The 106,163-nt window shown below is 64.9% G+C and carries 127 protein-coding genes, 1 tRNA gene and 7 pseudogenes (2 of these 135 cut by a window edge); 59 read left to right on the top strand and 76 right to left on the bottom strand.

Annotation, left to right across the window (positions count from 1 at the left end):
- The 5 genes from gatB to ACYCO6_RS09410 all read right to left on the bottom strand — a co-directional run.
- Positions 1 to 1,240, bottom strand: partial view of an Asp-tRNA(Asn)/Glu-tRNA(Gln) amidotransferase subunit GatB gene (gene gatB, locus ACYCO6_RS09430; protein ID WP_459771370.1) — the 5' portion only. The gene continues 233 nt to the left of window position 1, outside the view; the window shows 1,240 of its 1,473 coding nt (coding positions 1-1,240); its start codon is at positions 1,238 to 1,240; its stop codon lies beyond the left edge, outside the window.
- A gap of 204 nt (positions 1,241 to 1,444) precedes the next feature.
- On the bottom strand, positions 1,445 to 1,744 hold the full coding sequence (locus tag ACYCO6_RS09425) for a hypothetical protein (protein WP_459771368.1): 300 nt from the start codon (positions 1,742 to 1,744) through the stop codon (positions 1,445 to 1,447).
- Positions 1,741 to 3,219: an Asp-tRNA(Asn)/Glu-tRNA(Gln) amidotransferase subunit GatA gene (gatA, locus tag ACYCO6_RS09420; RefSeq protein ID WP_459771366.1), complete on the bottom strand. Its 1,479-nt coding sequence runs from the start codon at positions 3,217 to 3,219 to the stop codon at positions 1,741 to 1,743. Before gatA ends, ACYCO6_RS09425 begins: the two co-directional genes overlap by 4 nt.
- Positions 3,220 to 3,297: 78 nt before the next feature.
- On the bottom strand, positions 3,298 to 3,585 hold the full coding sequence (gene gatC / locus ACYCO6_RS09415) for an Asp-tRNA(Asn)/Glu-tRNA(Gln) amidotransferase subunit GatC (protein WP_091713574.1): 288 nt from the start codon (positions 3,583 to 3,585) through the stop codon (positions 3,298 to 3,300).
- Positions 3,586 to 3,753: 168 nt separating this feature from the next.
- On the bottom strand, positions 3,754 to 3,894 hold the full coding sequence (locus ACYCO6_RS09410; protein ID WP_459771363.1) for a hypothetical protein: 141 nt from the start codon (positions 3,892 to 3,894) through the stop codon (positions 3,754 to 3,756).
- A gap of 172 nt (positions 3,895 to 4,066) precedes the next feature.
- On the opposite strand from ACYCO6_RS09410, the gene ACYCO6_RS09405 reads away from it, so the two are divergent.
- Complete coding sequence (locus ACYCO6_RS09405; protein WP_459771361.1) at positions 4,067 to 4,636, top strand: SMI1/KNR4 family protein; 570 nt, start codon at positions 4,067 to 4,069, stop codon at positions 4,634 to 4,636.
- Positions 4,633 to 5,133: a Holliday junction resolvase RuvX gene (gene ruvX / locus ACYCO6_RS09400; RefSeq protein WP_459771359.1), complete on the top strand. Its 501-nt coding sequence runs from the start codon at positions 4,633 to 4,635 to the stop codon at positions 5,131 to 5,133. The genes ACYCO6_RS09405 and ruvX overlap by 4 nt, the downstream gene beginning before the upstream one ends.
- Here the strand turns inward: ruvX and dprA are convergent.
- The 21 genes from dprA to ACYCO6_RS09295 all read right to left on the bottom strand — a co-directional run bounded on the left by dprA (position 5,123) and on the right by ACYCO6_RS09295 (position 26,064).
- Complete coding sequence (gene dprA / locus ACYCO6_RS09395) at positions 5,123 to 6,337, bottom strand: DNA-processing protein DprA (RefSeq protein WP_459771357.1); 1,215 nt, start codon at positions 6,335 to 6,337, stop codon at positions 5,123 to 5,125. The genes ruvX and dprA overlap by 11 nt on opposite strands.
- Before the next feature lie 48 nt (positions 6,338 to 6,385).
- Positions 6,386 to 6,988, bottom strand: a complete 603-nt coding sequence (gene plsY, locus ACYCO6_RS09390) for a glycerol-3-phosphate 1-O-acyltransferase PlsY (protein WP_459771355.1) — start codon at positions 6,986 to 6,988, stop codon at positions 6,386 to 6,388.
- A complete protein-coding gene (locus tag ACYCO6_RS09385; protein WP_459771353.1) occupies positions 6,988 to 8,292 on the bottom strand; it encodes a dihydroorotase in 1,305 nt (434 codons plus the stop codon). Before ACYCO6_RS09385 ends, plsY begins: the two co-directional genes overlap by 1 nt.
- Positions 8,289 to 9,092, bottom strand: coding sequence for an imidazole glycerol phosphate synthase subunit HisF (gene hisF / locus ACYCO6_RS09380; protein ID WP_459771352.1), 804 nt, complete (start codon positions 9,090 to 9,092; stop codon positions 8,289 to 8,291). Before hisF ends, ACYCO6_RS09385 begins: the two co-directional genes overlap by 4 nt.
- A 32-nt stretch (positions 9,093 to 9,124) precedes the next feature.
- Positions 9,125 to 9,868, bottom strand: a complete 744-nt coding sequence (gene hisA / locus ACYCO6_RS09375; RefSeq protein WP_459771350.1) for a 1-(5-phosphoribosyl)-5-[(5-phosphoribosylamino)methylideneamino]imidazole-4-carboxamide isomerase — start codon at positions 9,866 to 9,868, stop codon at positions 9,125 to 9,127.
- Between the two features lie 38 nt (positions 9,869 to 9,906).
- Positions 9,907 to 10,566 carry an imidazole glycerol phosphate synthase subunit HisH gene (gene hisH, locus ACYCO6_RS09370; protein ID WP_459771348.1) on the bottom strand — a complete coding sequence of 220 codons (660 nt, stop codon included), beginning with the start codon at positions 10,564 to 10,566 and terminating at the stop codon, positions 9,907 to 9,909.
- A 19-nt stretch (positions 10,567 to 10,585) separates the two neighbouring features.
- Positions 10,586 to 11,065, bottom strand: coding sequence for a DUF2628 domain-containing protein (locus ACYCO6_RS09365; RefSeq protein WP_459773489.1), 480 nt, complete (start codon positions 11,063 to 11,065; stop codon positions 10,586 to 10,588).
- A 74-nt stretch (positions 11,066 to 11,139) separates the two neighbouring features.
- Positions 11,140 to 11,727, bottom strand: coding sequence for an imidazoleglycerol-phosphate dehydratase HisB (gene hisB, locus ACYCO6_RS09360; protein ID WP_459771346.1), 588 nt, complete (start codon positions 11,725 to 11,727; stop codon positions 11,140 to 11,142).
- 84 nt (positions 11,728 to 11,811) lie between these two features.
- A complete protein-coding gene (locus ACYCO6_RS09355) occupies positions 11,812 to 12,687 on the bottom strand; it encodes an S-methyl-5'-thioadenosine phosphorylase (protein ID WP_459771344.1) in 876 nt (291 codons plus the stop codon).
- Between the two features lie 294 nt (positions 12,688 to 12,981).
- Positions 12,982 to 13,893 carry a cytochrome c1 gene (locus ACYCO6_RS09350; RefSeq protein ID WP_459771342.1) on the bottom strand — a complete coding sequence of 304 codons (912 nt, stop codon included), beginning with the start codon at positions 13,891 to 13,893 and terminating at the stop codon, positions 12,982 to 12,984.
- An 18-nt stretch (positions 13,894 to 13,911) separates the two neighbouring features.
- Positions 13,912 to 15,198: a cytochrome b gene (locus tag ACYCO6_RS09345; RefSeq protein ID WP_459771340.1), complete on the bottom strand. Its 1,287-nt coding sequence runs from the start codon at positions 15,196 to 15,198 to the stop codon at positions 13,912 to 13,914.
- A 13-nt stretch (positions 15,199 to 15,211) separates the two neighbouring features.
- Complete coding sequence (petA, locus tag ACYCO6_RS09340) at positions 15,212 to 15,796, bottom strand: ubiquinol-cytochrome c reductase iron-sulfur subunit (RefSeq protein WP_459771337.1); 585 nt, start codon at positions 15,794 to 15,796, stop codon at positions 15,212 to 15,214.
- Positions 15,797 to 15,975: 179 nt separating this feature from the next.
- Complete coding sequence (locus ACYCO6_RS09335; protein ID WP_459771335.1) at positions 15,976 to 17,841, bottom strand: ABC transporter ATP-binding protein; 1,866 nt, start codon at positions 17,839 to 17,841, stop codon at positions 15,976 to 15,978.
- A gap of 91 nt (positions 17,842 to 17,932) precedes the next feature.
- Positions 17,933 to 18,517, bottom strand: coding sequence for an AprI/Inh family metalloprotease inhibitor (locus tag ACYCO6_RS09330; RefSeq protein WP_459771333.1), 585 nt, complete (start codon positions 18,515 to 18,517; stop codon positions 17,933 to 17,935).
- A gap of 165 nt (positions 18,518 to 18,682) precedes the next feature.
- Positions 18,683 to 19,507 (bottom strand): succinate dehydrogenase iron-sulfur subunit, encoded by an 825-nt coding sequence (locus ACYCO6_RS09325; RefSeq protein ID WP_459771331.1) that lies wholly within the window; start codon positions 19,505 to 19,507, stop codon positions 18,683 to 18,685.
- 85 nt (positions 19,508 to 19,592) lie between these two features.
- Complete coding sequence (sdhA, locus tag ACYCO6_RS09320; protein WP_459771328.1) at positions 19,593 to 21,410, bottom strand: succinate dehydrogenase flavoprotein subunit; 1,818 nt, start codon at positions 21,408 to 21,410, stop codon at positions 19,593 to 19,595.
- A 32-nt stretch (positions 21,411 to 21,442) separates the two neighbouring features.
- Entirely contained in the window at positions 21,443 to 21,862 is a 420-nt protein-coding gene (gene sdhD / locus ACYCO6_RS09315; protein ID WP_459771326.1) for a succinate dehydrogenase, hydrophobic membrane anchor protein, read from the bottom strand.
- Positions 21,863 to 21,872: 10 nt separating this feature from the next.
- A complete protein-coding gene (gene sdhC / locus ACYCO6_RS09310; protein WP_459771324.1) occupies positions 21,873 to 22,274 on the bottom strand; it encodes a succinate dehydrogenase, cytochrome b556 subunit in 402 nt (133 codons plus the stop codon).
- 129 nt (positions 22,275 to 22,403) lie between these two features.
- Complete coding sequence (locus ACYCO6_RS09305; protein WP_459771322.1) at positions 22,404 to 23,705, bottom strand: SLC13 family permease; 1,302 nt, start codon at positions 23,703 to 23,705, stop codon at positions 22,404 to 22,406.
- Between the two features lie 298 nt (positions 23,706 to 24,003).
- Positions 24,004 to 24,417, bottom strand: a complete 414-nt coding sequence (locus tag ACYCO6_RS09300) for a hypothetical protein (RefSeq protein WP_459771320.1) — start codon at positions 24,415 to 24,417, stop codon at positions 24,004 to 24,006.
- 153 nt (positions 24,418 to 24,570) lie between these two features.
- On the bottom strand, positions 24,571 to 26,064 hold the full coding sequence (locus ACYCO6_RS09295; RefSeq protein WP_459771319.1) for an AMP nucleosidase: 1,494 nt from the start codon (positions 26,062 to 26,064) through the stop codon (positions 24,571 to 24,573).
- A 113-nt stretch (positions 26,065 to 26,177) separates the two neighbouring features.
- Here ACYCO6_RS09295 and tsaA point away from each other — a divergent pair, with 113 nt between their 5' ends.
- Together tsaA and ACYCO6_RS09285 are read left to right on the top strand one after the other, a co-directional pair.
- Positions 26,178 to 26,675, top strand: coding sequence for a tRNA (N6-threonylcarbamoyladenosine(37)-N6)-methyltransferase TrmO (gene tsaA / locus ACYCO6_RS09290; RefSeq protein ID WP_459771317.1), 498 nt, complete (start codon positions 26,178 to 26,180; stop codon positions 26,673 to 26,675).
- Complete coding sequence (locus ACYCO6_RS09285; protein WP_459771315.1) at positions 26,672 to 27,364, top strand: SGNH/GDSL hydrolase family protein; 693 nt, start codon at positions 26,672 to 26,674, stop codon at positions 27,362 to 27,364. Before tsaA ends, ACYCO6_RS09285 begins: the two co-directional genes overlap by 4 nt.
- Before the next feature lie 4 nt (positions 27,365 to 27,368).
- Here ACYCO6_RS09285 and guaA read toward each other — a convergent pair whose 3' ends face one another.
- From guaA to ACYCO6_RS09250, 7 genes are all read right to left on the bottom strand, one after another.
- Positions 27,369 to 28,925 (bottom strand): glutamine-hydrolyzing GMP synthase, encoded by a 1,557-nt coding sequence (guaA, locus tag ACYCO6_RS09280; RefSeq protein WP_459771313.1) that lies wholly within the window; start codon positions 28,923 to 28,925, stop codon positions 27,369 to 27,371.
- A gap of 243 nt (positions 28,926 to 29,168) precedes the next feature.
- Positions 29,169 to 29,588, bottom strand: coding sequence for a hypothetical protein (locus tag ACYCO6_RS09275; protein ID WP_459771311.1), 420 nt, complete (start codon positions 29,586 to 29,588; stop codon positions 29,169 to 29,171).
- A gap of 1,014 nt (positions 29,589 to 30,602) precedes the next feature.
- Positions 30,603 to 31,904 carry an NTP/NDP exchange transporter gene (locus ACYCO6_RS09270; protein WP_459771309.1) on the bottom strand — a complete coding sequence of 434 codons (1,302 nt, stop codon included), beginning with the start codon at positions 31,902 to 31,904 and terminating at the stop codon, positions 30,603 to 30,605.
- 84 nt (positions 31,905 to 31,988) lie between these two features.
- Positions 31,989 to 32,732 carry an NADPH-dependent F420 reductase gene (locus ACYCO6_RS09265; RefSeq protein ID WP_459771307.1) on the bottom strand — a complete coding sequence of 248 codons (744 nt, stop codon included), beginning with the start codon at positions 32,730 to 32,732 and terminating at the stop codon, positions 31,989 to 31,991.
- The gene (locus ACYCO6_RS09260; protein ID WP_459771305.1) at positions 32,722 to 33,627 is read right to left on the bottom strand and encodes an aldo/keto reductase; all 906 of its coding nucleotides are present in this window, start codon (positions 33,625 to 33,627) and stop codon (positions 32,722 to 32,724) included. Before ACYCO6_RS09260 ends, ACYCO6_RS09265 begins: the two co-directional genes overlap by 11 nt.
- A 124-nt stretch (positions 33,628 to 33,751) precedes the next feature.
- Positions 33,752 to 34,090, bottom strand: a complete 339-nt coding sequence (locus ACYCO6_RS09255) for a hypothetical protein (protein WP_459771303.1) — start codon at positions 34,088 to 34,090, stop codon at positions 33,752 to 33,754.
- Between the two features lie 74 nt (positions 34,091 to 34,164).
- Complete coding sequence (locus ACYCO6_RS09250) at positions 34,165 to 34,614, bottom strand: CHRD domain-containing protein (protein ID WP_459771301.1); 450 nt, start codon at positions 34,612 to 34,614, stop codon at positions 34,165 to 34,167.
- 248 nt (positions 34,615 to 34,862) lie between these two features.
- On the opposite strand from ACYCO6_RS09250, the gene ACYCO6_RS09245 reads away from it, so the two are divergent.
- The 4 genes from ACYCO6_RS09245 (at position 34,863) to ACYCO6_RS09230 (ending at position 39,149) form a co-directional block, all read left to right on the top strand.
- Positions 34,863 to 34,939 (top strand) — tRNA-Met (locus tag ACYCO6_RS09245).
- Positions 34,940 to 35,141: 202 nt separating this feature from the next.
- Complete coding sequence (locus tag ACYCO6_RS09240; protein ID WP_459771298.1) at positions 35,142 to 36,464, top strand: tyrosine-type recombinase/integrase; 1,323 nt, start codon at positions 35,142 to 35,144, stop codon at positions 36,462 to 36,464.
- 179 nt (positions 36,465 to 36,643) lie between these two features.
- Entirely contained in the window at positions 36,644 to 37,468 is an 825-nt protein-coding gene (locus tag ACYCO6_RS09235; RefSeq protein WP_459773487.1) for an alpha/beta fold hydrolase, read from the top strand.
- 10 nt (positions 37,469 to 37,478) lie between these two features.
- Positions 37,479 to 39,149: an ATP-binding protein gene (locus ACYCO6_RS09230; protein ID WP_459771295.1), complete on the top strand. Its 1,671-nt coding sequence runs from the start codon at positions 37,479 to 37,481 to the stop codon at positions 39,147 to 39,149.
- A gap of 66 nt (positions 39,150 to 39,215) precedes the next feature.
- Here the strand turns inward: ACYCO6_RS09230 and ACYCO6_RS09225 are convergent, their stop codons facing one another.
- The gene (locus tag ACYCO6_RS09225) at positions 39,216 to 39,440 is read right to left on the bottom strand and encodes a hypothetical protein (protein WP_459771293.1); all 225 of its coding nucleotides are present in this window, start codon (positions 39,438 to 39,440) and stop codon (positions 39,216 to 39,218) included.
- Between the two features lie 338 nt (positions 39,441 to 39,778).
- Between ACYCO6_RS09225 and ACYCO6_RS09220 the strand changes: the two genes are divergently transcribed.
- The gene (locus tag ACYCO6_RS09220) at positions 39,779 to 40,669 is read left to right on the top strand and encodes a 3'-5' exonuclease (protein WP_459771292.1); all 891 of its coding nucleotides are present in this window, start codon (positions 39,779 to 39,781) and stop codon (positions 40,667 to 40,669) included.
- Between the two features lie 191 nt (positions 40,670 to 40,860).
- Here ACYCO6_RS09220 and ACYCO6_RS09215 read toward each other — a convergent pair whose 3' ends face one another.
- Genes ACYCO6_RS09215 through ACYCO6_RS09205 form a run of 3 tightly spaced genes read right to left on the bottom strand, consistent with a single transcriptional unit; the run spans position 40,861 to position 43,230 of the window.
- Positions 40,861 to 41,310 carry a PaaI family thioesterase gene (locus ACYCO6_RS09215; RefSeq protein ID WP_459771290.1) on the bottom strand — a complete coding sequence of 150 codons (450 nt, stop codon included), beginning with the start codon at positions 41,308 to 41,310 and terminating at the stop codon, positions 40,861 to 40,863.
- Positions 41,307 to 42,539: a CaiB/BaiF CoA transferase family protein gene (locus tag ACYCO6_RS09210; protein WP_459771288.1), complete on the bottom strand. Its 1,233-nt coding sequence runs from the start codon at positions 42,537 to 42,539 to the stop codon at positions 41,307 to 41,309. Before ACYCO6_RS09210 ends, ACYCO6_RS09215 begins: the two co-directional genes overlap by 4 nt.
- Positions 42,526 to 43,230 carry a haloacid dehalogenase type II gene (locus tag ACYCO6_RS09205; protein WP_459771286.1) on the bottom strand — a complete coding sequence of 235 codons (705 nt, stop codon included), beginning with the start codon at positions 43,228 to 43,230 and terminating at the stop codon, positions 42,526 to 42,528. The genes ACYCO6_RS09210 and ACYCO6_RS09205 overlap by 14 nt, the downstream gene beginning before the upstream one ends.
- 260 nt (positions 43,231 to 43,490) lie before the next feature.
- Here ACYCO6_RS09205 and ACYCO6_RS09200 point away from each other — a divergent pair, with 260 nt between their 5' ends.
- A complete protein-coding gene (locus tag ACYCO6_RS09200) occupies positions 43,491 to 44,408 on the top strand; it encodes a LysR family transcriptional regulator (RefSeq protein ID WP_459771284.1) in 918 nt (305 codons plus the stop codon).
- A 56-nt stretch (positions 44,409 to 44,464) separates the two neighbouring features.
- On the opposite strand, the gene dctP is transcribed toward ACYCO6_RS09200, so the two are convergent.
- Positions 44,465 to 45,499 carry a TRAP transporter substrate-binding protein DctP gene (dctP, locus tag ACYCO6_RS09195; RefSeq protein ID WP_459771282.1) on the bottom strand — a complete coding sequence of 345 codons (1,035 nt, stop codon included), beginning with the start codon at positions 45,497 to 45,499 and terminating at the stop codon, positions 44,465 to 44,467.
- Positions 45,500 to 45,626: 127 nt separating this feature from the next.
- Between dctP and ACYCO6_RS09190 the strand changes: the two genes are divergently transcribed.
- Complete coding sequence (locus tag ACYCO6_RS09190; protein WP_459771280.1) at positions 45,627 to 46,169, top strand: hypothetical protein; 543 nt, start codon at positions 45,627 to 45,629, stop codon at positions 46,167 to 46,169.
- Between the two features lie 28 nt (positions 46,170 to 46,197).
- Complete coding sequence (locus ACYCO6_RS09185; RefSeq protein WP_459771278.1) at positions 46,198 to 46,398, top strand: hypothetical protein; 201 nt, start codon at positions 46,198 to 46,200, stop codon at positions 46,396 to 46,398.
- A 116-nt stretch (positions 46,399 to 46,514) separates the two neighbouring features.
- Here ACYCO6_RS09185 and ACYCO6_RS09180 read toward each other — a convergent pair whose 3' ends face one another.
- The 4 genes from ACYCO6_RS09180 to ACYCO6_RS09165 form a co-directional block, all read right to left on the bottom strand.
- Positions 46,515 to 46,898 carry an MgtC/SapB family protein gene (locus ACYCO6_RS09180; RefSeq protein ID WP_459771276.1) on the bottom strand — a complete coding sequence of 128 codons (384 nt, stop codon included), beginning with the start codon at positions 46,896 to 46,898 and terminating at the stop codon, positions 46,515 to 46,517.
- A gap of 818 nt (positions 46,899 to 47,716) precedes the next feature.
- Positions 47,717 to 48,184, bottom strand: a complete 468-nt coding sequence (locus ACYCO6_RS09175; RefSeq protein WP_459771274.1) for a hypothetical protein — start codon at positions 48,182 to 48,184, stop codon at positions 47,717 to 47,719.
- Positions 48,185 to 48,188: 4 nt separating this feature from the next.
- The gene (locus tag ACYCO6_RS09170) at positions 48,189 to 48,374 is read right to left on the bottom strand and encodes a hypothetical protein (RefSeq protein ID WP_459771272.1); all 186 of its coding nucleotides are present in this window, start codon (positions 48,372 to 48,374) and stop codon (positions 48,189 to 48,191) included.
- A gap of 81 nt (positions 48,375 to 48,455) precedes the next feature.
- Positions 48,456 to 49,025 (bottom strand): tyrosine-type recombinase/integrase, encoded by a 570-nt coding sequence (locus tag ACYCO6_RS09165; protein WP_459771270.1) that lies wholly within the window; start codon positions 49,023 to 49,025, stop codon positions 48,456 to 48,458.
- A gap of 221 nt (positions 49,026 to 49,246) precedes the next feature.
- On the opposite strand from ACYCO6_RS09165, the gene ACYCO6_RS09160 reads away from it, so the two are divergent.
- Positions 49,247 to 49,579, top strand: coding sequence for a DUF2958 domain-containing protein (locus tag ACYCO6_RS09160; RefSeq protein WP_459771268.1), 333 nt, complete (start codon positions 49,247 to 49,249; stop codon positions 49,577 to 49,579).
- 59 nt (positions 49,580 to 49,638) lie between these two features.
- Here the strand turns inward: ACYCO6_RS09160 and ACYCO6_RS09155 are convergent, their stop codons facing one another.
- A complete protein-coding gene (locus ACYCO6_RS09155) occupies positions 49,639 to 51,330 on the bottom strand; it encodes a hypothetical protein (RefSeq protein ID WP_459771266.1) in 1,692 nt (563 codons plus the stop codon).
- A gap of 99 nt (positions 51,331 to 51,429) precedes the next feature.
- Between ACYCO6_RS09155 and ACYCO6_RS09150 the strand changes: the two genes are divergently transcribed.
- A complete protein-coding gene (locus tag ACYCO6_RS09150; RefSeq protein WP_459771264.1) occupies positions 51,430 to 52,266 on the top strand; it encodes a hypothetical protein in 837 nt (278 codons plus the stop codon).
- A 3-nt stretch (positions 52,267 to 52,269) separates the two neighbouring features.
- Here ACYCO6_RS09150 and ACYCO6_RS09145 read toward each other — a convergent pair.
- Positions 52,270 to 53,513, bottom strand: a protein-coding gene (locus ACYCO6_RS09145; RefSeq protein WP_459761871.1) for an IS3 family transposase whose coding sequence is annotated in 2 segments (ribosomal slippage) — positions 52,270 to 53,189 and positions 53,189 to 53,513 — 1,245 coding nt in all. Because the reading frame shifts where the segments join, the coding sequence is not laid out codon by codon here.
- Between the two features lie 38 nt (positions 53,514 to 53,551).
- Between ACYCO6_RS09145 and ACYCO6_RS09140 the strand changes: the two genes are divergently transcribed.
- The 6 genes from ACYCO6_RS09140 (at position 53,552) to ACYCO6_RS09115 (ending at position 58,243) form a co-directional block, all read left to right on the top strand.
- A complete protein-coding gene (locus tag ACYCO6_RS09140; RefSeq protein ID WP_459771262.1) occupies positions 53,552 to 54,235 on the top strand; it encodes a hypothetical protein in 684 nt (227 codons plus the stop codon).
- A 131-nt stretch (positions 54,236 to 54,366) separates the two neighbouring features.
- Positions 54,367 to 54,780, top strand: coding sequence for a hypothetical protein (locus tag ACYCO6_RS09135; RefSeq protein WP_459771260.1), 414 nt, complete (start codon positions 54,367 to 54,369; stop codon positions 54,778 to 54,780).
- A 30-nt stretch (positions 54,781 to 54,810) separates the two neighbouring features.
- Positions 54,811 to 56,054 (top strand): IS3 family transposase gene (locus ACYCO6_RS09130; RefSeq protein ID WP_459771258.1). Its coding sequence is split into 2 segments (ribosomal slippage): positions 54,811 to 55,135 and positions 55,135 to 56,054, totalling 1,245 coding nucleotides; the frame shifts between segments, so codons are not numbered across the junction.
- Between the two features lie 190 nt (positions 56,055 to 56,244).
- Entirely contained in the window at positions 56,245 to 56,595 is a 351-nt protein-coding gene (locus tag ACYCO6_RS09125) for a hypothetical protein (RefSeq protein WP_459771256.1), read from the top strand.
- The gene (locus tag ACYCO6_RS09120) at positions 56,592 to 57,659 is read left to right on the top strand and encodes a glycosyltransferase family protein (protein WP_459771254.1); all 1,068 of its coding nucleotides are present in this window, start codon (positions 56,592 to 56,594) and stop codon (positions 57,657 to 57,659) included. The genes ACYCO6_RS09125 and ACYCO6_RS09120 overlap by 4 nt, the downstream gene beginning before the upstream one ends.
- A 137-nt stretch (positions 57,660 to 57,796) precedes the next feature.
- Complete coding sequence (locus tag ACYCO6_RS09115; RefSeq protein ID WP_459771252.1) at positions 57,797 to 58,243, top strand: 6-pyruvoyl trahydropterin synthase family protein; 447 nt, start codon at positions 57,797 to 57,799, stop codon at positions 58,241 to 58,243.
- A gap of 250 nt (positions 58,244 to 58,493) precedes the next feature.
- On the opposite strand, the gene ACYCO6_RS09110 is transcribed toward ACYCO6_RS09115, so the two are convergent.
- The 7 genes and pseudogenes from ACYCO6_RS09110 to ACYCO6_RS09080 all read right to left on the bottom strand — a co-directional run bounded on the left by ACYCO6_RS09110 (position 58,494) and on the right by ACYCO6_RS09080 (position 63,909).
- Complete coding sequence (locus ACYCO6_RS09110; RefSeq protein WP_459771250.1) at positions 58,494 to 58,937, bottom strand: hemerythrin domain-containing protein; 444 nt, start codon at positions 58,935 to 58,937, stop codon at positions 58,494 to 58,496.
- 12 nt (positions 58,938 to 58,949) lie between these two features.
- Positions 58,950 to 60,010, bottom strand: a protein-coding gene (locus tag ACYCO6_RS09105) for an IS630 family transposase (RefSeq protein WP_459771248.1) whose coding sequence is annotated in 2 segments (ribosomal slippage) — positions 58,950 to 59,509 and positions 59,509 to 60,010 — 1,062 coding nt in all. Because the reading frame shifts where the segments join, the coding sequence is not laid out codon by codon here.
- Between the two features lie 120 nt (positions 60,011 to 60,130).
- A pseudogene (locus ACYCO6_RS09100) lies at positions 60,131 to 60,504 on the bottom strand (globin domain-containing protein); the annotation flags it as partial.
- A 113-nt stretch (positions 60,505 to 60,617) separates the two neighbouring features.
- Positions 60,618 to 62,141, bottom strand: a complete 1,524-nt coding sequence (adh, locus tag ACYCO6_RS09095; protein WP_459771246.1) for an aldehyde dehydrogenase — start codon at positions 62,139 to 62,141, stop codon at positions 60,618 to 60,620.
- A 172-nt stretch (positions 62,142 to 62,313) separates the two neighbouring features.
- Positions 62,314 to 62,571 (bottom strand): DUF6489 family protein, encoded by a 258-nt coding sequence (locus ACYCO6_RS09090; protein ID WP_459771243.1) that lies wholly within the window; start codon positions 62,569 to 62,571, stop codon positions 62,314 to 62,316.
- 103 nt (positions 62,572 to 62,674) lie between these two features.
- Positions 62,675 to 63,055 (bottom strand): cyclic nucleotide-binding domain-containing protein, encoded by a 381-nt coding sequence (locus tag ACYCO6_RS09085; protein WP_459773486.1) that lies wholly within the window; start codon positions 63,053 to 63,055, stop codon positions 62,675 to 62,677.
- Between the two features lie 287 nt (positions 63,056 to 63,342).
- On the bottom strand, positions 63,343 to 63,909 hold the full coding sequence (locus tag ACYCO6_RS09080) for an OsmC family protein (RefSeq protein WP_459771241.1): 567 nt from the start codon (positions 63,907 to 63,909) through the stop codon (positions 63,343 to 63,345).
- 156 nt (positions 63,910 to 64,065) lie between these two features.
- Between ACYCO6_RS09080 and ACYCO6_RS09075 the strand changes: the two genes are divergently transcribed.
- From ACYCO6_RS09075 to ACYCO6_RS09025, 11 genes and pseudogenes are all read left to right on the top strand, one after another.
- Positions 64,066 to 64,995, top strand: a complete 930-nt coding sequence (locus ACYCO6_RS09075) for a LysR family transcriptional regulator (protein ID WP_459771239.1) — start codon at positions 64,066 to 64,068, stop codon at positions 64,993 to 64,995.
- Positions 64,996 to 65,232: 237 nt separating this feature from the next.
- The gene (locus ACYCO6_RS09070) at positions 65,233 to 65,595 is read left to right on the top strand and encodes a PRC-barrel domain-containing protein (protein ID WP_459771236.1); all 363 of its coding nucleotides are present in this window, start codon (positions 65,233 to 65,235) and stop codon (positions 65,593 to 65,595) included.
- A gap of 63 nt (positions 65,596 to 65,658) precedes the next feature.
- Entirely contained in the window at positions 65,659 to 66,228 is a 570-nt protein-coding gene (locus ACYCO6_RS09065; RefSeq protein WP_459771233.1) for a hypothetical protein, read from the top strand.
- A 50-nt stretch (positions 66,229 to 66,278) separates the two neighbouring features.
- Positions 66,279 to 66,524: a hypothetical protein gene (locus ACYCO6_RS09060; protein WP_459771231.1), complete on the top strand. Its 246-nt coding sequence runs from the start codon at positions 66,279 to 66,281 to the stop codon at positions 66,522 to 66,524.
- 474 nt (positions 66,525 to 66,998) lie between these two features.
- Complete coding sequence (locus ACYCO6_RS09055) at positions 66,999 to 67,268, top strand: DUF1488 family protein (protein WP_459771229.1); 270 nt, start codon at positions 66,999 to 67,001, stop codon at positions 67,266 to 67,268.
- A gap of 27 nt (positions 67,269 to 67,295) precedes the next feature.
- Positions 67,296 to 67,658 (top strand): hypothetical protein, encoded by a 363-nt coding sequence (locus ACYCO6_RS09050; RefSeq protein ID WP_459771228.1) that lies wholly within the window; start codon positions 67,296 to 67,298, stop codon positions 67,656 to 67,658.
- A 147-nt stretch (positions 67,659 to 67,805) separates the two neighbouring features.
- On the top strand, positions 67,806 to 68,066 hold the full coding sequence (locus ACYCO6_RS09045; protein ID WP_459771225.1) for a hypothetical protein: 261 nt from the start codon (positions 67,806 to 67,808) through the stop codon (positions 68,064 to 68,066).
- Positions 68,067 to 68,449: 383 nt separating this feature from the next.
- Positions 68,450 to 68,722 carry a hypothetical protein gene (locus ACYCO6_RS09040; protein ID WP_459771223.1) on the top strand — a complete coding sequence of 91 codons (273 nt, stop codon included), beginning with the start codon at positions 68,450 to 68,452 and terminating at the stop codon, positions 68,720 to 68,722.
- Positions 68,723 to 69,287: 565 nt separating this feature from the next.
- Complete coding sequence (locus ACYCO6_RS09035) at positions 69,288 to 69,533, top strand: hypothetical protein (RefSeq protein ID WP_459771220.1); 246 nt, start codon at positions 69,288 to 69,290, stop codon at positions 69,531 to 69,533.
- A complete protein-coding gene (locus ACYCO6_RS09030) occupies positions 69,454 to 70,071 on the top strand; it encodes a Ros/MucR family transcriptional regulator (protein ID WP_459771217.1) in 618 nt (205 codons plus the stop codon). The genes ACYCO6_RS09035 and ACYCO6_RS09030 overlap by 80 nt, the downstream gene beginning before the upstream one ends.
- A 293-nt stretch (positions 70,072 to 70,364) precedes the next feature.
- Positions 70,365 to 71,327 (top strand): annotated as a pseudogene (locus tag ACYCO6_RS09025) (IS630 family transposase).
- A 93-nt stretch (positions 71,328 to 71,420) separates the two neighbouring features.
- Here the strand turns inward: ACYCO6_RS09025 and ACYCO6_RS09020 are convergent.
- The gene (locus ACYCO6_RS09020; protein WP_459771216.1) at positions 71,421 to 71,984 is read right to left on the bottom strand and encodes a chemotaxis protein CheB; all 564 of its coding nucleotides are present in this window, start codon (positions 71,982 to 71,984) and stop codon (positions 71,421 to 71,423) included.
- A 229-nt stretch (positions 71,985 to 72,213) separates the two neighbouring features.
- Here ACYCO6_RS09020 and ACYCO6_RS09015 point away from each other — a divergent pair, with 229 nt between their 5' ends.
- From ACYCO6_RS09015 to ACYCO6_RS09005, 3 genes are all read left to right on the top strand, one after another.
- Entirely contained in the window at positions 72,214 to 72,432 is a 219-nt protein-coding gene (locus ACYCO6_RS09015; RefSeq protein WP_459771214.1) for a hypothetical protein, read from the top strand.
- Positions 72,433 to 72,827: 395 nt separating this feature from the next.
- On the top strand, positions 72,828 to 73,043 hold the full coding sequence (locus tag ACYCO6_RS09010) for a DNA-binding protein (protein ID WP_459771213.1): 216 nt from the start codon (positions 72,828 to 72,830) through the stop codon (positions 73,041 to 73,043).
- A 98-nt stretch (positions 73,044 to 73,141) separates the two neighbouring features.
- The gene (locus ACYCO6_RS09005) at positions 73,142 to 73,492 is read left to right on the top strand and encodes a DUF2061 domain-containing protein (protein ID WP_459771212.1); all 351 of its coding nucleotides are present in this window, start codon (positions 73,142 to 73,144) and stop codon (positions 73,490 to 73,492) included.
- Here ACYCO6_RS09005 and ACYCO6_RS09000 read toward each other — a convergent pair.
- The 4 genes from ACYCO6_RS09000 to ACYCO6_RS08985 form a co-directional block, all read right to left on the bottom strand.
- On the bottom strand, positions 73,435 to 74,109 hold the full coding sequence (locus ACYCO6_RS09000) for an HAD family hydrolase (RefSeq protein ID WP_459771210.1): 675 nt from the start codon (positions 74,107 to 74,109) through the stop codon (positions 73,435 to 73,437). The genes ACYCO6_RS09005 and ACYCO6_RS09000 overlap by 58 nt on opposite strands.
- 11 nt (positions 74,110 to 74,120) lie before the next feature.
- Positions 74,121 to 75,092: an alpha/beta fold hydrolase gene (locus ACYCO6_RS08995; RefSeq protein WP_459773485.1), complete on the bottom strand. Its 972-nt coding sequence runs from the start codon at positions 75,090 to 75,092 to the stop codon at positions 74,121 to 74,123.
- 93 nt (positions 75,093 to 75,185) lie between these two features.
- A complete protein-coding gene (locus ACYCO6_RS08990) occupies positions 75,186 to 75,434 on the bottom strand; it encodes a hypothetical protein (RefSeq protein ID WP_459771208.1) in 249 nt (82 codons plus the stop codon).
- A 62-nt stretch (positions 75,435 to 75,496) separates the two neighbouring features.
- On the bottom strand, positions 75,497 to 75,859 hold the full coding sequence (locus ACYCO6_RS08985) for a hypothetical protein (RefSeq protein ID WP_459771206.1): 363 nt from the start codon (positions 75,857 to 75,859) through the stop codon (positions 75,497 to 75,499).
- A 497-nt stretch (positions 75,860 to 76,356) separates the two neighbouring features.
- On the opposite strand from ACYCO6_RS08985, the gene ACYCO6_RS08980 reads away from it, so the two are divergent.
- Both ACYCO6_RS08980 and ACYCO6_RS08975 read left to right on the top strand, forming a co-directional pair.
- Entirely contained in the window at positions 76,357 to 76,593 is a 237-nt protein-coding gene (locus tag ACYCO6_RS08980) for a hypothetical protein (protein WP_459771204.1), read from the top strand.
- 125 nt (positions 76,594 to 76,718) lie between these two features.
- A complete protein-coding gene (locus tag ACYCO6_RS08975) occupies positions 76,719 to 76,922 on the top strand; it encodes a hypothetical protein (RefSeq protein ID WP_459771202.1) in 204 nt (67 codons plus the stop codon).
- Positions 76,923 to 76,999: 77 nt separating this feature from the next.
- On the opposite strand, the gene ACYCO6_RS08970 is transcribed toward ACYCO6_RS08975, so the two are convergent.
- The 4 genes from ACYCO6_RS08970 to ACYCO6_RS08955 all read right to left on the bottom strand — a co-directional run bounded on the left by ACYCO6_RS08970 (position 77,000) and on the right by ACYCO6_RS08955 (position 78,683).
- Positions 77,000 to 77,320 (bottom strand): hypothetical protein, encoded by a 321-nt coding sequence (locus ACYCO6_RS08970; protein WP_459771200.1) that lies wholly within the window; start codon positions 77,318 to 77,320, stop codon positions 77,000 to 77,002.
- A 138-nt stretch (positions 77,321 to 77,458) separates the two neighbouring features.
- A complete protein-coding gene (locus tag ACYCO6_RS08965; RefSeq protein ID WP_459771198.1) occupies positions 77,459 to 77,587 on the bottom strand; it encodes a hypothetical protein in 129 nt (42 codons plus the stop codon).
- A 154-nt stretch (positions 77,588 to 77,741) separates the two neighbouring features.
- Positions 77,742 to 78,455 (bottom strand): slipin family protein, encoded by a 714-nt coding sequence (locus tag ACYCO6_RS08960; protein ID WP_459773484.1) that lies wholly within the window; start codon positions 78,453 to 78,455, stop codon positions 77,742 to 77,744.
- A 6-nt stretch (positions 78,456 to 78,461) separates the two neighbouring features.
- Positions 78,462 to 78,683, bottom strand: a complete 222-nt coding sequence (locus ACYCO6_RS08955; protein ID WP_459771196.1) for a hypothetical protein — start codon at positions 78,681 to 78,683, stop codon at positions 78,462 to 78,464.
- 516 nt (positions 78,684 to 79,199) lie between these two features.
- On the opposite strand from ACYCO6_RS08955, the gene ACYCO6_RS08950 reads away from it, so the two are divergent.
- Positions 79,200 to 79,469 (top strand): DUF1488 family protein, encoded by a 270-nt coding sequence (locus tag ACYCO6_RS08950; protein WP_459771194.1) that lies wholly within the window; start codon positions 79,200 to 79,202, stop codon positions 79,467 to 79,469.
- Between the two features lie 32 nt (positions 79,470 to 79,501).
- A complete protein-coding gene (locus tag ACYCO6_RS08945; protein ID WP_459771193.1) occupies positions 79,502 to 79,753 on the top strand; it encodes a hypothetical protein in 252 nt (83 codons plus the stop codon).
- Positions 79,754 to 81,368: 1,615 nt separating this feature from the next.
- Here the strand turns inward: ACYCO6_RS08945 and ACYCO6_RS08940 are convergent.
- Entirely contained in the window at positions 81,369 to 81,680 is a 312-nt protein-coding gene (locus ACYCO6_RS08940; protein WP_459771191.1) for a hypothetical protein, read from the bottom strand.
- A 537-nt stretch (positions 81,681 to 82,217) separates the two neighbouring features.
- Between ACYCO6_RS08940 and ACYCO6_RS08935 the strand changes: the two genes are divergently transcribed.
- Complete coding sequence (locus ACYCO6_RS08935; RefSeq protein WP_459771189.1) at positions 82,218 to 82,397, top strand: hypothetical protein; 180 nt, start codon at positions 82,218 to 82,220, stop codon at positions 82,395 to 82,397.
- Between the two features lie 253 nt (positions 82,398 to 82,650).
- A protein-coding gene (locus ACYCO6_RS08930) for an IS3 family transposase (RefSeq protein WP_459771187.1) occupies positions 82,651 to 83,819 on the top strand; the annotation gives its coding sequence in 2 pieces (ribosomal slippage) (positions 82,651 to 82,918 and positions 82,918 to 83,819; 1,170 coding nt in all).
- 14 nt (positions 83,820 to 83,833) lie between these two features.
- On the opposite strand, the pseudogene ACYCO6_RS08925 reads toward ACYCO6_RS08930, so the two are convergent.
- The 3 genes and pseudogenes from ACYCO6_RS08925 to ACYCO6_RS08915 form a co-directional block, all read right to left on the bottom strand.
- Positions 83,834 to 84,499, bottom strand: a pseudogene (locus tag ACYCO6_RS08925) (IS5 family transposase); the annotation flags it as partial.
- Between the two features lie 42 nt (positions 84,500 to 84,541).
- Positions 84,542 to 85,543 carry a recombinase zinc beta ribbon domain-containing protein gene (locus ACYCO6_RS08920; protein ID WP_459771185.1) on the bottom strand — a complete coding sequence of 334 codons (1,002 nt, stop codon included), beginning with the start codon at positions 85,541 to 85,543 and terminating at the stop codon, positions 84,542 to 84,544.
- Between the two features lie 173 nt (positions 85,544 to 85,716).
- Positions 85,717 to 85,947, bottom strand: coding sequence for a hypothetical protein (locus tag ACYCO6_RS08915; RefSeq protein ID WP_459771183.1), 231 nt, complete (start codon positions 85,945 to 85,947; stop codon positions 85,717 to 85,719).
- A 272-nt stretch (positions 85,948 to 86,219) separates the two neighbouring features.
- Between ACYCO6_RS08915 and ACYCO6_RS08910 the strand changes: the two genes are divergently transcribed.
- Positions 86,220 to 86,495, top strand: a complete 276-nt coding sequence (locus ACYCO6_RS08910) for a DUF6522 family protein (RefSeq protein ID WP_459771181.1) — start codon at positions 86,220 to 86,222, stop codon at positions 86,493 to 86,495.
- 24 nt (positions 86,496 to 86,519) lie between these two features.
- Entirely contained in the window at positions 86,520 to 86,744 is a 225-nt protein-coding gene (locus tag ACYCO6_RS08905; RefSeq protein WP_459771178.1) for a hypothetical protein, read from the top strand.
- Between the two features lie 12 nt (positions 86,745 to 86,756).
- Here the strand turns inward: ACYCO6_RS08905 and ACYCO6_RS08900 are convergent, their stop codons facing one another.
- Positions 86,757 to 87,272, bottom strand: coding sequence for an SCO family protein (locus tag ACYCO6_RS08900; RefSeq protein WP_459771176.1), 516 nt, complete (start codon positions 87,270 to 87,272; stop codon positions 86,757 to 86,759).
- 105 nt (positions 87,273 to 87,377) lie between these two features.
- A complete protein-coding gene (locus tag ACYCO6_RS08895; protein WP_459771174.1) occupies positions 87,378 to 88,490 on the bottom strand; it encodes an MBL fold metallo-hydrolase in 1,113 nt (370 codons plus the stop codon).
- Positions 88,491 to 88,868: 378 nt separating this feature from the next.
- Here ACYCO6_RS08895 and ACYCO6_RS08890 point away from each other — a divergent pair, with 378 nt between their 5' ends.
- Positions 88,869 to 89,138: a DUF1488 family protein gene (locus ACYCO6_RS08890; protein WP_459771172.1), complete on the top strand. Its 270-nt coding sequence runs from the start codon at positions 88,869 to 88,871 to the stop codon at positions 89,136 to 89,138.
- A 780-nt stretch (positions 89,139 to 89,918) separates the two neighbouring features.
- Here the strand turns inward: ACYCO6_RS08890 and ACYCO6_RS08885 are convergent.
- The 3 genes from ACYCO6_RS08885 to ACYCO6_RS08875 form a co-directional block, all read right to left on the bottom strand.
- Positions 89,919 to 90,155, bottom strand: a complete 237-nt coding sequence (locus tag ACYCO6_RS08885) for a hypothetical protein (protein WP_459771170.1) — start codon at positions 90,153 to 90,155, stop codon at positions 89,919 to 89,921.
- Positions 90,156 to 90,813: 658 nt separating this feature from the next.
- A complete protein-coding gene (locus tag ACYCO6_RS08880) occupies positions 90,814 to 91,020 on the bottom strand; it encodes a hypothetical protein (RefSeq protein ID WP_459771168.1) in 207 nt (68 codons plus the stop codon).
- Positions 91,021 to 91,251: 231 nt separating this feature from the next.
- Positions 91,252 to 91,719, bottom strand: a complete 468-nt coding sequence (locus tag ACYCO6_RS08875) for a hypothetical protein (RefSeq protein WP_459771166.1) — start codon at positions 91,717 to 91,719, stop codon at positions 91,252 to 91,254.
- 384 nt (positions 91,720 to 92,103) lie between these two features.
- Between ACYCO6_RS08875 and ACYCO6_RS08870 the strand changes: the two genes are divergently transcribed.
- Complete coding sequence (locus ACYCO6_RS08870; RefSeq protein WP_459771164.1) at positions 92,104 to 92,265, top strand: hypothetical protein; 162 nt, start codon at positions 92,104 to 92,106, stop codon at positions 92,263 to 92,265.
- Positions 92,266 to 92,563: 298 nt separating this feature from the next.
- On the opposite strand, the gene ACYCO6_RS08865 is transcribed toward ACYCO6_RS08870, so the two are convergent.
- On the bottom strand, positions 92,564 to 92,818 hold the full coding sequence (locus tag ACYCO6_RS08865) for a hypothetical protein (RefSeq protein WP_459771162.1): 255 nt from the start codon (positions 92,816 to 92,818) through the stop codon (positions 92,564 to 92,566).
- 807 nt (positions 92,819 to 93,625) lie between these two features.
- On the opposite strand from ACYCO6_RS08865, the gene ACYCO6_RS08860 reads away from it, so the two are divergent.
- The 6 genes and pseudogenes from ACYCO6_RS08860 (at position 93,626) to ACYCO6_RS08835 (ending at position 98,818) form a co-directional block, all read left to right on the top strand.
- Positions 93,626 to 95,017, top strand: a complete 1,392-nt coding sequence (locus tag ACYCO6_RS08860; RefSeq protein ID WP_459771159.1) for a hypothetical protein — start codon at positions 93,626 to 93,628, stop codon at positions 95,015 to 95,017.
- 113 nt (positions 95,018 to 95,130) lie between these two features.
- On the top strand, positions 95,131 to 95,592 hold the full coding sequence (locus tag ACYCO6_RS08855; protein ID WP_459771158.1) for a DUF6641 family protein: 462 nt from the start codon (positions 95,131 to 95,133) through the stop codon (positions 95,590 to 95,592).
- A gap of 229 nt (positions 95,593 to 95,821) precedes the next feature.
- A complete protein-coding gene (locus ACYCO6_RS08850; RefSeq protein ID WP_459771156.1) occupies positions 95,822 to 96,025 on the top strand; it encodes a hypothetical protein in 204 nt (67 codons plus the stop codon).
- An 838-nt stretch (positions 96,026 to 96,863) separates the two neighbouring features.
- Positions 96,864 to 97,187 (top strand): annotated as a pseudogene (locus ACYCO6_RS08845) (cytochrome P450); the annotation flags it as partial.
- Positions 97,188 to 97,611: 424 nt separating this feature from the next.
- Positions 97,612 to 98,154: pseudogene (locus tag ACYCO6_RS08840) on the top strand (transposase); the annotation flags it as partial.
- 433 nt (positions 98,155 to 98,587) lie between these two features.
- Entirely contained in the window at positions 98,588 to 98,818 is a 231-nt protein-coding gene (locus tag ACYCO6_RS08835; RefSeq protein ID WP_459771154.1) for a hypothetical protein, read from the top strand.
- A 251-nt stretch (positions 98,819 to 99,069) separates the two neighbouring features.
- Here ACYCO6_RS08835 and ACYCO6_RS08830 read toward each other — a convergent pair whose 3' ends face one another.
- Positions 99,070 to 99,201: a hypothetical protein gene (locus ACYCO6_RS08830; RefSeq protein ID WP_459771152.1), complete on the bottom strand. Its 132-nt coding sequence runs from the start codon at positions 99,199 to 99,201 to the stop codon at positions 99,070 to 99,072.
- 44 nt (positions 99,202 to 99,245) lie between these two features.
- Positions 99,246 to 99,524 carry a hypothetical protein gene (locus ACYCO6_RS08825; RefSeq protein ID WP_459771149.1) on the bottom strand — a complete coding sequence of 93 codons (279 nt, stop codon included), beginning with the start codon at positions 99,522 to 99,524 and terminating at the stop codon, positions 99,246 to 99,248.
- A 510-nt stretch (positions 99,525 to 100,034) separates the two neighbouring features.
- Between ACYCO6_RS08825 and ACYCO6_RS08820 the strand changes: the two genes are divergently transcribed.
- The 3 genes from ACYCO6_RS08820 (at position 100,035) to ihfB (ending at position 101,520) form a co-directional block, all read left to right on the top strand.
- A complete protein-coding gene (locus ACYCO6_RS08820; RefSeq protein ID WP_459771147.1) occupies positions 100,035 to 100,199 on the top strand; it encodes a hypothetical protein in 165 nt (54 codons plus the stop codon).
- Positions 100,200 to 100,938: 739 nt separating this feature from the next.
- Complete coding sequence (locus tag ACYCO6_RS08815) at positions 100,939 to 101,136, top strand: hypothetical protein (RefSeq protein ID WP_459771145.1); 198 nt, start codon at positions 100,939 to 100,941, stop codon at positions 101,134 to 101,136.
- Positions 101,137 to 101,193: 57 nt separating this feature from the next.
- Entirely contained in the window at positions 101,194 to 101,520 is a 327-nt protein-coding gene (gene ihfB, locus ACYCO6_RS08810) for an integration host factor subunit beta (RefSeq protein WP_459771143.1), read from the top strand.
- Positions 101,521 to 101,561: 41 nt separating this feature from the next.
- Here the strand turns inward: ihfB and ACYCO6_RS08805 are convergent, their stop codons facing one another.
- Positions 101,562 to 102,098, bottom strand: coding sequence for a hypothetical protein (locus ACYCO6_RS08805; protein ID WP_459771141.1), 537 nt, complete (start codon positions 102,096 to 102,098; stop codon positions 101,562 to 101,564).
- 256 nt (positions 102,099 to 102,354) lie between these two features.
- Here ACYCO6_RS08805 and ACYCO6_RS08800 point away from each other — a divergent pair, with 256 nt between their 5' ends.
- Positions 102,355 to 102,609, top strand: coding sequence for a hypothetical protein (locus ACYCO6_RS08800; RefSeq protein ID WP_459771139.1), 255 nt, complete (start codon positions 102,355 to 102,357; stop codon positions 102,607 to 102,609).
- A gap of 317 nt (positions 102,610 to 102,926) precedes the next feature.
- A pseudogene (locus ACYCO6_RS08795) lies at positions 102,927 to 103,013 on the top strand (hypothetical protein); the annotation flags it as partial.
- Here ACYCO6_RS08795 and ACYCO6_RS08790 read toward each other — a convergent pair.
- Complete coding sequence (locus tag ACYCO6_RS08790; protein WP_459771137.1) at positions 103,006 to 103,209, bottom strand: hypothetical protein; 204 nt, start codon at positions 103,207 to 103,209, stop codon at positions 103,006 to 103,008. The pseudogene ACYCO6_RS08795 and the gene ACYCO6_RS08790 overlap by 8 nt on opposite strands.
- A gap of 175 nt (positions 103,210 to 103,384) precedes the next feature.
- Between ACYCO6_RS08790 and ACYCO6_RS08785 the strand changes: the two genes are divergently transcribed.
- The gene (locus ACYCO6_RS08785) at positions 103,385 to 103,987 is read left to right on the top strand and encodes a phasin family protein (protein WP_459771134.1); all 603 of its coding nucleotides are present in this window, start codon (positions 103,385 to 103,387) and stop codon (positions 103,985 to 103,987) included.
- A gap of 127 nt (positions 103,988 to 104,114) precedes the next feature.
- Positions 104,115 to 104,360 carry a hypothetical protein gene (locus ACYCO6_RS08780; protein ID WP_459771133.1) on the top strand — a complete coding sequence of 82 codons (246 nt, stop codon included), beginning with the start codon at positions 104,115 to 104,117 and terminating at the stop codon, positions 104,358 to 104,360.
- A gap of 64 nt (positions 104,361 to 104,424) precedes the next feature.
- Here ACYCO6_RS08780 and ACYCO6_RS08775 read toward each other — a convergent pair whose 3' ends face one another.
- Positions 104,425 to 104,637, bottom strand: coding sequence for a hypothetical protein (locus tag ACYCO6_RS08775; RefSeq protein WP_459771131.1), 213 nt, complete (start codon positions 104,635 to 104,637; stop codon positions 104,425 to 104,427).
- A 588-nt stretch (positions 104,638 to 105,225) separates the two neighbouring features.
- On the opposite strand from ACYCO6_RS08775, the gene ACYCO6_RS08770 reads away from it, so the two are divergent.
- Positions 105,226 to 105,420 carry a hypothetical protein gene (locus ACYCO6_RS08770; protein WP_459771129.1) on the top strand — a complete coding sequence of 65 codons (195 nt, stop codon included), beginning with the start codon at positions 105,226 to 105,228 and terminating at the stop codon, positions 105,418 to 105,420.
- A 96-nt stretch (positions 105,421 to 105,516) separates the two neighbouring features.
- Positions 105,517 to 105,732, top strand: a complete 216-nt coding sequence (locus ACYCO6_RS08765) for a hypothetical protein (RefSeq protein WP_459771127.1) — start codon at positions 105,517 to 105,519, stop codon at positions 105,730 to 105,732.
- Positions 105,733 to 106,086: 354 nt separating this feature from the next.
- On the opposite strand, the pseudogene ACYCO6_RS08760 reads toward ACYCO6_RS08765, so the two are convergent.
- Positions 106,087 to 106,163, bottom strand: a pseudogene (locus tag ACYCO6_RS08760) (IS66 family transposase) (its annotated part continues 232 nt past the right edge of the window); the annotation flags it as partial.

Genomic DNA, 106,163 nt, shown 5'->3' with positions numbered 1-106,163 from the left:
CGCCTTCCGTCCAGACGATCTCGAACAGGTCCTTGGCAATCTTGCCGGAGATCACGCCCTCGCCGATCAGATCGACGATCGCGCCCAGCTGTTCCGCCGAGACTGGCGTCGCCTCGATGGACAGCCCCTCCTTGTTCAGGCGGCCGAACAGCTCGTTGATGACCCAGTTCGCCGCGGCCTTGCCGTCGCGACCCTGCGCCACCGCCTCGTAGTAGTCGGCGGAGGCGCGCTCGGCGACCAGCACGCCGGCATCGTAGGGCGAGAGGCCGAACTGCGTCACGAACCGCGCCTTCTTGGCGTCCGGCAGCTCAGGCAGCTCCTGTGCCAGCGCATCGACATAGGCCTGGTCGAATTCGAGCGGTAGCAGGTCCGGATCGGGGAAGTAGCGGTAATCGTGCGCTTCCTCCTTCGAGCGCATGGATCGCGTCTCGCCCTTGCTGGGGTCGAACAGACGCGTCTCCTGCTCGATCGTGCCGCCATCCTCTAGGATCGCGATCTGGCGGCGGGCCTCGGTCTCGATCGCCTGCCCGATGAAGCGGATCGAGTTGACGTTCTTGATCTCGCAGCGCGTGCCAAGGGGCTCGCCGGGACGCCGCACCGAGACGTTCACGTCGGCGCGGAGCGAGCCCTTCTCCATGTCGCCGTCGCAGGTGCCGAGATACCGCAGGATCGTGCGCAGCTTCGTCACATAGGCCTTGGCCTCCTCGGAGGAGCGCAGGTCCGGCCGGGAGACGATCTCCATCAGCGCCACGCCCGAGCGATTGAGGTCGACGAAGCTGCGCGTCGGGTCTTGGTCGTGCAGCGACTTGCCGGCATCCTGTTCGAGGTGGAGACGCTCGATGCCCACGGTGATCGAGGAGCCGTCGGCCATGTCGACCAGCACCTCGCCCTCGCCGACGATCGGGTCCTTGTACTGCGAGATCTGGTAGCCCTGCGGCAGGTCCGGATAGAAATAGTTCTTCCGGTCGAACACCGAGCGCAGGTTGATCTTGGCCTTCAGGCCGAGGCCGGTGCGCACGGCCTGCGCGACGCATTCGGCGTTGATGACCGGCAGCATGCCGGGCATCGCGGCATCGACCAGCGAGACATGGTCGTTCGGCTCGCCGCCGAACTCCGTGGAAGCGCCGGAGAACAACTTCGCCCGGCTGGACACCTGGGCGTGGATCTCCATGCCGACGATCACCTCCCAGTCGTGGAGGCCGCCCTTGATCAGCTTCTTGGGGTCGACAGGTGCGTTCATAGTCGTCCGGGCCGAGAGGCGCTTCGCGGGATGCTCCCACCCTACCCCACATCGTGGAGTGCTGCGCAGCAGCCTCGGAGGAAGGCTCCAGGGATCGCCTGGCCCCTGAAGGCCTCCGAGGCCCGCTGATACGGGCACCTCTGGATGAGGGCACGGGTGGGAACGGGTGTCGTAATCTCAGTTAGGAGGCCAAGGCGGCAAGAATCAAGCGCGGCGTCCGACGGCGCGGCGGCTGCCGTAGCCGAGGATCGCCCAGAGCAGGGCCGCGACCGCGCGGACCGGGAAGAAGGTCGGCCCGTCATGGGTGATCGGCGCCGGCCAGGGAATGCCGGCCGCACTCACCGCGTAGGAGAACAGGACCGAGAAGCCCAAGGCGGCAATCGCCGCGATGAACACCTTGCCGAACTGGCTCGCGGTCCAGCCGAGATAGACCGCGACCACGATCAGCGCCGGATCGAACCCGGCCCAGATCCAGACCGTCCAGGGATAGTAGGGGACGGTCATGCCCACCAGGGCTCGGGCAGGGCCGTGCGGCCGGCGGAATCCTCGATCACCTGCGCGACGGCGAACAAAGTCTCCTCGTCGAACGGCCGGCCGATAAGCTGGAGCCCGAGCGGGAGCCCCTGCCCGTCGAGGCCCGCCGGCACGGCGATGCCAGGCAGGCCGGCCATGTTCACCGTCACGGTGAACACGTCGTTGAGGTACATCTCGACTGGGTCCGCGGAGGCCTTCTCGCCGATTCGGAAAGCGGCGGATGGCGTCGCCGGCGTGAGGATCGCGTCGACCCCGGCCGCGTAGGCCAACTCGAAGTCGCGCTTGATCAGCGTGCGGATCTTCTGGGCGCGGACATAGTAGGCGTCGTAGTAGCCCGCCGAGAGAACGTAGGTGCCGATCATGATCCGGCGCTTCACCTCACGACCGAAACCGGCGGCGCGGGTGTTCTCGTACATTCCGGCGATATCCTTGCCGGGAACGCGCAGGCCGTAGCGCACGCCGTCGTAGCGGGCGAGGTTGGAGGAGGCCTCGGCCGGCGCCACGATGTAGTAGGCCGGGAGCGCGTAGGACGTGTGCGGCAGCGAGATGTCCTTGATGGTTGCACCCGCTGCCTTCAGCCAGGCGGCGCCCTCGTCCCAGAGCTTCTGGATCTCGGCCGGCATGCCGTCGACTCGGTACTCCTTCGGGATGCCGATGGTGAGGCCCTTCACGCCGCGGGACACGGCCGCCTCGAAGTCGGGCACCGGCAAATCGGCGCAAGTCGTGTCGCGGGTATCCGCGCCGGCCATCGAGCCGAGGAGGATCGCGCAGTCGCGCACCGTGCGGGCGATCGGCCCGGCCTGGTCGAGGGACGACGCGAAGGCCACGGTGCCCCAGCGCGAGCAGCGCCCGTAGGTGGGCTTGATCCCCACCGTCCCGGTGAAGGCCGCGGGCTGGCGGATCGATCCCCCGGTATCGGTTGCCGTGGCGCCGAGACAGAGCCGCGCCGCGACCGCGGCGGCGGACCCGCCCGAGGAGCCGCCGGGCACCAGCTGCGCGTCGGAGCCCTTGCGCCGCCACGGCGAGACCACGTCGCCGAAGGCGCTGGTCTCGTTGGACGAGCCCATGGCGAACTCGTCGAGGTTGAGCTTGCCCAGCATCACGGCGCCGTCGCGCCACAGATTGGCCGAGACCGCCGATTCGTAGTGCGGTTCGAAGTTCTGGAGGATCTTGGAACCCGCCGTGGTGGTCACGCCGTGCGTGCAGAAGAGGTCCTTGATTCCGAGCGGGATCCCCTCCAGCGGCCGCGCCACGCCGGACGCGATCTTCTGGTCCGAGACGTCCGCCATCTGAAGGGCCCGATCCGGCGTCTCCAAAATGTAGGCGTTGAGCGCGCGCGCCTTCTCCATCGCGTCGAGATGGGCCTGCGTCAGCTCGCGGGCCGAGATCCGCTTCGCCTTCAGGGCGTCGCGCGCCTCGGCCAGGGTAAGTTCGTTCGGATTCACGCTGTTCACGTCCCCGCGCGCGCCGCCGCGCACCTGCCCGCCAGAAAACCGGTCCGCAAGGTCCGGGCCGAGATCGGCCTACTCGACCACCTTCGGGACCAGGAAGTAATTGTCCTCGGTCTCGGGCGCGTTGGCGACCACGTCGGCGGCGCGGCCGCCCTCCGTGACCACGTCTTCGCGCTTCTTCATCGCCATCGGCGTCACCGAGGTCATCGGCTCGACGCCGGAGACATCGACCGTGCCGAGCTGCTCGACGAAGGCCAGGATCGCGTTCAGCTCGCCCTGAAGCGGCCCGACCTCGTCGTCGGTGACCGCGATCCGCGCCAGATGCGCGATGCGCCGAACCGTCTTCTCGTCGACCGACATGCCGTCCCGTTCGTCCCTGTCCGGGCGCGATCACCCGAAATCGGTCGCGCTATAGCATCGGCCTCCGACGCGCCGCAACGCGGGCGGCATGACCCCCGCCGGCGACCATCGCGACCGAACCGGGCTTGCGAAGTCGGGCTGCCGGGACGAAGGATGTTCAGGACCGGATCAGGTCACCACATGGTTCGGCGTCACCGACATCTCGATCGTGATGCCGGACTGACGCACCGGCCGATACACAGACTGCGCAAAGCCGAAGACGAGAACCTCGAAGGCCAGCAGCAGCATCCAGCACTGCTTGCGGGTCATCCTCGTTCCGCGCTCGGACGGGGCGGGACGGGAAAGCGGACCGATCGTCAACAAGGCGGATACCCCTGGCGCGGTTTAACGATGCGTTAACTTACCTATTCGGGAACGGCTCCGCATGCACCGGGGTCGATCTACGGAGCAGATGAAGGCTGTGGACGGCGGAGTGGCATCGATGTGGGAGCAGGTCTTCACCAGCCTGTCGCCGGGCTTCACGGCAGATGACGCCGACCTGGACCGGGCGTCGGAGGCGCTGGGCTTCGCTCTGCCGGCTTCTTACCGCAGCTTCTGCCGGACCTGCGGCATCGGCCTGGCGGGTGCACAGTTCCGGATCGCCGTGCCGGCGCCGTTCGAGGCAAGCGATCTTGTCGCTCAGGCCGGCGTGATCGCTCACAGCATCGGCGCCGCCGTGACGATGCTGGAAGACGGGGCGGAACCGCACCGGTTCGACGTCGAAGGCGGCGATGCCAGTGTCATCGAGCGCGCCTTCTTCTTCGGCGCGGTCGAGGATGGCGGCTTCCTGTTCTGGGACGTGTCCGGGGCGGGCGAGGAATACGATATCTGGCTGCTCGCGCCCGACCTCGAGACCATCCGGTTCGCCGGGGAGAGCCTGACCGATCTCTTCCAAAGGGTGACCGGTCCCTCCGTCGCCTTGGTGCTCGGACCGGGCGCGGAGCCCTTGCCCGCGCGCTTCGAGGGCTTCTCGGAGGCCACTTTGGCGCGGGGCACGCAGGCGGACTCATGAATCACGACGCGATCCGTACCTTCGCGGCCGCTTCGCGCGGCGGGGCGCGCCTCATCGGCATCGATCTCGGCAGCAAGACGATCGGGCTCGCGTTGTCGGATCTGGGGCGCCAGATCGCCACCCCGCTGGAGACGATCCGCCGGGTGAAGTTCACGCCGGACGCGCAGCGGCTGGCCGCGCTCTGCCGGCAGCACGCCGTCGGCGGCCTGGTGGTCGGGCTGCCGCTGAACATGGACGGCAGCGAGGGCCCGCGGGTGCAATCGACCCGCGCCTTCATGCGCAACCTCGCTCCGATCCTGCCCCTGCCCCACGTCTTCTTTGACGAGCGCCTGTCGACCGCGGTGGTAACCCGGGCGCTGATCGAGGCCGACGCCTCACGGGCCCGGCGCGGAGAACTCGTGGACAAGCTCGCCGCCGCCTACATCCTGCAGGGCTGCCTCGACGTCATGCGTCACCTCGCCGATGCCGAGGCCGACGAGGATCCGCTCAGCGGCTGATCAGCGAGACCGATCCGCTGCCGTGACGCTCGATCCGGCCGTCGAGCTCCAACTCCAGCAGCACGGTCTGCACCACCCGGGCGCCGACGCCGGCGCTGCGGGCCAACTCGTCGGTTCCGACGGGGCTGGGGCTCAGCAGGGCGATGATCTTCTCCCGGTCGTCAGCAGATTCCAGGACGAGCTCCGCCATGCCGTATCCATCATCTGGCGCTTGTGGCCCGACGAGATCGGGAAGCCGTTCGCAGTCTCCGCTGAGTGCACCCAGGTCGACCTCGTCCCAGAAATCCGGTTGCTCGGCGAGGTCCGGCCTGCCGCGCCTGGGAGCTGCGTCCGGGTCCGGACCGTGCTCGATGAGCGGGCCGATCACGTCGAGGACGTGGGAGACCTCGGAGACCAGCGTGGCCCCCTGGCGGATCAGGTCGTTGGTGCCCTCGGCTCGCGGGTCCAGCGGTGAACCCGGGACGGCGAAGACTTCTCGATTCTGCTCCAGGGCGAAGCGCGCCGTGATGAGCGAGCCCGACCGGCGCGCCGCTTCCACCACGACAGTGCCGTAGGACAGGCCCGAGATGATGCGGTTACGCCGGGGGAAGTCGCGCCCGCGCGGCTCCCATCCCATCGGCATTTCGGCGAGCACGGCGCCCCCCTCCTCCAGGATCGCCTCGACCAGCGCGGCGTGACTCGCCGGGTAGATGCGGTCCTGACCTCCGGCCATCACCGCGATGGTGCCGGTCCGCAGGCTGGCCTTGTGCGCACGCGCGTCGATCCCGCGGGCGAGACCCGAGACCACCGCGAGACCGGCTTCACCGAAGCCGCGAGCCAGCCGCTCCGTGAAGGCAAGCCCCGCCGTGGAGGCGTTGCGCGAGCCGACGAGAGCCACGCCCGGTCGATTCAGGATCGGGGCGCCGCGCACGGCCAGGAGCGGCGGCGCCGCATCGGTCTGTTGAAGGAGGTGCGGATAGGCCGTCTCGCCGCTGGCAATCAGCCGGCCGCCGAGCCGCTTCAGGGCCGCGATCTCGTCCTCGGCCTGCGCCCGTGTCGTAGGCTCGATGCGCCTTCCCTGCCGTCGGGTGAGATCCGGAAAAGCGTCGAGGGCGGCCGCCGCGCCGCCGAACCGGTTGATGAGGGTGCGGAAGGTCCGCGGCCCGACGCCCTCGGTGCGGATCAGCCGCAGCCAGTCGAGCCTCTGGGCATCGGTGAGCTGCATGCATCCCCCCGGGCAGCGCCCCAAGGGTTTCATGCCCCGCGTCGGCGCTCAGCCCTTCTGACCGATGCGCCCTTCTGTGCCGGACGCGAGCCGGCGGATATTGGGCGCGTGCTTCCACCATAGCAGCAAGCCCATAAGGAAGAAAAGCACAGCCTGAGACGGGGTGCCGAGCGCCCACAGGACCAGGGGCGTCACCGCGGAGGCTGCGAGCGCCGCCAAGGATGAGTATTTGAGCGCGTAGGCGAGCCCGAGCCAGATCGCCGCGAACACGCCGAGCGCCGGTGGGCTGAAGGCGAGGAGCACGCCGATGAACGTCGCCACGCCCTTGCCGCCCTTGAATCCGAGCCAGATCGGGAAGAGGTGGCCCAGGAAGGCGCCGAGTCCGGCGGCGAGCGCCGGTCCCTCGCCGAAGCTCTTGGCGATCAGAACCGCGGCGGTTCCTTTCAGGGCATCGCCCAGCAGGGTCGCGGCGGCCAGGCCCTTGCGGCCGGTCCGCAACACGTTGGTGGCGCCGATATTGCCGGAACCGATCGCCCGTACGTCGCCGAGTCCGGCAAGGCGCGTCAGGATCAGCCCGAAGGGGACCGAGCCCAAGGCATAGCCGAGGGCGAGACCGCCGAGGGCAGCCGGGGTCGCGAGATCCGGTACCATCAGGCCGCCGCCGCGAGATCGTCGGCCGCGTGGACGATCCGGCCGCCGACCAGCGTCAGCACCGCCGCGCCCTGGAGGCGCGCTTCATCAAAAGGCGAGTTCTTCGAGCGCGACTTCAACCGCCGTTTGTCAAGCACGTAGGGCAGATCGGGGTCGATCAGCACGAGGTCGGCCGGTGTACCGGCCGCCAGGCGGCCGGCTTCGCGCCCGAGGATGCGGGCGGGGTTCGCGGTCAGCGCGGCGATCAGCTTGGCCAGCGGCAAGTCACCGGTATGAACGAGGCGCAGGGAGGCCCCGAGCAGCGTCTCGATGCCGAGCGCGCCGTCCGCCGCCTCGGCGAACGGCAGACGCTTGGTTTCCACGTCCTGCGGGTTGTGATCTGAGACGACCACGTCGATCACGCCCTCTGCGAGGGCCTGCACAACCGCGTGCCGGTCGGATTCGTCGCGCAGCGGCGGCGAGAGCCGGCAGAAGGTGCGGTAATGACCGATGTCGTTCTCGTTGAGCACGAGGTTGTTCACCGAGACGCCGCAGGTGACCGGCAGGCCGTCCTGCTTGGCCCGGCGCACGATCTCCACCGAATCGGCGCAGGAAATCATCGCCGCGTGGTATCGGGCGCCGGTCAGCCGAACGAGGCGGATGTCGCGTTCCAGCATCACGGTCTCGGCCTCGCGGGGAATCCCCTTCAGCCCGAGGCGGGAGGCGAGTTCGCCCTCGTTCATCACGCCCTCGGCGGCGAGGTCCCGCTCCTCGACATGCTGCATCAGCAGGGCGTCGAAGTCCCGGGCGTACATCAGGGCACGCCGCATCACCTGGGCGTTCGCGACGGCACGCAGCCCATCCGTGAAGGCTACCGCGCCGGCCTCCTTGAGCAGGCCGAACTCGGTCATCTCCCTACCGGCCAAGCCCTTGGTGATGGCGGCGGCGGGCAGAACATTGACGCTCGCGGTGTCGCGGGCGCGGCGGAGCACGAAATCGACGATCGCCGGCCCGTCGATCACCGGGTTGGTGTCGGGCATGCAGACCAGGGTCGTCACGCCACCGGCAGCCGCCGCGGCGCTCGCCGAGGCCAGGGTCTCGCGATGCTCGGCCCCCGGCTCCCCCACAAAGGCGCGCATGTCGATCAGGCCCGGCGTCAGGATTCGGCCGGCGCAATCGATGCGCTGGGTGTCCGCCGGGATACCGGGCGCAGCCCCGGAGGCGATGTCGGCGATGCGGCCCTCGCGCACGAGCACGGCGCCGGCCTGCTCGTGCCCGGTCGCAGGATCAAGGAGCTTCGCGTTGGCCAGAAGATAGCTGCTCACAGGGGCGCCCTCGCCGAAGATGCCGTGCCGTCGAGGCGCATCGCGAGACCGGCCGCGGCCATATGGGCCTTCGCCTCGGCGATGCTCGCCTGCCCGAAATGGAAGATCGAGGCCGCCAGGACGGCGCTCGCGCCGCCCTCGGCCACGCCGGCCACGAGGTCGTCGAGCCCGCCGACTCCGCCGGACGCGATCACCGGCACGTTGACGGCGTCGCTGATCGCCCGGGTCAGGGCCAAGTCATAACCGGAGCGGGTGCCATCCTTGTCCATGGAGGTGACCAGCAGCTCGCCGGCCCCCTTTCCGGCGACGAGCCGCGCGAAGTCCACCGCATCGATCCCGGTCGGGTCGCGGCCGCCATGGGTAAAGATCTCCCAGGCCGCGGGCTCGCCGGGGCCGGAGACGCGCTTGGCGTCGATCGCCACCACGATGCACTGGGCGCCGAACTTCTCCGCGGCCCGAGCGACGAGGTCGGGATCCTTCACGGCCGCGGTGTTGATCGCGACCTTGTCGGCACCCGCCAGCAGCAGGGCGCGCACGTCCTCAACGGTGCGCACGCCCCCGCCCACGGTGAGCGGCATGAAGCAGGCCTCGGCGGTGCGGCTGACGATGTCGAGCAGTGTGCCGCGGGCCTCGCGGCTCGCCGTGATGTCGAGGAAGCACAGTTCGTCGGCGCCGGCCGCATCGTAGACCTTGGCGGCTTCGACGGGATCGCCCGCGTCGCGCAGGCCCTCGAAGCGCACGCCCTTCACGACGCGCCCGTCCTTCACATCGAGGCAGGGAATGATGCGGGTCTTCAGCACGGGCGGCGTCTCATCTCGCGGGCCTCACGGTATCACGCCGCAGGGCCGCGTGCCGCAGCGATCGCGGCCAGAGCCGCCTTCGGATCGATGCGCCCGTCGTAGAGCGCCCGCCCCGTAATCGCGCCGGCGATCAAGGCGCAGTCGGGCTGGAGCAGGCGGTGCACGTCGTCGATGGAGGCGAGGCCGCCCGAGGCGATCACCGGGATGCGGACGGCCTGCGCGAGGGCCAGGGTCATCTCGACGTTGAGGCCCTTCAGGATGCCGTCCCGTGCGATGTCGGTGTAGATGATCGCGGCGACGCCCGCGTCCTCGAAGCGGCGCCCGAGTTCTTCCGCCGTCATGCTGGAGGTCTGCGCCCAGCCCTCCACGGCGACCCGGCCGTCCTTGGCGTCGATGCCGACCGCGATCTTGCCGGGATGCTTGCGCGCGGCCTCGCGGACGAAGCCAGGATCACGCACCGCCGCCGTGCCGATGATCACCCGGGCGACCCCCTTCCCGAGCCAGCCCTCGAGGGTCTTCATCTCGCGGATGCCGCCGCCGAGCTGAACCGGGATCTTCACCCGGGCCAGGATGGCGTCCACCGCGGCGGCATTGCGCGGTGCGCCCGCGAAGGCGCCGTCGAGGTCGACCACGTGCAGCCAGGAGAAGCCCTGCTCCTCGAAGATCGCGGCCTGCGCGGCCGGATCGTCGCCGAAGACCTTGGCCTGCGCCATGTCTCCCTGGACGAGGCGGACGCAGCGCCCCTCCTTCAGGTCGATCGCCGGGTAGAGGATCACGGGCAGCTTTGTCCTTGATTGCCGGGGCGGAGCCGCCCTCAGGGGCGCCAGGTCAGGAAATTCGCGATGAGCGCGAGGCCCAGACGCTGGCTCTTTTCGGGGTGGAACTGCGTGCCGGCGATGTTATCGCGGGCGACGAGGGCGGTGACCGGCCCGCCATACTCGGCCCGGGCCACCACGTCGTCCGGACGTTCGGCGGTCAGCGCGAAGCTGTGCACGAAATAGGCGTGCAGGCCGTTCTCCCCTGTCGGGATGCCGGCCAGGAGCGCGTGGTCGCGCTCCGTCCGGAGGGTGTTCCAGCCCATATGGGGGATCTTGAGCGTCGGGTCGGACGGCTGGATCCGACCGACATCGCCGGGGATCCAGCCGAGCCCGGGCGTGGTGGTGTATTCCAGCCCGCGGGTCGCCAGGAGCTGCATGCCGACGCAGATGCCGAGGAACGGGCGCCCGGCCACGTGGGCGACGTGCGTCATGGCCTCGACCATGCCGGGAACGGCGTCGAGGCCGCGGCGGCAATCCGCGTAGGCGCCGACGCCCGGCAGGACGACGCGGTCGGCGGCCGCCACCACGTCCGGATCCGCGGTCAGGCAGATCCGCGCGCCGCGCCCGCTCTCGCGGGCGGCGCGCTCGAACGCCTTGGCGGCGGAATGGAGGTTTCCCGACCCGTAATCGATGATCGCGACCGTCTCGGCACTCATGCGTGTCTCGCCCGCTGACTCACCGGGCGCCTTCCTGGGCGGGAAACAGACCAATCACCGGCTCGATGCGCCGGCTAGGGCCACCCGGGAACGGGGGACGCGGCGCGGCGGAGTTGGCCTCGAGCCAGCGGCCGATCGCCCGGGCCTCGGCCTCCTCGGGCGTTGCAGCGATCACGGCGTCGCGCACCGGCCAACCGCGCCGGGCCAGCGTCCAGCGGCGCAGACTCGAGGCTTCCAGCCCGATCAGCCACGCCGCCAGCAGAGAAGCGATCATTCCGGCGCCGGTCGACAGGCCGAGCACGACGCCCGCGCCCGCCAGGGCGAGCAATCCGACGAGCACGATCAGCGCGGCGACCCAGAGGCGATGGTACAGGAACCACAGCACGGTGAAGGCGAAGGCCGCCCAGGAGAAGCCGTCCCGCACCAGCACGGCCCGGTCGAGGCCGATCGCCTCGCCCGGCCGCGCATCTGTGGGCAGGTGGAGCGTGTAGCTGCGCATCCGCATCGCGGGTCTCCGGGAAGGTCGCTCCGCGACGGCCGCGTGGCCGGTCAGGGAGTGCGAAAACAAGAAGTCTACAAGGAGCCCTTCGTGGATGGAACGCGCCCCTCCTCGCGCGGATCGATCGCCACTGCTCTCCGCAAGGCGCGGGCCAGTCCCTTGAAGCAGCTCTCCGCGATGTGGTGGGCGTTGTCGCCGTAGAGCGTCTCGACGTGCAGGGTCAGGCCTGCATTCATCGCGAAGGCCTGGAACCACTCGCGGATCAGTTCGGTGTCGAACTGCCCGATCTTCTCCACCCGGAACGTGGTGCGGAACACCAGGAACGGGCGGCCGGAGATGTCGACACAGACGCGGGTGAGCGCCTCGTCCATCGGCAGGTGGATATCGGCATAGCGCGTGACCCCGCGCTTGTCGCCCAGAGCCTTGGCGAAGGCCTGTCCCAGCGCGATGCCGCAATCCTCGGCGGAATGGTGCTGATCGATGTGCAGGTCGCCGTCGACCTTCACATCCAGATCGAACAGGGCGTGCCGGGCCAGCAGATCCAGCATGTGGTCGAGGAAGCCGATACCGGTCGCGATCTTCGATCGCCCGGTCCCGTCGAGATCGACGGTCACCGCGATATCGGTCTCCGCGGTCTTCCGGCTGATGGTGGCGCTGCGCATCTCGGTCTGGACTTCGCGTCTGGGGCGGCTGCGGCCGCCCGCGCCTTCTAGAGGGAGTCTCTCCAGATTGGAAAGGGCGGCAAGCTATCCGTGCAGCACACGCCCGGCCACGGCGTCGAGCTTGGCGAGCAGCGCAGGATCGCGCACGGCGGGAGCGGTCATGATCGCGCCATCCAGCGCCCGGTGCGACCCCGCCGGGCACGGCTCACGCTCTGCCGGGAAATCGCGCGCCAGACGCGCGACGAGCCGCGCCGCCTTGTCGGCGTTGGCCCGGGCCACCGCGACCACCGCGGCGACGTCTACCGCGTCGTGACCGGGGTGCCAGCAATCGTAGTCGGTCACCATCGCGATGGTCGCGTAGGTGATCTCGGCCTCCCGGGCGAGTTTGGCCTCGGGCATGTTGGTCATACCGATCACGTCGAAGCCCTGCGCTTTGTAGGCCCTGGATTCCGCGAGCGAGGAGAATTGCGGCCCGTCCATGCAGACATACGTGCCGCCGCGATGCACCGCGATGGTCTCGGCCTTCGCGGCCGCCGCGATGTGCGCCTGAAGTCCGGGTCCTACCGGGTGGGCGACGGAAACGTGGGCGACACAGCCATCGCCGAAGAAAGACGAGGCCCGTCCGTGGGTGCGGTCGACGAACTGGTCGACGAGCACGAACAGGCCGGGGGGAAGCTCCTCGCGGAACGAGCCGCAGGCCGAGAGGGAGACGAGGTCGGTGACCCCGGCCCGCTTCAGCGCATCGATGTTGGCGCGATAGTTGATGCCAGATGGCGAGAGCCGGTGCCCCCGTCCGTGGCGGGCCAGGAAGACGACCTTGGTGTCGCCGATCCGTCCGATGCGAAGGGCGTCCGAAGGCTCGCCCCAGGGCGAGGCGACACGCTCCTCCCGGATGTCCTCAAGACCCGGCAGGTCGTAGACGCCGGAGCCGCCCATCACCCCGAGTACCGCTGCCGTCATGCTGTTTCCCTATGGTTTCAGCGACGCTACGGGCGCGCCGCATGTCCCCTCCACCACCTCATTCTGAGGTGCCGGAGCGCTGCGGAGGCCTCGAAGGAGCCCTGGCGCGGCGATCCCTGGAGCCCTCCTTTGAGGCTGCGGCGCAGCACCTCAGGACGAGGGTATGGATTGGGATGGATCCGCCTCCGGTGGACCGACCGTCGTGGCGGCCGAGCGGTAGCATGGAGCCCGGGTCCAAAAAAGATGGGCCTCCGCGAGGGAGGCCCATCGGCGACGTCAATCCGAGGCGGCGCCTCAATACGCCTTGTGCAGCTCCGGCTGGAGGCCGTGGACCTCGCCACCGACATCGGCCCAGATCTTCTTCTTCACGTAGTAGAGCAGACCTGACAGCACGATCAGGAACAGGATCACCCGGAAACCCAGGGCCTTGCGGTCCATCATGTGCGGCTCGGCCGCCCACATCAGGAAGGCCGCGACATCCTTGCCGTACTGATCGACGGTCTCGGGGACAACCGGCTGACCCTTGTCGTCCTTCGGGTAGGAGACCTGCCCGTCGGTGATCGGCGGCGGCATGGCGATGATGTGGCCGGGATAATACTTGTTGTAGTGACCGCCCTCCGGCAGCGCGAAATCCTTCGGAGGATCCTCATAACCGTTGATCAGCGCGTGGATGTAGTCGGGCCCCTGTTCGGAATAGCCGATGAGCGGCAGCCAGTCGGTGAGGAAGTACAGCGAGCCGCGCGAGAAGGTGCGCGCCTTGGCGATGACCGAGAAGTCCGGCGGCGCCTTGCCGCCGTTGGCCGCGGCGGCCGCCTGATCATTCGGGAAGGGCGGCGGGAAATAGTCTGCCGGACGGCCGGGCCGCTCGAACATCTCACCGGAATCGTTCGGACCATCCTTCACCTGGTAGGTCGCTGCCAGGGCCTTGACCTGCCCGGCGCTGAAATCCGGTCCGCCTTCCTGCGCGAGGTTGCGGAAGGACACCAGCTTCATCGAGTGACAGGCGGAGCAGACTTCCTTGTAGACCTGGAACCCGCGCTGCAGCTGCGCGGTGTCGAAGCGGCCGAATACGCCGGCGAAGCTCCAGTTGATGCGGGCCGGGATCGGCCCGCCATGCCCTTCCTGGGCAGAGGCCGGCATGGCCCCGATCAGCAGGGCGGCCAGGGCGGCCGCGGCGGTCGTCGAGAGGACGCGAGTCATCATCATGGTCCTGCCGTCAGCCCGTCAGCCCTTGGTGGTCGGAGCGGCGGCGGCGCCCGCCGGCATGCCGGAGCCGCTCACCTGCTTGCCCGGCCCGGTGACGCTCTCCAGGATCGAGCCCGGCAGCGCCTTCGGCGTCTCGAACAGGCCGCAGAGCGGCATGACGATCAGGAAGTGGGCGAAGTAGTAGGCGGTGCAGATCTGCGCCGCGAGCACGTAGCCGCCCTCGGGAGGCTGCGAGCCGAGCCAGCCGAGCAGCAGGGTCGCCCCGACGAACACCCAGAAAAACTGCCGGTAGATCGGCCGGTAGTTGCATGAGCGGATGCGCGACGTGTCGAGCCATGGCGCGAAGGCCAGGATGATCACCGCCGAGAACATCAGGATGACGCCGCCGAGCTTGCTCGGAACCGCGCGCAGGATCGCGTAGAACGGCAGGAAGTACCATTCCGGAACGATGTGGGCGGGTGTCACCGCGGGGTTCGCCTGGATGTAGTTGTCGGCGTGGCCGAGATAGTTCGGCTGGTAGAACAGGAACCACGAGAACAGGATCATGAACACGCAGACCGCGAACACGTCCTTGATCGTGGCGTAGGGCGTGAACGGCACCGCGTCCTTGCCCGACTTGATCGGGATCCCTACCGGGTTGTTCTGGCCGGTGACGTGCAGCGCCCAGACGTGCAGCACGACCACGCCGGCGATCATCCACGGCAGCAGGTAGTGCAGGGAGAAGAAGCGGTTCACCGTCGGGTTGCCGACCGAGTAGCCGCCCCAGAGCAGGGTCTGGATCGTGTCGCCCACCACCGGGATCGCCGCCAGGATGTTGGTGATGACGGTGGCGCCCCAGAAGCTCATCTGGCCCCAGGGCAGCGTGTAGCCGAGGAAGGCGGTGGCCATCATCAGCAGGTAGATCACGACGCCGAGGATGTAGAGCACCTCACGCGGGGCCTTGTAGGACCCGTAGTAGAGGTTGCGGAACATGTGCAGGTACACGGCGACGAAGAACATCGACGCGCCGTTGGCGTGCGCGTAGCGCAGCAGCCAGCCGTAATTCACGTCGCGCATGATCTTCTCGACGGAGGTGAACGCACCCGTCGCCGAAGGCTCGTAGTGCATCGCCAGCCAGACGCCGGTGACGATCTGGATGCCCAGGAAGGCGATCAGGATCGCCCCGAAGGTCCAGAAGTAGTTGAGGTTCCGCGGGACCGGGAAGGCCACGAACGAGGAATGCACCAGCCCGACGATGGGCAGGCGCGCCTCGAACCATTTGGCGACGCGGCTCTTGGGGACGTAGGTGCTGGCAGTTCCGCTCATGCTCGCGTCCTCCTCACGCCGCTTCCTTGCCGCCCTCGCCGATCCGGATCTTGGTGTCCGTCTCGAAGGCGTAGGGCGGGATCGGCAGATTGATGGGCGCCGGTCCGTGACGGACGCGGCCGACCGCGTCGAATTGCGAGCCGTGGCAGGGGCAGGCCCACCCCTCGAAATTGCCCTGGTGGCCGATCGGCACGCAGCCGAGATGCGTGCAGTTGCCGTAGACCACGAGCCACTGGTCGTGGCCGTTCTTGACCCGCGTCGTGAAGGCGGCCGGATCGATCATCGCGGAGAGCGGGACCGCCTTCATGTCGCCCACCTCCTTCTCGGTGAGCTTGCGCACGAAGATCAGCTTGCCGCGCCAGAAGACGTTGACGATCTGACCGTCCTGAATCGGCGTCAGGTCGACCTCGATCGGCGCTCCGGCGGCAATCGTCTCGGCATCGGGTGCCATGGACGAGATCAGCGGCCAGACCGCGGCTGCGGCCCCCACTGCCAGCCCGGCGCCGGTGGCCAGGAACAAGAAGTCGCGACGGCTGCCCTCAGGCCCGGAGGCCGCGGGAGCGGCGGCAGATGTGTTCGCCAAGATTCGGAACTCCATGCGTCGGCGTAAGGGCCGCAGGCGCCCTGCCCTGATATCCCGGTCGAGCCAGGATCAAAGCATTATCGTTCTAATCCCGGCAATGAGACCGTCTGCCGCTCCGGAGTCAAGCGGCCGTTTGCAGCGCAGCGAGAAAGTCCAGCCACGTTTGTCGTGTTATGTTGCCGGCTGCCGGTCCGCTACGCGACAGCGCTGTCGTAGCGCGCCGTTCCGTCGTCCAGGAAGCCGCCCGACTGGCGCGACCACAGGCCCGCATAGACGCCGCCGCGGGCGACGAGTTCGGTGTGCGTGCCCTCCTCGATGATCCGCCCGCTTTCGATCACCACCAGACGGTCGAGGGCCGCGATCGTTGACAGGCGGTGCGCGATGGCCAGAACGGTCTTGCCGGCCATCAGTGTGTCGAGGGAGTCCTGGATCGCCGCCTCGACCTGGCTGTCGAGGGCCGAGGTCGCCTCGTCCAGGATGAGGATCGGCGCGTCCTTGAGCATGACGCGGGCGATGGCGATGCGCTGCCGCTGGCCGCCCGACAGCTTGACACCGCGCTCGCCGACCTGGGCGTCGTAGCCCCGGCGGCCCTTGTGATCGACGAGGTCAGCGATGAACCCGTCGGCATGCGCCAGCCGGGCGGCGTGCTCGATCTCCGCCTGGCTGGCGCCGGGCCGCCCATAGGCGATGTTGTCGCGGATCGACCGGTGCAGCAGCGACGTGTCCTGGCTGACCATCGCGATCGCCTCGCGCAGGGATTGCTGCGTCACGCGGGCGATGTCCTGCCCGTCCACCAGGATGCGCCCGCTCTCCACGTCGTAGAGCCGCAGGAGCAGCCCCGCCAGGGTCGACTTGCCCGCCCCGCTGACGCCCACCAGACCGACCTTCTCGCCGGGGCGGATGGTCAGCGAGAAATCCTCGATGACGGTGGCGTCGCCGCGGCCGTAATGGAAGCCGACATTCTCGAAGCGGATCTCGCCGCCCGAGACGACGAGGTCGCGCGCGTCCGGGGCGTCGACCAACGCGTGGGGCCGCGCCATGGTCTGCATGCTCTCCTGCACGACGCCGACATTCTCGAAGACGCCGCGGACGGTCTGCATCACCCAGCCCGACATGGCGATGAGGCGCAGCACCAGGGCGAGGCCCGCGGAGGCCTCGCCGGTGGTCATCCCGCCGCTGCGCCAGAGCGCGAGGCACGCCGCCCCGGTCGCGATGAGGAGCGTGCTGTTGAGCAGGCCGAGCAGGCTGGTGGTCAGAGTCACCAGCCGGAACTGGTGCAGGTAGGCCCCGGTATGGACCTCCACCGCGTCGCGCACCGCGGCCCGCTCCTCGCGGTCGCGAGCGAAGAGCTTCACGGTGAGGATGTTGGTGTAGCTGTCCACGATCCGGCCGATCAGGGTCGAGCGCGTATCGGCCGTACGGTGCGACCGGGTCCGGGCCCGGGGGACGAACCACGTGGTCAGGGCCGCATAGGCGGCGATCCAGAGGATCACCGGAAGGACGAGCCAGGGGGAGATCGAGCTGAACAGCCCGACCGCCGTCACCGCGTAGATCGCCACGTAGAGCAGCGTATCGATGAACACGACGGCGAGTTCCCGAACCGCCGGTCCCACCTGCACGACGCGGTTGGCGAGCCGGCCCGAGAAGTCGCCCTGGAAATACGAGAGGGCGTGGCCCAGGGTGTAGAGATGCGCCCGCCAGCGGATCTGGTTGGTGGATTGCGGCACCACGAGCTGATTCGACAGGACCTCGTGGCCCCAGATCGACAGGGGTCGCACCACGGCGATGAGCAGGACGGCGAGACCCAGTTCGAGCGCGTGGTCAGACAGCACCGTCGTCCGATCGGCCGTGCCGAGCAGGTCGATGAACCAGCGCATGACGAGGTAGAGCGAGGCCTCGACCGTGCCGGCGATCACCGCGATGACGAACAGAGCCGCGAGGACGCCCCGGATGGGGCGCAGGTAGAACCAGGCGAAGCCGGTGACCGACCGCGGCGGCATCCGCGTTTCATCGAAAGGCGCGAACGGATCGACGCGGCGCTCGAGCCAATCGAGGAACATGCTTCCGGGGGCGTGACGCTGCGGGAGCCCCTCATGTAAGCGCGGTCCGCCGCGTGCCAACCGTGCGGGTTGGTCGCGGCGTCGCGCCGCCTCAGCGGTTCAGGGCCAGCGCGGCGCCCGACTTGGTCAGCGCGCCTTCCAGTCCGCCGCCGCCCTGGCGCAGCCGCGCCGCCACCGCGCCGCCCGGCTGGTAGAGGTAGACCTCGCCGTCGCGGAAGTCCCAGGCCGAGACCCGGGCGAGATCCTTGTTGGCGCAGCCCGAAGCCGTGGCCTTGTAGAGATCGAGGGCCGGCGCGCTGGACAGCGTGACCTTGCAGTTCGCCCCGGTGGCGTCCCGGGCATCCCAGCTTCCAACCACGGAAGCACGGCCGCTCGTGACCACGGGCGGCGGCGGTGCGGGGGGCGCGACAGGCTCAGGGATGACCGTCGGGGTCGCAGGCGGCAGTGCCGCTTGCGCGCCGGGCGCAGGCGGCGCGTCCGGGCTTGCCGCCACGCCGGGCGGCGGCGCGAGCGGCGCCGCCGTCACCGTCCCTGACGGGAGGGCCGGCACGGTGTCGAGGGAAGTCTGCGGGGACGGACCGCGGGTCCGCGGCGCGTCGAGGCGGCTCGAAGCGCAGGCACCGAGGCTGGCGCCCAGGCAGAGAACGGCGAACGTCGACAGGCTCTGGCGCAGCATCTTTCCACTTCGGGTCAGGCTTGGAGGCGCGCACGGAGGCGCTTCTCCCCTGACTCGGTGCCAAATGCGCTGACGGCAAGGCGGCCTCCGCGACCGCAGGCGAGTCCGCTGCGGAGAGACCGCCTTTTCGGGGCAGTGTGGCCGGTAGGCCTCACCGTCCTGCAATCAGAGCGTGCGTTCGATCATCATCTTCTTGATTTCGGCGATGGCCTTCGCGGGGTTCAGGCTCTTCGGGCAGGTGTTGGCGCAGTTCATGATCGTGTGGCACCGGTAGAGCCGGAACGGGTCGTGCAGCCCGTCGAGCCGGTGTCCGGTATTCTCGTCCCGCGAATCGATCAGCCACCGATAGGCCTGGAGCAGCGCCGCCGGGCCGAGGAACTTGTCGCCATTCCACCAGTAGCTGGGGCAGGACGTGCTGCAGCAGGCGCACAGGATGCACTCGTAGAGTCCATCGAGCCGCGAGCGGTCCTCCGGTGTCTGGCGCCACTCCTTCTCGGGGGCCGGCGTCTCGGTCTGGAGCCAGGGCTCGATCGCCGCGTGCTGGGCGTAGAAGTTCGTGAGGTCCGGCACGAGGTCCTTGAGGACCGGCATGTGCGGCAGCGGGTAGATCCGGATCGCGCCGTCCTTGTCCTTGCGGGTCATGACCGGCAGGGCGTTGTCCGGGCTCTTGCACTCGTCGATGCCCATCGTGCAGGCGAGCGCGTTCTGGCCCTCGATGTTCATCGCGCAGGAGCCGCAGATACCCTCGCGGCAGGAGCGGCGGAAGACCAGGGTCGAATCGACCTTGTTCTTGATCCACAGCAGCGCGTCGAGGACCATCGGGCCGCAATCCTCGCGGTCGACCTGATAGGTGTCGATCCGCGGGTTGGCCCCGTCATCCGGGTTCCACCGGTAGATCTTGAACGTCTGCAGGTTCTTGGCGCCCGGAGGGGCCGGCCAGGACTTGCCTTGCGTGATCTGAGAGTTCTTCGGAAGGTTGAACTGGGCCATGGGTTTGGACGGCTTCCGCTAGAGCAGAACGGGGCGGCCGCGAGCGTGATGCCCCGCCGCCGCACGCAGCTTTCGGATTAGATGATCAGTACACGCGTGCCTTGGGCTCGATGTACTGGATCTCATTCGACATGGTGTAGGTGTGCACCGGCCGATAATCGATAGTCACCTGATGCTGGCCTTCGTCGAGCCAGGAGAGGGTGTGCTTCATCCACTCCTTGTCGTCCCGATCCGGGAAGTCCTCGCGGGCATGGGCGCCGCGGGATTCCTTGCGGTTGGCGGCCGATTCCATGGTCACGACCGCCTGGCCGATGAGGTTGTCGAATTCCAGGGTCTCCAAGAGGTCGGTGTTCCAGACCAGCGACCGGTCGGTGACCCGGACGTCGGCGGCGGCGTTCCAGACCTTGTGGATCAGGTCCTTGCCCTCCTCCAGAACCTCGCCGGTGCGGAACACGGCGCAGTTGTTCTGCATCGTCTTCTGCATCTCGGCGCGCAGCTCCGCGGTGGGCGTGGAGCCGTTGGCGTTGCGGAACCGGTCGAGGCGCTCGAGCGCCTTGTCGGTGGCGCCCTTCGGCAGCTCCATGGCCCGGCCGTTCGGCTCGACGATCTCGGCGCAGCGCTTGCCGGCGGCGCGCCCGAACACGACGAGGTCGATCAGCGAGTTCGAGCCGAGGCGGTTGGCGCCGTGGACGGAGACGCAGGCCGCCTCGCCGATCGCCATCAGGCCCGGCACCACCGTGTCGGGGTTGCCGTCGCGCAGCGTCAGCACCTCGCCGTGATAGTTCGTGGGGATGCCGCCCATGTTGTAGTGGACGGTCGGGATGACTGGGATCGGCTCTTTGGTCACGTCGACGCCCGCGAAGATCCGCGCGGATTCCGAGATGCCCGGCAGGCGCTCGTGCAGGATCTTCGGGTCGAGGTGGTCGAGGTGCAGGTAGATGTGGTCCTTGTTCTTGCCGACGCCGCGGCCGTCACGGATCTCCATGGTCATGGAGCGCGAGACCACGTCGCGCGAGGCGAGGTCCTTGGCCGACGGCGCGTAGCGCTCCATGAAGCGCTCGCCCTCGGAGTTCGTCAGGTAGCCGCCCTCGCCGCGGGAGCCCTCGGTGATGAGGCAGCCTGCGCCGTAGATGCCGGTCGGGTGGAACTGCACGAACTCCATGTCCTGGAGCGGCAGGCCGGCGCGCAGCACCATGGCGTTGCCGTCGCCCGTGCAGGTATGAGCGGAGGTGGCCGAGAAGTAGGCCCGCCCGTAGCCGCCCGTCGCCAGGATGGTCATCTGGGCGCGGAAGCGATGGATCTCGCCGGTGGCCTGATCCAGGGCGATTACGCCGCGGCAGCGGCCCTCGTCATCCATGATCAGGTCGAGGGCGAAGTACTCGATGAAAAAGTCGGTCTGGTTCTTCACCGCCTGCCCGTAGAGGGTGTGCAGCATGGCGTGACCCGTGCGGTCGGCCGCCGCGCAGGTGCGCTGGGCGGTGCCCTTGCCGTAATCCGTGGTCATGCCGCCGAACGGGCGCTGGTAGATCTTGCCCTCCTCCGTGCGGGAGAACGGCACGCCCCAATGCTCCAGCTCGTAGACGGCGGCAGGCGCGTTGCGGACCAGATACTCGATGGCGTCCTGGTCGCCGAGCCAGTCCGAGCCCTTCACGGTGTCGTACATGTGCCAGCGCCAGTCGTCCGGGCCCATGTTGCCGAGCGAGGCCGAGATGCCGCCCTGCGCCGCCACGGTGTGGGAGCGGGTCGGGAACACCTTGGTGATGCAGGCGGTGCGCAGGCCGGCTTCCGAGCAGCCCACGGTCGCCCGCAGGCCCGCGCCGCCCGCGCCGACGATCACCACGTCGAAGGCGTGATCGTGGATGGTGTAGGCAGGCCCGCTGCCGTTGGTGCCGTTGGCGGCCATGTTCGGCTCCTCGAGATTCGTGATGGCGGGGTTCAGGCCGGCTGTCCGAAGCCGATGCGCACCACCGCGTACAGGCAGGCCACGGCGACAAGGACCGCGTAGACATTGTTGGCGAACACGGCGGCGATCTTGGTCGCCTGCGCGTGGACGTAATCCTCAATGATCACCTGCATGCCGATGCGCATGTGGAGTGTCACGGACAGAAACGCCAGGATCAGGATGATCGAGACGAAAGGATTGGCGATCACCTGGACTGCGCCCGCGTAGTCGCGGCCGGCCATCCGGGCGATGATGACCACAAAGGACAGCATCAGCACGATGTTGGTCACTGCGGTGATTCGCTGCAGCCACCAATGGCCGACGCCGTGATGGGCGACGCCGAGGCCGCGGACGCGGGCGCGCGGGGTGCGGATCGAGACGCGGGTGTCCTGGCGGACCTGTTCCTTAGCCATGCCGACCTCCTCAGCGGACCAGAAGGGCGACCGCCCAGATGACGAGGGTGAGCACCACCGACCCGATCAGGGTAAGGCGGGACATGGCGAGGCGCTTTTCCCGGTCGAAGCCGATGCCGAAATCCCAGGCGAGGTGGCGGATGCCGCCGAGCATGTGGTGCATCAGGATCCAAGTGTAGACGAACAGGATCAGCCGCCCGATCAGCGAGCCGAAAAATCCGGCCACGTAAGAATAAGCAACCGGCCCCGAAGCGAGTGCGACAAGCCAGATCGCCACCAGCGCAGTCCCACCATAGAGGGCCGTGCCGGTGATGCGGTGGAACACCGACATCGCCATGGTCCAGGTCCAGCGATAGATCTGGAGATGTGGCGACATGGGCTGTGCCACTGTCGGGCGCGCGGTGGGTGCCATCGGGTTGAAGCCTCGCAGCTGCGAACTGGACCGTCTCTAATCTGGTAGCGCTAGTGGCGGCGGGAGCAAGCCGCAATGCGTCATGCTGCAACGCAATGTGCCACGCTGGGCGACACTAATCGGATTCTGTCACTTCAGTGCCCCCAGCAGCCGCCACCACGCGTAATCGAGCGGTCCCGCAATGAGCAGCGACGCCAAGCCGAAGCGCAAGGTCAGCCGCGTCGCATCCCGGAGCCGGACGCCGCCGAGTTCGCTGGCGAACACGATCGGAGGCGCCTGATAGGGGAAGAACAAGGTCGAGTAGCCGATCACCTGGAGCGAGACGACCGCGAGCGGTGACAGGCCGCTGGCCTCCGTCATCTCGCCCGCCAGCGCCGTATAGAGGGCCGGCGCGCCGTTGGCGGTGACGAGGAGCGTCAGGACCGTGCCCAGGCCGGTGAGAACCGCGAAGTTCTGCACCTGTGCGCCCGGCTCGAGCGGCGCGATCGTCAGCAGCAGGTGGCCGAGGCGCTCGCCCAGACCCGTCTCGTTGACCAGGGCCACAAGGCCGAGCAGCGCCGCGATGTAGAAGCAGGTGCGCAGATTGACCTGCTGGAAGGCTTCCGGCGGGAGCACGCCGACTCGCGGCAGCAGGCAGACCACGGCGGCAGCCAGTCCGACCCAGGCCGGCGCGAGGCCATGCAGGCTGTCAGTCATCCACAGCGCCAGGGTGCAGAGGAGGATCGTCGCGAGGCGACGCTCGGCGCCCGAGATCGGCGGCAGGGGCGGCAGGACCGGCGCCCCCCGGGAGAGGCGGTCCGGGAACAGCCGGACGATCAGCGCCACCAGGATCGCGCCCTTCACCACGGCCAGGACAGGCGCGTGCAGGAGGAAATAGGACAGGTAGGAGAGATGCAGGCCGAGCAGGCGCTCCGCCGAGCCCGCCATCACGAGGTTCGGCACGTTGGCGGGCAGAATCGCGGCCGACAGAATCGGCGTCGCCACGCCCACCGCCAGGACCGCGCCGATCCGCCCAGGGCGGCCCGGGGTGAGTCCGAAGGCGTCGCACAGCGCCAGGGTCACCGGTATCATCAGCGCGATCCGCCCGAGATTCGACGGCATGACGAAGGCGATGAGGAAGCTCAGCGCCACCAGCCCGGCAATGAAATGCCCGTAGGAATCCGACAGGCGCAGCGCGAGCGCCCGGGCCATCCGGGCACCGAGCCCCGTCCGGGTCATGCCCTGTCCCACCACCATGCCGGACAGGACGAGCCAGAAGGCCGAGGCCGAGAAGCCGGAGAAGACCGTCCCGGCGCTGCCGAGCCGGAGGAGCATCGCGAGCCCGAAGAAGGCGAGCGCCGTCACAATCTCGGGCAGCAGGGCTGTCGCCCAGAGGCCCATGCAGAGGACGAGCAGAGCCGCCGTCGCCGGAACAACCGCCACCCCGCTCACTCGATCCTCCACGCCACGAGACCCGAGGGAAGCGGCATCCTGGTCGCTTTGGAACGGTTCGCAATTCGGAAGTTCTTGACCGAGCCTTCGCCAATGACGAAGGCAGTCGCTCGAGCCTATCGTGAGCGCGTCCTGCCGCCGGGTCGCCGATCTGTCATGATCGAGCATCAAGGCCCGGCCGCAGAGCAGCCGGGCCTGAGATCCCGAACGGGTGTGAGACGCGTCGGACGGCTCAGTAGACGTAGCCGTAATATCCGCAATAGGCGGGATCGTAGGCGCCGTAGCCCTAATCGTAGCTTCAGTTGTCGTAGCCGTAGCCGATGCCGCCCAGGCCGTAACCGGCCCCGAGGCCGAGCCCCACCCCGGCGAGGCCGTTGCCGATGCCGCGCCCGTAGCCGTGACCGTAGCCACGCCCGGCGAAGCCGCGGCCGACGACACCCCTTTGTCCGACCAGGCCGACGCGGGCAGCGTTGTTGAAGCCGCCGGTCCGGAAGCCGCCTGTGCGAAGACCGCCGACGCCGGCACCCGTCACGCCGGTTCCACCGAAGCCGGCGCCGCGGAAGCCGCCGCCTCCGAGCCCGCCGCCATGGAAGCCACCGCCGAAGCCGCCACCGTGAAAACCACCGCCGCCGGAGCCGCGCGCATCCGCGCCACCCGGGAGGAAGGCTACCGCGGCCAGGAGCGCGGTCGACGCCAGGGCCGAACGCTTCATCGGAATGTCCAATCTGATGAGTTGTCTCTGGCTCTCCAGCCGTGCTGAAGCTCGGTGTATCCGAGCTTGACGATACGGTTTTACGTGGCAGTCGGTCGCTGTGACTGGATGTCTGCCATCGAAAGCCTCCGGTTTGTCGGCAGGTGGTGCCCGTTACCGGAAGGGCGGCTCGTCGAAACTTCGCAGCTTGCGCGAGTGCAGCCCGTGCCGGTCGGCGCGGAGCACGTCGAGCGCCGCCAGCCCGACGCGCAGATGCTCCGAGACGGCCCGGTCGTAGAAGGCGTTGGCCGCGCCCGGCAGCTTGATCTCGCCGTGGAGCGGCTTGTCCGACACGCAGAGCAGCGCGCCGTAGGGCACGCGCAGCCGGAAGCCCTGCGCGGCGACGGTGCCGCTCTCCATGTCGACCGCCACGGCGCGCGACTGGTTGATCCGCCGCCGCTCCTGGCTGAAGCGCAATTCCCAGTTGCGGTCGTCGTAGGTGACGACCGTACCCGTGCGCAGGCGGCGCTTGAGGTCCTCGGCCTGCTCGCCCGTGACCGAGGCGGCCGCGCTCTGGAGCGCCACCTGCACCTCGGCGAGGGCGGGAACCGGCACGTCCGGCGGGACCAACTCGTCGAGGATCCGGTCGCGGCGGAGATAGGCGTGGGCGAGGACGTAGTCGCCGATGGTCTGCGACTGCCGCAGGCCGCCGCAATGGCCGACCATCAGCCAGCAATCCGGGCGCAGCACGGCGAGATGGTCGGTGATCGTCTTCGCGTTCGACGGACCGACGCCGATATTGACCAAGGTCGTCCCCTGCAGCGTCCCGTCGGATCCCCGGGCGACGAGGTGGTAGGCCGGCATCTGGTGCCGGTGCCACGGCGAGGCAGCGATCACCGCGGCGGGGTCGGCATTGGCCGCCTCGGCGCGGCTCACGGACACCCCCCCCGGCAGGACCAGCCGCTCGAAACCCGCCTCCCCCGAGGCCAGCCGCTCCAGCCCGTGACGGACGAACTGGTCGACGTAGCGGTGGTAGTTGGTGAGCAGGATCCAGGGCTGGACGTCGCGCCAGTCGCAGCCCGTGTAGTGAACCAGGCGCCGGAGCGAGTAATCGACCCGCACGGCGTCGAACAGCGCGAGCGGCAGCGGCTCGCCCGCGCCTTGGTCGAAGGTGCCATCGGCGATCTCGTCGCCGACGAGCGAGAGGAGCGGCACCGGGAAATATGTGGCGAGTTCCGCCCCGTCGACGGCGCGGCCGCGCGCGTCGAGCCCCGCCTCCAGGACGTAGGGATAGGGGATCTCCTGGGCGCTGAGGCCCACCTCGATCGCGACCCCGTAATCGGCGATCAGAGGCTCAAGCTGCCGGGTGAGATAGTGGCGGAAGAAGGCCGGATGCGTCACCGTCGTGGCGTAGGTGCCGGCGGCCTGGAGCTTGGCGGTTGCCCGACGGACCCGGGGCAGCGGCCCGTCCGGGCGGTAGCTGATCCGCAGCTCGGGATAGCGGAAGGCCAGGCGCTCGGTGGCGTCCGGCGGCGGCCCACCCGCGAGGTAGCGCTCCAGGGCGGTCCGCAGGGCGCCGGCCGCGCCGTCGTAGAGCTCGACGAGCCGGTCGATGGCGGTGCCGGCATCCGCCACCGCCTGCATCGGCCGCAATTCCCGCTCGATCATGGCACCTCCGATCCTGCCGCCGGATCTACACCCGTGGCCGCGCAGGGGCGAGATGCGGGCTTGCGGGCGGCAAGCGCTTGGCCGACAAGCCAGACCGATCGGAGCGAGACGGCATGGAAGCGGACGCGTTCGGGACCCGTCCCGGCGAGGAGATGGCGGCGCTGCCCGCGACCTTCGATGCCGGGCTCCACTTCATCGGGCGCCTGCGCACGCCCTGGCAGTCGCGTGCGGCGTGCCCGAAGAACGGGCTACAGACCGACTCCGTCTGCACCGTCGAGATCGAGCCGGCCTACGCTCCCGCCCTGCGCAACGTCACGGGCTGCACCCACCTGATCCTGCTCTACTGGATGGACCGGGCGACCCGCGGCTTGGTGGTCCAGCGTCCGCGCCACGCGGACGGCCCGCGCGGGACCTTCTCGCTGCGCTCGCCGGCCCGGCCGAACCCGATCGCCCTGTCGGTGGTGGAGCTGCTCGGCCGGGAGGGCGACACCCTCCGGGTGCGTGGCCTCGACTGCCTCGACGGCACTCCGCTCCTCGACATCAAGCCCTACTACGCCTCGACGGATTCCCGCCCCGACGCGCAGGTCGACCGCGCCGGCGCCGAGCCGTGAAACGCCTCGGTCTCGGGATCGTCGGCGGGCTCGCGCTCCTGGCGCTCGGCGGTCTCGCCGGCTGGCGCCTGCACAGGCCGGCCGCGGATGCGCGCGCCTACGCGGTGATGCGCCTCATCGCCGTGCAGGTGAGCCTGGACGAGGCGCCGCCGGATTACGTGTTCTGGGGCGGCGACTCGCAGGTCGAGCTGCAGCCCGGAGGCCAGCAGGTCTGCGGCCTGCCCGTGGTCAATGGTGGGGTCAGCGGCTCGACCGCGGCCGCCTATGCCGCGCACCTCGCCGGCCTGGCCTTCAAGGCGCATCCCCGGATCGCCGCGCTCACGATCGGGACCAACGACATCCTCGCCAAGAACAAACCCCGCGCCCCCGAGCCGGCGGCGCGGTTCGAGGCCTCCGCGGAGGCCATCGTGACGCGGCTCCAGGCCCTGAGCCCGCGCGTGGTGGTCACCGCCCTCCCCCCGGTCGGGCGCGCGATCGCGGACCTCGTCGACGCGGCGGCGGTCGGCGATTACTCGCAGCGGCTGCGCGCCCTGTGCGGGCGGCTCGGCTGCGTCTTCGCCGATCCCTTCGCGGCTCTGCGCGACGGCGAGACCGGCTATGCCAAGCCCGGCGCCCTGCGCGACGGGCTGCACCTCGCGGCTTTTAGGCCGGCGCTCCGGGCGCTGGAGCCGGCTTTGTGCGGGGGGTGAAGCCCTACTCCCACTCGATCGTGCCGGGCGGCTTCGAGGTGATGTCGTAGGTCACCCGGTTGATGCCCTTGACCTCGTTGATGATGCGGGTGGCGACCCGGCCGAGGAAGGCCATGTCGAACGGATAGAAGTCGGCCGTCATACCGTCCACCGAGGTGACGGCGCGGAGCGCGCAGACGTGGTCGTAGGTGCGGCCGTCGCCCATCACGCCTACGGTCTTCACCGGCAGGATCACCGCGAAGGCCTGCCAGATCGTGTCGTAGAGCCCGGCCTGCCGGATCTCGTCGAGGTAGATCGCGTCGGCCTTGCGCAGGGCCTCCAGCTTCTCGGCGGTGATCGTGCCGGGGCAGCGGATCGCAAGTCCCGGACCCGGGAACGGATGGCGGCCGACGAAGCCCTCGGGCAGGCCGAGTTCCTTGCCCAACACCCGGACCTCGTCCTTGAACAGCTCGCGCAGCGGCTCCACGAGCTTCATGTTCATGCGCTCGGGCAGGCCACCGACATTGTGGTGGCTCTTGATCGTCACGGACGGGCCGCCCGTGAACGATACGCTCTCGATCACGTCCGGGTAGAGCGTGCCCTGCGCGAGGAACTTCGCACCGCCGATCTTCTTCGATTCGGCCTCGAACACGTCGATGAACAGGCGACCGATGGTCTTGCGCTTGACCTCCGGGTCGCTGACGCCCTCCAGCGCCGCGAGGAACATCCCCGACGCCTCCACGTGGACCAGCGGGATGTTGTAGTGGTCGCGGAACAGGGCCACGACCTGCTCGGCCTCGCCCAGGCGCAGGAGCCCGTGATCCACGAACACGCAGGTGAGCTGGTCACCGATCGCCTCGTGGATCAGCACAGCCGCCACGGCGGAATCGACGCCGCCCGACAGGCCGCAGATCACCTTCTCAGAGCCGACCTGCTCGCGGATCTTGGCGATGGCCTCCTCGCGGTAGGCGCCCATGGTCCAGTCGCCCGAGCAGCCGGCGACGTCGCGCACGAAGTTCCGGATCAGCAGGGCGCCATGGGGCGTGTGCGCCACCTCCGGGTGGAACTGCACCGCGTAGTAGTTGCGGGCCTCATCGGCCACCGCCGCGAAGGGGGCGTTCTTCGAGATCGCCACAGTGGTGAAGCCGTCGGGCAGCTTGGTGACCCGGTCGCCGTGGCTCATCCAGACCGGGTACTTCTCGCCCTTATGCCACACGCCCTTGAACAGCGGGCAGTCAGCGAGGATCTCGACCTCGGCCCGGCCGAACTCCGCGTGATGGCCGCCCTCGACGGCGCCGCCGAGCTGGGCCGCCATGGTCTGCTGGCCGTAGCAGATGCCGAAGACCGGGACGCCGGACTCGAACACGAGCTGCGGCGCCCGGGGCGAGGCCTCGACGGTCACGGATTCGGGGCCGCCGGAGAGAATCACGCCCTTCGGCCGCTGCTCGCGGAACGCGGCCTCGGCCTTCGTGAATGGGACGATCTCGCAGTAGACGCCCTCCTCCCGCACCCGGCGGGCGATGAGCTGGGTCACCTGAGAGCCGAAATCGACGATCAGGATCTTGTCGTGGTCGGTGTTCATCGCGGGCGATTATCCGAAGGGCGGCGCGCGCGCAACGCGGATCCCCGGCGCGGGCTGGGGACCGGTGCGCAAGGCATGCGCCAGAATCCCGGTTCTCCCGATATCTCTTCTTCATCCTGAGGTGCGGCCGAGCCGCCTCGGAGGAGAGCTTCGGAGCGCGGCCGCTGGAGAACTCTGCGAGGCCCGCTGACGCGGGCACCTCAGGATGAGGTCGGGAGTAGAAGAGCGCGCAGGAAAAGGCGCTCAGTCGAAGTTGCGGACCTTGGCCGAGCCACCCAGGCTGATCGCGGGCTTCGATGGGGCACCGGCCAGGCTGACCTTCTTCTGGCCGGGGGGCGTCTTGGCGCGCAGCTGCGGCGCAGCCTCCGGCGCCGGCCGGGAGGGTTTCAGGTGCGCCTGCCCATGGATCACCGAACCGATCTCGCCCGCCACCCTGATGAGGTCGTCGCGCTCACAGGAGCGGGCTACCTTCAGCCCCAGCTTGTGCATGTGGCTCTTGCCGTAGAGGTAGGTGGCGAGCTGGGCACGCTTCAAGGGCGGAATCTGCTCCAGGATCAGCGGCAGGTCGAACTCGTCGGCCCGATAGACCGCGCCGAGGACCTCAAGGCTCACGGGGCAATCGACCTCGGGCTCGGCGCCGCTGGTCGGATGCGCTTGCGTCATGGATGCCTCTCGGGAGTGGATGGTTCGGGAGGATGGTCGGATGCCCCGGAGCCGGGGTCGAGTTCAACCCCTATCGGGGCAGTGAGGTTCGCAACGGCTTTCTGGGCGGGCGCCGGCTTCTCGCGTGCCGGTTCGGCCGCCGGCTTCCATTCCCCGAGGCACCCGGTACAAACGGATTCGATCACCGCCCGAGCATGGGCCTGCCGACGCGCCCACAACAGCTCCCGCGCCGTGCGCGCTGCCTCGGCCGCAGGCAGAGGCCGGATCCGGATGAAGAGCGGCTCCTCGGCCCGGGCCGGCGTCGCGGCGAGGGCGAGGAGACCCAGCAAGGCCAGGATCCAGCGGTCGAAACCGCCCGATCGTTCCGGAACCGGCGGCGCGGCGCACGTCATGCATCCCTCCCGGCAGAACCGAACCGAATACCTCCCGTCATAGGGTAAACCCCGCCTTAACGGGGCCGGCCCGCCCGGCGCATCGGTCACACACGCCGCGGGTCAAACTCGATCGGTTGCCGGGCAGCGAGCGTGACCGCATCGGTGTGGATTGGCGTGACCGCGTGCCGGAACTTCGGGACGCGAGAACGGTAGAACGTGAGGCGGGCCGTCCGAAGCACTGTCCCATGCCTCAGAGATTCGACTGGATCGCCTTCGTCGTCATGCTGCCGTTCCCCGGCATTGCTGGTCTGGAACCGGCTCCAGCTCCGGTGGAGCGGCGGCACGAAGGAACTCGAAGCGTCGACGAAATCGCAGAGCGCCGTGCCGCACGGGCTCTTAACGGTTCGTTAAGAGCCCGGCGGACACCTTTTCTTTACCGTTCCGGAGGGCCTGCCCATGACGATACCAGTCATCGCCCAAGCCGTAGTCATCCTGTGGGGCGCCGTGACGCTCGGCCTCTTGGCGCGAACCAGAGCTGCGGAGCCGACGTTGAGGCCGGTTACCGTCCGGACGGGGCGGCAGTCCGGCTGAGCGGCACTGCACGTCCCACCCCGTCGGCAGGCATCCCGTTGTCGGACGCCTACAAGGCTCGGCGCCGCTCCTGTGCCCGTCCCAACCAGAGGCTGTTGACCAGCCATGCCACGGACAGCGGGATCGCGGCGCCGGCGATCCCGGCGCTGCCCAGCCCGACACCTTGGATGCCGGTGAACGACCACGCCCCGACTTGGTCGCCCAAGCGATAAACGACCGTGTCGATGAAGCTCTTGGCCTTGTAGCGGTCCTCCCGCGGAACGACGGTGAACAGAACCTCCCGGACCGGGCGGGCGATGGCGAAATTGCCGGCGCGGCGCAGGACCTGAAAGGCCACGATGACGCCGATCGTCGGCCAGACGGCGAGCGCTGCGAAGCCCAGGATGCTGAAGGCGGGGAGGATGGCGAGCGTCAGCGCCACGCCGAGCCGGCTCACGATGCGCCCGGTGAGGAACAGCTGAACCCCCAGCGTCAGCACGTTCACCGCGAGGTCGACGCTGGCGAAGAAGGCGGTCTGGGCGCCGCGATCCGGGAAGCTGCGCTTCGCGATGCCGGCCTGCTCAAAGTACAGGAAGGTCGATGTCACCGAGAACAGCAGCAGGAACAGCGAGATGTTGAGGAGGTAGGGTGACGCGAAGGTCCGAGTCACGCCTGCCAGCGCGCTGCCGCCGATCGTCCGGTCCTGTCGATCCTCGGTGCTCTGGCCGCTCCCCGGCACCTCGTGCAGCCGGGTCGACAGGGCTGCGAGTCCGCGCATGCAGAACACCGCGATCTCAAGGAGCATCACCGCGCAGAGCATCAGCCCCCAGGTCGGGACGTTCTGGGCGAGGATCGCGGTGGTCGCCGACCCCGCGATGGCGCCGAGCGTCGCGCCGGCCGCGATGAAGCCGAACAGGCGCTTGCCCTGCGCGTTCGAGAACACGTCGACGATCGTCGCCCAGAAGATTGAGACCACGAACAGGTTGAAGATCGAGAGCCAGACGAAGAAGACCCGCCCGATCCAGACATTCCAATCCGGTGGCGCGAGGTAGAGCGTCAGCGCGAAAGCGAGGATGTTGGCCGCGAAGAACCGATAGGTGATCGGCACGAACCGTGCCCGCGGCATCCGTTTCACCAGGTAGGCGAAGGGCAGGTTGAGGCTCAGCATGCCCACCAAGGTCGCGGTGAACAGCCAGGGCAGATTCTCGATGCCTCCGGCCACGCCCATCTGGTCGCGGATCGGGCGGAGCACGTAATAGGCGGCCAGAATCGAGAAGATGTAGGCCCAGGACCAGGCAAGCGCCCTGCCCTCTCCTGAGTGTACGTCGATCAGGCGGGCGAGCGGGCCGCGGGCGGCTAGGGATTCAGGCATGGGCCGGCACACGCGCATCGGCCGCGGCAGCAAACGTCGCCCCTTCCCCTGTCGTAGGGAAAGGAGCGGGTCCCGCATGCATGCTCACTTCGCCAATCCGAGCTTCTCGCGCAGCTCCGGCGCGGTGACGTCGTGCCCGAAGCCCGGCGACCCCATGGCGAACTTGCCGGCCTCCTTGAGAGGGCCGACCACGACCGGATCGAAGCCGGCATCGCGGACCAGCCCCTCGGCCACTTTCAGCGCCTCGGGATCATCCCCGGCGATCGGGATCGCCATCCGACCGCCGGCCCGGTCCTTGCCGCCGTCCGCGCCTTCCTTGGCGAAGACCTTATAATTGGCCGCGTTGAAGGCCCGCACGAGCTTGGCGCCCGGGAAGTACTTGGCGGAGGTCGCACCGATGCCGTTGGCCTGAACCTCATCGTAGAGTGCTCCGTCACGCCGCTGGGTGGCGTTGCCGGCGTCGAGCACGATCTTGCCCTTCAGGGCTGGCCCGACCTCCGTCGCGACGTCCGGATAGGCCTTGTAGGGGACGGCGATGAACACGGCCTCACCGAACTTGATCGCCTCCTCGGGCGTGCCGGCCTTGGCCTTGGGGCCGAGTTCCGAGGTCATCGAGGCCAGGGCCTCCGGGTGGCGCGAGGCGAACATCACCTCGTGGCCGTCCTTGACCCAGAGGGCCCCGATCGTGCCGCCGATATTGCCGGCGCCGATCACCCCGATCCGGATCTTCTTGGTGCCATCCTGCGCCCCGGCCGGAAGAGCGGCAACCAGCGACAGCCCGGCCGCCAGGGCGAGCGCAGCGCGGCGCGTGGTAAGATCAGACCGCATCGATGAAGGCCTCCATCTGCTTGCGTTGGGACGCATCCGGGAGCATGCCCCGGGCGGCGCCGAGGTTGTCCTCGACATAGGCGGCCTTCGCCATACCGGGGATCGGGCAGGTCACGGCCGGGTTGCCGAGCACGTATTTGAGAAAGAACTGCGGCCAGCTCGCGCAGCCGAGGTCCTTGGCCACGGCGGGCAGCTCCTTGCCCTGCACTGCCCTGAACAGACGGTCGCGGCCGAAGGGCACGTTGGTCATCACCGCCATGCCGCGATCGGCGGCCAGCGGGATCACTCGCTCGGCCGTGGCGCGGTTGTCGATGGCATAGTTCACCTGGATGAAGTCGAGGCTCTCGCGCTTCATCACGGCCTCTAGGGCGTCGAGCTGGTTGTCGCGCCAGACCGTGACGCCGATGTAGCGGATGCGCTTTCGGCTCTTGAGATCGCGCAGCACCGCGAGATTATCGGTGACGTCGATCAGATTGTGGACCGCCACGAGATCAAGCGCGTCCACCTTCATCCGCTTGAGCGACCGCTCGAACTCAGCGAGCGTCTCCGCACGGCCGGTGGTATCCACCTTGCTGGCGAGGAAGATCTTCTGACGTAGGCCCTGTTCCGCCAGGATCACCCCGAGCACATCCTCGGCGCTCCCGTAGCTCGGCGCGGTGTCGATCACCGAGCCGCCGAGCGACACGAAGGTCTGCACCGCTTCCTTGAGCGGCGCGATCTTGTCGGGCGTCGGCTCGACCTCGTAGCGCCGCGACGTGCCGATGCCAATCGCCGGCAGCATCTCACCGGTTGACGGGATCGGCCGTCGGGCCAGTGGGTCTGCGGCCAGCGCGAAACGGGGAGCGAGCGGCGTGAGCGCCGCCGCGGCGATGACGGCACGACGGGATACGGACATGGCCGACCTCCGGGATGTCAGACGCCGAAGTGAGATAGGGCGCGGGCAGGCGCATGTGCATTCTTTATTCTCACGCTTGCGCGAGCGAGGCCGCGAGCATCCGCGACCCGGGCGCGCCCTACGGTTAATCCTCCTCGGGCGGATCCTCGAATTCGGCACCCTCGGTGTCGGGCGCGATGCGGAACCGGTATTCGTCGATGGCCAGGAAGGCGCGGTGCGCCGCCTGCGGATCGATTCCGTCGCGCACGACGAGCGTCTGGAAATCGATAAACAGGCGGGCGATGCGCGCGTCCTCGGACAGCGCGGCCAGCGCGGACGAGCTGGCGCCCGCGCGCATCATGTAGCGCTTTGCCTCGCCCGTCGTGTCAGGCGCGGGTAGCACGATGACCTGCCCGGCGGTCTCCGGCTTCAGCTCCGCCCAGCGGACGGGCGTCCAGGCGATGATGGCCTCGATTTGCTTCATCGGCACCTCCGGCAGGTCGGGACGACCCGCCTACCGGGTGCACGGACGCACGTCGAGGCCGCGGCCAGAGGGGATCAGCGCGCCTTCTCAACCTGCCCGCGGATTTCACCCTTCGGGTTCGCGGCGGTGTGGACGTTGAAGTAGAGCCGGCCGGCCTCAAGATCGGCGGCCTTGGCGTCGTCTAGGGTCGCCTCGCCGGAGAAGGGACTGCTGGCGGCGGTTACCGGCACCAGCACGCCGGCGTTCTCGCCGGGCTTCGCAGGGCCGTGGAAATGCGCCGCGGTCACCGGGCCGGTGAGGCCGCTATAGCTCCCGTTCCAACGCAGCGTCTTGGTGGCCGCGTCGAAGGTCGCGGTGACCTCGCCGGTTGCCTTCGACGCTGTCGCCGGCACCTCGCTGGCCCCGTTGAGGGTTGCCCGGTAGGTCATGCTCTCTCCCGCCGCAAAAGCGGCTGGAACCGCGACGGATGCAGATGCCGCGAGGGCGAGGAGGATGGAGAGGCGGGTTCCGGCGCGACGTGTCATCGAACACTCCCGAGTAGCAGGGCCCCGAGCGGGGCCATGTCCATCATAGCGGCGTTGGCTGGGCCTATCATGGGCACTCCTGCCGACCCTGCCCGATTTGCGTGACGGCCCTCCCGTTTGTTCACATTGAAATCGCGGTTTTCAGGCGCGAGCGATTTGCACGCGCAGGACCGTTGACACCGAGCGCCCAGCCTCCCTATACCCCGGCCGCTGGACGCGTCGCGGCCTTCGGGACGGATGCGGCTTGGGGCGGGGTAGCTCAGCTGGTTAGAGCAGAGGAATCATAATCCTTGTGTCGGGGGTTCAAATCCCTCCCTCGCTACCAAAGTTATGCAACCCCGCTAAGCACTTAGCGGGGTTTTTGTTTGCCTTGCTCTCTGCGGGTTTCGGCTTTAAATCCTAGAACAGCGCTAGCGCAGCCGAAAAAATTATCGTGCGGGCGTAACGGTTTGCTGGGGGCTCAGAAAGCAGCCTAGCGCACTTCTAGCGCAGTCCGCCGCACCGCAGTAACCAGACAGGGCCGCATCGTGAGCACCCCTGGCAACGTCCAAGCCGAGCGCTACCAGCTGTTCCAGCGCGCCGGCAGCACCAAGTGGCAGGTGCGCTTCAGCATCAAGGGCCAGGGCCAGTTCAAGCGGTCCCTCGACACCGACGACCTGCGAGAGGCCGAGCGGCGGGCGGATGCCATCTGGTACGAGGCCACCTACCGAGCCAAGCAGGGGCTCACGGCCAAGGCGCACACCTTCGAGAGCGTCGCTGAAGCCTACATCGCTCAGATCCTGCGCGAGGTGGAGCGCGGGGAGCGTCGCGCCGACCAGGGCAAGAGCGAGCCTGCCGTGATTCGCCGGTACTTCATCGGCTATTTTGGCCAGAAACCCATCGACGCGGTCACCGAGGTGGACCTGGAGCGCTACGCGGAATGGCGGCGCACCTACTGGACCGAGGGTCCCGGCAAGCTTGTCACACATATTGAGTACGAGCGCGACGGCCATCGCTTGCGCCGGCCTGTGCGACGCTCGGCACCGTCTCTGAGCCGGCAGCGCGGTGAGACCGTGGTGCTTCGAGCGCTGCTTCGCTGGGCCTCGCGGCAGGGCTACCTGAAAACCCCGCCGGAGATCAGCATCAAGGCGCGGCGCTCACCCGACAACCGGCGGCCGAGCTTCGAGCCGCACGAGTTCGCCAAGCTCGAGGCGGTGAGCCTCAGCCGTCTGGTGGACCCGATCATGGATGGCACGGGTGCCGAGGTGCGCGCCAGTGACCGGCGCAGCTGGCGCATCAAGCGGCTGGATGACCATACCCGGCGCGATCGCACCGTGCTGCACGCCTACGTGATGATCGGCGCCTTCTCAGGGCTGCGCCCGACCGAGATGTACAATCTGACCTGGGGCGACGTGCTGGGCTACCGCACCGGCAGGGGTAAGAGCGTGGATGACCGGGACATCCGGTTGCAGGTGCGCGGCAAGGGCAAGAGCGGCAAGGCCATCCCGCAGAAGGCGGCGATCCCGTGGTTCGACACACTGTGGATGCTGTTCGAGCGCAGTATGGGCCGAGAGCCCGCCGACACCGACCCGGTGTTTGCCAGTGAGCAAGGCAAGCGCATCACCTCGGTCGCCAACGGCTTCACGGAGCTCCTGAAGGCGGCTGGCCTGGAGCGGGATCACCGCGGCATCAAGCGAACTCCCTACTCGCTTCGGCATTTCTACATCAGCGAGCAGCTGGCCAACGGGGCCGAAGTGCTCGACGTGGCCCGGAACTGCCGCACCTCGCTCGCCATGATCGACAAGCACTACGGCCAGGTGCGGCTTGAGCGCGTCGTCGACCGCCTTCGGCCGGAGTGGACGCGCGCCTGAGCGCACTCATCTTTGCAGGAAATTTCAATCCTACGACCCTGACGCGCATCCCGGCGACCAAAGAGCGCGCCGCCGCTCCGGCGCGGAAAGTACGCCGCTGCCCTAGAAAATAGCTACAGGTTCCGCGCAGGGCAGTGCCTAGGGGCTGCACTCGTCGCAGTGGTGCCACTGCCGTGGGAATGGTAGCCAGCCCGGGCATAGCAGGAGGGCGGTGGTTGACGATCTTGCGGCGGCACAACGTCACGGTCACCGGCTCAGGAGCGCGAGCCATGGTCTTCGCCCATGGCTTCGGCTGCGACCAGAACATGTGGCGGTTCGTGGCTCCCGCGTTCGAGATGGATTTCCGGGTCATCCTGTTTGACCATGTCGGTGCCGGCGGGTCCGATCTGGCCGCTTATGATTCTGAGAAGTACAACTCGCTCAACGGGTATGCCGACGATGTCGTGGAGATCTGCCGCGAGCTCGGCGTCCAGCACGGCGTCTTCGTTGGTCACTCGGTCAGCGCTATGATCGGCATCCTCACGACAAAGGCGGCGCCTGACCTGTTCGACGATCTTGTCCTGATAGGCCCATCGCCGCGCTACATCGACGACGAAGGCTATATCGGCGGCTTCTCTGAGGTGCAGATCCGAGAGCTCCTTGAGTTTCTCGACAGCAACCACCTGGGCTGGTCGCAAGCTATGGCGCCGGTCATCATGGGCAACCCCGACCGGCCGGAGCTCGGAGATGAGTTGAATAACAGCTTCTGCCGGACCGATCCTGAGATCGCCAAGCAGTTCGCCCGCACGACCTTCCTGTCCGACAATCGCCAGGACCTCGAGGGTGTCACCACGCGAAGTCTGGTGCTTCAGTGCTCGGAGGACGTGATCGCGCCGCTTGCGGTGGGCGAGTACGTGCACCGGAAGATCGCGAACAGTCAGCTGGTGGTCATGAAGGCCACCGGCCATTGTCCGAACCTGAGCGCTCCGGAGGAGACCATCGCGGCGATCCGGACCTTTGTCTGAGGCGCGTGGCGTGACCGAGGATGCCCGCGCTCCGCAGCTGCGCCCTTCAGAGGATCTGGAAGACCTCTTCGAGAATGCGCCCTGCGGCTATCTCTCGGCCGAGCCAGGCGGGCGCATCACCAAGGTCAACCGAACGCTGTCCTCTTGGCTCGAATATGAGCGAGAGCAGCTCGTGGGGCGACGCTTTCAGGATCTTCTGAACATCGCCGGAAAGATCTACCACGAGACACATTTCGCACCTCTGCTGCGCATGCAGGGCTTCCTCAGCGAGGTTGCTCTGGACCTGGTGGGGCAAGGCGGTCGCGTGCTGCCAGTCCTGGTCAATGCGGTGGAACGGCGGGACGATGCAGGTGAGCTTCGCTTTATCCGCATCACCGTGTTCAACGCCTCCGATCGCCGGCGTTACGAGCGCGAGCTGCTGGAGGCGCGCCGGGCCGCCGAGACTGCCAACAGCGAGCTGCGCAAGCTCAACCTCGTCCTGGAAGCACGCGTGGCAGAGGCGGTGAACCAGCGGTTAAAGACTGAGGAGTTGCTGCGTCAGTCGCAGAAGATGGAGGCCGTCGGTCAGCTCACAGGCGGGGTGGCGCACGACTTCAACAACCTCTTGACCATCATCCGCTCCTCCGTCGAGTTCCTCCGTCGGCCCGAACTGCCCGAAGAGCGCAAGCAGCGCTACCTCGCCGCCGTGTCAGACACCGTGGAACGGGCCGCCAAGCTCACGAGTCAGCTCCTCGCTTTCGCGCGGCGGCAGGCACTCAAGCCCGAGGTGTTCGATGTCGGCCCGCGGCTGCGCAGCGTGGCCGAGATGCTCGACAGCATCACGGGTGCGCGGATCCACGTTCTGATAGAGGTGCCCGCGACAGCCTGCTTCGTGCGCGCCGACATCAGCCAGTTCGAGACAGCGCTCATCAATATGGCGGTGAACGCCCGGGATGCTATGGACGGGCAGGGCACGCTGACCCTGCGGCTTGCCTGCGGTGTGCCGCTGCCGCCGATACGCGGGCATGCAGGAGCTCCCGGTCGGTTCGCCGCGCTGTCGCTGACCGATACCGGTTCAGGCATTTCGTCCGACCAGATCGGGCGCATCTTCGAGCCCTTCTTCACGACGAAGGAAGTGGGTCAGGGGACCGGCCTCGGCCTGTCCCAGGTGTTCGGCTTTGCCAAGCAGTCCGGCGGCGATGTGGCTGTCGCAAGCGCGCGGGGAGAGGGCACGACTTTCACACTCTACTTGCCCGAGACCGGGGCCCCCCATGAGCAGCAAGAGTCTGAGAGCGACGCCAGCGTATCACCGGCGGGCGTTGGTCAGCGTGTGCTGCTCGTAGAGGACAACATTGAGGTGGGCCACTTCGCAGCCCAGATCCTGCAGGACCTTGGGTTTGAGACGACCTGGGCGGCCAATGCCGAGGAGGCACTGGACACGCTTGGGCCCACCGGCGCCGCGTTCGACGCGGTGTTCTCGGACGTGATGATGCCGGGCATCGGCGGCATCGAGTTGGCGAAGATGCTGCGGGTTCGGATGCCGGACCTGCCGGTGGTGCTGACCTCGGGCTACAGCGACGTGCTGGCTCAAGAGGGAACGCACGGCTTCGAACTCCTCCACAAGCCATACTCGATTGAGCAAGTCTCGCGCGTACTGAGCAGGGCGACGGGCAGGCGGCGCCGGCGCACGTCGACTGGATAGCGCGTCGGCGTTGCGCAAAACCTGAAACGGAGCAGGCGGTTGGTCAGCTTGCAACGGCATGCCGCGCTATGCGGCCGCGCAGAGCAGCGGCTGGTGGCGCGTTTCCGCCACCCAGGCATCCCTCTCGGAACGAACAGCAGCGAGCTCCTCCTGCAGGGCTTGAATTTCCGCGTGGAGCTCGCCTGCATCGACAGCCATCTCGATGCACTGGTCCTGCGACTCGGCGAGCTGGATCCGCAGCTCGGCAACCTCGGCCGCCAGTTCGAGAATGGTCACGTTGGGCGCTTGCACGACGACCTCCGTCTCTGCTTGCCGACGCTACGCCGGAGCGGGACCAGGGCTTCCGACGCCGCTCCTTACCGAAATGCTACCGGCTGCCCGCGATTGCCGTGGATGATCGCAATGCCTTCGAAAGGAGCCCTATTGAGCTGTGGACTGACACGAAGGCCGCGGCCCGCATTGCCCCGTCGCCGACGTCAACTCGTGCACCGGCCTCTGGAGAACGCACGCATATGCTGTGGACGCTGCTGGGGCGAACCTCGCGGCTAAGACGCACCGCGCGTAACCCTTACTCCAGGCCGCACCGCATCGGGGCAGCCTGAGGGTTGGAGTGACGGGGCGAGCGTGGCGTGAGCGATCCTCTCGACAGCATCGCGGGCGTCCTTGAGAGCACGGGTGAGTACCGCGTGCTGCGCCGATTGCAGCCGCTAGCCGACCACCCGGACGCCCCGGACGAACCCACGTTCATCGGTCTGGTGGTCGATGTGGAGACCACCGGCACGGACTTCGTCGGGGACGAGGTGATCGAGCTCGGCATCGTCAAATTCGAGTATGGCGCCAGCGGTCGCATCTATCGCGTGCTCGATACCCTGAACCAGCTGCACCAGCCCGCAAAGCCAATCCCGCCGGAGATCACCCGGCTGACCGGCATCAGCGACGCCGACGTGGCCGGGCAGCGGATCGACGATGCGGCGGTGGCACGTATAGCAACGGATGCCGCGGTGGTGATCGCGCACAACGCCAGCTTCGACCGCCAGATGTGTGAGCCGCGCTGGCCGGTGTTCCGCGACAAGAACTGGGGCTGCTCGTGTCAACAGATCCCGTGGCGCGCTGAGGGCCACGAGGGTCTGAAGCTCGGCTACCTGCTTGCCGACTACGGATTCTTTCACCGTGGGCACCGTGCGATCGACGACTGCCACGCACTGCTGGCATTGCTCGCCCGGCCCTTGCGGATTTCCGGTCAGCTGGCGCTGGCCGCCCTGCTGGAGACTGCCAGAAGACCGACAGTCCGGTTGTGGGCTGAGGGATCCCCAATCACCACCAAGGACGTGCTCAAAGCCCGGCGCTACCGGTGGAGCGGCCAGCGGCGTAGCTGGTACATCGACCTCGATGAGGCACAGATCGAGGTAGAGCGCACCTTCCTCAGCGAACAAGTCTTCGGCCGCTCCGTTGCCAACCTGCCGGCCGACCGGTTCACCGCGCGCGACCGTTTCTCCGCCCGAACCAATCCCGACTGGTGAGCCGCCAAACCCTATCGCGCGGTACAGGCGCAAAAGCCCGTGAGGCACCTCGGGACACAACCAGCGGGGCCGCGGCGATCAAGTCCATGCGCGCAGCCTCGTCGACGAGCGGTGCGGTCAGCAGCTGTTCAAGCCACCTTCGTTGAAGGGCTGCTCATAATGGCATTGCAGACCCTCGGCTGGATTGAACTTCACGAAGAAGGCTTCCGCAGCTTCCATGTCGCGGTCGCGTGCGCGACGAGCTGTCCGTCCCCGTCGAATGCATGGGATTGCAGGTAGGATATACCGCGACCCCGACGCAGGAAGCTTCCTTTGCAGCGCACAAGCCCCGCCATCACTGAAGCGAGATACTGGACCTTCATCTCCAACGTCGCGCCCGCTCCGTCCACATGATGCAGCAGGTGCCCCATCGATACATCCATCGCTGTCGCGAGAACGCCGCCGTGGAGTGTGCCCTGCGGATTGAATAGAGGCGGTACGGCCTCGAACTGAACGATGCACGTCTCGTCAATGTAGGAGACTTCGAACCCCAGGAGGCGGGAGAGGAAGAACGAACCGAACTGCTGAGCTTCGCTCGCCTGGGCCCGCGCCAACATGGCGGTGCCGAGCGCCGCACGCCGGTTTGCCTGCTCGTCAGTCATGCAGCAGTCTCACCTGTTCGAGGACGTCCGAATGCGCCCTCGGCATCAAGCCGTTCAACCGCGGCCGTGTCGAGATCAAGCCAATCGGCGAGCACGGCAGGCGTATGCTCCCCGAGCATCGGCGGCCGCACAGCATCCGGAGGCGCTTGGTCATCGAAGCGGATTGCACTTGCTAGATAGCGTACGTCCCCCGCTGTGGGATGGTTAAATCTCCGGGTCACCCCTCGTTCGGCCAGCTGCGGCGCCTCACAAACCTCCCCGACAGTCCGGATCGCACCGCACGGCACGCCGGCCCGGCCGAGAAGCGCGATCCAGTGTTCGCGCGGCTTGCGCAAGAAGATCGGCTCCAGGATCGCCTTGAGCTCTGGGCGCCGCGCTGCCCGTTCCGACGCCCGACCAAACTCAATTCGCGAGGCGAGATCCGGTAGGTCGAGAGCACGGCAAAAGCTGCTCCAGAAGCGGTCGTTCGCGACGCCGACGTTGATCCAACCGTCCGCGGCCTGGAAGGTCTCGTATGGGCTGATCGTCGGATGCGCGTTACCCCGTCGCCGTGGGCTCGTTCCTGCGGCGAAGTACATGCCGGCGTTGAAGGTCAACAGGGAGGCCATGGCGTCGAGCATCGACACGTCGACGCGGCCACCCGTGCCGGTGCGCGCGCGCTGCATTAGAGCAGAGAGCACCGCCTGGGCCCCGTACAAGCCGGTCACCAGATCGGCGATCGACGTGCCGACCTTCGTGGGCGGACCATCCGGATCCCCGGTGATGTCCATGACGCCTGACTCGCCCTGCACGATCAGATCGTATCCGGGCCGGCCGGCGTCCGGTCCCGTCTGCCCGAAGCCCGAAATGGCGCAGTAGATCAGGCGCTCGTTCCGGCGCCGCAGCGCCTCGTAGCCGAGGCCGAGGCGGTCCATGGTGCCGGGCCGGAAGTTCTCGATCACGATGTCGGCCGTGGCGGCGAGCGCGACGACGAGGTCACGCCCGGCCGCGGATTTCAGGTCGACCGCGCAGCTTCGCTTGTTGCGATTGATCGACAGGAAGTATGCACTCTCGCCGCCCACGAACGGAGGTCCATAGGTTCGGGCTTCATCCCCCTTGCCGGGCTCCTCGATCTTGACGATGTCCGCGCCGAGATCGCCGAGCTGCATGGTCGCGAACGGACCGGAGACGACACGGCAGAGATCGAGGATCTTGACGCCCGCCAAAGGCTTCCCGTCAGACCATGACATGGGCGAGATCCGTCATGGTGGAGACCGTGATGTCGGGCTGATAGGGCGTGCGCTCGAACGGCCGGTCTCGGCGGTTGATCATCGCGGTCCGCATCCCGGCAGCTTTTGCACCGATGACGTCGAAGGCGTGATTGGCCACGAACAGGATTTGGTCCATGCTCAGGCCCAGGATCTCGGCGGCCTTGGTGTAGGTCGCCACGTGCGGCTTGAAGGCGTTCGCCTCCGCGACCGAGATGACTTTGTCGAAGGGCACCTTGTGGTACTGCTTGGCCGTCTCCAGCATGTCCGGATCGCCGTTTGAGAGGACGACGAGCTGATACTTCGTCTGAAGGCGGGCCAGCGCCTCGGGCACCTCGGGGAAGCACTCCAACTTCTCGATCTCGGCGACGAGATCGCGGACCTCGTCCATGGTGTAGTGAATTCCGGACCTCTCCAGCACATGGGCCACGGCGCGTTGCCCGATTTCGCGGTAAGGCGTGTGCTCCTTGTGCAGGAGGGCGTCGATCATGGAGTTCTCGAAGTGCGTGCGGCGCCACCACGTCACGAACGAGTTGGGGTTGCCCGTCCAGCCCTTCGCCTTGAGGAAGGGCGTCGCGATTTTGACGAGCCCGCCCTGCATGTCCACGACCGTCCCGTACTGGTCGAACATGCAGACCTTGATGGTCTTCTTCAGATCGTCGGCGATGGCCATCTTTCTGCCTCGGCATTGAATTTCCGCGGCCCGAGGTAAAGCAACACCGAGCGCCGCGGTAAAATTGATTCTCGATCTTCGTCCATTGCGACCATGAATGGCGCGGACGGATGCGGCTTACAGCCCGATGCGATGGAGCCTGGAATTGGATCGCCGCGCACTGCGAGACGATCCTTGCGGTCTCGGCCCGGCCATCGAAACATGCATGGTCCGAGACCGCGTCACGGGCCGCGATGCACGACACGCTTATGGGAGCCCTGATGAATCTGCGTTCCGTCGACCTGAATCTCCTTGTGGCTCTGGACGCCCTTCTGACGGAACTGCACGTCACCAGGGCGTCCGAGAAGGTCGGCCTCAGCCAGCCGGCGATGAGCAACGCTCTCTCTCGCCTGCGGCACCTGTTCAAGGACGACCTCCTCGTCCGCACCCCGACTGGCATGCAGGCCACGCCTCGCGCACTTGAACTCGCTGAGCCGACGCGGCAGGTGCTGCGTCAGATCGAGCGTGTGTTCGACCACGACACAGAGTTCGATCCTGCCGTCGCGCAACGGACCTTCACGGTCCGCTTGTCCGACCTGCTCGGCCTAATCCTGCTGCCGTCACTGCTGGAAGGTTGGGGCGCGCGGGCGCCGGGGCTTCACCTCGACGTCGTGCACCTTTCCCCATCCAAAACCGTGGAAGGCTTGGAACGGGACGAGATCGACCTCGCCGTCAGCATGGGCCTCGGTCATTCCACGGCGATCCAGTCGGAAGTTCTAATGGAGGATCGCATGGTCTGCGCGATGCGGGAGGATCATCCTGCTGCAGGGGGACCGATGGGGTTCGACCAATTCTTGGCACACCCACACCTCAAGGTCTCGATGTCGCCCACCGACCTGCGCTTCGTCGACGACGTGCTCGCACGCGACGGCCTCAAGCGTCGCTTGGCGCTGAACGTCCCGCACTGGCTCCTCGTGCCGCACGTCCTGAACCAGTCGGACCTGCTCTCGGTTATGCCGCAGCGGCTGGCCTCCGCCCTAACTGCGGCCGGGCATAGGCTGGCGGTGCGCGACCTCCCATTCGCGTCGGAACCCTTCGCCTGGTCGCTCTACTGGCACCGCAGGCACGACAAGAACCCGGCCATCACTTGGCTGCGGGCTCGGTTCCGATCCATCGCAGCCGCCCTGGACGAGAGCTGAGCGTCGCCTGACGAACGCTGCTGTCTCGGTCTGAGTCCGGCTCAGTCCGGCTGAGCTTACGAGACTGCCTCACCCAGCTTCAGGAGTTCGGCGCAGGTCGAGGAGCGGTTGGCGTACTCCTTCCAGACAGTATCCTGCGCGAGGGTACGCCACTTGCCAAGTGCGCTATCGTCCAGCGGCACGACCTTCGCGCCGGCCTCACCAAACACCTTCTCGACCTCGACGTCGTCGGCCTGCGCGCCGTGCAGCCCGAACGGTTCCATCTCGGCCCCGACCGAGAGTATGGCTTCTTGCTGATCCTTGGGCAGGCCGTCGAAGATCGCCTTCGACATCATGATGGGTTCCAGCATGAACCAGTAGAAGCGTCCGCGACCCGAGGTGAGATGCTTGGCCAGCTCCTCAACATGGAAGGAGATCATGCTTGTCGAGGACGTGATCGTCGCATCGCAAGCGCCCGTCTGCATAGCCACGTAGACTTCGTTGGAGGGCAGGTTGAGGGTGGCGGCCCCGGCGGCCTTCATGAGAAGGTCGACCTCCCGCGAGCCACCGCGGACCTTCAGCCCTCTCGCGTCGTCCGGCAGATAGAGCGGCCGGTCGCGGCTCGCGGCATTGCCGGACTGCCAGACCCAACTCACAAAGATCAGGCCTTTGGCCGCCATCAGTTCCGTCAGCCGACGCCCAATCGGTGCGTTCTTCCAGAGTGCCGCCTGCTCATAGGAGCCGACGAGCGCCGGCATCAGGCCGATACTGGTCTCAGGCGCCTCGCCGCTGGCGTAGGCGAGTGGCCACAAACTCATGTCGAGGGCGGCCTTGCGCATGGAGCTGAACTGGGCGTTCGTCTTCATCAGAGACGAGCCGGGGTAGACTTGGACCTCAAGCGCACCCTTGGTCCGGGCATTCACCTCCGCCGCAAACCTCCGGCACATGCGGTCGCGGAAGTCGCCTTGGTCGCCGTTGGATCCGGGAAATTGGTGGGAGAGTTTCAGGACCGTCGCCGCCCTGGCGCGATTGATGCCGAACGGCAAAATGAACGGCGCGGCGAGCGCCGAGCGCAGGATCGTTCGGCGCGCAACGATGCCATCGAGCGGCATGGGCTTCCTCCAGGGTATTATACCTTTACAGATACAAGACCAGTCGGAGGCGCCCTTACAAAATCGATATTTCACATGTGACGATTGACACGCCCGATTGGCCCGCCGGGCGGATGCGCCGTCCGGCATGTTCGGACAGCCAACGGGCCATGGTATCCGTGACCTGTTCCGGGCTTTTGAGGGGGGCCATGTGTCCTGTGCCCTCGATCCCCTCGAGGGTGGCTCCGGGTATTTCTGCGCGAAGATCGTTAGCCTCGTCCAGCGTCCTAAGCCGGTCAAAGGCCCTGGCGATGACGAGCGTCGGGCAATCGATCTTCGCCGACTGGCCGCGCTCGTCATGACGTTCGAGCAGAAATTGACGAGTTCCACGATGTCCGCCGCAATCTGCACCTTTCCTGCCGCTTTCGAGCAGCGGCGGGGTACCACGCAGGTGGCGTGGATCAAGTCAGCATGGAAATTACCGAAAGATGCGGAGCGGCAATCGCAGCTGGGCAAATTCATGGGCGCTGGCGTGGCCATTTTCGCGGCCAGATCTGCGGCTCAACAGCTGGAGACCGATGTGCGCGCGGGCACGTCCGCCCGCATGGCTGCTATCCATTTCAAACTACAGCCGGAGGCACTATCTGAGCTGTCTACTGCCACACGACAGTTCGGCCAGATGCACCCGTGAAAGGAGCTGCTGACCGGGAGCATTTGTCATGCGTGAACTCAAGGACCTCCACACCAGCGGCAGCGATGATGGCACCGATGCCGTGCTGCAGGGTGTCGCCCACGGACTGAAGCGGCAGCTCGATCTGCCTAGCCCCGACACCATGCCGGAGGAGTTGGGCAGCCTCCTGCGCCGCGCCTGTGAGGCATGTGATGCTGCACCCACTGAGCCGGACGCTGAGTTGGCGTAGTCGCTTCTGCCGTCATGAGGCGTCGCTTATCCAACCCGGCAAATCGGGCGCCGATGCGGTTATCGCCTTCGTGCTTCGAACGAACAATCGACTGACGTTTGCTCGGAAATTCGGAGCTATCGAGGGCCGTCGGACGTCTTCCGACCTTCGGCCTCTCCGTGATCCGTCCCGCGCCACCAGCCGTGCACGGCGTCGTCGATATAGCCGCCCAAGCCTAACAGCAGCGCCATCAGCACGAGGTTGATCACCAGCGGAAGGTAAGCACCGAGCCCGCAGACCACGCCAAGCGCTGCCGTAACCCAGATCGCCGCTGCCGTGGTCAAGCCGTGTACCTGCTCCTCGCTCGGACCCTTCACGATCACACCGGCACCTAGGAACCCGATGCCGGTGATCAGACCCTGAAGGGCGCGGCTCGCGTTGGCGTCCATCTCGCCTGAGAAGCCAGATCCGGACAGCGTGACCAGGGCTGATCCGAGGCCGACGAGCCCGAGGGTGCGCACGCCGACAGCTTAGGTGCGCGCCTCACGGTTGATGCCGATGAGCCCGCCGACGAGCACCGCAGAAGCGAGACGTAAGCAAAGGTCAGCCGTCGTGATCATCGGCGTGCGGCAGCCAACGCAGGGCTAGGTCACCAGAGAACCCGCGGAAGCCGCCGCTTCCAGCGCTCGCCGGCACGCAGTTTTTCGGTCGGCTGAGATCGCCGTACTGAACGCGCCTGCGCCGCAGCAGGTTGAGTAGCCACGGCAGGCTTCGCGATCGGGGCAGGAGCAGCCGCAGACGTGACCTGCGGCTGGGTCGCCGACCCGGCGCGCGGCGCGCGCCCGGCACCGGTCCTTGAGGCTGGTTTCTGCACGGGCTCGGCCGGCGGCTTGGCCCGTCGGACGCGCGGCAGGCGGTCAACGGCAGGTACCTCACGCACCTCCGGCACCTCGGGCTCGAGCGGCATCGAGAATGTCGGCACCAGGCTCGGCAGTACGCGAGGAGCGGGTGCCTCGGGCTGCACGGGCTTCGAGTGAACTACGGGCGCAGGCCGCACCGGCTTCGCCTCAACAGGCTCACCACCCGGATCCAGCGGTATGCCCCGCCAGAGATCATTGCTTTTGCGGGGGCGCGCTGTGGCGTTAGTTAGCGACGCACGCGATGTACGAGTGTGTTTAACTTCGACCGTGAACGGTCGCGCACTACGGCGCTTCATGTGTGCAGGGATCCTGAAAACAACACGCTCAGCCGCGCAACTCGCGCTGACAGCGTTCGCGTATCATATGGGGGACGGCAGATCTTTGTCTAGGAACGTCGATGCGGATATCACCGGCGCTTCTCAAAAAAAGTCGCGCGCACGCAACTCTCTGATCGAAGACGCTGCGTCGCGATGGTAGATGAAGGTGCGGCCAGCTTGTTCCCAGAGACCGGGGTACTTCTCACGATCATCGACCAAGGCATCACCTGGACGGCAATGCTCGCGCTTCAGCGCCGCGCGGGTGGTGATCACCTCGACACCCGGAAAGTGCCTGTCTGCCCAGCGGCGCTTCTGCGGTTCAGCCCAGTTCCCGCGCGGCAATCCAGTAAGGATGATCGGCTGCAGATGGCGCACCGCCTCGTAGAGTTCCATGGCATCAGGAAGTAGCGGTAGTTCACCGAAGAAATTGTCAAGTGAAACCAGCTTGCTCCAGGACTGCCTGGGTCCGAAGCGCTGCTCGAACTCCTTAGGCGGCATGCCGAAGACGTGTTCGGCACTAGCATCGAAATCGGCGAGCACGCCGTCGCAATCCAAGTAGATGGTGGGCATCGGGTCACAGGCTCTTCGACACCACCCCGAGCGCCAGCACGACGTAGGCGCCAACGAAAAACCACGTCCTGAATTTCACCACAGTCGGACCGATGGTCGGGATGCGCATGTACAGGCTGACAACGGCCAGTCCAATCAGCACGAGAGATACGAGGAAGGTTAGGGTGCGTGGTGCCGAGGGGTTGAGCATAAGCTACTCTCGTGCCGCACGGTTACCGAGGCGTAAAACATCGCCACCGCCAGCCGACGGGCACTCATGCTGCCGTTGCAATCAGAGCACCTCCACGGCGGCGCGCATCATCTCGTCGTTGACGTCGATGTAGCGCTGCGTGGTTGAGAGATGACGGTGGCCGGCCAGCATCATGATGGCCTTCGATGAAATGCCCGAGTGCGCGAGGCGTGTGATGAACCAACGGCGACCACTGTGGCTTGAGCCGCCATCCAGCCCGGCCTGATCGTACCAGCTGCGCATGAGCTGACACAGCGTATTCGCGCTGAACGCCGTGCGCTTCTGGGTGATAAGCACGGGCTGCTGCGCGGTGGGCGGTGCCGGCAGTGTCGATCGGAACAGCTCGATCTCACGCCGGAGGCGCGCGTTCATGAACACCACGCGCGCGTGTCCGCCTTTGGTAACAGCCGCACTCAGCCGGAGCTGCTCGCGCGCCCTCCCCTCGCTGTCGAGGAGATCGCCCCAGCGGAGCGCTGCGATCTCCCCCACGCGTAGGCCGGCGAGGTAGCTGAGCATCAGGGCAGCTCGATTCCGCGCTCCGTGCCGCCCCTGCCCTACTACGGCCACCAGGCGCTTGAACTCAGCCTCCGTGGGTACGCGTGCCTGCTTCACTGAAACCTCATACTTTGTGCGCCTATGCCACAACGCATGATGTTTCCAGATTGAACGTAGAGTGAGCGCTGAGTTGATCTCAAAAAGATCAGCGACTTAGCTCGAAATATCATAAAAGTTAGTTTTTATGATGTTTGGTGCGGGCACACCTCACACTTGGCGTGCTCGCTCTTTGATCAGCCTGGCTGCACGGCTTCCTCGTCACACTCGCGAGGATGTCCATGCTGCCCCTGATCGACGAAGCTACCCGAGAGCTGCTCCTGGCCAACGGCCGTGAGCCGGAGCGGGATTACCGCCCCGTGCTCAAGCTGTTCAACCCAATGGGGCCGGCTACCTGGCTGATCTGCGCGATGGAGGCGGATGGCGACACCCTGTATGGCCTCTGCGACCTTGGCTTTGGTGAGCCCGAGCTCGGCTATGTCAGCCTTGAGGAACTGAAGGAGGTGAGTGCCGGGCTCGCGATCGGCCTTGAGCGCGACCCGTCGTTCAAAGCCAGCAAGTCGTTGTCCGCGTACGCGCGTGACGCGCGAGCCGCAGGTAGGATCGTGGCGTAAAACCGCCCCCGTAGGGCATGTGCGAAAGGGGCTGCCAGCGCAGCCCCTTTCCTACCTGCTCAAACTGCCTGCACCGATTTGACCAACGGCTGACAGGCGTGGCGGCGCAGCATCGATGCCGACTTAACCGTGGGTATCATGTAGCGAACCTGCTCGCCTCCGTGGGCGAACTCAACGAGCAGGGCCGCATGAACCTCGTCCGTGTTGACGAACTGCGCGCTCGCGGTGTTGCCGCTGGTCACGAGCATCTCACACAAACACTCAAGTTCCAGCCAGGGTAGGCGAACATCCTCCCCGATGCGAACCGCACCGGCTGCATGGAAGGGCTGGCACTGCAAGTTGTCCGCCAATGTGGCAAACGGGAGATGGTAGGTCGAGAACAAGTTTACCTCGAGGACATCCTGCCAAATCATCTCCTCAGCCTCATCACCCGTTAGGGCGGGATCGATATCTCCTCGCTTCACCGAGTACTTGCCGGGGACAAGGTCCAGCGCGCGCGGAAAAACAACTTTAGCAGGCATCTGAAATTCATAGGAATTTTGATCTAGTAGCCGATTGGAGACTGGAACGTGCATGATCGTGCGCTTGCCATGGCGGAGCCGGCTTTGCTGCCTCCAAAGTCCGTCGAGAATTTCCTTATGCCGCATGATCTGCTTGAGCGCTTCATTGCGCTGATGTCTGGACTGTGTGTGTACGCTATCTTTGATTTTCTTGAACCACTTTAGGAAATCGCGTGCTCTATCAGCAGTGAGCGCGAGATGCGTTCCATGGCCTGTGGGCACTGCCATGTGCCTGTGGTGCGTATCCATGTCGCTCAGCGCAGATGCGACGATACGATGACCCGCGGCGGAGCGAAACTCAAGTTCATCCACTTCAGCATTCAACGTCCAGTTGGGGCTCTGACTGAGCACCCGAGACAAGCGGTCACCCTCACGATGGGAGATCATGTATTCACGATCACCGATATCATTCCACGCAAATGGCAGCGCGATACGTGCGGTGGTGAAAGTTTGTCTACTGTCTGTGTTTTCCACGCATAGATTGCGACCGCTCTCCTTAGCAACATTGCGCACCAGAAAGAAGCGGTCGTCTCTGCCGGCCGGTCGCTTCTCTTTACCGTTCACCAGATGGTTGACTGCGCGGATGGCATCAACAACTCGCCCAATCGTATTCGTAGGCTGAGTGGCGGTGGCGGGCGAGGGGGCTGCTGGAAGCGCTATACCGGGTTGGGTGGAAACCGGCTGCGGCACAGGCTGAGATGCGGGTTGAGGCGCGGTAACCGGCAGGTGTGCCGCAGCGGCCCGCGCGGCTCTTGCGGCTTTCCTCCTCGCGGCCACGATCGCATAAACGCCGTCAGGACCATCGTGCTTTTTCACCCACTCAACGAGTTCGTGAGGTTTCTTGCCAATCCGGTCGGCTTCTTTGAGGGTATCGGCATAGTGAGTGATTGACCCGCCGCTTCTTGCATTCCTAAAGCAATATTGAATGGGAGCATAGAAACGGTTGCCTCGCTTTGTGCTATTAAAATCGATATCGTGCCGATGGCAGTAGGCTTCAATCAAGTGTTCGGAGTTCAGCAGCGGATACCAAACCTCATAGATGTCGTGCAGGGCTTGGTACACGCGAGACCAGAATGCATCCTCGTGTTTGCGAGCCTTACCCGCGTGCCGCTCGGCGGCTTTAAGGCGATCATCGATGTCATCTAGTTCATGCTCTATCTGGTCTGCCGCGGTGGTGCTGTTGGATGACACGTGTCCGACTTCCAAGAAATTTTAGAAAACTAAAATCTCGCGCCTCCTATCCGCGCTTCGTTATGCCTTTCTTAAGTCGCGTCGCCCACCTGGGCGCGCATGTTCGACAAGCTCTTCCCCCATCTCACCAACGTGGCTCGCTACCTGCCGGCGATCAGCCACGGCTATGCCAAGGTGGCGAACGACCCTAACTGGTGCTGCGAAGGTCTTCCCGGCACCATGCTGGACTACCTCCGTGCTGGTGGCATCTTCCGCTATCCCGCAACACTCGCGAGTGCAGGGCAGGTCATCCGGGAGAGCGGTTTGCTCGACAGCGCTCGCACGATCATAACCGATCGCGATCCCAATCACTCATTCGTCATGGCCGACAGCGGCGGATTTCAAATCCAGCAGGGAACGTTGGGACCGTGGCGCGGCAAAGCCACGGTGTTGCAGTCGCTGCGATGGCAGGAGCAGCACGGCGACTACGTGATGGCCCTCGATTTCCCCACGGGCGGCATCGACACGGGAAAGATGGAGCAGCATGTCCGCCGGCTCATCGACGTTGAGGGCGAGCCCATCGAGGCAATGAGTAGGGCCAATGGCCTAAGCGTGCCATTCAATGCATGCCTGCGGCAGACGGTGATCAACACCGACCTCATGCTCATGCACCGCCAGCCGGGCACCAAACTCCTCGTGGTGCTTCAAGGCACCAGCGAGCCAGAGAGCCGCGAATGGTATCAGGCGCACCAGCGCTTCATCGCAAACGCTGAGGGAGTGGCGTTCGCGGGCGAAGGCAAGACCAGTTACCGGCTCATGCTGCATCGCTTGATCGACATGCGCGACGACGGCAACCTAGCGCACATCAAGCACATTCACGTGCTGGGTACGGGAACATTCGAGAGCGGTTGCATCCTCACCACTGTACCGCCCGCGGATTGTGAGACACCGATCTGAAGCCTATGCGGCCAAGGCCGCGGGTGGAAGCTGCGCGGTGCGAATGGCGGCTGGTGGTCGGAACCCGTGCCGCTCGATCAGCCACGTCTTATTGTAGAGGTCGCGAAACGCCAGCAGCGCGCGGCGCAGGTCCTCGACCGTGTCGAAGTGCTTCACCCACAGCAGGTTCTCCTTGAGCGTGCGGATGAAGCGCTCGGCGCAGCCATTTCCTTCCGGCGCTCGCACGAAGGCGGGCGAACTTGCGATACCCAGGAACGCCAGCTCCGCCTGGAAATCGTCCGACATGTACTGGCTGCCGTGATCGTGCCGGACACTCAGGCCGGAGGCGATCTCGGCCGTAAAGCCGCCGAAGCGCTGCCGCACACCCTGGCGGATCGGCTCCAGCGCCTCAAAGCGCGTGGCCCGGCGCGCCGCATGGAGGCCCACGCATTCGGCCGAGCAGTGGTCGACGGCCACGAACACCGCGACCTGCCCCTCAGCCGTCCAGGTGGTGGTCAGATCAGTGCCCCACATCGTGTCCACCCTCTCCGGGACGATGGTGCCGTCGTGGTTGCGCGGGCCGCGCGGTGTGCCGACGCGAGAGGGGGCGAGCAGATCATGGGCGCGCATCAGGCGCAGCACGCGGCGTTTGGAGGTGCGCACGCCCTTGTGGCGCAGCCGCGCCCAGACCTTGCGGTGACCCTCGCCGTGAAAGGGGCTGTCCGTGAGGGTGGCGCGGATCTGCGTGAGTAGCGCCGCATCCGGCATCGGCCCGACCGGGCCGGGACGGCGCGACGGCTCGGGCCGGGCGGGTGAGAGGTGCCGGTGGACGGTGGCGCGCGACACGCGCCAGATCCGGCACACCCGGGCCAGTCCGTAAGCTTTGCCGCTGGCAGGCGAGACGGCCCGGCTCATAGCCGCGACCTCCTGCGGGCCAAAGGGCCGGGGCCGCGCGCCTCCAGGGCAGCGATCTTGGCCTCCAGCAACTCGCGCTCGATCAGCATCTCGCCGAGCTTGGCCTTCAGTCGCCCGCTCTCCAGCGCGTCCGCATCAAGGGACCGGGTGGAGAGACTGGCCTCGCCCGCCGTCAGGAAGGCGTCGCGCCAGCCCGACAAGGTCGCGGCCGTCACGCCTAAGCTGCGCGAGACGCTCTCCAGGTCCTCGCCGCGCAGCAGCCGCAGCACCGCATCCCGCTTGCGCTGCCGGGACATGCGCCCGCCGCGACCAGGACCGACTGCGCCTGCATCTGCCTTCGTATCCGAGCTCATCGTCCTCACCCCTGTCGCGGAGACCGTCCGCTAACGGGGTGTCTCAAGCAACCGGGAGGCGGAGGACCACCATTCAGCGATGCATCCGCGCCAGCATCAATCCCGAATTACAAATTACCTTTGATACAGCGACGCCGTTTCAAGAGGCTAATGAACGCTATCAGTTGATGGCGTGGTACACGATCGATGATGTCAAACTAGCGTGGAAGTATCTTCATCCATCTGAGGCTCCGTTGAGTGAGTACGCGGACGAGAGTGAACTCACATTCACAATCAACGGGTGGTGCCATTCGCGAGCACAAGCCGAGCGAAATCGCGTTGTTCCTCCCCAAAACTATAGGGTCAACCACGGCCGACCCACGCCTTACTCGGCCATTAGCATAATCGGTAAGACGCTGCGCTTGAACGATGTCGCCGTGGTTAGGCAGGACAGGAATGACCCCGATCCCCAAAACTTCGTACTCAAGCCCACAAGCCGCACGTCTTACCTGATGTGTGCGCATAATGTGGACGCCATCACCCGTGCCATGGAGACGGTTCTTGAGAATTGGACAAGCAACAATGCTCAGATCAGGGACAACTTTCCCGCGGAACTGATCAAGATCCGCACCAGAGTTGAAATGCTTTTCAGCAAAAATCACGCATGGACGGGCATCTTGCCCTCTCAAGCGCACGCATTTATAGACGACAACCGTAGCATACTGGATGCGCTGGTGGATTGAGTTAGGTTCTGGTTGTTATGCTAAATCAAAAAATTGTCGGTTTCCTAAGGGGCACATACAAGCCGCGATGGAATGAAATACCACTTCTAACCCTGTTGCTCATCGTCGCGTATGTGGGCTGTGGCGTGTTGGTGAACAAGTTCGCTCATCTGGTGCCCGTGTACCTCGTGCATATCCCGTTCTCTGATGATCCCGCCGCAACGTTCCCCATCATCCCCGGCACGCTGCTGGTGGGGCTCATCTTCGTGCTGCGCGACTACACCCAGCAGGTGATCGGAGACTGGGTGATAGCATGCACTCTGGCGGCCTCTGCCATCGTATGCGTGCTGATCGATGGTCGTCTCGGCTTGTTCAGCGGAGCAGCGTTCCTGGTCGCCGAAGGCATTGATCAGTTCCTGTGGCATAAGTTGGACATGAATGACATTAAGGATCGCATACTCAAGTCGTCGGCAGTAGCGACGTTGTTTGATGGCGCTATCATTTTGTACGGCCTGCACGAACTAACGGTCTCCTCCGCCTCCCGGTTGCTTGAGACACCCCGTTAGCGGACGGTCTCCGCGACAGGGGTGAGGACGATGAGCTCGGATACGAAGGCAGATGCAGGCGCAGTCGGTCCTGGTCGCGGCGGGCGCATGTCCCGGCAGCGCAAGCGGGATGCGGTGCTGCGGCTGCTGCGCGGCGAGGACCTGGAGAGCGTCTCGCGCAGCTTAGGCGTGACGGCCGCGACCTTGTCGGGCTGGCGCGACGCCTTCCTGACGGCGGGCGAGGCCAGTCTCTCCACCCGGTCCCTTGATGCGGACGCGCTGGAGAGCGGGCGACTGAAGGCCAAGCTCGGCGAGATGCTGATCGAGCGCGAGTTGCTGGAGGCCAAGATCGCTGCCCTGGAGGCGCGCGGCCCCGGCCCTTTGGCCCGCAGGAGGTCGCGGCTATGAGCCGGGCCGTCTCGCCTGCCAGCGGCAAAGCTTACGGACTGGCCCGGGTGTGCCGGATCTGGCGCGTGTCGCGCGCCACCGTCCACCGGCACCTCTCACCCGCCCGGCCCGAGCCGTCGCGCCGTCCCGGCCCGGTCGGGCCGATGCCGGATGCGGCGCTACTCACGCAGATCCGCGCCACCCTCACGGACAGCCCCTTTCACGGCGAGGGTCACCGCAAGGTCTGGGCGCGGCTGCGCCACAAGGGCGTGCGCACCTCCAAACGCCGCGTGCTGCGCCTGATGCGCGCCCATGATCTGCTCGCCCCCTCTCGCGTCGGCACACCGCGCGGCCCGCGCAACCACGACGGCACCATCGTCCCGGAGAGGGTGGACACGATGTGGGGCACTGATCTGACCACCACCTGGACGGCTGAGGGGCAGGTCGCGGTGTTCGTGGTCGTCGACCACTGCTCGGCCGAATGCGTGGGCCTCCATGCGGCGCGCCGGGCCACGCGCTTTGAGGCGCTGGAGCCGATCCGCCAGGGTGTGCGGCAGCGCTTCGGCGGCTTTACGGCCGAGATCGCCTCCGGCCTGAGTGTCCGGCACGATCACGGCAGCCAGTACATGTCGGACGATTTCCAGGCGGAGCTGGCGTTCCTGGGTATCGCAAGTTCGCCCGCCTTCGTGCGAGCGCCGGAAGGAAATGGCTGCGCCGAGCGCTTCATCCGCACGCTCAAGGAGAACCTGCTGTGGGTGAAGCACTTCGACACGGTCGAGGACCTGCGCCGCGCGCTGCTGGCGTTTCGCGACCTCTACAATAAGACGTGGCTGATCGAGCGGCACGGGTTCCGACCACCAGCCGCCATTCGCACCGCGCAGCTTCCACCCGCGGCCTTGGCCGCATAGGCTTCAGATCGGTGTCTCACAATCCGCGGGCGGTACAGGTCCCAAATTATATCTCGCACTACATCGGCAAGATGGCGAGTAATGTTGTGATCTGGCTCGTGCTTCGTCATCTTCACAACAAGAGAATGACCCAGAGGGTTCCTGCCTAATGACTTCTGCTGCATCCATCGCGAGTGTCGCGAGCAAGCGTATGATCTGGGTCACGTTCAAGGTGCGTGGCTTCCACTGCTATCCGGGTGCGCCGGAAGAGGTTGCCTATCTGCGCGAGCGCCATCGGCATCAGTTTGGCTTCCGTGTGTGGATCGAGGTATGGGGCGACAATCGCGAGATCGAGTTCCACATGACGCAGGCTTGGCTGGAAAGCCTGTACGAGCGCGGCGGCGCTTTGGAGGCTGACGGCAAAAGTTGCGAGATGCTGGCCAATGAACTCCATGCACGAATGGTTCAGGAACAGCGCTTCCAGAACCGAGACATCTGGATCGAGGTGGACGAGGACGGCGAGTGCGGTGCCTTCATGCGCTATGAGCAGGAGCCCCGGTGAAGAACATCTGGCTGCTGCCTATCGAGGCACACGAACAGCGATACACCGAGCAGTGGCGGCGGCATCTGCCTGAGCAGTTGGCTCATGGCGCAGCCGACGGGGGTGTTGATGCTCGCGTCCACGTGGTCACGGGCGAAATGCCTGACCAGCAGCCAACAGCTGGTGCGTTCCTCGATTTTGCCGGCACCAACGTTTTCAAGAGCACACAGATCGCCGAGGTCGCGCGCCGCTTCCAACGAGGCGAGGTGCAGCCCGGCGACGTGTTCCTGATAAGCGATGCCTGGCACCCTGGCGTGCATCAGATCCGCTACATGAGCGCGCTGCTGAACGTGCCCGTGCGCATCATCGGCCTGTGGCACGCCGGCCATTACGACCCAAACGACTTTCTCGGGCGCATCGACCACAAGGATGGGCCCTGGGCCGAGGCGATGGAGCGGGCTTTGTTCGAGGCCTATGATGTCAGCGTGTTCGCCACGCAGTACCACATCGACCTATTCCGGAAGGGCCTGCGGGTCAGCAAGGACGACACCCGCATCGCCCAGTGCGGCTGGCCTATGGAGTACCTGAGCGGCGTGCTCAAGCCATACGCGGCCACACCCAAGCGCAACCTCGTGCTGTTCCCTCACCGGATCGCACCGGAGAAGCAGGTCCGCATCTTCGCGGACCTTGCCGCGGAGTTCACCGCCTGGGACTTCGTCGTGTGCCAAGAGGAAGCGCTGAGCAAAGCCGAGTACCACCGGTACCTCGCTGAGGCACGTGTGGTGTTCTCCTGCTCCTTGCAGGAAACCCTCGGGATCGGCTGCTACGAGGGCGTGCTTGCCGGGGCTGTGCCTGTGGTGCCCAACCGGCTCTCCTACAAGGAGATGTACCCGAAGGAGTTTCGGTACCGCCCGGAATGGACCGCGAGCTGGGAGGATTACCAGCAGCACAAGCCCGCCTTGGTGGCTTACCTCGACAAGGTCCTCGCTCGTGCCGCGGGAGACGGGTTCGATCTGGAGCCCTGCCGCCAGCAGCTGACGCCCTTCTTCTCAGGAGAGGCGCTGTACACCCGGGTGTTCGCCTAGAGACTACGAGGCCGCCAGGTCCTCCGGGTGAGCCGCAGTAGCCTGCCGAACTGAGGCTCGGCGCGGCATAGCCGCGTACAATGCACTCGCTGCACTAGGCTGCGAGGGCGACGGTATAGACGATTGGAGCTGTATGCGTGAAGTTTCGCAGCACGAAGACGTATGGTCACGACATCGGCCTGTCCTGCTGCTTTCGGCAGTGGCGGTCAGCCTCACACTGCCGGTTCCTCCACGGCTACGCGCTCGCCGTGCACCTGGAGTTCGAAGCCGACGATCTCGACGCTCGCAGCTGGGTCATGGACTTCGGCAGCTTGAAACCGGTCAGGCGGTGGCTGGAGCAAACCTTCGACCACAAGACGCTGGTCGCTGCGGACGATCCGCTGCTGTCCGAGATGCGAGTGATGGAAGAGATCGGTCTGGTCCAGCTCGTCGTTCTCCCGCACGTGAGCTGCGAGGCATTCGCCGAGTATATCTTCGCTTGGGTTGGCAATTGGCTGGCCGAGCAGAGCCACAGCCCACGTGTCTGCCTCGCTGAGGTTCACGTCCGCGAGCACGGCGCAAACGCGGCGAAGGTGCTGGCGTAGAGGCACCCGACGCCCCACACCGCTTTCGCTGGGCGCTGTAACAGACTCTGGCATCCGGCCGGAAAGCTGACCTTCCGCAAGGCGCCCATCTCGGCCGCTCAGCCGGTCCTAGCGGCTTCTCCGAAGCGGACGTCACAGTAGGCCAGCTTATAGGGGCGACCTGTGTCATCGCAGACCTTCGGCCTGGTGCAACGGGCCGATACGCCTTCGCCCGTCCGACGGATGAAGCGCCGCGGTCACAGCCCCGGGATCAGGCTGGCGCCGCCTGAGGCTCGGTTTGGACCGCGCGGGTGCTGGCCAGGCCGTGATACAACTCGTCCTCCTGGGCGAAGTGCAGGCGCAGGATCGCGTCGAGACCGTAGAGCACGCGCCGGAATTCGTTCATCGCCGAGGGGTCCGGGCCGTCCGGCGGCAGGTCGGCCACCATGCGGCTCAACAAGATGCCCAATTCCTGCACCTCGCGATGGGTTCGGTGCATGGCTGCGATCGGATCGTCACCGCCGAGGGCCCGCTCGATCCGTGGGTAGAGCTGCGCGTCATCCTCCTGCTCATGCCGCAGCAACTGTTCCCGCACGAGGTTTTCAACTGTCCCGAGCGCCACGACCGCCTCGGCGGGCGGAAGGGTCGCCAGCTGATCTGCAACCGCACGCACGCGCGCGAGTGGTCCCGCGAGACGCTCGTGCTCCTCTCTCATACCAGCGGCGGGTTATGCTGACACGTTTGCCCATGTCCGGTTTGCGATGGCGGTGATGGTGTCTGGCGCGGCAATGAGCCAGTTCCAGGCGTCGCAGCACGCTTCGACGATGGCCTCGTAGCTGTCGTAGAGGCGATGGGCGAGTTTGTTGCGGCGTAAGTATGGCCAGATGTTTTCGACCGGATTGAGTTCAGGTGCGTATGGCGGCAGCATCAGGAGCGAGATGTTGCTGGGAACGACGAGATCAGTGCTCTTGTGCCAGCCAGCACCGTCCAGGACGAGAACGGCGTGGGCCCCCGGCGCCACGGTTCGAGCGAGTTCGGCCAAGTGCGCGTTGAAACCTTCGGTGTCGGCGCGCGGCATCACCAGGCCCGCGCCGACGCCGCGCTGCGGACAGACGGCACCGAACAGGTAGGCCGAGGCGTAGCGCGTGTCCTGCACGGCGCGCGGGCGCGTGCCTCGGCGCGCCCAGACGTAGGCCAGCGTGCCCTTCTGGCCGATCCGGGCCTCGTCCTGGAACCAGATCTCAAGCGGCTGGCCGCGGGCTTCCTCGGGGATCACCTGCGCGACCCGCGCGGCGAAGGTTTTTTAATATCCGCCTGGGCCGCCGCGTCACAGTTCGGGTGACGCGGCCGCACCGAAACGTGGCGGAAGCCGCGGGCGTGCAGCAGATCCCCGATCGTGCGCTCGGCCATGACCACGCCGAAGCGAGCCTCTACCACCCGCTTGAGATCGCGGCGGCGCCAGCGCACCACCCCGTCCGCCGCCACGTCGGGACCCGCCTCGACGATCCGGTCGAACGCCGCCCGTTGCGCCGCACTCAGCAGGCCGGGACGTGCTGGACGCGGCCGATCCATCAGCCCTGCAACGCCGTCCACATTGTAGCGGTGCACCCAGTCCCGCAGGGTTTGTCTCTGCATCCCGGCGCTCTCCGCTGCCGCCGTACGCGATTGGCCATCCAGGACGGACGCAATCGCAAGACAGCGACGGGCTTGGGCAACACTCCGGCTCGACCGCGCCGCACGCCGAAGATCCTCGGCCGTCAGATCCAGGCGTGTGATCGCAAGGGTCATCGTACCGCTCCCGCCACTCAGCAGGACGCACAGAGTCACGCCAAACCCAGTCCGTCATTCAAAAAGGAGTCACGCCCGGCCGCCGTTGGTATTAGCCAGGAACCAGTAGGCCTCACCTCAGGCAGCGCAGATCTCTGGCGTCGAAGCCCTCGCCCAGCACGTCCTTGCTAGCACCTAGTAGCGCATCGGCGACAAACGGATAATGCCGCGGCAAGATCTGCAGGCCGACATGCTTTTGCGTGATGCGCTCCACGCGCGAGGCGAGCAGGCCCAAGTTCTCGATGTTGCGGGCGTAGACAACGATTGCCGCAGCCAAGGCCTTCGACTGCGATCCGGTCTCACTGTGATGCGATTGTTTGAACAGCTCCCGGCTCTCCGGGGTGCGGAACAGCCGCTCATACATGCGGTCGGTAATGGCTCGGCCGTAGGCATCCAGGGCTGGCACAGTCCCTTTGACGAGCTCAATCGTTTCCGTCGGTCAGGGCAGTCGGCATGATGATTCCACTCCGTGCTCTTCGCGTCTCGCAGCATCGGCCCGAGGTGTCCGTCACCATTCTGGTTCTTGGTCACAACATAGCCCGGGCGCTTCTCGTGCGGGGCATGACTCCTAGAAGAACCCGAGCTTCTTGGCCGAGTAGCTGACCAGCATGTTCTTGGTCTGCTGGTAGTGGTCGAGCATCATCTTGTGATTCTCGCGGCCGATGCCGGACTGCTTGTAGCCGCCGAAGGCCGCATGGGCCGGGTAGGCGTGATAGCAGTTCGTCCAGACGCGGCCCGCCTGGATCGCCCGGCCGAAGCGGTAGGCGCGGGTCCCGTCGCGGGTCCAGATGCCGGCGCCGAGGCCGTAGAGCGTGTCGTTGGCGATCGCGAGCGCCTCGGCATCGTCCTTGAAGGTCGTGACCGAGAGCACGGGCCCGAAGATCTCCTCCTGGAAGATCCGCATCTTGTTGTGGCCGCGGAACACGGTGGGCGTCATGTAGAAGCCCTCGGCGAAGTCGCCCTCGCGGGTACCGCGCTCACCGCCCGTCAGGCACTCGGCGCCCTCCTGGCGGCCGATATCGATGTAGGACAGGATCTTCTTGAGCTGCTCCGAGGAGGCCTGGGCGCCGATCATCGTGGTCGGGTCGAGGGGCGAGCCCTGTGTGATCGCCTCGACGCGCTTGATCGCCCGCTCCATGAAGCGGTCGTAGATCGACTCGTGCACCAGCGCGCGGCTCGGGCAGGTGCAGACCTCGCCCTGGTTGAGGGCGAACATCGTAAAGCCTTCGAGCGCCTTGTCGAAGAAGTCGTCGTCCTCCGCCGCCACGTCGGCGAAGAAGATGTTCGGCGACTTGCCGCCGAGCTCCAGCGTCACCGGGATCAGGTTCTGCGACGCGTACTGCATGATGAGGCGGCCGGTGGTCGTCTCACCCGTGAAGGCGATCTTGGCGATCCGGGGGCTCGACGCGAGCGGCTTGCCGGCCTCGAGGCCGAAGCCGTTGACGATGTTGAGCACGCCCGGGGGCAGGAGGTCGCCGACGAGCTCGAGGACGACCAGGATCGAGGCCGGGGTCTGCTCGGCGGGCTTGAGCACCACGCAGTTGCCGGCGGCGAGCGCCGGGGCCAGCTTCCACACCGCCATCAGGATGGGGAAGTTCCACGGGATGATCTGGCCGACGACGCCGAGCGGCTCGTGGAAGTGGTAGGCAACCGTGTCGTGGTCGATCTCGGAGATCGAACCCTCCTGCGCCCGCACGCAGCCGGCGAAGTAGCGGAAATGGTCGATGGCCAGCGGGATGTCGGCGTTGGTCGTCTCGCGGATCGGCTTGCCGTTGTCCCAGGTCTCGGCCAGCGCGATCAGGTCGAGGTTCTCCTCCATCCGGTCGGCGATGCGGCTGAGGATGCCGGCGCGCTCGGCCGGGGAAGTGCGGCCCCAGGCATCCTTGGCGGCATGCGCGGCGTCGAGGGCCTTGTCGATGTCGGCGGCGTCCGAGCGCGCGACCTCGCAGACGACCTTACCGGTGATCGGAGAGGTGTTCTCGAAGTAGCGGCCATTGACGGGGGCGACCCACTTGCCTCCGATGAAATTGTCGTAGCGGGCCGAGAAGGGCGACTTGACCTTGGCGTCGCCGAGGAATTCCGGCTTGTTCATTGGCGTTTCCTCAAGGTGGCTCTCTGTCCGCTCGGGCGGCTGCCACATCGCTCTGGACGAATTCTAACCGGCAAGGCCGCAGGACGCCCGGAGCAACTTCGACGACCGGCTATGCAAGGACGCACCGACTCTGAACCTTGCGGGCTCATGCCTGTGAGGCCCCTCGCAGCCTTCAGTTCGTCGGCGATATGCTCGCTCCGAAGCCTTGCTTGAACATCGCCGCGAAGGAATCCTGGATCTGCTGCTGATTCTGGGGAACGAGTGAAACCCAGCTTTTCATCAATCCCTCGGGCGAAAAGCGATCGATTTCCGCCAAAACTTTCTTCTCCACCTCGGCCATGACCGCTGCCTGCATCGGCTGAATATCCGGCAATCCAAGGAACTGCCGCGCCTCGAATGATGTGCAATCAACCTCGACAGTTACTTTCATAGCCTCATCTCCTTCTGACGGGGGCGGCCGGCAGCTGAGAATCAATCCGGCTCTGCACGACCTTTGCGGCCGCCGTGTAGTCACGATGGAAGAGCTTAAGGCATTAGCTGCACCGCAGGTAAAGCAAACCCGCTGACCCGCAATGCGAGAATGCATCAGAGATTGTTTGATCCGGCCGATAGGCTGTTCGCTTCTTCCCGGCGTTCGCGATGCACGGCAAATTTCTGCCCCGGCTAATTGTCTGGAGACGAGACCGTCGTTGGCGCCGCGGTGGGTGCCGCCCATCGGCGGAGACACTGAACCGGTCGACCAACGAGAGCCCGAGGAAGTCGCCCGGGAAGGCGAAGCCGGTGACCTGACGGCGTCCGTCTGGAAGGACGCGATACAGGCATAAAGCGCCAGAGGCGACGTTGTAGACCGAGCCCGCTGGTTCATCCTGACCGAAGAGGTTCTGCTTTGGGTTGAGCGCAATACGCCGGCTCAACGGCTCCAGCGCGTCGCGCTCTGCCAGCGGCAGGGCCGTATACGGACTGATGAGACGGAGCTTGGAGATGCGTCCGTCCGAGTAGCTGGAAGGGACGGGAATGGGGGGCTCGGTGGTTGGTGCAGCCGACGACGAACGTATCGATATGAGCTTGTCCTTCCAGCTGAAACGGCCTCGCCCGCTGGTCGGCGACCGAATGATCCCCGTCAAGTATGGGGACCGCCACCGTCAGGCCGCTCGCGGACCGGTCGTGAGGGGGAAACGCTACGCCTCGGATCCCGCGCGCATCAGGCCGCGGCAGCTGCGGCTGGTGCGAGGGCCACGTCGAGGTGAACCGGATTGTGCAACGTATTCGCGACCGGTGACCACAACACCGTGTGCTTGATCAGCGCCGCCAAGACTTTTCGCGATGCGTCCGCCTCAATGCTGACCGAAACTCGAACGGTCTCGAAGCCGATGGTCTTAGGGGTGAGATCCCCGCTCCCCCAGACCGAGGTCATGTTGATGTCGGCCTCGACGCACAGCTCCAGCGATCGGATTGGGATGCCTCGACTCAAGGCGTTGGCGTGGAGCCCGATGGATAGGCACGAGCCCAACGCGGCGAGCAGGGCTTCCGAGGCGTTCGGCGCGGTGCTGTCGCCGAGCAAGCCCTCAGGCTCGTCCTCCATCACAGGCTGTGGCGGCAAGTTCCGGATGTAATTCAGTTGGCTCAGTCGTCCCTGTGCGACCGTCCGGCACCGAAGGGTCCGGACAGCGGTCGGGTCCGCTTTACATTCGGCGATCACCGCCTGGAGTTCGCGTTTGTCGATGGGCACGGGAACCACGGCGGCAGGGTTTCTCGGTGATCGTGCCATGAAGTTACCTTCCCGCGGATAGCCGGTTCTGAAATTCTCAGGCCTCGAAGAAATGTATGCCGTGGTTATATCCGAGATTGAGTATAAGCTTCCCGGCGGAGAAATCGGTCACCAAAGTCGACGACGAGGAATGCAAAAACGGATGGCAGGCAGCGCATGCTTGACTGGGACGACCTGAGATTTTTCCTGGCGCTCTCCCGGCACGGTTCGCTCTCGGCCGCCGCCAAGGTGCTGCATGTCTCGCAATCGACCGTCGGGCGGCGCCTGAACTCGTTGGAGGCGACCCTCGGGGTGCGCCTGCTCAACCGCACGCCGGACGGCTACGTGCCAACGTTGGCTGGTGTCGACGTTCGCGAGAAGGCCGAACGCCTGGAGGCGGAGGCGATCGCCCTCGAACGCGACGTCACCGGCCGCGACATCCGCCTGCGCGGCCTGGTTCGGGTGACCTGTGCCGAGACGCTGGCCGCCCACATCCTCGCGCCGAGCTTCGCCAAGCTTCACGAGCAGCATCCCGACATCATGATCGAGCTCATTCCTAATCCGCGAGAGCTGAGCTTGGCGATGCGGGAGGCCGACATCTCCCTGCGCATGCGCCAGCCCGAGCAGCACGATCTCGTCGTGCGGCGTATCGGGGGCATCGCCTTCGGCATCTACGCGACACCGGATTACGTCCGGAACCATGGCGGTCTGGATGTCGATGACGGTTGCACCGGGCATCGTCTGATCACGCAGCTCGAAGACACGCAGGAGATGACCCAGTCCGCGTGGCTGACCGACCTGGCATCACGTGCCACCGTGGTTCTTCAGACCAGCAGCCACGAAGCCGCCGTGCTCGCGGCCGCCAGCGGAGGAGGCTTGGCATGCTTGGCACGCTTCCGCGGCGACGGGGAGGCTCGGTTGACGCGCCTTCCGGTACCGACCGAGCCACCCAGCGCCGACGTCCTGCTGCTGGTTCACAAGGACAACCGCGACACGCCGCGGATCCGGGTGGTACTGACCCACATCACGGAATGCATCCACGCGCTCACCGCGGTCCTCCAACCCGTCGAGGAGAGCGGGCAACCAGGCCGGGCCGTGACCGGGTGACAGAGCGCGGGCACGGCCGCCCTCGCGGATCAGTTTTCGCGCCGAAAGCCCTGCTTCCCACGTCACCTCGTTCAAGCTCCGCTCAAGGCCGATTTCCCGTTCGGCCACGACGTATCCATCTCTGCATAGCCAAATGTCGAAAATGCTTGGCCCGTGTACTGAGCCGAGACGTTAGTATGCCGTTCAGAAGATACGGTGACCGGTTTGCCAGTAGGGTCTTAGCGACGAAAGCATGCCGTGCGGACGACGTCCTTCTGCTCGGACGACTTGCTCGGGAGCAAGGTGCGCACACCGGACAACGTGCCGCTCGGCAGCGGCGGCGCCATCGTCATGGGACCTGAGGGCGGCAATATCGCCTACCTCCTCGTCGCTCGCGGTGGCGTCTTCGGCCGCGGACAACGCCACGTCGCGGTTCGTTGGGGCCAGTTCAAGGTCACGCCGAACCTGAACATCCTCGTCCTCGACACGAGCAAGGACGGCATGGATCGGGCCCCGCGGATCATCGAGGGCCGCTTCACGAAGGCGGAGCCGTCTGCCCAGCAGACCGCGAAGCCGGACGCCTATTCGAACGCCGACGCAAAGACCCGGCGGACGGACTGAGCCTCGCGTCGACCGACCGAAGGCCGCTGCCTTCCACGCTTAGAAGCACGATTGGAATTTGCCATGCGAACGATGCCAGTACTGACGACGAGTTTCCTCGTCCTATCGACGATGACCGCGGCCCAGGCGCAGCAGCCGGTCACTGCCCCCGTGAATGCCGCGTCAACGATGCGGGAGGCGGGGCGCGAGGCGAGCCAAGCTGCCGATGCGGCACGGGAGGCGGCCCGGCTCGCGATGCAGGCGTCGAAGGCGGCGGTGACGGATGCCCCGAAGCAATCCGCCGACACGATTGGCAAGCTCGCCACCGACGCCGCGGAGGCGGCGACACGCGCCGAGACCAAGATTGCCGAAGCCAACAGGGCGGCGGGCATGGCGGCGAACGCCTCGATGCGGAAGGCTGCGGATGCCGCGCGGAAATCCGTGGAAGCGACGCGATTGGCGGTGCAGACCTCCAAGGATGCCGCCGAGGTCTCGGTCCGTTCGAACGTGACCGCGATACGTCGGGCGGCATCGGCCGCGCGGGCCTCCATCGTCAAGGCCGCCACAGCCACCGCGAACGCCGCCCGCGCCGCCCGCGAGGCTGCCAGGACGACCTGGGATCGCGAAATGGCGCCGACGCAGGCCGGTAGCTGAGCGCCGTCGGACGGCGCTCGTCCGGATCAAGACCGCGAGGAAGACCGGTGATGTCGATGACCGAGATGGCATGGACCTGCGAGGAGGCCGCGCATCAGCATGACCGTGCGGCCGCCCACTACCGGCGTTCCGCCAGGCATCTCGCAAACGCTGAGCATACCGCCGCCCAGAAGGAGCGTGATCTGGCCCTGAGTCATTCCGAAATGGCCCGGATCGAGGAAGCTGCCCCTCAACCGGATGGCATCGTTCACGACCGGCGGTCCGCCGCCGAGGCAGCTTGGCACTTCATGGATTGAGGTCCGTGCTTCCGGTCCTCGCTTAACGAGGAATCCCTGATGGCAAACCCTATGTCTCCCGAGCGGCCCGACCCGACCTTTCCCGATCCATCGCCGGCGCACCCCCCGAACCCTGACCGGACACCGCTACCGGAACCTTCGGGCAGGCCCGATCATGAGCCAGACGAGGTCCCGCCTTCCAACGAACCTCTCGGCATTCCCTCCGGTGCACCACCGGAGATCGGATGACCTCGGGCGTGCCGATCCAGCTGCCGATCGGATCTTCGTCTGGGAAAAGAGGGCAATCACCTCATTCTCGGAGGAAGAGCCCGGCGTCCTGGCATCGAGACGTCGCGCGGCACCGCACTCGCCGGCGCATGTCGCGAGATCATGAAAAATAAATATGCCGTTTATTGTTATTTCGCACGCTACAAATCATTGCTGCATAAATGAGGCATGTTTCAGAAATTATCTCGAAGCTTGTGGAGGTCTGTGATGCCGATCGTCGGATACGCGGGTTGGCCACCGGTCATTGATGCGAACACGCGAAAACACGTTCGCTTTGCCATGTCGGATGGACAACGAATTATTCCATGTCGAATCTCGATCAACACACTGCGTGGCTGCTTCGGTGATAAGGATTCCGAGCCGATCGCTCTCTTCGCAAGTTTTCAATCCGAAATTGAGGATTTCGCCAGCGGTAAATTCGAGATCGACGGAATCATAAATGGTATCATCGAGATCAAAGAGTCCGATTTTAATTGAATTTTGTCACTCGTTCGGGAAATTTCCATGACAAGCCCCAGACTTACAGGAATTGAATTTAGCTGGTTCACCAAGTGCCAGATGCTGGCCTCGAACTACGAGCGGCATTGGGGCATGCAGCTGGAGCCCGAGGCTGGAACGCTGGTGGATATTCTGGCCGCCGATGCGCAAACGATCTTCACGGGGCCGCAATCTCTGCAACGTGTGGCAGCACGGCTCGTTCTCGCCGCAGACGCGATCTCATCGACAAAGGATGATGCAGATCTCGTTGCCAACAGGAGGCACGAGATAGATCGCGGGGCCGAAGCTCTACGATACATTTCAGAAAAGCTCGGCAATATCGCATCGGCATCAGCTTTGAAACACGAGACGTTGCACCTCGCACCTTGACCACGAGAGGCGACGGGGGTCCGGTGCACGATTGTACCACTCACGGTCAGTTAAATTGACTTATGGCCACCTCAACGGTTAGCGACGTGTTCAACTGCAATCCACACCAGCGCCGCAATAGTCATCCGCTTCAAAATGAGATCTGCGATGCGCGATATTCTGACCCCATTCGTTCAAGGGAACGACGAGCGGATCGCTCTCAGGACTTGCGAGCGCGTTGCCGATGCCCTCGGCTTCCTCCCGAGTGACTTCTGTGACGATCCGAAGGCCATCCGCGAACTCGACGACGCGCTGGAAATGCTTCGCCTCTGGGCTGCTCTCGGAGGCGGCAGCGGCCGAGAACGTGTGCTCGCCTGTGCTAAGGCAACCCTGACGTCCCAGGCCGACATGCCGCTAACGGGAATCTGAGCTCCGTTCGCGCTGCAGGACCGATCTTAACCCCACCCCTTGGACTCCGAGGTGGGGGACGAGGATGAGGTGTTGTCGCCTACGGGAAAGCGACGATCATCCTCTTGGCATCGGTCACCGTGTTTGCGCAGGTGCGCTGGGCGCCGCGACGGTCCTCGTTGACCGCGCGACGAATGAGGCTGCGTGCTTCGACGATAAGATCCGACGTCGGAATTACTCCGGCATCGCTGGCTATCTCGGCCGGAGCCGTCGCCAGCCCCCCCGCGGTGAGCCAAGCCGTACAATATGGCCAGGCTGGAGAAAGGCAATCTGGAACGCATCGGCGCAGGCGATGCGTCGTTCCATCGTGACGATCTCCTCGGCGTCGTCTCCTCGCGCCCTACATGCTTACGATGCTTGATTTTCAAACGATCGGGACGTTGTGCGAACGGGGCCTTATCTCGGAAGGCGAGGTGGACACGGCAGTCGAAGCCTTCCTGTCGGGCTCGGCCGCGAGCGTCTTCCTCTTCCGGGTAGGCTATCGACTGAACCTCGTCAAAGCGGTGCGCAGCCACCCGGGCGCCCAGGAATTTGTCGGTCGTCCCAACGTCGGAACCGGACTGAAGCGCCCCTTCGTGCGAGCCGCCATTCTTCAGGCGAGGCCGATGCCAGGATGAGCGGGCTGATCCGGATGGATCGATTGTCCACGACGGCCGGCGCAGACGCCAGATCTGCCGCGTGCTCGTCCTCAGGAACTGGCTATCTCTGCTCAGATATTCCGAGCGCTACCCCGGCAAGCAACGATGTCGAGGCGAAGAGCGGATGGCGGGGGATGCCGCACCGGACCTCGTCCAAGAAATGCTGGCAGCATCATATTCGCGGATCCGGTCGTCAAAATTGACGCGCGCAGCGAAAACGTCCCGCTGCTAACTGTGGCCGTCGGATCGCCGGTTGGCATTCGGACCGGTGCGCGGGCCACTAGGGCGTCTCTGCAAACTGCCTCATTCGTGCGAGCGCGTCAGCTATTTGCTTTCATCAAGCGTAATTAGCAATGGCTTCGCTCGGTCTTCCGAGCGCCGAGGGGGGTGAACTCGTAGGCTTCGTGTGACCGACCTGAGTTTGCAGAGACGCCCTAGTCCGACCTGCACGCGCACCGGCACTTCGTACCGTCGCCCCAGACGTCACATCCATGAAGCCGGCAACACGGAGGCGGTAATCCTGTACCGATGTCCGGAGATCCATATGCCCACGCACTACTGCCTCGATCCGACCGACCAATACGGCGAGGCTCAAGTCCTGGTGACATTCAAGAGGGAAGGTGGTGATGTGAAGCTGATCTCGGTGATCGATGCCGCGCACCACAACATCCTCTCCGACCTTGAAGAGATACAGCGACAGGATCTTCAGCATGAGATTTCCGAGGCGGTGCATCAGCCCGACTGCTTGCTTCAGCCGAGCCGACAGAGCGTGCGAAGTGCTCAAGGATAGGCGTGCCATGAACGCATATATGGGAGTCGTCGGGGTCAAGACCCGGAGCTACGTCGAACTCGTCACTGACATCGTCTCGGCATACGTCTCGAACAACCTGGTCCCCCCTGCCGAGGTGCCAAGCATGCTTACTGCCGCCCATGCAGCTCTCGCTGACCTGGACCGGAGCGGCACTGCCAGGAAGCCTTCCCCTGCCTCGATTCGCAAGTCCGTCACCCGCGAGGCGCTGATCAGTTTTGAGAACGGCAAGCCGTACAAGACTCTGAAGCGTCATCTCACGGCCTTTGGGCTCACCCCGCAATCCTACCGCCAGAAGTGGGGTCTACCGTGGGATTACCCGATGGCCGCTGCCAGCCACACAGCTCGGTGCTCGGCCTCCGCCAGGGGCCGGGTCCTGGGCCCAAAGCGGAGAACGGCACCGCCGAGGCTCTTTCTCGTAACCCCTACCATTCCGGACACGCCAGGACGCTATGGAATGACGAGGACCTTCGCAGCGGGAGACCCGGTCTGCTTGGCCGAACGAGACGCGGCCAAGTAGGCGCCTGCCGCGATACTCAAGCCGCGGCCCAGCGCAAGCCAGAAGATGCCTTGGCGACGGTCGCCTGACGCGAGCGCCAAAAGAGGGCTCCGATGACAGAGCACTCGACCATTCGGCGTGCGACGGCCGAGCTCCACGACACGTTCTTGCCGCCGGATGCATTCGTGCGCATGATCGTCGAGATGCAGGCGGAAACGAGGTTGCGCCCGTCGATGGATGTCGCGCTAGAGCGGGGCTCGTCCGATCGGAAGCTATGCTGGGTGGCCGAGGGTTGATGGGGCGAGGAGGCGGCCATGCCGACAACCTTGTCCGTCGATCTGCGCCAGCGCGTGGCGTCCGCAGTCTCAGCCGGGGCGGACCTGCCGGCAAGCTGCCGAGCGCGTCGGCGTGAGCCGGGCCAGCGCCAGCCGCCGGTCGCAGCAGAAGCGGTGCGTGGGCCACGTCGCGCCCAAGCCGCTGGGCGGCGACCAGCGCTCCCGCCACATCGAGGCTCATGCCGAGCTCATCTGGCAGACCTATGAGGCTCGCCCGCAGATCCTCCTGCGTGAGCTGCGCGAGGCTCTTCAGGCGCACGGGGTTGCGGTCAGCACCAGCAGCCTGTCGCGCTTCTTCGCCCGGCACCGGATCACGCGCAAAAGGGGGCGCTGCACGCAGCGGAGCAGGAGCGAGACGACGTAAGAGCGGCGCGTGAGGCGTGGTTTGAGGGCCAGCCCGCGCTCGATCCGGATCGTCTCGTGTTCCTGGACGAGACGGCGGCTAACACCAGCATGGTCCGCCGCTACGGCTGGGCAGAGCGCGGCGCGCGCTGCCGGATCGCGGCGCCCGCGGGCCACTGGAAAACCACCACGGTCATCGCCGGGCTGCGCACGAGCGGGCCGAGTGCGGTTGCGCTGCTGGACGGGCCTGTGACGGGCGAGCGCTTTCGCGCCTACGTGTCAGAGACGCTGGTCCCGACCCTGAGGCCGGGCGACACGCTCATCCTGGACAACCTCGGCGCCCACAAGGTGGCGGGCGTGCGCGAGGCGATCGAGGCAGCGGGGGCTCGGCTCTTGTACCTCCCACCGTACTCGCCTGAGTTCAACCCGATTGAACTTGCCTTCGCGAAGCTCAAAGCGCTCCTGCGCAGCGTGGCGGCCCGCACGGTCAGCGATCTCTGGGCGGCCATCCACAAGGCTTTCGCGCGCTTCTCGCCCGAGGAGTGCCGCAACGACTTCACAGCTGCCGGCTACGAGAATGGCGCTTGTTCTTCAAACTGATCGGGTCGCGCTCAAGTGATCAAAATCTGACGCTTGGTACCCACTCACGAGGTCCGCTCGGGATGAAGAGCCGAAGCTACATCCGCAGTGCTCTCAACCTCTGCAAGCACAATGGGTGGCGACGAACTCGGCAAGTTGGCCGGTGGTGAGGCGCTGCTCAGGGTGATCGCGCCTCAACGCGGCCAGCGGCATATCGGGCACTGCGGCCTCTTCCGGTTCCTGCACCAAGCTGAGACCACCGTGCGCCTTGATTGCGCGAAGGCCCTCAGCACCGTCGCCGTCCCCGCCGCTGAGCACGATCCCGATAACGCGCTCGCCGTAGGCTTCGGCCGCCGAGACGAACAGGGGGTCGGCAGCCGGGCGGGTGAAATGAAGCTTCGGGCCCTGATCCAGGCGGATCACGCCGAAGCGCAACCGCATGTGGTGGTCGGGCGGCGCAACGTAGATGCGTCCGGGCTTGATGACCTCACCGTGCCGAGCGAAGGCCGCCGGGAGGTTGCCGCGTGCAGCGAGGATGTCCGGCAAGTAGCCGCGGTTGGCGCCGATGTGCCGGACGATGAACACGGACGCGCGACAGGTGGCGGGCAGAGCCTTGATGATCTGCACCAGCGGATCGAAGCCACCGTTCGAGGCGGCGATGACGATGATGGCACCCATCGCATTGCGACAACCGCCGCAGCCGGTGCCAGTTCGTTGGCTTCAAGCTGAACGCTGAGATCGGTCGGAGTCGGCCCCTAGCCACGGGAGCGCGTCATTCGGCAGAGACGGAATTCCGAGCGAAACAAAAATGGCAATTCATGCGAGTCTGCTGCTCAGACGACTTCTATTACAATTAGACGAGCTAACGAATAAGTTTCCGAAATTGAGTTTTTGTTGGAGGCTTAACATGACTGCCCTCGCAATTTTGGCTATCGTCTGTGGCGTCTTGGATCTGACCCTCGAGCGGTTTTTCCGGTGGGTAAGCAACCGACTCGAAGCGGGTAAATGGCCCGAGGGCATAGAGCCCCTCGCCGGATTGACCTATTTGAATGGTTACCTTCAAATACTGACGCCGGCGGTTGCGATCCTCGTAGGAATAGCGATCCTCGTGAACGAGAGGTATTGATAAAGGGCAGCCACTTCAGGCTGCCGCGACTGGCGCAGGTTTGGCCTTCTCTCTGGATCCTCGCAGAACTGCCGCTGGTCGATCTGATCCTCCGCGAGGTCATCCTGACGCACGATGTACGGTGTTGCCGATCGCGGGGCGGTGCCTGCGGAGACTCGTTTGAGGCCGGCCTCACGTAGATCGGAAAGTTCGAAGGGCAGTCTCATGATAGCGCTTAGGCGCTGAGACACCGGGTTTTTGGGGCGCTCTTTGAACCTGCCCGAGCGGGTGTGCTAAAATCCTCGTTTATGCACTAAGGCAGTGCTGCCATGCTCAAGCGAGTGACAAGTGCGCAGCTACGCGCAGCGCGGGGGCTCTTGGCTTGGACCACGAGCGATCTCGCTCGGGCGTCTCAGGTGCCCGAAGAGACATTGGCGCTCATCGAATGCCAGGAAGACGCGGATGACCCGCACCTGCTCAACCGGGCCGTCTGCTCCTTGGAAACCGCGGGCGTGATCTTTCTCGACAACTGCGTGACGATTGAGGGCGGCCCTGGGGTGCGGCTCAGGCGGCAGGGTCCCTGTGACGAGGGCCTGCACCTCGGCGAACTCACCAGCGAGAACGACGGGTAGACGAGCGCGATCGCCGCCCTTCGTCGGCCGCGATCAGCGGCGGAGGCGCTGCGGTAACGCAAAACTGGACGTGGACACCACAATTCGGAGACAGCGCAGTGGCCATCCTCTCGGTGCTCCGACCGCGTCGCGCGGTCACCTCGCCAAAGCGCTCGCTCGTGAAGACCCTGACTTGGCGCATCATTGCCGAGGTGGACACGTTTGTGGTCAGCTATCTGGTCACCGGGAGTATGACGTGGTCCTTCGCCATCGTCGGCATCGAGAGCACGACCAAAACCGTGCTTTACTACCTGCATGAGCGCGCCTGGGGCAGAGTGCTTTGGGGTACCAGCTTTCTGCCGCTCGCGCCTGAGAGAGGCTCGTCGGCGCCGGCAGGCATTCTCGGCTCTAATCAACGCCGCCCGCCGACCTCATCGAGATGCTCGAGCAAGTCTGCTGGGTCTTCGTAGACGCGCACTGCGCCGGATCGCTCCAGCTCTTCCGTGCCGTACCCACCCGAGAGCAGCCCGACCCCAAGCCCACGACAGCGGCGTGCCGCCAGCATGTCCCAGATCGAGTCGCCTACGATGATCGCCGTTTCGATCGGCTTGCCGAGCCGATCCGCCGCGGCCAAGAACAGGTCAGGGTCGGGCTTGGCGTACTTGACCATGTCGCGCGTCACCACCGGCACCTGCTCGAGGTCGACGCCGAGAGCGTCGAGGTTGACCCGTGCCGTTTCCATCCGGCCGCTCGTGGCGATCGCCCACGGGATCCCGGCCTCGGTGAGGGTGCCGAGCAGGGCTTGTGCCCCCGGAAGGGGATAGATCTGCGAGGAGAGATGCCCGTACGCCTCGGCATGAAGACGGCCCAAGCGCGCGATGCGCTCCTCGCTGATCTCCTGCCCCGTCTCCCGCAGGAGCTGGTTCGTGAACAGGCCGCCGCTCATGCCGATCTTCCGGTGGATGCGCCAGACAGACAGAGCGATCTCCTCCGCGTCGAGCGCCTGCTTCCAGGCGAGCACATGCTGGTAGACGCTGTCGACGAGCGTGCCGTCCAAGTCGAACAGGAAGCAGGTTTCGATGCGCATCGGACGACCTCTCATGCCGCCGCGCGAACCGGCTCCGACGCGCGTTCCACGGCGGCAATAACCTGCTCGGGCGCGAGGTGCTGGATCATGTGGCCCATGCCGGGGACAACGATCAGTTCGCTGTCCGGCAACTCGCCGTGCAGCCGCTTCGACTGCCGGTCGACGTCGGCGATCTGATCGTCGCCACCGACGATGATCACGACCGGCAGCTTCAAGTCGCGGTAGTGCTTCTCAAGCTCGACGGTCACCGGCGTCATCAGCACGGCGTCCTCCGCGGAGGCGCGCAGCTGCGACGGGCGCAGCATCATGGCTTTCGGGAACTCGCGATCGAAGCGTTCTGTGACAGGGGCCGGAGCAAACATGGCCTTGATCATGGCGGGCTGCAGCGCCCGTCCGATTACGGGCGACACCGTGTGGCGCATCAGGTCGCCAAGGCCGGGGATCGCCGCCGGGGAGGATAGCATCACGTCGGCACGCAGCGTCGGATAGTAGTAACCGGATGCCAGGACGAGGCTGCGGACGAGCTGCGGGGCCTGAAGCGCGAGAGCGACCGCGACGAGCGCGCCCCACGAATGCCCGAGCACGACGGCCTGCGTGACGCCGAGCTGCTGCAGCGCTTTTTGGAACAGCGTCGCGTGGGCGCGCGGCGTCCACAGGCCGCGCGGGCGATCGCTGTAGCCGTAGCCGGGCCGGTCGATGATGATGACCCGGTGGCGCTTGGCGAGGTCGTCGACGATGCCGCTGACCAGGAAGTCCTGGATCATCATGCCGTTGCCATGGATCAGCACCAGGGCCGGGCCATGTCCGCGCTCGACGTAGTGCAGGCGCACCCCATCTACGGTCATGAACTCACCGATGGGCGGTGTTTGCCGCTCGGCTTCCCGCGTCTTGGCGACCGCGTAGAGCGCCGATGCGCCGAGGACTGCGGCTGACCCGAGCAGGGTCGGAACCAGCCAGCGGCCGGTGCTGGAACGTTGTGTCATGGTATGATCCTGCGTGTGATGGGGCATGCTCCTTGATCGGCGGGATCAATCTGAAGCGATGCGATCTGTTCAGCCTACGGCCTCAGCCCGGCGCTAGGCGGCGGTGAGGCGCTTGGTGTTGAAGGCCACGTGCTCGCGGTATCGCGACACGACGATTTCGAAGGAGCCACCAGTCACCAGCGTTCCGGCAGCCTCGATGGCAGCACCGATCTTTTCGGAGACCATCGACTGCATCTCGGCCTGTGCCTCAGCCCCGCCCCAGGCAATCCTGACAAGCCGAAGTTCGATCACGCGCTGCGATTCGATAGCGAGCATCATGGTGCTGAAGAAAGGGGTTAACATGGTCTACTCCGCACCGCGGGATGCGGCAGTCCTCGGGTCGTGCTTGCGGCAGTCGGCAGCCCCTATGGGAGCGCGCCGATTAGGCCCTTGGCTTCCGTCATCGTGTTCTCACACGCCCGCTGATGTCCGCGGCCATCCTCCTCGACCGCACGATGGAGCAGCCGGCGCGCGTCGGCGATGTGTGCACTCGTCGAGATCATCCTGACATCGCTCGGCTCCCCCTTAGGAGCGCTGGGCAGCGCCTTCGGTGAATTGCTGCTGCGAATCGTATGTCCGTCTTGGAGGCCAGCCACGTGGACCGCGCCGGCGCTGTCGAGGCGACGCGCGATCGTACCGATCTGCTCGGCGCAGGAGCTCGCTTGGACGGGAAGCTGCGTGAGGCCGAGCAGGAGGGCGGAAGCCCCCAGAGAGAGCGCGAGGCGCATGTGAGATCCTTTGTGCGGCGAACGATCAGCCGGAGTGCCATGGCAGGGCCGGCAGATCGCACGATCAGAGTGCGCAGCAGATCACCGCAGCGAACGGGTGGTCGCGGAGGATGCTGCACTGCAATATGCAAACATCGCTCAGAGCCGAACGATCCATCCTGGACGAAGAAAGATCTGGGGCAGGGTCCCGTATCGAGCGGCTGTGGCCAACGGGATCATTCGGATCCATGAGAACGGCGGCGGGGCCGGGATCCGGTTCCGGGAGCGAAAGAGTTCATCACAACGGCGAAGATTGGACGCTTCGCCTGGCACTCGATGCCGTGACCAGCTCATCATGGTTACGCTTCGACCGCTTGGACCCCGGCTGCCTTGAGTGGAGGCGCGCCGGTTGCCTGCGACAGGGGTGCGGCCTAAAGTTATTCTACAACCTCATCGAATCTGCACGGCATCGGATGTTTGGTATATAATTAATTTTATTACCATCCAGGGATGTTGTTATGAATTATGACATGGAAAGACTGTGCAGAGTAGTCGAAGACGTGGCCGTCCGCGAGGACGTCAAACTGACGGACTCGGGCACCTCTGAGGCCATCGTTCGCGCCGTGCTCACTGAGCTTAAGAAGCCGAGCAAAATGATGCTCGCCGCAGGCGATCCTGAGTATCATTTTCCGAGCATTGAAGGAGTTACCGAGCAATTTGCAGACATGATAGACTGCGTCCTAGCCGCGGATTGAACGACGGAAGCTCGGCGATAGCTCTATTGGAGCTATATCTTGGTCAGACTGGATCCGCCTCTGAGCCCTGCAGCTCGCTCTTGCCCTCTCACTGCGGTATGATAGCTGCCAAGCGAGGGACTGCCATGAAAACCAGCACCGACTTCATCGCATCACTCAAGCATGAGCATGCCCGTCTGGGCCGCCTGCTCGGCGTGATCGACAACGGCATTTGGTGGACGAAGGAAAAACCTGGCCTCGTAAAAGTCGAGGACCTGCAGGAGCAGTCCGAAACGATCAAGACCGCCATAGACAAAATCGAACGCGTCGTAGGCGAGATCGGAAGCTGATGCCCTGAACCAGAATGGCCTGCTGTGTCAGCTGCCGGTCGGTCCAGGCGTCGTTGGACCCCTCGATAGCGCCGCTGTCAGCGTCCGTTTGAAGAAGGGGCGCCATCCAGATTTTGGCTCATCCCACCGTTTGCTTGGGTCTTAGCCTGAACCGAGAGATCGACGCTGTCCGCTAACTCCGGCAGCGCTTCGAGGAGGGTGGCAGACACCGCGTCTCTTGTAAGACCTCGGCCATAGACATTCGCGATGATGGTCCAAAATTGCGGTCTCGTGCTCTCCGGGATCTCAGCAAGGCGCTTGTCGATCATATCGCGTGCAAGCTTAGCAAGCTCCTCAACTTCTTCAGGTAAAATCTCGAGCGCGCCGGCCATTGCAGGGTCCTCGTTGTGACCGAACATGCGAAACGCAGTCCCAGGGTCCGTCCCCGAGTCGATCAGGCCTAAGGTGTTCGTGGGAGCCATCGACAAGGGCTTCCTGGCCAGGGCGGTTTGGGTAGACGGCGCTGTGCCATTGCCGTCCGGCATCTCCATCGGTCTTCAGGGATGCCGCACGCTCCAAAGGATCGAGACTAAGCCGACGAAGCACGCGACAAGGCCGAGCATGCCGATGAGAGCGACCATGTCCGGCACGCCTTCAAGCCCTTGGATCCCTACGGTGATCGGCATCGCGCCCTCCTATGATCCGTGATGCAGCGAGCATCTCCTCCACGCTGTGATGCCCATCTCAGTCCTGGGCACCATTCACCGCCGCCGTTGCGACGTAACGGGCGCGAAACCGGCCAAAGCCGGAGGCCGGCCAGCTGTCCCGTGCTAGTCTGCTCTATGACCGGACGGACTCTCGTCCATCGGCCAAAATGGCAGACCTGTTCGGGATCGCCCCGTTGAGCGGCGTCGGCTCTTCTTCTTTGGCAGATGCCAGACCGGCCAGAACCAGCGCAGAGGCCGGGTTCATAGCCTCGACCATGGTCGTCGGGATCAAGATCGTCGATCCTCGCTCCTTGGTCGTCTCGTAGATGATGTTCATAGCCCGCAACTGCAGGGCGATTGGGTACTGCGCGTAGGTCTTGGCCGCCGCGACAAACCGACTGGCGACCTCGTCTTCGGCGGATCCGAGGATGATGCGGGCCTGCTTCTCCCGTTCGGCCTGCGCTTGGCGGGACATGGCATCCTGAAGCGCAACGGGGATCGCTACGTCCCGAACTTCGACCGAGGTAATCGCGATGCCCCACGCCGCCGTTTTGAGGGCGATCTCCGAGCGCAATTCCTCATCGGCCGCCTTGCGATCCGAGAGTAGGTCCGCAAGCATCGATGAGCCGATCATCTCGCGCAGCGATGTCTGCGCGACCCGGTCGATCGCTTGGCGGTAGTTTGTGATCTTCAAGGCCGCTGCTTCGGCATCGTGTACGTGCCAGAAGATGATCGCGTCCACGTTCACCGGCACGGTGTCGCGTGTGAGTGCCTGCTCCGCGTTGAAGGCCGTCGTCTGGATGCGTTCGTCGATCACGGCGGTCACCCGGTCGAAGACGGGAAGGATCAGGAACTAGCCGGGACCGCGGACACCCTGCAGCTTGCCTGCGCGCAGGATCACGAACTTCTCCCAGGCGTTGGCTACTTTGAGAGAGAGCGCGACGAGCATAGCCGCCCCGAGGAATAGGCCGGCGAAGAGTTCGGCCAACCAGCCGGGCCTCAATGTGTCAAACGCGCCTATCGCCAGCCCGCAGAACAAGAGGGCCGCGACCAGCATGGCGGTAATCGGGTTCACGGTCGCAACTCCTGGCAGCTCATCATGCAACGGGCGAGCTACCCTCTGGTGGAACACGCGGCCGTGAATAAGGATCAAGTCCGTTTTCGCGTTATGGCTATGCGTTTTTGCATGACCGCCAGCCGTTTTCAGTCAAATCGAACCCTTCCGATTGCATGCGTATCTTATTGAATATGTCATACGCGAAGCTTGAGCGGCGCTCTCCGGACGAACAGTTCGAGGTCGCAACACGAATGCCTTGACTCCATCAAAGCGTACAGCACGCAGCGTCAATTCCGCCGCGCTGGAAAGAAGTTAGGGACGAACGCGCCGTGCGCTCGGCACTCTAAACATATCGAGATAATTGAGCCCGGTTCAAAATGAGGCCGGCTAGACGTTACGACCGAAAAGATTTTTCTTCCTTGCTTCTCTCTCTCGAAAATAAAAACTGCCGCTTATGGTTCGATTCATTCGCCGGTTAGTTATCAAAGAAGGACAGATTTTCCCGAAGCCTGCTGAAGACAGCGGAGGCTTGCCATGTCGATCGTCGGTTACCCGGGCTGGCCCCCGGTCATTGATGCGGGCACGCGAGAGCACGTTCGTTTTGCAATGTCCGACGGGCGCAGGCTCATCCACTGTCGCATATCATTTGGTACCCTGCGCGACTGCTTCGGCGAGGCAAATTCCGAACCGATGGACCTGTTTGACAGCTGCCAGAGCGAAATCGAGGACGCGGCCAGCAGGAAGTACGCCGGCGCCGACGTCAATAACGGGCTTATCGAACTGGAGGAAAAGGATTTTGGCTGAATTGTTGACTCTACGGGATGGAAGGATCCGAAATGTTCTCTCTTTTCGAGTTCTCTGCCGCAGCTGCCGTGATCATCAGCACGCCGGCTCTCGCGCAAATTGTCGCCGTTCCGCCGATTGGCTCGGACGACGGCATGTCGAACATGCCGAAAACCAGTGCGACAGTCCCGGACCGAGTTAGAACGCTCGATCTGAATGCCCCGGGCGGTATGCGCGTACGCAGTGATCTGGCGGATAAACCGGGGCCACGCCATCCCACCTTTATGTTGAAGGAGCGCTTCTGAGACGCGCCGGCAGCTCCGTGGAGCAAGGATCCTGGCACAAGCGCCACTGTCGCGATCGGGCGACCAGAGAACTACGGCAGCATTTACCCGACGGTTTATCAGTCCATGCAGATATTTGACCCCTCCCTGGCTTTTATAGCGATACTCGCTGGAGGTTGCTTGCTTCTCTTCGCCACGCGCCTTTACCAACGCACGGTGACTGCGGCACTGCTTATTATCGCGGCGGTCCTGTGCGTTACGATCTTAGGCGCTGTTTTGGGTGGGGTACACGCGTCTTAAGCAGCTGCGGACTGAGAAAAGCGCGCCGTCAACCCCACAGTGACGCAGGAGATGCGCAGGTGAGGTTCTACGCCCGGCCTGCGGCGGGGCGGGTACACTCATGCGACCACCCCGATCGTGTGTTCGCAGGGTCCCATTTGCGATGATCCCGAGACTGACGATCTTCGGAGCAGCAGAGCTGCACACTCTGACGCTCCTCGGACATGAGGAAAGTAATTTATTTTGATCTGGCGGCGGAGTAGGGATTTTAGCGCGCCGCGCACCGCAACGAAACCCAACGTCAAGACTTTTCATCATGCGAGGTCGCGCCCGCCTCTACGAAGAGCAGCGCCGGTCCCATTTGAGGAGCGATGTCGATGCCTCCCCCCGGAACACCAGATGTCCCGCCCTGGGTGCCCTCCCCGCTTCATGTGCGGACCGAGCTCGGCTTTGTCGCAAGAGCGCCCAGCAGCGACAATCCGATGCTTGACGGCCTATCCTGCTGGGCAGCACTCTTTATCGAGCCCTGGCTTGAGGGCATTGAAGGGGCCGAGCTAGGTTCGGCACATTGGTTGTGTGAGACAGCCAACGCCATGAGTGAGTGCTTACACGACTGGCTGGTGCCAACACCATCGCTCGACCATGCGATTGATGCGGCCCTGGATGCATCACGTGCTCTATCGGTCTCGTTATTGGTCGAAAGAGAGGCCAACGTTGAAGCTGCCAGGAAGCAAGCTTGTTCTACTATCATTAAGCTCATAGATATCCTTCGTACTGCGACCCCGCGAGAGGCAAAGTTCAGCGCCCATTCTGTGGGCTGAAGGCGAAGAGCAATGCCGCAAGGATACTTGTGCTGATATTTCGCGAAGCTTTGCGTTAAATATCGGAAGAGGACATTTCTGCATCCGCTCACTCGCGTCAGATGTAACATTGGATCGCTGGTACGGCGCGCCCGTAGATTCGCACGGCGCGAACCTCGTGCTCGACGGAAGGCGACTGATCTCAGCTTAGGTCCGGTCTTCTGCGCGTTCTGCGGATGTTCCTCCGGCAGTACGAGCGCAGCCCGAGGTACGGCGGGCTCATCCCTCAGTGGACACCCTCGTCCGTCAGCGTGTGCATTCCTTGGCGGCAATTTCCCTGAATGACGCAGATCGTCATGCCGCTCGGTCGCAGGGAGGGCGCGGAGAGCCACTCGACTCCGCGCCACGTCTCATAGCCCTGCCCGCCGTTGCGCGTTCTTGATGCCGAAAAGGTCAGCCGCATGCCTCGGCACGAGCTTCATTGCGACATCTCCCCTGCCCCCGTCGAGGACACGGCCGCGAGTCGGACGCCGATTCAAATCTCGGCGAGCCGGGTGTTACGCCCCGCTATCTGGGTCCGGCTGCTTCCATGGCCGAAAGAAGGGTGCTGGGGGTTCCGCTCCGCTCGATGCTCGATCTGCCACCCCGTTTGACTTCGCCAGCAGGGCTGTGATCCGATGCAGTTCTTCCTTCGCAAGTGGGATCGCGTCTTCAAGGGATTGGCTGCGAACCCGCAACGCGATCTCACAATGCGCGTCGAGGCTCTCCCACCAGAGGCCAAATCGGATTTTCGCGCCGACGTCTGGCGCCCGTATTTCGACCATCTCAGCGGAGAGCATGCTGATGATCGGCGTAGCTTCGTCGGACATGTCTTAAGCTCCATCGGTCGGCTCGCACCTCCGATGCTGAGGCTGCGCGGGTCGGGTGTCCACCGGACGCTCCGGCCCGCGTCCGCTATTTCGGCGGGTGCGCCGCGCACCAGCCGTCCCGAGGCTTACGGGGGCATTTTCTCCAAGAGGAACTTGCGGGGGCGCTCGCGCTTCGGCCACTTTCGGCAGCGCTGTCCCCCGCCGTGAGTTTCTGGGCGACCATGAGGCTGACTGGGCAATGTCCCTCCTCACCCTCGTCCTGTTCGTCCTACTCCTGGTTATTGTTGCTGGTGGTGACTTCCTAATGGGGGAGCCCTCCGCCAAGAGAGCTGCAGCCTGGACACGCTCCTGTTTGTTCTGATCACCGTGCTTCTGCTCATCCGCAGGCACTTATGAAGCGAGATCGCAAGTTCACGATCTTGGCTACTGCTGACAAAGGCACAAGCCACGCAGCATCGCTCCAGCGTCACATTCTCTGGAGCGCTTTAAGCGGGATGGTCACACCAACAGCTGCCGAGTGACGGGTCCTACTTCCGATTGGCCGATCTGATCGCTGCGCTGACCATGTCCTTTGTGGACGGCGCTGCTGCAATCGCCTTCGGCACCGGCTTCTTCGGCTTTTTAGCTTCGCGGTTTCCGTGCTTCTTCTCCGAGGCCATCATTACCTCCCTATGTCGTGAATGCAGGATCGCACATTTTCGCGCCTCGGCAGCATGAAAAGATGGCTCTCGCCGAAAGCCAACCAAGGCGGGCTGGGAGGGGAGTAGCCGGGGCTGCGGTTGAGCTGGGCGGTAGCGCAGTGCTAGCGCAGCACCCTGGCATCCCCTGCCCGATCAATGACTTAGCCGTGCTCACGCTCAGATCGGGATCATCTGCGCGTTGTTTGCCGGGCTCGTTCCGCTCTCACCCTACCTGTATGGACTTGCTCCGGAAAAGTGGAGAGCTCTTTTCCTGAAGGAGGAGGGTTCCGATGGCAGACCGGAAGCAAACCTTTACCCTTGAGTTTCGTGCTGAGGCGGTCCGGCTGGCGCAGACGAGCGGGCGGTCCCGCCGCGAGGTCGCCGCCGATCTCGGCGTCGGGCTCTCGACACTGCGCAACTGGATCGACGGGCAGCGTGAGCGAGAGATGGATAACCCGCCAGCCGACCGTCAGGAGGACATGGCTGCCGAGCTCAAGCGCCTGCGCCGCGAGAACGAGGTGCTGCGCCAGGAACGGGAGATCCTGAAGCGGGCCACGGCTTTTTTCGCCAAGGAGGGAAGTCGATGAGGTTCCGCCTCGTCGATGCGGCGAAGAAGGACTTCCCGGTCGCGCGCTTGTGCAAGGTTCTCGACGTCAGCCCGAGCGGCTACTTTGCCTGGAAGAACCGTCCGGCCTCGGCACGGCAGCGCGAAGACCCCGTGCTGCTTGCCCATGTTCGCTCCGCCTTCACGCTCTCGCACGAGACCTATGGCAGCCCCCGCATGACGCACGAGCTGCGCGAGCGGGGCCTGGCGGCAGGCCGGCGGCGCGTGGCCCGGCTGATGCGGGAGAACGGGCTCAAGGCCCGCCAGCCGCGCCGCTTCCGGCGCACGACGGACAGCGGCCACGCCTTCCCGATCGCGCCCAACCACCTCGACCAGGACTTCACGGCGGCTGGGCCGGATCGGAAGTGGGGGAGCGATATCTCCTACATCTGGACGCGGGAGGGCTGGCTGTACCTGGCGGTGGTCCTCGACCTGTACTCCCGACGGGTCGTAGGCTGGGCGACGGGCGACCGGCTTCACAAGGAACTCGCGCTGACCGCGGTGCGACGCGCGCTCGTCGTTCGGCAGCCAGGGCCAGGTTTACTGCATCATTCCGACCGCGGCAGTCAGTATTGTTCGAACGATTATCAGACAGAACTACGAAGGAATAGTGCCGTGAGCTCGATGTCCGGCAAGGGGAATTGTTATGACAACGCGATGGTCGAGACGTTCTTCAAGACGCTGAAGAGCGAGCTGGTCTGGCGCACCGCGTTCCAGACGCGAGCCGAGGCCATCGTCGCGCTGGCCCGATACATCGATGGCTTCTACAATCCCCGACGCCGTCACTCGGCGCTCGGCTTCATCAGCCCCACCCAATTCGAGAGGGGCATCGCCCACCAAACCGCTCTCCACTAAAGCGAGGCAAGTCCAACAACCCACCTGCGCGGCAAAAGCACAAAGCCCCGCTTGGCCTCGGGCGCCTTGACCACCTCCAGATCGATCCCGTGCGCGCGGGCCGCGGCCGCAGGCTTGTCGCCGGTGTAGCCCTGATCGACGAAGCCCTTCTCCACGTGGCCGTCCGTCTCCGCCTGCACGGCCGCACTCAGCCGCCCGACCTCGCCTCTGTCGTCAGCGTCGGCCGGGGTCACGTGCAGGGCCACCACGTGCCCGGGCGTGTCGACCGCCAGATGCACCTTCGAGCCCTTCTTGCGCTTGGCCCCGTCGTAGCCCGCCCGCTCACCGCTCTCCGGCGTGGACCGCAGCGTGCGGCTGTCTAGGATCACCGCAGACGGCTCCGGCTCGCGCGCCGCTGCCATCCGCAGCACCGCCCGCAGGTCGCCCGCCACATCGGCAAAGCACTCTGCCGAAAGCCAGCGCTGGGTCTGCTGGTAGACGGCCGCCCAAGGCGGCAGGTCGTGAGGCATGAACCGCCACGGTGCCCCCGTGCGCACGATGTAGCGCAGGCCGTTGAACACCTCGCGCAGCTCGTGATCGCGCTGCCCCGAACTCTCCCGCAGAAGCGCCAGATAGGGCGCCACGAGCGCCCACTCTTCATCGCTGACGTCGGACGGGTAGGCGGCGCGTTCCAAGCTCATCCTTCGGAAACACACAGCCGCATCAGCGGTTCATAACACGCTCTAGCCCCGTTCCGCCGCCAGACGAAGGGTTCGCGCGGCAACGCCGACGCGGGTGGCAGCTTGGGTCAGGTTCAACCAAGGCTCCTCTCCCGCCGCGGCCTCGCGGAACACCGGGATGCGGCACTGCGAGCGCAATGCGGTGACGCGCTCGCGCGTGAAGCGGTTGCCGTGCCCCGTCCTCACGCCGTTGCGGTTGAGTACGCCCGCGATCACGTCGTCGCGCGCGATGAGCGCCAGTGTGCGCACCGCTTCGATCACGTCGGCGGGCGTGCTGGTGCGCTGACCGCGTCGCCGACGCGGCAGGCGATGCTCGGTGTGGGCGCCGCCGACCCAATGCAAGGTGAGCACGATCTCGGCCCGTACCTCGTCGAGGTCGGCGATCGCCTCGTGGATGAGGGTGCGCACGATCCGCTTCTTGAGCCGCGCATCCGTCGTGGGCGCTGACCAGACGCCCTGCAGGTCCGCGGCGAGCGTCTCCAACGCGATTGGAGGAAGGGCGGGTCGGGGGGCGACCGCGTCGTGCTCGGCAACGCGCGTCTCGCAGGCGCCGACCCGGGACAGAGCCCGGTTCCAGCGCGCTTCGAGTTCGCCGGTCACCAGGCGGTTCTCGGGATCGGCGGCGTCGTACTGGCGGAAGGCGCGGTCGGCCGTATAGCGCGCCGCCTCCAGGTCGCGCACCATCGCCTCACGTGCCTCGTCGCGGCGCATGCTCGCCTGCGACTCGGCTGCCCGCGCCGCCTCGATGGCGCCGGGCTGCACCACCGACAGGAGGGCCGCCTCGACGACGTCATCGACACGCAGGCCGCCGAAGGCGATGCAGTTCGGCTCCCCGTAGTCGATCCGCCCGCGGACGCAGGCGTAGCGCGGGATCTGCCCCTTGGCCCCGGTGTACTGGACGCTCAGCTTGCATCCGCAGCGCCGGCAGCGCAGCAGACCGGAGAGCAGGGCCGAGCCGAGCTTGGGCGCGCCACGGGAACTCGTCGGGACGTTCTCGCTTACCATCACCCGGATCGCCTCCGCCCGCTCCCACGTGGCGTAACCCTCATGCGCGCCTGGCTTCAACGCCAGCCAATCCGAGCGCGGCGTGCGCCGGGCCCGCGAATGACGTCTTGCCCGCCCCGTCGCAGCCGTCGACTTCGACGAGGCAACGTTCTCGGGCGGGGTAGCCGATGCCGTTAATCGGCCGGATCGGGCTCGTTGAGCTCTTCGAGTGCGTACTGGAGGGCGGCAATGGCGCGCCGCCGTTCGATCGGGTCGGAGGGGATGAGCAAGCAGACACCCTCGTCCGGCCCAACGATCGGGATCGACACGAGAGTCGAGCCGTTGTGGTCGGTGACCGTGACGATGACGGGTTGTTCGGGTGCGGGGCCGCGCCCGCCGTGCGGGAAGGAGACGATGTTGGACATGGCGCTACCGTAGCCAGGGCGTCGGGGCCGGAAGAGCAAAGCGCTAGGGCTCGCGCTTCGGTGGCAGCAGCACGATACACGGTCGACAACGACCACGTGCGCGACGACCTGCGCAATATGCCCGCCCGGCAGATCGAGCCGCATGGCCGGTTGCGGACCTAGCGCGACATGCCGTTGAGCCATGCCGAGGACGCCCTAGTCGCGTGGCTTCTCTGCCTGTGCTAAGGTCAATCTCAGCCCGCCCTCCTGTCGAGCTGACGGAGGGCGCTGCGATGCGGTTCGATCGCCAGACGGGCAGCGATTGGATCGCGGACCCAGGCGAGCTTGCAGCCAAGCTCGGCATCACACTCCGGCTGCTGCAAGACGAGATGCACCTTGGCCTCGTTCGCACGCGGGTTGAGACAGGGCACGGCCGGAACGAAGGACGGGCTCGCGTTACGGTCCAATGCCGTGAGGCCGCATGGCGGGGCGTCTTCGACGCACAAGGGCGCCTGATCAACGAGTGCCGTCTTTCAGCAGATCAACCGCCCGATGGCGTGATCTGGTAGGCCAAATTCCCGAGGAGCGTGCTCATGACGGTGGAAGTCAGCCGCACAAAGCTCGCGCAGGCCGCTCTCGACGCTTACATCTCTGCCGAGGGCGCGGGCCGGCGCTTGGAGGATGACGTACCCTCCTGCGCAATCATTGACCTGATCACCGATCTGCTCCTGCTGGCGCATCAGCGAAGCCGCGATCCGCTCTCCATTATTCGGAAGGCCGAAAAGCACCTGCTGGCCGAGGTTGCGGCGCGAGAGTGAACCCAGTTCGTATTAGGGTCTGGGCAAGAGGCTGGTGCTTATGGCTTCGGCCAATCGCTCGGCAGACGTACCGGGCGGAAAGAAGCCGAGATACTCGCCGTTGCGGCCGATTAGGTAGAAGAAGGCAGAGTGGTTGATGGTGTAGTCGGTCCTGTCGGCGCGCTCCACCTTTTCGAAATACACCCGATAAGACCGCGCAGCCGCCTGGACCGCCCTTTGGTCGCCAGTCAGGCCGACGAGGCGCGGGTGGAACATCGGCATATAATCCTTGAGATGTGCAGGCGTGTCACGCTCCGGATCGACGGTGATGAAGATCGGCTGCACCAGCTCTCCGGCCGGGCCCAGCCGGTCGACCGCCATGGCCATCTGCTGCAGATCGGTCGGGCAGATGTCAGGGCAGTACGTGAAGCCGAAATAGACCAGCATCAGCTTGCCACGGAAATCCGCGTCCGTGCGCGATCGGCCGTCCTGGTCGACAAGCGCGAAGGGCCCCCCGATCGGCTCGCGGTTCCACATCACCACGTCCATCAGCTCGGCGGCGGAGCGTTCGGGCGAACTGGCGAGCCCTGAGGTCTCCACCCCGAGAAGCAGGAGGGCCCCGAGCAGGATCCGCTTTCTCATGCGTTATAACCGCTACGCGCTGAAGACGAGCCGGCTGCCCGTCGAGGTCTGGATGACGTTGCTCGGCATCTGCATGCGTGCCTCAAGCAGGAAGTTGAGCCCGCTGCAATGCATCGGGACGACTACGTCGGGCTCCAGCTTCTTAATCTCGCCGACGACCTGCTTGAGGTAGTCGGCTGGCGCCGGCCCGAGATGAAAGCCGCCGACAATCGCGTGGACCTTCTGGACACCGGACACCTCTTGGGCCTGCCGCACGGAATTGACAATGCCGACATGGCCGCAGGACGAGATCACCACCAGGCCCTTGCCGCGGATGTTAAAGCAGGTGGCGTGCTCATGGACGTGCTCGTCCGGCACGGCCTTCCCCTGCAGCTCGGCCGCCGTGTAGTGGCCGTAATCGCAGCTGGCCGCCTGCGGCGTGTAATCGACGAAGCCGTTCGGCAGCACATGCTCGATGCTGCTGCGCTTGATCTTGCCAGTTGTGAAAGCATGACCGGCGATGACGGTCGGGGTTTCGCACAGCACGGTCGTCACCTTCTGCGCGTCGATGTCGCCGCGGCTCAGCGTGCCGCCTTCCCCGAGCTGCGCCGCGTCGGTGCGGCGGAGCCGGTGACAGAAATTGTCCTCACCCCCAGCATAGAGCTTGATGTCCGGAGGTAGAGCGCTGCGATATTTCTGCAGGAAGCCGATCAGGCCGCCGTAGTGGTCGATATGGCCGTGGCTGACGATCAGCGCCTGGATCCTGCTTGGGTCGACCTTCAGGAGGCCAATGTTATTGGCGAGCGCCTCGGCGGTGTAGCCGAAATCGAGCATGACGGCACGCTGCTCCTGCTCGCGCTGCGACTCAAGGAAGAGCGACAGCCCCCATTGGTTATGTAAAACATTGCGAGCGTCAGCGCTGCGCCCAGCCCCAGGCGCCTCGTGGACCACACCATTGACCGTACTGCCACGCAGGAACTGATCGTGCGCTTGGTCAATGAGGACGCGCATGGACAGCTTGTCGATCGTCGGAACCTCGATCGGTGCTGCCGAAGCGATCTCCACGCAGCTGAAACCGGCAACGCCCGCGCCAGCCATGGCTGCCGATGCCTTGAGGAAATCGCGACGGGGCATGAAGGTCGTCATGGGACCCTCCGAGTGTCTGACGGGGATGGGGCCGCCGACCATCCTAGAACTTACACCACTTCAAGCTCTCTTCCGACGTCATTCTCTCAAGAGCGGACCTTCCGCTTAGGGCCAGGATCGGTCAGGATCCTGCATCAGGATGCCCGAAAGCGGACGTGGGCGCGCCGAGGAATGGCCGGGGTATGCTGGGGAAATTTCAGCGCTTCGGTCCAGCTTGCCGAAAGGCAATCTGCTCATCGATGGTTTGGAATGCTTCCTCACGCCCCCAAATCTTTGAAAATAAAACCTGCCGTTTACGGCTCCATCCGCGGTTTCGGTTCGTTGATCAAGAAAGAGATTGCGTCGGGGGAGGGCTGCTGAAAACCGTAGGGGCATGCCATGCCAATTGTCGGTTATCCAGGCTGGCCGCCGGTCATCGATGCGAACACGCGAGAGCACGTCCGTTTCTCAATGTCGGATGGGCGAAGGCTTGTCCCCTGCCGCATATCCATCGGTACCCTGCGAGACTGCTTCGGCGACGAGAATTCCGAGCCAATCGACTTGTTCGAAAGTTGCCAAACCGAGATTGAGGACGCCGCCAGCAAAAAGTACGAAGCTGGCGGCGTTATCAACGGGATTATCGAGCTTGAAGAGCCTGATTTTACTTGATCATGATCAAAGCGTGCGGGTAATCAGCCATGGCTAGTCCACGACTTACCGGCCTCGAGTTCATTTGGTTCACCAAGTGCCAGATGCTGGCCTCGCACTACGAACAGCATTGGGGCATGCAGCTTGAGCCCGAGATTGTAACGCTGGTGGCTGGGATCGCCGCTGACGCGCGAACGAGCTTCACTGGGCCACAATCGCTGCGACGGGTTGCGGAGCGACTCGTTATAGCTGCAGGCGCGCTCACGTCGGCAAAGGATGACCAATTCATAAGTGCAAACAGGCGGCAGGAGATAGACCGCTGTGTCGTAGCCTTACGGACCATTGCAGAAAGGCTAGTCAGCGTCGCGGCTGCTGTAGAGACATGGAAGCATTCTTCAGGGCGTTCCCCGGAGGCTCATTCCTCTCAGCCAGCGTTGCCACCTGCGCTTTGATGACGAGCGGGGCTGCCGAGGCGACGGCCTCCCATGGCAAAATTGAAGCACACATAGTGGGGGGCTCTCCGCTACGAATCTTCTTACGCTGTCCTACATACGTCCGATGATCGTCTTCAAGCAGAACCCGCACAAGCTACAGGTCACACCTTCACGGACAGAGCTGGGCCGTTTCGGTTGGTCGATCACGCGAGATGACGTGGTGGTACGCCAGTCGGCTCGGTCGTTTGGCTCGCATGGCGCCTCCGAGGCGGATGGCGATACGGCATTCCGCGAGGTCACAGCGCGCTGGCAGAACGCTCGTTAGGTGCTGCCTACGCACGCAGGCAGCGGGCCTGGACCGTCATAGTCATAGGGCTCGCGCGTGGCCGGGAAGAAGCTCGATTGCTTGCGCCGTCGCTTGAGACAGACGGACCTCGGTCAGCGTGACGTCCGCGCCCTCCTTCACAGCGTCCTTGACGATCTGCACCCCGCGATCAGGATCATCGGCGATGACCGCGTAGAACAGCGTGAACAGGCACTCCGGGGCGTTCTCGTCCGGGAGGGCGACCTTCACGATGAAGGCGGTCTGATTGGGCTCTATCATCGACGGAGCCTACACCCTACGGCGATTGCAACGAAGGGGTGTCTGGACCGGTAAGGCTAATGACAGCCACTTCGTAGTGGCGGCGACGTGCTCACGGTAACGGGCGATGACCTTCACGGGTGCCCTGTCGGCGCAGCACAGGTGTTCGCACTCACCGACGCCCCCGCCTCCGCTCTCCGGTTTCATCGCTCGCTCGACGGCCTCCATGGCGCTCTCATACGCCTTCTGCGATGCGGACGATCGGGCCGCTCGATCAGCTTGCTGCTCCGGCGGATCGCCCACTGGAAGTGCCCATCCGGCTTGGGAAGTGGCGAGACCTCGATGGAGTAGGGATGGGAGACTTTGTTGGCAGTCGGCACGCTATGCCAGGCACCACGCGATCACGCTACAGCCAAAGCGGCACCCTCAATCTCGCCGACAAACCCGGGATGTGCGCGCCCCCCGAGCGCCGCCTCATACGCCCGTGCCGCCGGCGTAAGCTTTGCGCCCAAGAGGCGAGCGCGGCCTCGAACCGCCCGCGTACGGCCCACGCCAAGCCGGACGCCCGAGCAAGCTCGCGCCCTCAATCGCCTCGCGCATAAGGCGCGCCGGACCCATTATCGCAGCCGCAGGCTGCGGCGCTTATTAGCCAGCCTGACCGGATGCTGCTTTAGGTTCCCTACCGAGAGGTGCTCCAAGCCCCTGCTTGCTGTTTGATTTCCGCGTCGCGCCGAGCCTGAGCCAGCGCATCTTGCAAATTCGTGTAGCGAAAATCGCGATATCGAAAATAATCGGCCGGCACTCGAACAATTCCGAGTCTCGCCATTTCCTGCTCAGCCGCTAGATCGAGCCTCTGTCGCTGCACTTCATTTTCCGGAATCGACATTTTGTAATCTTCCATATCCTAAGAAATGCTAGTCATCGATGCAGAAGCGAGATAGCACTCGGCCTGTAGCTTTGAAACGCCGGACACATTCCTGCTCCACCGCCTTACCCGAGCATCGCAGTTAGGAACGCCTTGTCCCGCCGTATGTGAGAGTGGGGGAGAGCCCAAGTATTGCAAAACCAGGCGGTAGGCCTGGACTCGATTAAGGAAATTAGAGGTCCCCGGCCTGGCTCAGACGATGCCGTAATCGTGCTTCCTCGATTCCAGATCATAACCCGCAGATGCGAGCGCAGCTTTCTCCCGCCCGAACCGGGATATCAGCATCTTCGCGCGGTCCCCGGAGATGTGATGCTCAGCGATCAAGCCGCCAATGATGCTATTGAGCTCTTCGACGGTGCATGGCTGTTTGCGAAGTTCGCGTAACAGAGTGTCTGCACGCCCCATCTCCACGAGATCGTGTTTGATTTGGATCGTCGACGGGAGGCGCTGTTTTCGTCCGAAGCGCGTGCGATCAGCCATGGTCAAGCTCCTATGATGCGCCATAGGCGAGGAAAATCCAACAAATTCAGCAACTCTCGCCGCCGTTCCCGCATGTCTATCAGACAATTTTTCGAAAATAATATAGTTCCAAAATAAATAGCGAGATTTCGGTTTGCCGATTTTTTTCGGTTCGGCATACGGTTTTCCAGCGTCGCCCATGAGCTGCCGTGGAAGCCGATTCAGAAACTTCTCAAGCTGCTGTCCTAATTTTAACTTGCGGTCCTGGATCGGGCCGCCTCACGTCGCCGCGGGCGACATCGAAGGGACTGTGCGCAAGTAGTTTGATGCTCGGAAAGGGGGGCGCGCTCAGCTGCCCCGGCTCGAAAAATCTACGGCGACGCTGAAACGCGCCACGGCGGGGCCCAGTTTTTAATCTATGTCAGACACCCGCCCCCTCGCCGTCTGGGGCTTGCGGCACTACTCAGGCTCTTTAGACGAGGCGGCGCTCCTGAAGCACAACGTGTTGGCGCTCTGGTCCCAAGCCGGCATCCCGGCTGAATTCCTACACGAACTGCGGACGGTCGAAGGCGCGGAGACGGGCCAATGAACCCAATCGACCTCGACCGGTTCGCGAAGTGCCCCGCTTTGGCCGAGCGCGGCGCCACGACCGGTGAGCGTGCCGCCGCCCACGTGGCTGCGGAGCGCATCGCAGCCTCCGCTAGCCTCACGCTGGCCGACGCGAGGGCAAGGCTCCGACCTGTCTGACCGTCGGTTGGCGCAGTGCCGCCGCATGCTCGCGGACCCTACGCCTGGGCTCAGCCGAAGGAATCGATAAAGCCCATCACCGCCGAGGAGTTGCTGCGCCAGTAGGTCGAGACCGAGGCGTGGCGGAAGCAGGCAGCCGCCGCTGCCGATGGCCGGCCGAGGCGGGAATCGGCCGAGCAGGAGGGTTACGAGGCGCAGCAGCGTGCCACGCAGGCCGAGCGCGACCGGGAGTGGGTCCGATCACGCGTCAAGTAGCAAGGATGTACGTTATTCTTTCAACGGCAAACAAGTCCGCACATCACAAGGCCTTCAATCCGATGAGCTTTCTTCCCATGTTGTATAAGCGTTTATCATCCTCATGGGCGCACCTCGAAAGATTTGACAATTTATGGCTATCTCGCTGACCCAGCTTATAGGCCTCAACCACGGATCCGATGTATTTCGCGCTTTCCCTGCTAAAGGCGTTTCTCAGTTCTTCACGACCTTTGACATCCTCGCCTGTGTTTAAGCTCCAATCCAGATCCTCTTTAACTGATTTCCAGTTTGCAGACATTTCTTCCTCCCGTGCCCTCTGGTGGGGCTAACGTGAGGATACGCTCCTTTTCGGTTCCGTCGAGTCGACGGGTGCCGACCGCCGAGCAGCGGGGCCGGTGCGATGACTTCACCACATCTCCTCGTGGATGAGCGGCCGGGATTGGGATCGCAGCCGCCATCGGCGTAGACAACGGTTCGCATCAGGTCGTGATCCTTCGGGAACGCGTGGCTGCGCCTGCCAGTGGGGAGCAGGCGTGAAACGGGCAGGCGCCAGTGAGGTGCGGTGGGATCCCCTGTCCGCCCCGGTCTGCGCGACCGTGTTAGCCGCAGATTGAAAACGAACAGTTTACCGCGAAAGTCCGCGCGTGAAGAGCACCGCCCGGTCCCTGCGGCAATCCCCCAGGGCGTTCGGAAGGCTGCACGTTACTAGACTTGAACCAGCGCTCCGCGAGAACGCGGAGCGGGAAATATGCTCCTCCGCGCCAATCACGATATTAAGCGACTTCAGCCGCACGGGCCATCAGGGCGAGGCGTTCCTCGCGCTGTCGCTGTTTGGTAGCTCTGATGGCCGCTATGCGCTTACGCTTGTGCTCCTCGCTCTGAGCTACTCCCGTGCGTGCCGCTCGAATGGCCTCTTTGTGGGCCTCCGACAGCAGCTTGCCTCGCTTGGCGGCGCCAATCTTCGCCTCGCCGCACCGATTTCCCTTTCGTCCTTTGCAAGAGGGCTGCCGAACGCCCAACATGCAAATAATATTGACGAACCCGGTGTAGGTTCAGCAGTGTCTGCGAGAGACGCCGACGAGGCGGAATCTCTAAAGGAACTCACATGAAGAACTCTGAACAGTGGCTCAAGCTCGCCGTAAAAGTTGCGCAATCCTACGGCGACGGAACGCGGAGCCCACGAACGAACAACATCGACTGCAGCATCATGGCCCAATGCGTGAAGGTGCTGCTCGCCGGGCGGCCTCTCAGCCCCAAGCAGCGCGACAGCTTCGTAGAGAGCGTGCGTACGCGGGTAGGTGGGCAATACGTGACACGGGAGTTCCCACCGATGGCGATGCTCACCGCACGGCAGCGCCAAACAGCGCTGAAGAACGAGGGCAACATCCTGACAGACCTAATCGCCTCTTTCCCCCAGGCGTTTGACGCCGACGCTCTTGCACTTGGCGCTGGTCAATCAGTCACCCGCGGCATTACTGTTGGCATGTCATCAGCTCGTGACCATGACGTACACAGCTCGTATCCAATTCCTATCTCGCATGCTGTCAGCTTGTTGCCAACTTGTGGCGAATGGAGCGGAGATGTCAATGGCGTAAATAGTTTAGCGTCCTCTACGGAACGAAACACAACGGAACGGAACAACACAGAACGGATGACTGAGATGGACCTCCGGTCCACTCGTAGGTCGTTGGGTCTTGCTCCGCGTGTTCCAGTGGCTAGTCCTGCGGACGAGGTGGCGCTCGCCACGCCACCTGAACACCCTGGCTCGCCTGTCGGCTCGCCAGTGGTGTCTGTGCTTCGCTCCGCTGGGGAAGTGGCAGCCCACATGAGCTTCAGAGAGAGAATGATGGCGCTAGGCGTCGCGCCACCTAGGAGGCAAGGCAACGAAACCGCGGTAGGCGAGCGCCCGACCAGCAGTCGCGCCTACGGCGACCTCTCCGAAGCAGAGTTAGCGGAACTCGCCCGAGTAGCTCAGCAGGAGCTGCGAGGCCATGAAGCTTTAGACGAGAGCCCGAAAGAGTTTACTGGGGAGATCAAGCCGGGGCTTGAGGTAAGTGGCAGAATGCAGATTGAGGCCGCACTCTGGCTCAAGGATGAGAACCTTTCTGGCGAAATCACGATCAATGGCCAGAAATTTCAAGTGAACTTTGAAACGTACACCCGATGCGAAAGCAAGATGTATCTGGATAAGGAATATCATCCAGCGGAGCATGCTTGGCTGAGCAAGCACATGTGGGCATCTGTAGGGGCTCCATACCGCAGAAAAGCATCAGGCATCATCGGAAAATTGGAGCGGGATGAACGCTTCGCCGTAAGCGGGTTGTACAAAGACTGGGGCTGCAAAGGCTCGCCTATGCCGCGGATTATGGCTCGCACTTGTTGGGATAACGGAGAACTGAGCGCACTCGAGCTGCACAATGGCACCGGGATGGTGCTGCAGAAGATGAGGGTCAATCATCGACGCGGCGGGAAATCACCCGATTACAAGCACGCATAGATAACCTTGTTAACCCTCGGCCTGGCCATACCGATCTTCGGTTGAACGGCAGGATAGCGGCAGTACCGTCTCGGACATGAGAGCTGATCGAGCTCACATGTAAGGAGATGCAAATGTCCGTGCTCAAGACCCTCAAGCTCTCAAATGCAGCTCCAGCCATCTCGACCAACGATCCCCTGGGTCGAGCCCGTGAGAAGCTGCTGGGTCAGCTCGTCGAACAGAAGAGCATGGTGAATGCTACGCTCGAGGGGCGGCTGTACGACCCGCCGAAGGTGCCCGCGATCCGCAAGGATGCTGCAGGCGAGCGCGTGCGGGTCGAGGTGGCTCGTCGTGTGCGCAAGGGTTGGTTTCAGGATGAGGCCGGTACCGTACACTTCATCATGCGCGTCGGTGGCAAGCCGCTGGAACTACAGCCGGGCAAGGCTGCGATCAGTATCGGCAGCCTCGACAAGCTGCCCGCCACCATCGATACGCTGATTACCGCAGTGCGTGCGGGTGAGCTTGATCCGCAGATCAAAGAGTCAGCCGCCGCGCGCGGGCTGATGATGGCTGAGCGGCGAAAGAGGGCCGCCTGAGCGGCTGGCTATGTGAATGGCGTACAGTGGGCCGCCGTACGCCGGCGGCGGCCAAGCGTTTGCACTTGTTTGTACAGACAAACTTCTTTGCGGCGAGACGGCTAGCAAACCGCAATGCTTCTCGTGCAGCCACCAGCGGCTGCGCCGGGCACCGCCCAGCCTTTCACTCGCACGCGCAGCGCTGCGGCTCCTGCTGAGCCGCTTTGCCACACCTCAAGCGGAGAGCCACATGAGCCGCGAGACGATCAAAGACCGTGATCAGCGTACGCTCGGCTACATCATCACTGAGAACAGCGGGCGTCAGAAGGCGCTGAATGCCGCGCAGAGGACGCTCGGCTACTACTACCCGGGGCAGGACGTGACGAAGGACGCTGGTCAGCGGACGATCGCGCACGGGAACGTGCTGGCGTCGCTCATCTACGACGCAGACTGAGCGGCATCCTGAGAACTGATCGGGCAGCCCTAACCCTGCAAGCGTCAGCAAGGGTCCAGGATGCTCCAGGGCAAGCGACGCGACTTGCTGTGCCCCGGAAGTAATGCCCGCTCTCGGCCGCCGGCTCTGATGCCCGCAGGGTCAATCCCCAGGGAACGCCGGCGCGGAGAGCCTTCCTTTGGGCGCGAGCAGCTGAACATGGAAATGACCAGGCTGAAAGCCTAGCCATCGCCATAAGCAAAGGTTTTAGAAATCTAAAAAGTTTAGAAATCAAACTTTATCAGGCCACCCGTTTGCGCAGCCGTCCACGCAGCACAGGTAACCACGTCCAGTGCTTCACTTCGCCGTGGTCCAGCGACCAACCCTGCACTAACTTTGACCTTGGACCACCTCGTGGGGGCCGATCAGAACCACAGGACCTTCCTTTGCAAGGACCCCACCCATCGCACTCACCACCTTAAAGGGTGCTCGCCTGGTCGGCAGCACAACAGCGCCATGCTTAACGATTGCCGCTCGACCAAAGCGTCGTGCAGTTCACATCACGCACGACAAGTTTCTTGCTGCACTCATCTTCGACGCGAACTGATCAGAGCCCCCTACCCTCCTCCGCGTTCAGAACCGGAAATCTGCTGAAATTTTTGAGCGTATCTCCAAGAGCTTAGGCGCATGCTGGTGAGCGCCACGTGTCAGTGCGCAGGACCGGCTGGTTTCGCGATCTGCACATCGAGCCGTATCGCTAGGTTGTCAGCATGCTGCCCGACGTCCTGGTCTCGTTTCTCGCGGGCTGCGGCCAGGTATAGGCTTATTCTGAAACAGGGCTCACTGCCGGGGCACGATCATGGATACGGGTAGGACCACATCCATTTCTCATTCCCGTCAGTCCAGCAGCCTGCGACCACCGGGCCCGAAAGGCTGGCCGTTGCTCGGCAATATCCCGGCGATCCGTCGCGATCCGCTGGCCTTCTTCACCGATTGCGCGCACCGCTACGGGGATATCGTCGCCGTCAGGTTCGGTCCGAAAACCGCGCTGCTGCTCAGCGACCCGGCTGATATCGAGCGCGTCCTCCTCAGCGAGCACGCCGCCTTTCCGAAGGGCAGCTTCTTCTGGCGTCAGGTGAGAGCCGTCTTCGGCAATGACCTGCTCACTAGCTCCGGCTCGTTCTGGCAGCGGCAGCGCCGCCTCGCGGCGCCGGCCTTCGCAGGACAGAAGCATCGACTACTTGGCCAGCGGCACGAACAACGAGTCGATCACCTTGAGCTTCACCGGCACGTCCTGCCCGTCGAGGCGGACGCGCTCACCGCGGAGGCGATCCGAGCGGAGGCGCATGGGCGAACCGAAAGCGTGGAAATGCGGCTTGTCACATTGCTCGTGACCCATGTGCACGATGCGATCCGACGCCGTGCGGGGCAAACCGCGACAAGTCCACGCGGCCGCTAAGGGCAGGCTCCGCCGCAGCGAGCTTCTTTACGCCTTCAGGCAAGACCGGTCAGATTGACCACCTCGCAGTGACGAGCGTACGAGACGGGCTGCAGGGCCCCTGCCCTACCCCGAGCCGAGCGGACCTGCCACTGCTTAACGTGACAATGCCGCGATCGGACCTGTGGCGCGGTTCGCCGGCCCGGATCGGCTCGTGGCCTATCTCGGGCTGAACCCGAGCGTGCATCAGTCCGGCTCCGGCAAGCCGCGGCACGGGCGCATCACCAAGCAAGGCCGCACGCATGCGCGCTCCATGCTGGTCGAGGCCGCTTGGCAGGCCGTGCGGGGGCCCGGGCCGCTGCGCGCCTTCTTCCAGCGTGTCTCAGGCCGCCGAGGACCGCATATTGCCGCTGTGGCGGTCGCTCGTAAGCTCGCGGTGATCATCTGGCACCTGCTTACGCGCGGCGAGGACTACGCCTGGGTGCGCCCGGCCCTGCATGCCAAGAAGCTGCGGGAGCTGGAGCTGCGCTCGGGTGAGCCGGCACGTCGCGGTCAGCGGGGCGCGGCCTACACCTACAACCTGGCGCGCGTGCGCCAGGAGGAACGGCGACGTGTCGAGCAGGCGGAGGTCGCCTATCGGCGGATGATGGAGGGCCGGAGCCGACGGGGACGGAAGGTGCCCACGGGCGCCGCAAAGGAGAAGCGACTATGAGGACGGCGCGGCCGGGCTTGCACCTCGCACCCGGCTCTTCGTCACGTGGTCACCCGTGGGCGGCAGAAAAATAGCACGATCCGCGTTGAAAGGGGCTGTTCAACCTCATCCGTCGTGCGCGCCCGGTAAGGGGCGCAGGCTTGCACCCGGAAGCCCCAATGCTGGGAGAAGGCGTGCAAGCGCTGATGCAGGATGACCTCGCGGCTGACTAGGTCATGGTGCAGGACCAGGGCGCGCGTATAACCGGCGAGCGGTTGACGAGAGGACTGCACGGCTGCGGGCAATGAGGCTGGCACGGAATACGCTCGTCACTCAGTCAGACCGTCCGGCCACATCATGTCGCGTTCCCGGGCTCCAGACGTGCTCAAGATGATATTCTCCCGCACCCGCTCCTGCAGGCGTATGGTTACCGGCAGACGTGGGAGACGATACTGTGAACAGTCAGAACGCGATTGATGCCTTAGCGCTGCAGAATCAGCGCTTTAACGATCTCATCCGCCACATCGACGGCGGCATATGGTGGTCCTCTGACGCCGCCGCGAAGCTCGACGCGGCTGCGATATTCGCGCAGGTGGATCATATCCGCATCGCGCTCGATGAGATCACCCGGCTCGCCAAGCAGATCGCTGTCCAGCCCCGTTCACTGGCCTCGGATGGTCGGTGATCTCGGCATCAGGCTCTCGATGCGCAGCTTCAGCCGCGTGGCCCGGATAGCCTCCAAGGTCCGCCAAGAGGCATCCTTGGCTATAGCTTCGGCTTCGAGCTCCCTGAGTTGATCAATCAACTGCCCGTGCTCCCGAAGCCCAGGGAACTGAGACATGCGGGCGACCATTATGATCAGCTTCCGCATCACCGGGCACATCAGCGGTCGGCTGTGATCCACCATGTCAGCCGCCCCGGAGTTCGGCCATCGCCTCAGCCGCGCCCGGCGGTCTTCATGGCTCCTGAGACAGTGCCCTTGGTTGAGGGCGCCGCGGCGTTGGTCTTGGGCACCGGCTTCTTCGGCTTCTTGGTCTCGCGATTGCCGCGCTTCTTTTCGGTAGCCATGGTCTCGTTCCTGGGTGAGCTTTACAGGCTGGAAGGCGGTGCCTTCACAGATCAATTACCGGCTGGTCCTCAAGCGACTTGATCCAGGTCGCAACTGGGGTGCCCGGAGGCCCGAATTGCGCGACAAAGCGGCTGGTGGACCAGAGTTCGATGCGGTGCTCGTCGGTCAGTCCCAAGGCCAACCGCTTGGCGTCAGTGTCGTTGCGAGCCGTGATGGATCGGGACGTCAAAACGCCACCGTCCTTGGCGAACTCGTGGACCTGATAGATCCGTCTGGCGTGACGCGAACGCGGTCTGGCGGGGAATTTGAGAAGCTCTGCCATGAGTTCGCCTGTCCGTTGCAGGCGGGGGCACAGGCCCTCAGTCACCGGAGCCTGTTTTAGCCGATCCGGTGATGCCAGAACTCTGCGCTTCTGGAGACGACAAAGATAGTCCCGATAGTGTCAGAGCCTCGAAGACAGACACGGTGTGAAAGTCCCGCTTCCGTTCGGCGGAGCGGTCCGGGTTGCACGAGAGAGCGTTCCGGATAGCGTTGGCGACCGCCATCATGACGGCTCATCCGACCAAGCCTTGACCCTCGACTGAGCCGTGCGACTTCGGCACGTTCGCGCAAAGGGTCACTTCCGCACGCTGGGGTCGCAATTCGCCTGGGCACGTTGACGATCAGGAAGATCGCTCGATGCAGTGGTTCTGGCTCCTTGTGATCTTGGCTGTCGTCGGAGCCGGGGCGCTCGTCTTAGGAACGGGACTGATCGAGATCGGCGGCGTGACGCAGCCCTCGAACTGGCAAGCAAAGTGAGCACCCGACTGAGCGGCCAACCGAGGAGGATGCGGTGGCCTACGTGCTCACCATCATGCTGGCAGGATCCGGCTCGGCGATCGGATCGGTAGAATTCAACTGCAAGCAGGCGTGCGAAGCGGCGGCCAAGTCGATTGCAGAGGCTGGTCGACCCTTTGCTGGCGCCTCCGCAATCACCGTGTGCGTAGCGGAGGGGTAGGCTCGCACCGCATGCTCTCGCGGCGTTCGTGAAGGGTATGCTCAGATCTGAGCGGACCACTTTGGCCCTGAGGCCGTCCGCCGCATTTCGTTGCTTCGAAGCTGGGACCACATCCCAGTCCGCTCGTCCTGAGCCTTCGACATCGGCCGCGACGTGATCGCGGGTTCAACTCCATGGCTTCCATCAAAATTCGTGCGGCTGGTGACGGAACCTATGCGGTCTGTCGTAACGGAGCCGCCGTCGCCTCTGGCCTGACCCGAGCCCAGGCAGACCACTTGGTGGCGGTGCTCGGCTGGATCTCATAGGGCACCCAGAGTTCCTACTGCCGCCCGCACCAGATGCGCGAGCGGCGTCCGTGAGGGGCGGCGCGACCTCTTGTGTCTAATCAGCATACGGGGGGACATCCACGAGCGTACCGATCAGACGCAACAACGCCTGATGCTCCGGTCCTCCGGCGCTTCCTCGCAAGAACTCACCCAGCTCGATGTGAGACAGCCGACCGCCAGAGGGGCTATTCGGTTGGTGGATGACGAAGGCTCGGCCGTTCTCCGGCTCGCGTCCGAGATACCACGTGTCCCCATTCGGGCTTCGGTACAGTTCTCGCCGCTCGGTCATGAACGTGCACCTGCCTCTAATTGGCGCAAGGTACGCCAACGAGAAGGGTTGCGGGAGTGTCCGCGACCCGAATAACTGATATCGGGCGGGTGGCTCGGTTAAGGCAGCGCTTTTGGGGGCGACGATGACCGAGCTTGAGCGGGTTGAGCGCGAGATCGCCACGCTGCAGGAGAGCGTCCGGTCTTCGACGCACGCGCTTAGAGACCCGAACCTGTCCGCGGAAGGCGCTAACCGCGAACGAGCGAGCATCGAGCTCTATATGCGACACCTCGACGAGCTGCTCACGAAGCTCGACGATCTACAGCCCCTTGCGGACGACTAGGATCGAATGCGGCCTCGGACTTGCGCGTCGGCGTCCAAGCGCGGCACACCAGATCGCATGATCCGATCCGAGCTTGTCACCCGCATCGCGGAGCAGAACCCGCACCTCTTCGCGAAAGAGGTCGAGGCGGTGGTCAGCGCGATCCTCGACCGTATCGCGACGGCACTTGCCGAAGGCGACCGCGTCGAGCTGCGCGATTTTGGCACGTTCTGCGTGCGCGACCGCGAGGCCCGCACCGGCCGGAACCCGCGCACCGGCAAGGCCGTGTTGGTCCAGGCCAGGACGACGGTCCACTTCAAGCCGGGCAAGGCGATGCGGACGCGGCTCAACCTTGAGAAGGCCGACCCCGAGCAGGAGGCCGAGCAGATCCTGCGAGCGTCCTAATCTCGGTCCTACATGTCCGCGGTGCTGCCCTCACCTGAGTGTCAATCGGCGTTCTCAGGCGCCTGTGGCAAGCCCAGCCACTCCTTCACCTTCGCAGGCAGAGAGCTAGAGCGCTTCTTGACGGGTTTGTTTGGGCCGCGAGCCGCGTCTAGCCGGCTTGCCGCCTCTTCCAGGCCGAGCGCGTCCGCTTGCCGCCTGATGGCGAGCGCGCCTTCGAGAGCTTTGAGACCCTTGTCGGAGTTGAAGCAACCCGGAAACCGCGGGTGGCCGATTTCTGCGTCGATGTAACAGGCCCGCTCAAGCTCGACTTCGGACGTGTCCGCACAGGCCAGTCGGGTCACGAACGGCAGCAGGCGCTGCCGCTGCGCAGCCGTGGCCTCGTCGTTCAGCTGCATGGCGAGTTGGCAGATTGGCCGAGAGAAGCAGGCGGACATGGCGTTGACCGAACGCACCGGCCGGTACGGAAAGCCACACGCGACGGCCGCCGCCTCGTTAATGCAGGTGCCGCCCTCTGGTCCGGGAAAGGGATGCGAACCGCGCAGAAGCTTCCAGTTCAGGATGTGATCGAAGTCGCTCATGGTGGCCAACTCCGTAGCCGCCCTCGCACCGAGCCTCCACCCAGGCGGATACACCCTCAATAGACTGGCTTCGGAGCCCGCAGCGTCGCCCCGGAGGAGCGAGAGGCTGCGGTGCCGCAGCACTGCTCGCGCTTGCACGACGTGCGAAGGCTCTGGGACCCCAGCGCGGATCGTTCCCATAGCCCAGCAGTGTCCTGTGCTCGCGGCTCCCTTCAGTGGTCTAGCGCTGCCGGACTCGCCGGCGTATGAGACCCATATGGCCAAGCGCATTCAACAGTTCCCGCAGGCGCGAGGCTCGGTCCTTTTCGACGTCGTCTTCGAGGACGGCAGCCGCGCCTCGAACCGGCGCGTGCCGATGGAGATCCTGGGCAGCCTGGACGGCGACAAGCCAGCCCGTGATCTCATTGAGCAGCAGGAGGCCGAGATCGCGCAGAAGGCTGGCCGGCTACCGCGAGCGATCCAGAGCCTGATGCGAACCGCCAAGCCGGAGCCCAAGCTCGTCCGGGAGTGAGATGGCGCCCCGGACAGTCTGTAAAGGCCGCGCGACCGGCACTCGCGAAGGGCGGCGCGTGGTGGGCTCTTGCATACTGAAGGGCGCCTGCATCGGGCGTCGAGCGGTCCACCGTGGTAATCCTGAGCCTGATCTATCTCATCGCGGGTGTGATGCTCGCTCGCGCAAGGGCGGCGGTCTTCTCGATCAGAGCTCTATCCGCCGGATCGTGTAGGCCGCGGCGGTTCGAGCCGGTCCGGTCGGCCGAGGTCTCGGCGCATTGACTACGCTACGCCCGCGCCAGTCACACCTTCGACAGCGGCACCCCAGTTCACCTCGTTCAGGCCACGCTCGGCCACGCCTCGGTTGCGACCACCGGGCGTTACCTGCACGCGCGGCCCCGGAAGACTCGGCCTGCTACATAGGAGTGTAGTGGCCGGTGCGAGATCCAACCGTGTCATGCAGCGGGTGCTCACCCCTGCCTTCAACGCCTTGCGTCGGCGTGGTAAATTCTGTCTGGCCGTAGAAGCGGCCTTTCCAAAACATGAGATTGCGCGTTCTGCCAAAATTTTTATTTTGCAGTGCAATCAGCGGCTTATCATCTAAGTAGATCGTTTTCATCAGATCGCCGAAAATTAATCGGATCAAATCCGCATCTCAGATCTTGTTTATATGCCACGAAGCACGATCTAGATGCAGTGCAACAATCAGCAGAAATAGTCAGCGTAGCAAACTGAGAGATCGCTAGATTTTGCATAACAGATAACGCCTATCGAACTCAGGGCAGGAAATTACGATGACATTCAATCAGAACGCCGCTCAGAACAAGCACAACACTCAGTCTGACAAGACCGCTGACGCTCTGAAGGCTAACATCGACAACTCCGCCGAGCAGAGCGCACAGTTCGCCGATGCCGCTCGCGAGGGTGTAAACAAGATCGTCGATCTCAACGAGCGCGCCGCAGAGAACACCAAGCACATCGTGCAGAGAGGCGTCGAGACGGCTTCGCACCAAGCGCGCGAAGCCGCGGATCGCTTCAGCCGTACCCTCGGCTACACGGGCGAGGGCAGCGAGCGCTTGGCTCGGCAGTCCAAGCAGAACATGGAAGCGGTCGTTCGCTGCGGGACCGTGCTCACCCAGGCCTTCCAGGACACCTCACGGATCTGGCTTGAGCTGAGCCAGAAGCAGTGGCAGCGCAACCTCGACGGCCTGAATAAGCTAGCTCGCGCTAAATCGGTGCAGGAGTACTCCGCGATCCAGAGCGAACTCGTCCGTGAGGGGCTGCAGTCGATGGTTCAGGACGGCAAAGCCATCACCGAGACCTCGGCGCGCGCCATCGAAGAGGCCGGCAAGACCTTCTCCGGCATCGCGCAGCAGGGCTCAGCGAGCGCGCGCTGAAGCGCCTGACACCGAGGTCGAGGAGTAATCCTCGATCCCGCAATAAACCCGAGGGCGGTCGCTTCGGCCGCCCTTTTCGTTTGTCTCAGTCGCATCGGTTCTAGCGCGGTGTGGCACGGAGTGCGCGATGTACAACCCCTTTGCCGTTACCCTGCTCGCTCTTGAGGCGCAAAAGGTTGTGGAACTTCGGCTTGTGAAACTCGCCTGGGGCGGTGCCGAAGGACAGTTGGAGGCGCACCGGATGGTCAGTGAGAAGATCAGCGCTTTCGTCGAGGCCTCAGGCACCTTGATGACCGGAGGCTCTGCTAACGTGGTTATAGCCCGCTACCGGGAGCACGTCGCCGCCAACACGAAGCGCCTGACAGCAGCCTGAGCAGATGGCTCGGCGCGTGTGACCCGCTCCCCGCCCATGGAGCTGATCAGGCGCGCGGTGCGCTTCATCTCAGCCATTTCTTCTGAGGCCGATCCCGGAATGGTGACACACTGGGTCCCCGCCCTCGGTCCAGGATCTCCGTGAAGAGCACCTCCGTCAGGAGCTTGCCAGCTGGATCCGCGATCTCGAACGAGTAGCGGGCCGGGTTCTTCCGCTCGCGGGCCAAGTCGGCACTGATCTCCGGGATCGTAGCGCAAGCCTCAAGATAGGCGGCCACGATGCCAACACCTCCGATTCAGGAGCAGGTGATCCTAGTGCGCCTTGTTGAGGCGATCCGTCCGTAGATCGGCAGCGGTTCTCCGGGGGCCATCATCGAGGCGGCCAACACTGCACTATCGGTCTGGGAACGGTGGGATCCGGATGTTCGTGGTCCGCGCGTCGTACCGATCAATCAGGTCGACGGCTCGATGATCTTGGGCTATCGTTCAGTAGCTTGGCCGAGAAATTTTAAAGGAGGCAGCGGTCGCAAATTGGGTGCCTGAGCCTCATTTCTTTTAATCAGGTGATAGCGAGATTTGCGCGATGTCGAATTTGCCGTTTAATCTTCGCGGATAGCTCGTGACGCCGGCTTCCAGAGAAGCGATCTCAGAGGCAAATGCTCAAACCGTTCGCGACGAAATAGAAGCCGATCGGGTTGATTTTGACGGCCGGACCGTGCGCCTCAAGACGTTACGGACGGCGCGGGATACGAAGCTAAAGATCGAACAGCTGGCTCGCCGGATAAGGATCCGTCCTGACCCTCGGAGAACCTGATGTGGTGAACCGAGTTACGTGCAACGCCGCTAGGACCCTGAGGAGGAACGCCATGCTAAGTCCGGTCAAGGCTCTGCAGGAGCTGCGCGATGAGATGGTGATGAGGCGCCGCAGGCTCGTGGATCAGCAAGAGAGCATTCAGAATGTACAGGCTGAGATCGAGGCGATAGATCGAGCTGTCGCGGACGAGGAATCCATGCAGGGCAGCGCCGACACGAAATCCTACTTGGCTGATGCGAAGCGGTGACTTCAGAGCCAGGATACATGGCGCCTCGACACCCACACCCCGGCAGCTATCCTGCCGGGATGCGCGACACGCGCGAAAACTGATTGGTAGGGCGCGATGGCCGAGTTTCAGAAGCAGGTCAGCGAATCGCGCCCATTCATCGGTAAGCGCTTTCACTTCGAGCCCCAGCGGGACATCACGGCCTACGAGCTTGCTCAGATCCTGAAGCTGGTATCCGAGCAGACCGGCGGCACATCGCTCTCCAACGCCCTCGATCTGCCGGCCGGCGTCAAAGCCGCCATTGCGCGCCACTTCCGCGTCGTAGAGCACTGACCGCCGGGCGCGCCTACACCGTCGCCATCTGCGCGTTCCAGAGCGCCAGCGCTTACAGCTCGTCCGCCTGCGTAGAGAACGCCTCTGCGTGCTCCCGCGGCGTCTGGCTGCCAGTGATGCGGCGTGACCGTCGAAAGGCTGCCGAGGTGAAGCGGGCGATCCAAGCCGATGAGCCCAGGCCGGATCTCCGCACGCGCGGCGTGCAATGATCCAATTGCGCCGACGTGGCTGCCGACCTCAAGTGCGTCGGCATCAGCCGACCGGCTCAACACCCGCGTCTCGGCGGCCGTCCTGCATCATTTGCATCTGAGGCTTAAGAGCCTAAGCTAGTAGCCGGGGCAGATTCTCGGGCGGTCAGCCTGTTGCGGCGTTTCTGACGAGGTCCGGTAGGTGCGGGATCGGGTCACCGTCCGGGATCCCGAGGCGGTCGC

The sequence above is a fragment of the Methylobacterium sp. CM6257 genome, assembly GCF_054611515.1.
This window is presented reverse-complemented; position numbering and strand designations above follow the sequence as displayed.

What these genes read in the sequence shown, in the direction of transcription:
- ACYCO6_RS09425 (WP_459771368.1), bottom strand. Translation starts at nt 1,744, where the DNA reads ATGACCGTCCCCTACTATCCCTGGACGGTCTGGATCTGGGCCGGGTTC.
- gatC (WP_091713574.1), bottom strand. Translation starts at nt 3,585, where the DNA reads ATGTCGGTCGACGAGAAGACGGTTCGGCGCATCGCGCATCTGGCGCGG.
- ACYCO6_RS09410 (WP_459771363.1), bottom strand. Translation starts at nt 3,894, where the DNA reads ATGACCCGCAAGCAGTGCTGGATGCTGCTGCTGGCCTTCGAGGTTCTC.
- ACYCO6_RS09405 (WP_459771361.1), top strand. Translation starts at nt 4,067, where the DNA reads ATGTGGGAGCAGGTCTTCACCAGCCTGTCGCCGGGCTTCACGGCAGAT.
- ruvX (WP_459771359.1), top strand. Translation starts at nt 4,633, where the DNA reads ATGAATCACGACGCGATCCGTACCTTCGCGGCCGCTTCGCGCGGCGGG.
- dprA (WP_459771357.1), bottom strand. Translation starts at nt 6,337, where the DNA reads ATGCAGCTCACCGATGCCCAGAGGCTCGACTGGCTGCGGCTGATCCGC.
- plsY (WP_459771355.1), bottom strand. Translation starts at nt 6,988, where the DNA reads ATGGTACCGGATCTCGCGACCCCGGCTGCCCTCGGCGGTCTCGCCCTC.
- hisH (WP_459771348.1), bottom strand. Translation starts at nt 10,566, where the DNA reads ATGAGTGCCGAGACGGTCGCGATCATCGATTACGGGTCGGGAAACCTC.
- ACYCO6_RS09365 (WP_459773489.1), bottom strand. Translation starts at nt 11,065, where the DNA reads ATGCGCAGCTACACGCTCCACCTGCCCACAGATGCGCGGCCGGGCGAG.
- hisB (WP_459771346.1), bottom strand. Translation starts at nt 11,727, where the DNA reads ATGCGCAGCGCCACCATCAGCCGGAAGACCGCGGAGACCGATATCGCG.
- ACYCO6_RS09355 (WP_459771344.1), bottom strand. Translation starts at nt 12,687, where the DNA reads ATGACGGCAGCGGTACTCGGGGTGATGGGCGGCTCCGGCGTCTACGAC.
- ACYCO6_RS09350 (WP_459771342.1), bottom strand. Translation starts at nt 13,893, where the DNA reads ATGATGATGACTCGCGTCCTCTCGACGACCGCCGCGGCCGCCCTGGCC.
- ACYCO6_RS09345 (WP_459771340.1), bottom strand. Translation starts at nt 15,198, where the DNA reads ATGAGCGGAACTGCCAGCACCTACGTCCCCAAGAGCCGCGTCGCCAAA.
- petA (WP_459771337.1), bottom strand. Translation starts at nt 15,796, where the DNA reads ATGGAGTTCCGAATCTTGGCGAACACATCTGCCGCCGCTCCCGCGGCC.
- ACYCO6_RS09335 (WP_459771335.1), bottom strand. Translation starts at nt 17,841, where the DNA reads ATGTTCCTCGATTGGCTCGAGCGCCGCGTCGATCCGTTCGCGCCTTTC.
- ACYCO6_RS09330 (WP_459771333.1), bottom strand. Translation starts at nt 18,517, where the DNA reads ATGCTGCGCCAGAGCCTGTCGACGTTCGCCGTTCTCTGCCTGGGCGCC.
- ACYCO6_RS09325 (WP_459771331.1), bottom strand. Translation starts at nt 19,507, where the DNA reads ATGGCCCAGTTCAACCTTCCGAAGAACTCTCAGATCACGCAAGGCAAG.
- sdhA (WP_459771328.1), bottom strand. Translation starts at nt 21,410, where the DNA reads ATGGCCGCCAACGGCACCAACGGCAGCGGGCCTGCCTACACCATCCAC.
- sdhD (WP_459771326.1), bottom strand. Translation starts at nt 21,862, where the DNA reads ATGGCTAAGGAACAGGTCCGCCAGGACACCCGCGTCTCGATCCGCACC.
- sdhC (WP_459771324.1), bottom strand. Translation starts at nt 22,274, where the DNA reads ATGGCACCCACCGCGCGCCCGACAGTGGCACAGCCCATGTCGCCACAT.
- ACYCO6_RS09300 (WP_459771320.1), bottom strand. Translation starts at nt 24,417, where the DNA reads ATGAAGCGTTCGGCCCTGGCGTCGACCGCGCTCCTGGCCGCGGTAGCC.
- ACYCO6_RS09295 (WP_459771319.1), bottom strand. Translation starts at nt 26,064, where the DNA reads ATGATCGAGCGGGAATTGCGGCCGATGCAGGCGGTGGCGGATGCCGGC.
- tsaA (WP_459771317.1), top strand. Translation starts at nt 26,178, where the DNA reads ATGGAAGCGGACGCGTTCGGGACCCGTCCCGGCGAGGAGATGGCGGCG.
- guaA (WP_459771313.1), bottom strand. Translation starts at nt 28,925, where the DNA reads ATGAACACCGACCACGACAAGATCCTGATCGTCGATTTCGGCTCTCAG.
- ACYCO6_RS09275 (WP_459771311.1), bottom strand. Translation starts at nt 29,588, where the DNA reads ATGACGCAAGCGCATCCGACCAGCGGCGCCGAGCCCGAGGTCGATTGC.
- ACYCO6_RS09270 (WP_459771309.1), bottom strand. Translation starts at nt 31,904, where the DNA reads ATGCCTGAATCCCTAGCCGCCCGCGGCCCGCTCGCCCGCCTGATCGAC.
- ACYCO6_RS09265 (WP_459771307.1), bottom strand. Translation starts at nt 32,732, where the DNA reads ATGCGGTCTGATCTTACCACGCGCCGCGCTGCGCTCGCCCTGGCGGCC.
- ACYCO6_RS09260 (WP_459771305.1), bottom strand. Translation starts at nt 33,627, where the DNA reads ATGTCCGTATCCCGTCGTGCCGTCATCGCCGCGGCGGCGCTCACGCCG.
- ACYCO6_RS09255 (WP_459771303.1), bottom strand. Translation starts at nt 34,090, where the DNA reads ATGAAGCAAATCGAGGCCATCATCGCCTGGACGCCCGTCCGCTGGGCG.
- ACYCO6_RS09250 (WP_459771301.1), bottom strand. Translation starts at nt 34,614, where the DNA reads ATGACACGTCGCGCCGGAACCCGCCTCTCCATCCTCCTCGCCCTCGCG.
- ACYCO6_RS09235 (WP_459773487.1), top strand. Translation starts at nt 36,644, where the DNA reads ATGGTAGCCAGCCCGGGCATAGCAGGAGGGCGGTGGTTGACGATCTTG.
- ACYCO6_RS09215 (WP_459771290.1), bottom strand. Translation starts at nt 41,310, where the DNA reads ATGACTGACGAGCAGGCAAACCGGCGTGCGGCGCTCGGCACCGCCATG.
- ACYCO6_RS09210 (WP_459771288.1), bottom strand. Translation starts at nt 42,539, where the DNA reads ATGTCATGGTCTGACGGGAAGCCTTTGGCGGGCGTCAAGATCCTCGAT.
- ACYCO6_RS09205 (WP_459771286.1), bottom strand. Translation starts at nt 43,230, where the DNA reads ATGGCCATCGCCGACGATCTGAAGAAGACCATCAAGGTCTGCATGTTC.
- ACYCO6_RS09200 (WP_459771284.1), top strand. Translation starts at nt 43,491, where the DNA reads ATGAATCTGCGTTCCGTCGACCTGAATCTCCTTGTGGCTCTGGACGCC.
- dctP (WP_459771282.1), bottom strand. Translation starts at nt 45,499, where the DNA reads ATGCCGCTCGATGGCATCGTTGCGCGCCGAACGATCCTGCGCTCGGCG.
- ACYCO6_RS09190 (WP_459771280.1), top strand. Translation starts at nt 45,627, where the DNA reads ATGTTCGGACAGCCAACGGGCCATGGTATCCGTGACCTGTTCCGGGCT.
- ACYCO6_RS09185 (WP_459771278.1), top strand. Translation starts at nt 46,198, where the DNA reads ATGCGTGAACTCAAGGACCTCCACACCAGCGGCAGCGATGATGGCACC.
- ACYCO6_RS09175 (WP_459771274.1), bottom strand. Translation starts at nt 48,184, where the DNA reads ATGCCCACCATCTACTTGGATTGCGACGGCGTGCTCGCCGATTTCGAT.
- ACYCO6_RS09170 (WP_459771272.1), bottom strand. Translation starts at nt 48,374, where the DNA reads ATGCTCAACCCCTCGGCACCACGCACCCTAACCTTCCTCGTATCTCTC.
- ACYCO6_RS09160 (WP_459771268.1), top strand. Translation starts at nt 49,247, where the DNA reads ATGCTGCCCCTGATCGACGAAGCTACCCGAGAGCTGCTCCTGGCCAAC.
- ACYCO6_RS09150 (WP_459771264.1), top strand. Translation starts at nt 51,430, where the DNA reads ATGTTCGACAAGCTCTTCCCCCATCTCACCAACGTGGCTCGCTACCTG.
- ACYCO6_RS09125 (WP_459771256.1), top strand. Translation starts at nt 56,245, where the DNA reads ATGATCTGGGTCACGTTCAAGGTGCGTGGCTTCCACTGCTATCCGGGT.
- ACYCO6_RS09110 (WP_459771250.1), bottom strand. Translation starts at nt 58,937, where the DNA reads ATGAGAGAGGAGCACGAGCGTCTCGCGGGACCACTCGCGCGCGTGCGT.
- adh (WP_459771246.1), bottom strand. Translation starts at nt 62,141, where the DNA reads ATGAACAAGCCGGAATTCCTCGGCGACGCCAAGGTCAAGTCGCCCTTC.
- ACYCO6_RS09090 (WP_459771243.1), bottom strand. Translation starts at nt 62,571, where the DNA reads ATGAAAGTAACTGTCGAGGTTGATTGCACATCATTCGAGGCGCGGCAG.
- ACYCO6_RS09080 (WP_459771241.1), bottom strand. Translation starts at nt 63,909, where the DNA reads ATGGCACGATCACCGAGAAACCCTGCCGCCGTGGTTCCCGTGCCCATC.
- ACYCO6_RS09075 (WP_459771239.1), top strand. Translation starts at nt 64,066, where the DNA reads ATGCTTGACTGGGACGACCTGAGATTTTTCCTGGCGCTCTCCCGGCAC.
- ACYCO6_RS09065 (WP_459771233.1), top strand. Translation starts at nt 65,659, where the DNA reads ATGCGAACGATGCCAGTACTGACGACGAGTTTCCTCGTCCTATCGACG.
- ACYCO6_RS09060 (WP_459771231.1), top strand. Translation starts at nt 66,279, where the DNA reads ATGTCGATGACCGAGATGGCATGGACCTGCGAGGAGGCCGCGCATCAG.
- ACYCO6_RS09055 (WP_459771229.1), top strand. Translation starts at nt 66,999, where the DNA reads ATGCCGATCGTCGGATACGCGGGTTGGCCACCGGTCATTGATGCGAAC.
- ACYCO6_RS09050 (WP_459771228.1), top strand. Translation starts at nt 67,296, where the DNA reads ATGACAAGCCCCAGACTTACAGGAATTGAATTTAGCTGGTTCACCAAG.
- ACYCO6_RS09045 (WP_459771225.1), top strand. Translation starts at nt 67,806, where the DNA reads ATGCGCGATATTCTGACCCCATTCGTTCAAGGGAACGACGAGCGGATC.
- ACYCO6_RS09040 (WP_459771223.1), top strand. Translation starts at nt 68,450, where the DNA reads ATGCTTACGATGCTTGATTTTCAAACGATCGGGACGTTGTGCGAACGG.
- ACYCO6_RS09035 (WP_459771220.1), top strand. Translation starts at nt 69,288, where the DNA reads ATGCCCACGCACTACTGCCTCGATCCGACCGACCAATACGGCGAGGCT.
- ACYCO6_RS09030 (WP_459771217.1), top strand. Translation starts at nt 69,454, where the DNA reads ATGAGATTTCCGAGGCGGTGCATCAGCCCGACTGCTTGCTTCAGCCGA.
- ACYCO6_RS09020 (WP_459771216.1), bottom strand. Translation starts at nt 71,984, where the DNA reads ATGGGTGCCATCATCGTCATCGCCGCCTCGAACGGTGGCTTCGATCCG.
- ACYCO6_RS09015 (WP_459771214.1), top strand. Translation starts at nt 72,214, where the DNA reads ATGACTGCCCTCGCAATTTTGGCTATCGTCTGTGGCGTCTTGGATCTG.
- ACYCO6_RS09000 (WP_459771210.1), bottom strand. Translation starts at nt 74,109, where the DNA reads ATGCGCATCGAAACCTGCTTCCTGTTCGACTTGGACGGCACGCTCGTC.
- ACYCO6_RS08995 (WP_459773485.1), bottom strand. Translation starts at nt 75,092, where the DNA reads ATGACACAACGTTCCAGCACCGGCCGCTGGCTGGTTCCGACCCTGCTC.
- ACYCO6_RS08990 (WP_459771208.1), bottom strand. Translation starts at nt 75,434, where the DNA reads ATGTTAACCCCTTTCTTCAGCACCATGATGCTCGCTATCGAATCGCAG.
- ACYCO6_RS08985 (WP_459771206.1), bottom strand. Translation starts at nt 75,859, where the DNA reads ATGCGCCTCGCGCTCTCTCTGGGGGCTTCCGCCCTCCTGCTCGGCCTC.
- ACYCO6_RS08980 (WP_459771204.1), top strand. Translation starts at nt 76,357, where the DNA reads ATGAATTATGACATGGAAAGACTGTGCAGAGTAGTCGAAGACGTGGCC.
- ACYCO6_RS08975 (WP_459771202.1), top strand. Translation starts at nt 76,719, where the DNA reads ATGAAAACCAGCACCGACTTCATCGCATCACTCAAGCATGAGCATGCC.
- ACYCO6_RS08970 (WP_459771200.1), bottom strand. Translation starts at nt 77,320, where the DNA reads ATGTTCGGTCACAACGAGGACCCTGCAATGGCCGGCGCGCTCGAGATT.
- ACYCO6_RS08965 (WP_459771198.1), bottom strand. Translation starts at nt 77,587, where the DNA reads ATGCCGATCACCGTAGGGATCCAAGGGCTTGAAGGCGTGCCGGACATG.
- ACYCO6_RS08950 (WP_459771194.1), top strand. Translation starts at nt 79,200, where the DNA reads ATGTCGATCGTCGGTTACCCGGGCTGGCCCCCGGTCATTGATGCGGGC.
- ACYCO6_RS08945 (WP_459771193.1), top strand. Translation starts at nt 79,502, where the DNA reads ATGTTCTCTCTTTTCGAGTTCTCTGCCGCAGCTGCCGTGATCATCAGC.
- ACYCO6_RS08940 (WP_459771191.1), bottom strand. Translation starts at nt 81,680, where the DNA reads ATGTCCGACGAAGCTACGCCGATCATCAGCATGCTCTCCGCTGAGATG.
- ACYCO6_RS08920 (WP_459771185.1), bottom strand. Translation starts at nt 85,543, where the DNA reads ATGGTAAGCGAGAACGTCCCGACGAGTTCCCGTGGCGCGCCCAAGCTC.
- ACYCO6_RS08915 (WP_459771183.1), bottom strand. Translation starts at nt 85,947, where the DNA reads ATGTCCAACATCGTCTCCTTCCCGCACGGCGGGCGCGGCCCCGCACCC.
- ACYCO6_RS08910 (WP_459771181.1), top strand. Translation starts at nt 86,220, where the DNA reads ATGCGGTTCGATCGCCAGACGGGCAGCGATTGGATCGCGGACCCAGGC.
- ACYCO6_RS08905 (WP_459771178.1), top strand. Translation starts at nt 86,520, where the DNA reads ATGACGGTGGAAGTCAGCCGCACAAAGCTCGCGCAGGCCGCTCTCGAC.
- ACYCO6_RS08900 (WP_459771176.1), bottom strand. Translation starts at nt 87,272, where the DNA reads ATGGACGTGGTGATGTGGAACCGCGAGCCGATCGGGGGGCCCTTCGCG.
- ACYCO6_RS08895 (WP_459771174.1), bottom strand. Translation starts at nt 88,490, where the DNA reads ATGACGACCTTCATGCCCCGTCGCGATTTCCTCAAGGCATCGGCAGCC.
- ACYCO6_RS08890 (WP_459771172.1), top strand. Translation starts at nt 88,869, where the DNA reads ATGCCAATTGTCGGTTATCCAGGCTGGCCGCCGGTCATCGATGCGAAC.
- ACYCO6_RS08885 (WP_459771170.1), bottom strand. Translation starts at nt 90,155, where the DNA reads ATGATAGAGCCCAATCAGACCGCCTTCATCGTGAAGGTCGCCCTCCCG.
- ACYCO6_RS08880 (WP_459771168.1), bottom strand. Translation starts at nt 91,020, where the DNA reads ATGTCGATTCCGGAAAATGAAGTGCAGCGACAGAGGCTCGATCTAGCG.
- ACYCO6_RS08875 (WP_459771166.1), bottom strand. Translation starts at nt 91,719, where the DNA reads ATGGGCGACGCTGGAAAACCGTATGCCGAACCGAAAAAAATCGGCAAA.
- ACYCO6_RS08870 (WP_459771164.1), top strand. Translation starts at nt 92,104, where the DNA reads ATGAACCCAATCGACCTCGACCGGTTCGCGAAGTGCCCCGCTTTGGCC.
- ACYCO6_RS08865 (WP_459771162.1), bottom strand. Translation starts at nt 92,818, where the DNA reads ATGTCTGCAAACTGGAAATCAGTTAAAGAGGATCTGGATTGGAGCTTA.
- ACYCO6_RS08860 (WP_459771159.1), top strand. Translation starts at nt 93,626, where the DNA reads ATGAAGAACTCTGAACAGTGGCTCAAGCTCGCCGTAAAAGTTGCGCAA.
- ACYCO6_RS08855 (WP_459771158.1), top strand. Translation starts at nt 95,131, where the DNA reads ATGTCCGTGCTCAAGACCCTCAAGCTCTCAAATGCAGCTCCAGCCATC.
- ACYCO6_RS08850 (WP_459771156.1), top strand. Translation starts at nt 95,822, where the DNA reads ATGAGCCGCGAGACGATCAAAGACCGTGATCAGCGTACGCTCGGCTAC.
- ACYCO6_RS08830 (WP_459771152.1), bottom strand. Translation starts at nt 99,201, where the DNA reads ATGGCTACCGAAAAGAAGCGCGGCAATCGCGAGACCAAGAAGCCGAAG.
- ACYCO6_RS08825 (WP_459771149.1), bottom strand. Translation starts at nt 99,524, where the DNA reads ATGGCAGAGCTTCTCAAATTCCCCGCCAGACCGCGTTCGCGTCACGCC.
- ACYCO6_RS08815 (WP_459771145.1), top strand. Translation starts at nt 100,939, where the DNA reads ATGACCGAGCTTGAGCGGGTTGAGCGCGAGATCGCCACGCTGCAGGAG.
- ihfB (WP_459771143.1), top strand. Translation starts at nt 101,194, where the DNA reads ATGATCCGATCCGAGCTTGTCACCCGCATCGCGGAGCAGAACCCGCAC.
- ACYCO6_RS08805 (WP_459771141.1), bottom strand. Translation starts at nt 102,098, where the DNA reads ATGAGCGACTTCGATCACATCCTGAACTGGAAGCTTCTGCGCGGTTCG.
- ACYCO6_RS08800 (WP_459771139.1), top strand. Translation starts at nt 102,355, where the DNA reads ATGGCCAAGCGCATTCAACAGTTCCCGCAGGCGCGAGGCTCGGTCCTT.
- ACYCO6_RS08790 (WP_459771137.1), bottom strand. Translation starts at nt 103,209, where the DNA reads ATGAAAACGATCTACTTAGATGATAAGCCGCTGATTGCACTGCAAAAT.
- ACYCO6_RS08785 (WP_459771134.1), top strand. Translation starts at nt 103,385, where the DNA reads ATGACATTCAATCAGAACGCCGCTCAGAACAAGCACAACACTCAGTCT.
- ACYCO6_RS08780 (WP_459771133.1), top strand. Translation starts at nt 104,115, where the DNA reads ATGTACAACCCCTTTGCCGTTACCCTGCTCGCTCTTGAGGCGCAAAAG.
- ACYCO6_RS08770 (WP_459771129.1), top strand. Translation starts at nt 105,226, where the DNA reads ATGCTAAGTCCGGTCAAGGCTCTGCAGGAGCTGCGCGATGAGATGGTG.
- ACYCO6_RS08765 (WP_459771127.1), top strand. Translation starts at nt 105,517, where the DNA reads ATGGCCGAGTTTCAGAAGCAGGTCAGCGAATCGCGCCCATTCATCGGT.